95 protein-coding genes (1 of these 95 running past the window's edge) are annotated in these 115343 nt (G+C 56.2%); 51 read left to right on the plus strand and 44 right to left on the minus strand.

All coding sequences use genetic code 11. The features are described 5' to 3' along the window. The 3 genes from oadA to citS form a co-directional block, all read right to left on the minus strand. Nucleotides 1–1605 (minus strand): sodium-extruding oxaloacetate decarboxylase subunit alpha (gene oadA / locus PGQ95_RS16285; RefSeq protein ID WP_430918739.1); only part of this gene is annotated, 1605 nt, incomplete at its 3' end. A 15-nt stretch (nt 1606–1620) separates the two neighbouring features. Beyond that, entirely contained in the window at nt 1621–1869 is a 249-nt protein-coding gene (locus PGQ95_RS16290; RefSeq protein ID WP_015703617.1) for an oxaloacetate decarboxylase subunit gamma, read from the minus strand. 157 nt (nt 1870–2026) lie between these two features. Next, nucleotides 2027–3367, minus strand: coding sequence for a citrate/sodium symporter CitS (gene citS / locus PGQ95_RS16295; protein ID WP_430918741.1), 1341 nt, complete (start codon nt 3365–3367; stop codon nt 2027–2029). Between the two features lie 256 nt (nt 3368–3623). On the opposite strand from citS, the gene citC reads away from it, so the two are divergent. From citC to PGQ95_RS16340, 9 genes are all read left to right on the plus strand, one after another. Continuing rightward, nucleotides 3624–4652 carry a [citrate (pro-3S)-lyase] ligase gene (gene citC, locus PGQ95_RS16300; RefSeq protein ID WP_087860924.1) on the plus strand — a complete coding sequence of 343 codons (1029 nt, stop codon included), beginning with the start codon at nt 3624–3626 and terminating at the stop codon, nt 4650–4652. Nucleotides 4653–4682: 30 nt separating this feature from the next. Further along, nucleotides 4683–4976: a citrate lyase acyl carrier protein gene (gene citD, locus PGQ95_RS16305; RefSeq protein ID WP_012542888.1), complete on the plus strand. Its 294-nt coding sequence runs from the start codon at nt 4683–4685 to the stop codon at nt 4974–4976. Next, nucleotides 4973–5842: a citrate (pro-3S)-lyase subunit beta gene (gene citE, locus PGQ95_RS16310; protein WP_015368307.1), complete on the plus strand. Its 870-nt coding sequence runs from the start codon at nt 4973–4975 to the stop codon at nt 5840–5842. The genes citD and citE overlap by 4 nt, the downstream gene beginning before the upstream one ends. A 10-nt stretch (nt 5843–5852) precedes the next feature. Continuing rightward, nucleotides 5853–7379, plus strand: a complete 1527-nt coding sequence (gene citF, locus PGQ95_RS16315; RefSeq protein WP_430918743.1) for a citrate lyase subunit alpha — start codon at nt 5853–5855, stop codon at nt 7377–7379. Between the two features lie 19 nt (nt 7380–7398). Beyond that, entirely contained in the window at nt 7399–8307 is a 909-nt protein-coding gene (gene citG, locus PGQ95_RS16320; protein ID WP_087860921.1) for a triphosphoribosyl-dephospho-CoA synthase CitG, read from the plus strand. A 226-nt stretch (nt 8308–8533) separates the two neighbouring features. Next, nucleotides 8534–9355 (plus strand): 4-hydroxy-tetrahydrodipicolinate reductase, encoded by an 822-nt coding sequence (dapB, locus tag PGQ95_RS16325; protein WP_087860920.1) that lies wholly within the window; start codon nt 8534–8536, stop codon nt 9353–9355. 455 nt (nt 9356–9810) lie between these two features. Next, complete coding sequence (carA, locus tag PGQ95_RS16330; RefSeq protein ID WP_087860918.1) at nt 9811–10959, plus strand: glutamine-hydrolyzing carbamoyl-phosphate synthase small subunit; 1149 nt, start codon at nt 9811–9813, stop codon at nt 10957–10959. A 17-nt stretch (nt 10960–10976) separates the two neighbouring features. After that, a complete protein-coding gene (carB, locus tag PGQ95_RS16335; RefSeq protein WP_087860917.1) occupies nt 10977–14201 on the plus strand; it encodes a carbamoyl-phosphate synthase large subunit in 3225 nt (1074 codons plus the stop codon). Between the two features lie 168 nt (nt 14202–14369). Next, nucleotides 14370–14603 (plus strand): YgdI/YgdR family lipoprotein, encoded by a 234-nt coding sequence (locus PGQ95_RS16340; RefSeq protein ID WP_015704368.1) that lies wholly within the window; start codon nt 14370–14372, stop codon nt 14601–14603. 50 nt (nt 14604–14653) lie between these two features. Here the strand turns inward: PGQ95_RS16340 and PGQ95_RS16345 are convergent, their stop codons facing one another. Then, complete coding sequence (locus tag PGQ95_RS16345; RefSeq protein ID WP_430918746.1) at nt 14654–17542, minus strand: autotransporter outer membrane beta-barrel domain-containing protein; 2889 nt, start codon at nt 17540–17542, stop codon at nt 14654–14656. 375 nt (nt 17543–17917) lie between these two features. Here PGQ95_RS16345 and kefF point away from each other — a divergent pair, with 375 nt between their 5' ends. The 3 genes from kefF (at nt 17918) to folA (ending at nt 20986) form a co-directional block, all read left to right on the plus strand. Then, nucleotides 17918–18451, plus strand: coding sequence for a glutathione-regulated potassium-efflux system oxidoreductase KefF (gene kefF / locus PGQ95_RS16350; protein WP_087860915.1), 534 nt, complete (start codon nt 17918–17920; stop codon nt 18449–18451). Beyond that, the gene (gene kefC / locus PGQ95_RS16355; RefSeq protein WP_015368295.1) at nt 18444–20309 is read left to right on the plus strand and encodes a glutathione-regulated potassium-efflux system protein KefC; all 1866 of its coding nucleotides are present in this window, start codon (nt 18444–18446) and stop codon (nt 20307–20309) included. The genes kefF and kefC overlap by 8 nt, the downstream gene beginning before the upstream one ends. Nucleotides 20310–20506: 197 nt before the next feature. Beyond that, a complete protein-coding gene (gene folA / locus PGQ95_RS16360; protein WP_015368294.1) occupies nt 20507–20986 on the plus strand; it encodes a type 3 dihydrofolate reductase in 480 nt (159 codons plus the stop codon). 125 nt (nt 20987–21111) lie between these two features. Here folA and apaH read toward each other — a convergent pair whose 3' ends face one another. The 6 genes from apaH to lptD form a co-directional block, all read right to left on the minus strand. Next, on the minus strand, nt 21112–21960 hold the full coding sequence (apaH, locus tag PGQ95_RS16365) for a bis(5'-nucleosyl)-tetraphosphatase (symmetrical) ApaH (protein WP_045397283.1): 849 nt from the start codon (nt 21958–21960) through the stop codon (nt 21112–21114). A gap of 4 nt (nt 21961–21964) precedes the next feature. Beyond that, entirely contained in the window at nt 21965–22342 is a 378-nt protein-coding gene (gene apaG / locus PGQ95_RS16370) for a Co2+/Mg2+ efflux protein ApaG (RefSeq protein WP_087860914.1), read from the minus strand. A 2-nt stretch (nt 22343–22344) separates the two neighbouring features. Next, nucleotides 22345–23166, minus strand: a complete 822-nt coding sequence (gene rsmA / locus PGQ95_RS16375; RefSeq protein ID WP_430918748.1) for a 16S rRNA (adenine(1518)-N(6)/adenine(1519)-N(6))-dimethyltransferase RsmA — start codon at nt 23164–23166, stop codon at nt 22345–22347. Beyond that, nucleotides 23163–24143: a 4-hydroxythreonine-4-phosphate dehydrogenase PdxA gene (gene pdxA, locus PGQ95_RS16380; RefSeq protein WP_430918750.1), complete on the minus strand. Its 981-nt coding sequence runs from the start codon at nt 24141–24143 to the stop codon at nt 23163–23165. Before pdxA ends, rsmA begins: the two co-directional genes overlap by 4 nt. A 112-nt stretch (nt 24144–24255) precedes the next feature. Further along, entirely contained in the window at nt 24256–25542 is a 1287-nt protein-coding gene (gene surA / locus PGQ95_RS16385; RefSeq protein WP_015368289.1) for a peptidylprolyl isomerase SurA, read from the minus strand. A 54-nt stretch (nt 25543–25596) separates the two neighbouring features. Next, on the minus strand, nt 25597–27942 hold the full coding sequence (lptD, locus tag PGQ95_RS16390) for an LPS assembly protein LptD (protein WP_032713339.1): 2346 nt from the start codon (nt 27940–27942) through the stop codon (nt 25597–25599). 241 nt (nt 27943–28183) lie between these two features. Between lptD and djlA the strand changes: the two genes are divergently transcribed. Beyond that, the gene (gene djlA / locus PGQ95_RS16395; protein ID WP_015704375.1) at nt 28184–29011 is read left to right on the plus strand and encodes a co-chaperone DjlA; all 828 of its coding nucleotides are present in this window, start codon (nt 28184–28186) and stop codon (nt 29009–29011) included. 32 nt (nt 29012–29043) lie between these two features. Here the strand turns inward: djlA and PGQ95_RS16400 are convergent, their stop codons facing one another. After that, nucleotides 29044–29742 (minus strand): response regulator, encoded by a 699-nt coding sequence (locus PGQ95_RS16400; RefSeq protein WP_045397296.1) that lies wholly within the window; start codon nt 29740–29742, stop codon nt 29044–29046. Further along, complete coding sequence (locus tag PGQ95_RS16405; RefSeq protein ID WP_430918752.1) at nt 29732–31357, minus strand: ATP-binding protein; 1626 nt, start codon at nt 31355–31357, stop codon at nt 29732–29734. The genes PGQ95_RS16400 and PGQ95_RS16405 overlap by 11 nt, the downstream gene beginning before the upstream one ends. Before the next feature lie 275 nt (nt 31358–31632). Between PGQ95_RS16405 and PGQ95_RS16410 the strand changes: the two genes are divergently transcribed. Both PGQ95_RS16410 and citX read left to right on the plus strand, forming a co-directional pair. Beyond that, complete coding sequence (locus tag PGQ95_RS16410) at nt 31633–32997, plus strand: 2-hydroxycarboxylate transporter family protein (RefSeq protein WP_015368284.1); 1365 nt, start codon at nt 31633–31635, stop codon at nt 32995–32997. Between the two features lie 169 nt (nt 32998–33166). Further along, nucleotides 33167–33706, plus strand: coding sequence for a citrate lyase holo-[acyl-carrier protein] synthase (gene citX, locus PGQ95_RS16415; RefSeq protein ID WP_113374398.1), 540 nt, complete (start codon nt 33167–33169; stop codon nt 33704–33706). Nucleotides 33707–33768: 62 nt separating this feature from the next. On the opposite strand, the gene rluA is transcribed toward citX, so the two are convergent. From rluA to araB, 6 genes are all read right to left on the minus strand, one after another. Next, nucleotides 33769–34428 carry a bifunctional tRNA pseudouridine(32) synthase/23S rRNA pseudouridine(746) synthase RluA gene (gene rluA / locus PGQ95_RS16420; RefSeq protein WP_002888348.1) on the minus strand — a complete coding sequence of 220 codons (660 nt, stop codon included), beginning with the start codon at nt 34426–34428 and terminating at the stop codon, nt 33769–33771. Nucleotides 34429–34440: 12 nt separating this feature from the next. After that, nucleotides 34441–37347, minus strand: coding sequence for an RNA polymerase-associated protein RapA (gene rapA / locus PGQ95_RS16425; protein WP_087860909.1), 2907 nt, complete (start codon nt 37345–37347; stop codon nt 34441–34443). Between the two features lie 131 nt (nt 37348–37478). Further along, nucleotides 37479–39836 (minus strand): DNA polymerase II, encoded by a 2358-nt coding sequence (polB, locus tag PGQ95_RS16430; protein WP_430918754.1) that lies wholly within the window; start codon nt 39834–39836, stop codon nt 37479–37481. A gap of 79 nt (nt 39837–39915) precedes the next feature. After that, entirely contained in the window at nt 39916–40611 is a 696-nt protein-coding gene (gene araD, locus PGQ95_RS16435; RefSeq protein ID WP_430918757.1) for an L-ribulose-5-phosphate 4-epimerase, read from the minus strand. A gap of 53 nt (nt 40612–40664) precedes the next feature. After that, nucleotides 40665–42167, minus strand: coding sequence for an L-arabinose isomerase (gene araA, locus PGQ95_RS16440; RefSeq protein ID WP_047037966.1), 1503 nt, complete (start codon nt 42165–42167; stop codon nt 40665–40667). Nucleotides 42168–42177: 10 nt separating this feature from the next. After that, nucleotides 42178–43887 carry a ribulokinase gene (gene araB, locus PGQ95_RS16445; protein ID WP_430918759.1) on the minus strand — a complete coding sequence of 570 codons (1710 nt, stop codon included), beginning with the start codon at nt 43885–43887 and terminating at the stop codon, nt 42178–42180. Nucleotides 43888–44223: 336 nt separating this feature from the next. Between araB and araC the strand changes: the two genes are divergently transcribed. Together araC and PGQ95_RS16455 are read left to right on the plus strand one after the other, a co-directional pair. Next, nucleotides 44224–45069 (plus strand): arabinose operon transcriptional regulator AraC, encoded by an 846-nt coding sequence (gene araC, locus PGQ95_RS16450; protein ID WP_430918761.1) that lies wholly within the window; start codon nt 44224–44226, stop codon nt 45067–45069. Nucleotides 45070–45197: 128 nt separating this feature from the next. Continuing rightward, on the plus strand, nt 45198–45965 hold the full coding sequence (locus PGQ95_RS16455; protein WP_047042724.1) for a DedA family protein: 768 nt from the start codon (nt 45198–45200) through the stop codon (nt 45963–45965). Here the strand turns inward: PGQ95_RS16455 and thiQ are convergent. The 4 genes from thiQ to sgrR form a co-directional block, all read right to left on the minus strand. Then, on the minus strand, nt 45952–46653 hold the full coding sequence (gene thiQ, locus PGQ95_RS16460) for a thiamine ABC transporter ATP-binding protein ThiQ (protein ID WP_430918763.1): 702 nt from the start codon (nt 46651–46653) through the stop codon (nt 45952–45954). The genes PGQ95_RS16455 and thiQ overlap by 14 nt on opposite strands. After that, entirely contained in the window at nt 46637–48247 is a 1611-nt protein-coding gene (gene thiP / locus PGQ95_RS16465) for a thiamine/thiamine pyrophosphate ABC transporter permease ThiP (protein WP_430918765.1), read from the minus strand. The genes thiQ and thiP overlap by 17 nt, the downstream gene beginning before the upstream one ends. Further along, nucleotides 48223–49206: a thiamine ABC transporter substrate binding subunit gene (gene thiB, locus PGQ95_RS16470; protein ID WP_213317254.1), complete on the minus strand. Its 984-nt coding sequence runs from the start codon at nt 49204–49206 to the stop codon at nt 48223–48225. Before thiB ends, thiP begins: the two co-directional genes overlap by 25 nt. Nucleotides 49207–49494: 288 nt before the next feature. After that, nucleotides 49495–51150 (minus strand): HTH-type transcriptional regulator SgrR, encoded by a 1656-nt coding sequence (gene sgrR / locus PGQ95_RS16475; protein ID WP_430918767.1) that lies wholly within the window; start codon nt 51148–51150, stop codon nt 49495–49497. 87 nt (nt 51151–51237) lie between these two features. Here sgrR and sgrT point away from each other — a divergent pair, with 87 nt between their 5' ends. Together sgrT and PGQ95_RS16485 are read left to right on the plus strand one after the other, a co-directional pair. Next, entirely contained in the window at nt 51238–51390 is a 153-nt protein-coding gene (gene sgrT, locus PGQ95_RS16480; protein WP_430918769.1) for a glucose uptake inhibitor SgrT, read from the plus strand. A gap of 162 nt (nt 51391–51552) precedes the next feature. Continuing rightward, entirely contained in the window at nt 51553–52737 is a 1185-nt protein-coding gene (locus PGQ95_RS16485) for a sugar efflux transporter (protein ID WP_430918771.1), read from the plus strand. Nucleotides 52738–52781: 44 nt separating this feature from the next. Here the strand turns inward: PGQ95_RS16485 and PGQ95_RS16490 are convergent, their stop codons facing one another. Further along, a complete protein-coding gene (locus PGQ95_RS16490) occupies nt 52782–54092 on the minus strand; it encodes an MFS transporter (protein WP_113374408.1) in 1311 nt (436 codons plus the stop codon). Between the two features lie 230 nt (nt 54093–54322). Here PGQ95_RS16490 and PGQ95_RS16495 point away from each other — a divergent pair, with 230 nt between their 5' ends. Then, entirely contained in the window at nt 54323–55219 is an 897-nt protein-coding gene (locus PGQ95_RS16495) for a LysR family transcriptional regulator (RefSeq protein ID WP_087860899.1), read from the plus strand. A gap of 37 nt (nt 55220–55256) precedes the next feature. Here the strand turns inward: PGQ95_RS16495 and aroD are convergent, their stop codons facing one another. From aroD to leuL, 9 genes are all read right to left on the minus strand, one after another. Beyond that, nucleotides 55257–56012, minus strand: a complete 756-nt coding sequence (gene aroD, locus PGQ95_RS16500; protein WP_087860898.1) for a type I 3-dehydroquinate dehydratase — start codon at nt 56010–56012, stop codon at nt 55257–55259. 29 nt (nt 56013–56041) lie between these two features. Continuing rightward, a complete protein-coding gene (locus PGQ95_RS16505) occupies nt 56042–57256 on the minus strand; it encodes an MFS transporter (protein WP_308957709.1) in 1215 nt (404 codons plus the stop codon). Between the two features lie 10 nt (nt 57257–57266). Then, complete coding sequence (locus PGQ95_RS16510; RefSeq protein WP_430918774.1) at nt 57267–58130, minus strand: shikimate dehydrogenase; 864 nt, start codon at nt 58128–58130, stop codon at nt 57267–57269. 11 nt (nt 58131–58141) lie between these two features. After that, nucleotides 58142–60175 carry an FAD-dependent oxidoreductase gene (locus PGQ95_RS16515; RefSeq protein WP_430918776.1) on the minus strand — a complete coding sequence of 678 codons (2034 nt, stop codon included), beginning with the start codon at nt 60173–60175 and terminating at the stop codon, nt 58142–58144. A gap of 369 nt (nt 60176–60544) precedes the next feature. Further along, nucleotides 60545–61150, minus strand: coding sequence for a 3-isopropylmalate dehydratase small subunit (leuD, locus tag PGQ95_RS16520; RefSeq protein ID WP_015704393.1), 606 nt, complete (start codon nt 61148–61150; stop codon nt 60545–60547). A 10-nt stretch (nt 61151–61160) separates the two neighbouring features. Continuing rightward, on the minus strand, nt 61161–62561 hold the full coding sequence (leuC, locus tag PGQ95_RS16525; protein ID WP_047065212.1) for a 3-isopropylmalate dehydratase large subunit: 1401 nt from the start codon (nt 62559–62561) through the stop codon (nt 61161–61163). A 2-nt stretch (nt 62562–62563) separates the two neighbouring features. Further along, the gene (leuB, locus tag PGQ95_RS16530; protein WP_015368262.1) at nt 62564–63655 is read right to left on the minus strand and encodes a 3-isopropylmalate dehydrogenase; all 1092 of its coding nucleotides are present in this window, start codon (nt 63653–63655) and stop codon (nt 62564–62566) included. After that, complete coding sequence (gene leuA, locus PGQ95_RS16535; protein ID WP_087860894.1) at nt 63655–65226, minus strand: 2-isopropylmalate synthase; 1572 nt, start codon at nt 65224–65226, stop codon at nt 63655–63657. The genes leuB and leuA overlap by 1 nt, the downstream gene beginning before the upstream one ends. A 93-nt stretch (nt 65227–65319) precedes the next feature. Further along, on the minus strand, nt 65320–65406 hold the full coding sequence (leuL, locus tag PGQ95_RS16540) for a leu operon leader peptide (RefSeq protein WP_020079614.1): 87 nt from the start codon (nt 65404–65406) through the stop codon (nt 65320–65322). Between the two features lie 604 nt (nt 65407–66010). Between leuL and leuO the strand changes: the two genes are divergently transcribed. The 23 genes from leuO (at nt 66011) to mutT (ending at nt 93341) form a co-directional block, all read left to right on the plus strand. Next, nucleotides 66011–66979: a transcriptional regulator LeuO gene (gene leuO, locus PGQ95_RS16545; protein ID WP_015368259.1), complete on the plus strand. Its 969-nt coding sequence runs from the start codon at nt 66011–66013 to the stop codon at nt 66977–66979. Nucleotides 66980–67369: 390 nt separating this feature from the next. Next, nucleotides 67370–69094, plus strand: a complete 1725-nt coding sequence (ilvI, locus tag PGQ95_RS16550; protein WP_087860893.1) for an acetolactate synthase 3 large subunit — start codon at nt 67370–67372, stop codon at nt 69092–69094. Nucleotides 69095–69096: 2 nt separating this feature from the next. Continuing rightward, entirely contained in the window at nt 69097–69588 is a 492-nt protein-coding gene (gene ilvN / locus PGQ95_RS16555; protein ID WP_015368257.1) for an acetolactate synthase small subunit, read from the plus strand. 197 nt (nt 69589–69785) lie between these two features. Beyond that, entirely contained in the window at nt 69786–70790 is a 1005-nt protein-coding gene (cra, locus tag PGQ95_RS16560; protein WP_087860892.1) for a catabolite repressor/activator, read from the plus strand. A gap of 638 nt (nt 70791–71428) precedes the next feature. Next, a complete protein-coding gene (gene mraZ / locus PGQ95_RS16565) occupies nt 71429–71887 on the plus strand; it encodes a division/cell wall cluster transcriptional repressor MraZ (RefSeq protein ID WP_015368255.1) in 459 nt (152 codons plus the stop codon). 1 nt (nt 71888) lies between these two features. Continuing rightward, on the plus strand, nt 71889–72830 hold the full coding sequence (rsmH, locus tag PGQ95_RS16570) for a 16S rRNA (cytosine(1402)-N(4))-methyltransferase RsmH (protein ID WP_113374413.1): 942 nt from the start codon (nt 71889–71891) through the stop codon (nt 72828–72830). Then, nucleotides 72827–73192, plus strand: coding sequence for a cell division protein FtsL (ftsL, locus tag PGQ95_RS16575; protein ID WP_015704398.1), 366 nt, complete (start codon nt 72827–72829; stop codon nt 73190–73192). Before rsmH ends, ftsL begins: the two co-directional genes overlap by 4 nt. Nucleotides 73193–73207: 15 nt before the next feature. Then, nucleotides 73208–74974: a peptidoglycan glycosyltransferase FtsI gene (locus tag PGQ95_RS16580; RefSeq protein WP_087860891.1), complete on the plus strand. Its 1767-nt coding sequence runs from the start codon at nt 73208–73210 to the stop codon at nt 74972–74974. After that, nucleotides 74961–76448: a UDP-N-acetylmuramoyl-L-alanyl-D-glutamate--2,6-diaminopimelate ligase gene (murE, locus tag PGQ95_RS16585; RefSeq protein ID WP_015368250.1), complete on the plus strand. Its 1488-nt coding sequence runs from the start codon at nt 74961–74963 to the stop codon at nt 76446–76448. Before PGQ95_RS16580 ends, murE begins: the two co-directional genes overlap by 14 nt. After that, the gene (gene murF / locus PGQ95_RS16590; RefSeq protein ID WP_430918780.1) at nt 76445–77803 is read left to right on the plus strand and encodes a UDP-N-acetylmuramoyl-tripeptide--D-alanyl-D-alanine ligase; all 1359 of its coding nucleotides are present in this window, start codon (nt 76445–76447) and stop codon (nt 77801–77803) included. Before murE ends, murF begins: the two co-directional genes overlap by 4 nt. After that, nucleotides 77797–78879, plus strand: a complete 1083-nt coding sequence (gene mraY / locus PGQ95_RS16595) for a phospho-N-acetylmuramoyl-pentapeptide-transferase (protein ID WP_087860888.1) — start codon at nt 77797–77799, stop codon at nt 78877–78879. Before murF ends, mraY begins: the two co-directional genes overlap by 7 nt. Nucleotides 78880–78881: 2 nt before the next feature. Next, nucleotides 78882–80198 carry a UDP-N-acetylmuramoyl-L-alanine--D-glutamate ligase gene (gene murD / locus PGQ95_RS16600; protein WP_087860887.1) on the plus strand — a complete coding sequence of 439 codons (1317 nt, stop codon included), beginning with the start codon at nt 78882–78884 and terminating at the stop codon, nt 80196–80198. Beyond that, complete coding sequence (gene ftsW / locus PGQ95_RS16605) at nt 80198–81472, plus strand: cell division protein FtsW (protein ID WP_015368247.1); 1275 nt, start codon at nt 80198–80200, stop codon at nt 81470–81472. Before murD ends, ftsW begins: the two co-directional genes overlap by 1 nt. Then, nucleotides 81469–82539 (plus strand): undecaprenyldiphospho-muramoylpentapeptide beta-N-acetylglucosaminyltransferase, encoded by a 1071-nt coding sequence (gene murG, locus PGQ95_RS16610; RefSeq protein WP_113374414.1) that lies wholly within the window; start codon nt 81469–81471, stop codon nt 82537–82539. The genes ftsW and murG overlap by 4 nt, the downstream gene beginning before the upstream one ends. Nucleotides 82540–82586: 47 nt before the next feature. After that, entirely contained in the window at nt 82587–84062 is a 1476-nt protein-coding gene (gene murC / locus PGQ95_RS16615; RefSeq protein WP_020079611.1) for a UDP-N-acetylmuramate--L-alanine ligase, read from the plus strand. Beyond that, nucleotides 84055–84975, plus strand: coding sequence for a D-alanine--D-alanine ligase (locus PGQ95_RS16620; RefSeq protein ID WP_045390016.1), 921 nt, complete (start codon nt 84055–84057; stop codon nt 84973–84975). The genes murC and PGQ95_RS16620 overlap by 8 nt, the downstream gene beginning before the upstream one ends. A 1-nt stretch (nt 84976) precedes the next feature. Continuing rightward, nucleotides 84977–85810 (plus strand): cell division protein FtsQ, encoded by an 834-nt coding sequence (gene ftsQ, locus PGQ95_RS16625; RefSeq protein ID WP_087860884.1) that lies wholly within the window; start codon nt 84977–84979, stop codon nt 85808–85810. Next, the gene (gene ftsA, locus PGQ95_RS16630) at nt 85807–87069 is read left to right on the plus strand and encodes a cell division protein FtsA (protein ID WP_002888625.1); all 1263 of its coding nucleotides are present in this window, start codon (nt 85807–85809) and stop codon (nt 87067–87069) included. Before ftsQ ends, ftsA begins: the two co-directional genes overlap by 4 nt. A gap of 62 nt (nt 87070–87131) precedes the next feature. After that, the gene (gene ftsZ / locus PGQ95_RS16635; RefSeq protein WP_004857884.1) at nt 87132–88283 is read left to right on the plus strand and encodes a cell division protein FtsZ; all 1152 of its coding nucleotides are present in this window, start codon (nt 87132–87134) and stop codon (nt 88281–88283) included. 100 nt (nt 88284–88383) lie between these two features. Continuing rightward, nucleotides 88384–89301 carry a UDP-3-O-acyl-N-acetylglucosamine deacetylase gene (lpxC, locus tag PGQ95_RS16640; protein ID WP_015368241.1) on the plus strand — a complete coding sequence of 306 codons (918 nt, stop codon included), beginning with the start codon at nt 88384–88386 and terminating at the stop codon, nt 89299–89301. Nucleotides 89302–89623: 322 nt separating this feature from the next. Next, on the plus strand, nt 89624–90121 hold the full coding sequence (secM, locus tag PGQ95_RS16645) for a secA translation cis-regulator SecM (RefSeq protein ID WP_015368240.1): 498 nt from the start codon (nt 89624–89626) through the stop codon (nt 90119–90121). A gap of 61 nt (nt 90122–90182) precedes the next feature. Beyond that, entirely contained in the window at nt 90183–92888 is a 2706-nt protein-coding gene (secA, locus tag PGQ95_RS16650) for a preprotein translocase subunit SecA (protein ID WP_032709883.1), read from the plus strand. Between the two features lie 60 nt (nt 92889–92948). Beyond that, nucleotides 92949–93341, plus strand: coding sequence for an 8-oxo-dGTP diphosphatase MutT (mutT, locus tag PGQ95_RS16655; RefSeq protein WP_087860883.1), 393 nt, complete (start codon nt 92949–92951; stop codon nt 93339–93341). A gap of 67 nt (nt 93342–93408) precedes the next feature. On the opposite strand, the gene yacG is transcribed toward mutT, so the two are convergent. Genes yacG through coaE form a run of 3 tightly spaced genes read right to left on the minus strand, consistent with a single transcriptional unit; the run spans nt 93409 to nt 94976 of the window. Further along, on the minus strand, nt 93409–93603 hold the full coding sequence (gene yacG, locus PGQ95_RS16660; protein WP_015368237.1) for a DNA gyrase inhibitor YacG: 195 nt from the start codon (nt 93601–93603) through the stop codon (nt 93409–93411). 9 nt (nt 93604–93612) lie between these two features. Then, nucleotides 93613–94356: a cell division protein ZapD gene (gene zapD / locus PGQ95_RS16665; RefSeq protein WP_087860882.1), complete on the minus strand. Its 744-nt coding sequence runs from the start codon at nt 94354–94356 to the stop codon at nt 93613–93615. Further along, nucleotides 94356–94976, minus strand: a complete 621-nt coding sequence (coaE, locus tag PGQ95_RS16670) for a dephospho-CoA kinase (RefSeq protein WP_087860881.1) — start codon at nt 94974–94976, stop codon at nt 94356–94358. Before coaE ends, zapD begins: the two co-directional genes overlap by 1 nt. 337 nt (nt 94977–95313) lie before the next feature. Between coaE and PGQ95_RS16675 the strand changes: the two genes are divergently transcribed. Then, on the plus strand, nt 95314–96357 hold the full coding sequence (locus PGQ95_RS16675) for a GMP reductase (RefSeq protein ID WP_015368234.1): 1044 nt from the start codon (nt 95314–95316) through the stop codon (nt 96355–96357). Nucleotides 96358–96387: 30 nt separating this feature from the next. Here PGQ95_RS16675 and hofC read toward each other — a convergent pair whose 3' ends face one another. From hofC to nadC, 4 genes are all read right to left on the minus strand, one after another. Next, nucleotides 96388–97593: a protein transport protein HofC gene (hofC, locus tag PGQ95_RS16680; RefSeq protein WP_430918783.1), complete on the minus strand. Its 1206-nt coding sequence runs from the start codon at nt 97591–97593 to the stop codon at nt 96388–96390. Next, the gene (gene gspE / locus PGQ95_RS16685; RefSeq protein ID WP_087860879.1) at nt 97583–98968 is read right to left on the minus strand and encodes a type II secretion system protein GspE; all 1386 of its coding nucleotides are present in this window, start codon (nt 98966–98968) and stop codon (nt 97583–97585) included. Before gspE ends, hofC begins: the two co-directional genes overlap by 11 nt. Before the next feature lie 10 nt (nt 98969–98978). Next, entirely contained in the window at nt 98979–99410 is a 432-nt protein-coding gene (gene ppdD, locus PGQ95_RS16690) for a prepilin peptidase-dependent pilin (RefSeq protein ID WP_087860878.1), read from the minus strand. 180 nt (nt 99411–99590) lie between these two features. Beyond that, complete coding sequence (gene nadC, locus PGQ95_RS16695) at nt 99591–100484, minus strand: carboxylating nicotinate-nucleotide diphosphorylase (protein ID WP_015368230.1); 894 nt, start codon at nt 100482–100484, stop codon at nt 99591–99593. 137 nt (nt 100485–100621) lie between these two features. Here nadC and ampD point away from each other — a divergent pair, with 137 nt between their 5' ends. Continuing rightward, entirely contained in the window at nt 100622–101185 is a 564-nt protein-coding gene (ampD, locus tag PGQ95_RS16700; protein ID WP_308958823.1) for a 1,6-anhydro-N-acetylmuramyl-L-alanine amidase AmpD, read from the plus strand. Beyond that, entirely contained in the window at nt 101182–102036 is an 855-nt protein-coding gene (ampE, locus tag PGQ95_RS16705; protein ID WP_087860876.1) for a beta-lactamase regulator AmpE, read from the plus strand. Before ampD ends, ampE begins: the two co-directional genes overlap by 4 nt. A gap of 76 nt (nt 102037–102112) precedes the next feature. Here the strand turns inward: ampE and PGQ95_RS16710 are convergent, their stop codons facing one another. The 3 genes from PGQ95_RS16710 to aroP all read right to left on the minus strand — a co-directional run bounded on the left by PGQ95_RS16710 (nt 102113) and on the right by aroP (nt 106020). Then, the gene (locus PGQ95_RS16710) at nt 102113–103069 is read right to left on the minus strand and encodes a glycoside hydrolase family 43 protein (protein WP_430918786.1); all 957 of its coding nucleotides are present in this window, start codon (nt 103067–103069) and stop codon (nt 102113–102115) included. Beyond that, nucleotides 103069–104475 (minus strand): glycoside-pentoside-hexuronide (GPH):cation symporter, encoded by a 1407-nt coding sequence (locus PGQ95_RS16715; protein ID WP_113374420.1) that lies wholly within the window; start codon nt 104473–104475, stop codon nt 103069–103071. The genes PGQ95_RS16710 and PGQ95_RS16715 overlap by 1 nt, the downstream gene beginning before the upstream one ends. 171 nt (nt 104476–104646) lie before the next feature. Continuing rightward, the gene (gene aroP / locus PGQ95_RS16720; protein WP_183269049.1) at nt 104647–106020 is read right to left on the minus strand and encodes an aromatic amino acid transporter AroP; all 1374 of its coding nucleotides are present in this window, start codon (nt 106018–106020) and stop codon (nt 104647–104649) included. Between the two features lie 645 nt (nt 106021–106665). Between aroP and pdhR the strand changes: the two genes are divergently transcribed. The 5 genes from pdhR (at nt 106666) to PGQ95_RS16745 (ending at nt 114236) form a co-directional block, all read left to right on the plus strand. After that, nucleotides 106666–107445 carry a pyruvate dehydrogenase complex transcriptional repressor PdhR gene (pdhR, locus tag PGQ95_RS16725; RefSeq protein ID WP_015368223.1) on the plus strand — a complete coding sequence of 260 codons (780 nt, stop codon included), beginning with the start codon at nt 106666–106668 and terminating at the stop codon, nt 107443–107445. 140 nt (nt 107446–107585) lie between these two features. Beyond that, a complete protein-coding gene (aceE, locus tag PGQ95_RS16730; protein ID WP_015368222.1) occupies nt 107586–110249 on the plus strand; it encodes a pyruvate dehydrogenase (acetyl-transferring), homodimeric type in 2664 nt (887 codons plus the stop codon). 14 nt (nt 110250–110263) lie between these two features. Beyond that, the gene (aceF, locus tag PGQ95_RS16735) at nt 110264–112156 is read left to right on the plus strand and encodes a pyruvate dehydrogenase complex dihydrolipoyllysine-residue acetyltransferase (RefSeq protein WP_045376505.1); all 1893 of its coding nucleotides are present in this window, start codon (nt 110264–110266) and stop codon (nt 112154–112156) included. Between the two features lie 206 nt (nt 112157–112362). Beyond that, the gene (gene lpdA / locus PGQ95_RS16740; RefSeq protein WP_015368220.1) at nt 112363–113787 is read left to right on the plus strand and encodes a dihydrolipoyl dehydrogenase; all 1425 of its coding nucleotides are present in this window, start codon (nt 112363–112365) and stop codon (nt 113785–113787) included. Nucleotides 113788–113951: 164 nt separating this feature from the next. Then, nucleotides 113952–114236, plus strand: a complete 285-nt coding sequence (locus tag PGQ95_RS16745; protein WP_087860872.1) for a hypothetical protein — start codon at nt 113952–113954, stop codon at nt 114234–114236. A gap of 44 nt (nt 114237–114280) precedes the next feature. On the opposite strand, the gene PGQ95_RS16750 is transcribed toward PGQ95_RS16745, so the two are convergent. Both PGQ95_RS16750 and PGQ95_RS16755 read right to left on the minus strand, forming a co-directional pair. Continuing rightward, a complete protein-coding gene (locus tag PGQ95_RS16750; protein WP_213794598.1) occupies nt 114281–115087 on the minus strand; it encodes a DUF2950 family protein in 807 nt (268 codons plus the stop codon). A 10-nt stretch (nt 115088–115097) separates the two neighbouring features. Then, nucleotides 115098–115343 carry the end of a DUF3300 domain-containing protein gene (locus PGQ95_RS16755; protein ID WP_430918790.1) on the minus strand. Its footprint extends 1404 nt past the window's final position, so the window shows 246 of its 1650 coding nt (coding positions 1405–1650); its start codon lies beyond the right edge, outside the window; its stop codon occupies nt 115098–115100.

The raw sequence follows: 115343 nt of genomic DNA on the forward strand, positions 1-115343 counted from the left end.
GCTGGCCAGCACCTTCCAGATAGTGCCCGCCAGCGGCGCGGTCACCGGGGTGCCGGCGCCTGCCGGGGCGGCTGCGGGCGCGCTGGCTACCGGCGCAGCGGCGCTGAGCTGGCTGACGTCGCCGCCGTCGCTGACCTTGACCACGAAGGCTTTGCCTTCCACTTCGACGGTGTAGACGCCGGAGGCGGCGGCTTTTGCCGGCGCGGCAGATTTTGCTTCTTCCACCTGCGGCACGGGCTCAAAGGCCGCCGGGTTGTGGCGGTTTTCGAGGAACTTCAGGCCGATTTGCGGGAACAGCGCCACGGTGAGCACGTCGTCGATGGCGTTATCGGCAAGCGTGATGCCCTTCTCCTGCGCCTGGCGTTTCACGTCGGCTTCAAGCTCCGCCAGCTCCGGCTTGAGTAAATCCGCCGGGCGGCAGGTGACGGCGTCGGCGCCGTTGAGCACCCGCGCCTGCAGGGCGGCGTTAACCGGCGCCGGGGTGTGGCCGTATTCGCCTTTCAGGATACCAGCGGTCTCCTTCGCAATGGTTTTGTAGCGTTCGCCGCCCAGCACGTTGAGCACCGCCTGGGTGCCGACAATCTGCGAGGTCGGGGTCACCAGCGGGATGAAGCCGAGGTCCTCGCGCACGCGGGGAATTTCCGCCAGCACTTCATCCAGCCGGTGGGCGGCGCTCTGCTGCTTCAGCTGGCCTTCGAGGTTGGTGAGCATCCCGCCCGGCACCTGGGCGACCAGGATGCGGCTGTCGGTGCCTTTCAGCTGGCCTTCGAAGGCGTGGTATTTTTTGCGCACCTCGCGGAAGTACGCGGCGATGCTCTCCAGCTTGTGGATATCGAGGCCGGTGTCGTACGGCGTGCCGGCGAGGGTGGCCACCAGCGCTTCGGTGGCCGGGTGGCCGTAGGTGGCGCTCATCGAGGAGATGGCGGTATCAACGCCGTCGACGCCGGCTTCAATGGCCTTCAGCAGCGCCATTTCCGCCATGCCGGTGGTGGCGTGGCAGTGCAGGTGCAGGGTGACGTCATAGCGTTTTTTGATTTCGCTGACCAGCTCAAAGGCGGCATGCGGGGTGAGGATGCCGGACATGTCCTTGATGGCGATGGAGTCGACGCCGGTCTCCAGCAGCTGTTCGGTGAGGTCGAGCCAGGTCTGCAGGGTGTGCGCCGGGCTGGTGGTGTAGCTGAGGGTGCCCTGGGCGTGGGCGCCGTGGCGGCGCACCGCCTGCAGGGCGGCCTGCATGTTGCGCGGGTCGTTCATGGCATCGAAGACGCGGAACACGTCCATGCCGTTTTTGACGGCGCGCTCGACGAAGCGCTCCACCACGTCATCGGCGTAGTGGCGGTAGCCGAGCAGGTTCTGGCCGCGCAGCAGCATCTGCAGCGGGGTTTTCGGCATCGCCTTTTTCAGCTCGCGCAGGCGGACCCACGGGTCCTCGCCGAGGAAGCGGATGCAGGCGTCAAAGGTGGCGCCGCCCCAGCATTCGAGGGAGCGGTAGCCGACGTCGTCGAGCGCAGCCGCAACGGGCAGCATATCGTCGAGACGCAGACGGGTGGCGAACAGGGACTGGTGGGCGTCGCGCAGGACGACATCGGTAATGGCAACGGTCATGAATTCCTCCGTGAATTAAGAATTAAGGCGGCGATGGTGGTGAATGGCGGCGACAATCGCCGGCTTTAAACGGGCGAAGTCGTCAGCGGGCGCGACGGCCGCAGGCGCCGGTTTGGGCGCGGCAGGCGGCTCAGGGAACAGACGGGTAACGGCGAGAGACATTCCCCGGATGGCGAAAATGAGCAGCAGCAGGAACGCCAGCACGAAGCCCATGCCGAGGAACATCAGGGTGAAGCCTTCGCCTAACAGAACGGCATCAGTCATAAAAAATCTCGAATAAGGGCACGATGGCGCGTTGGTTGGCGAGCTTGTCGACGCTTCCGGCTAAGGAGCAGGGTGGATTTCCCGCAGCCGCCCCCGGCGCTGGTCCCTGACTGGGTCAACTTCTTCGGCCGCTCAACGGCGCCATCGTGCGTATGGGTTAAATCATCATGCCGAACACGATGCTGGCGATGACCAGCACAATACCGCCGCCCAAACGGGAGGAGATTTGCGCATAAGAGATAAGGCTCATACGGTTACAGGCAGAAAGAACTTCCAGGTCGCCGGAACCGCCGCGGTTAGCCATACACAGGCCAGCGGTGATCGCTGATTCAATTGGGAAGAAGCCCATCATCCAGCCGCCGATCGCCGCGCCGATCACTGCGCCGATAACGATAATGGCGGCGATAACGACGTTAGCGAAGGTGATGGCGTTGATGATTTCCTGCAGGTCGGTGTAGCAAACGCCGACGCCGACCATCAGTACCCACAGCAGCTGTTTAGAGAAGAAATCAGACAGACGCTTGGCGCCGGCTTTGATTTCCGGTGAACACAGGCCGGAGGCGTTCAGCGCTGCAACGATCAGCACCATCCACGCGAAGTAGTGAATCGAAACGCCGCCAATGCTTGGCAGGATTTTCTTCGCGACGACGTACGCCAGCAGGAAACAGGTCGTGGCAAGCACCAGACCGACGGCGGTTTCACGATGCGTGATTTGTCCCGCTTTCTCGTCATCTTCGACTTTGAACGAGGCTTTACGCACCAGTTCGCCTTCGCCGCTCATCCAGGTGTGTTTTTTGCCGATGATATCGAGGACGGCGGCAAAGACGATGGCGAAGATGTTAGCGATGGTCAGAATAGCGATAGCGGTTGAGTAATACTCTTCGCGAGAACGACCGGTGACGGAGTGATAGATCTCCGACAGCGGAACCGCGCCCGCGCCGTTGCCGCCGCCCATGATCGGCAGGACGTACAGCATCATGATGCGATCTACCGGAATGCCGAACACCAGACCGATAGCGATGCCGAAAATCGACGCGCCGACAATGCCCATCAGGATAGTTGGAATATAGCCGAGCAGCGATTTCAGCAGCAGACGGCGGTTTACCGACAGAATCGCCCCGGTAATTAATACCGCGATGAATAAGTTAAGGAAGTTACTTTCATCCATAACGTTGCTGATAGCATCGATTTCTTTTTGCGTGAAAATACCGGCGTAAACGAAATAAGCGGCAACCAGGAAAATCATTACCGGGGCGCCACCTATATATTGGTTGAATATCGGTAGGCGTTTACCTATTTCGCCGAATATGGCGCCGATAATAAACATGATGGCAAAGCCGCCAACGATGTCGGTGGGTAAAGCGTTATAAAAATGTGAAAGTAATAGCGTAATTAACGCAAACGCGTAAAGGGGGAGCGGCATGCCGAAGATTTTAAATCCCAGCAGGTCGCTAACGCCCTTTTTCTCCGTCGCCGGAGCCTGACTCATGTTGGTCATAAACGTTTTCCTGTTTATTGATGGAGTAGTAATACCGGCGCATAGTAATAAATAGACTTAGTGCTAAGGTGTGATTGCCTTCACTGAATACTCGTGTTTTTTATTAATTTAATTATTTTTATTATTCTGAATTAATTAACAACATAAAAACCATAAAGCTAATTAAGCCACGGGGAAAACTGTGACTTAAATACAAGTATCAATAGTCGAACGCTGGCGAAATACAGTTCGTTTTAGAATAACGAAGCGCTAAAAAATGACTCTGATATTAAAACGCGTTCAGCTATTAAAGGATCAACCGCGGCGAGAGGCGATCGATCGGTTTCTTCATCAGCATCAGTTGTCGTTAGAAGCCGATTGCGAGATGGCAATCGTGGCGGAGTATCGGCAGCGGCTGGTCGGCTGCGGCGCCATTGCCGGTAATGTACTGAAATGCATCGCCGTCGATCCCTCGCTACAGGGGGAGGGGCTGAGCCTCAAATTACTGACCGAACTTCTGACGCTGGCCTATGAACTGGGGCGCAGCGAACTGTTCTTATTTACTAAACCGAGCAATGCCGCGCTGTTCTCCGGCGCCGGCTTCTGGTCGATAGCCCAGGCGGGCGACCGCGCCGTATTGATGGAAAACAGCCGCGAACGTCTGACTCGTTACTGTCGTCAGCTGGCGATGTACCGTCAACCGGGAAGAAAAATCGGCGCTATTGTGATGAACGCCAATCCCTTCACCCTTGGCCACCGCTGGCTGGTGGAACAGGCGGCACGGCAGTGCGACTGGCTGCATCTGTTTGTGGTCAAGGAGGATGCGTCCTGCTTTTCCTATCACGATCGCTTCACGCTGATCGAACAGGGGATTACCGGCATCGACAAAGTGACGCTGCACCCCGGTTCGGCGTATCTGATCTCGCGGGCGACGTTCCCCGGTTACTTCCTGAAAGAGCAGGGCGTGGTCGATGACTGCCACAGCCAGATTGACCTGCAGCTCTTCCGCGAACGTCTGGCCCCGGCGCTGCAGATAACCCATCGTTTTGTCGGCACCGAGCCGCTGTGTCCCCTGACCCGTAATTACAACCAACGCATGAAGTCACTGTTGGAAGCGCCAGGCGACGCGCCGCCCATTGAAGTGGTTGAGCTGGCGCGAATTGAAAAAAATGGCGGACCCGTGTCGGCCTCGCGAGTGCGCGAACTCTATCGGCAACGCAACTGGCAGGCGGTCGCGGCGCTGGTGCCGCCGGGAACCCTCTCTTTTCTGATGCAACTGGCGGAAAGCGAACATCAAACCGCCTGATTTTTATGCCCTAACTAAGGATTTTCCCCTATGGAAATGAAGATTGACGCCCTGGCCGGCACGCTGGAATCCAGCGATGTGATGGTCAGGATTGGACCGGCGGCGCAGCCGGGCATTCAGCTGGAAATCGACAGCATTGTGAAACAGCAGTTTGGCGCCGCGATTGAGCAGGTGGTCAGAGAAACGCTGGCGCAGCTTGGCGTGAAGCAGGCCAACGTGGTGGTCGATGATAAAGGCGCGCTGGAGTGCGTACTGCGTGCCCGCGTACAGGCCGCGGCGCTGCGGGCGGCGCAACAGTCCCAATTACAATGGAGCCAGCTATGAAACCACGTCGCAGTATGCTGTTCATCCCTGGCGCCAATGCCGCCATGTTAAGCACTTCATTCGTGTACGGCGCCGATGCGGTGATGTTCGACCTTGAAGATGCCGTTTCGCTACGCGAAAAAGATACCGCTCGCCTGTTGGTGCATCAGGCGCTGCAGCATCCGCTGTATCAGGATATCGAAACCGTGGTGCGTATTAACCCGCTGAATACGCCATTCGGTCTTGCCGACCTTGAAGCGGTAGTCCGCGCGGGCGTGGATATGGTGCGTCTGCCGAAAACCGACAGCAAAGAAGATATCCATGAGCTGGAAGCGCATGTTGAGCGGATTGAGCGCGAATGCGGCCGGGAAGTGGGCAGCACCAAATTGATGGCGGCTATTGAGTCGGCGCTGGGGGTGGTGAACGCGGTGGAGATCGCCCGCGCCAGCCCGCGTCTGGCGGCGATTGCGCTGGCGGCCTTCGATTACGTTATGGATATGGGCACCTCCCGCGGCGACGGTACTGAACTGTTCTATGCCCGCTGCGCCGTACTGCATGCGGCGCGCGTTGCCGGCATCGCCGCTTATGACGTGGTGTGGTCGGATATCAATAACGAAGAGGGCTTCCTGGCGGAAGCGAATCTGGCCAAAAACCTCGGCTTTAACGGCAAATCGTTGGTTAACCCACGACAAATAGAGCTCCTGCATCAGGTCTATGCTCCGACGCGCAAAGAGGTCGACCACGCGCTGGAAGTGATTGCCGCGGCGGAAGAAGCCGAAACGCGCGGTCTTGGCGTGGTATCGCTGAACGGCAAGATGATCGATGGACCGATTATCGACCACGCTCGCAAAGTGGTGGCGCTCTCGGCTTCCGGTATTCGTGATTAAGGGGAATAAGATGAAAGAGACAGTAGCAATGCTTAATCAGCAGTACGTGATGCCGGAAGGGTTAGCGCCTTATGCGGGCGTGACGGCGAAAAGCCCGTGGTTGGCCAGCGAAAGCGAAAAACGTCAGCGTAAAATCTGCGATTCGCTGGAAACGGCAATCCGTCGCTCCGGCTTGCAAAACGGCATGACCATTTCGTTCCACCACGCGTTTCGCGGCGGTGACAAAGTCGTCAATATGGTAGTGGCGAAGCTGGCGGAAATGGGTTTTCGCGATCTGACGCTGGCATCCAGTTCGCTGATCGACGCCCACTGGCCGCTGATCGAGCATATTAAAAATGGCGTGATCCGCCAGATCTACACCTCCGGCCTGCGCGGCAAGTTGGGCGAGGAGATCTCCGCCGGTTTGATGGAAAACCCGGTACAGATCCACTCCCACGGCGGTCGCGTACAGCTGATTCAAAGCGGCGAGCTGTCGATTGATGTCGCGTTTCTCGGCGTTCCCTGCTGCGATGAGTTTGGTAATGCCAACGGCTTTAGCGGAAAATCACGTTGCGGTTCGCTGGGCTATGCGCGCGTTGATGCGGAACATGCCAAATGCGTGGTGCTGCTGACCGAAGAGTGGGTGGATTATCCTAACTATCCGGCCAGCATCGCTCAGGATCAGGTGGATCTGATTGTTCAGGTGGACGAAGTCGGCGATCCGGAAAAAATCACCGCTGGCGCGATCCGTCTGACCAGCAACCCGCGTGAGCTGCTAATCGCCCGTCAGGCGGCGAAAGTCGTTGAGCATTCCGGTTACTTTAAAGACGGTTTCTCGCTGCAGACCGGTACCGGCGGCGCCTCGCTGGCGGTGAGCCGCTTCCTCGAAGACAAAATGCGCCGTAACGGTATTACCGCCAGCTTTGGCCTTGGCGGGATCACCGGGACGATGGTTGACCTGCACGAAAAAGGGTTGATTAAAACGCTGCTCGATACCCAATCGTTCGATGGCGACGCGGCGCGTTCATTAGCGCAGAACCCGAACCACGTAGAGATTTCCACCAACCAGTATGCCAGCCCGGGCTCTAAAGGCGCCTCCTGCGAGCGCTTAAATGTGGTGATGCTCAGCGCGCTGGAAATTGATACCGATTTTAACGTCAACGTGATGACCGGCTCCAATGGCGTACTGCGCGGCGCATCCGGCGGCCACAGCGATACCGCCGCTGGCGCGGATCTGACCATCATTACCGCGCCGTTAGTTCGCGGCCGTATTCCCTGCGTCGTGGAAAAAGTGCTGACTCGCGTCACGCCGGGAGCCAGCGTAGATGTGCTGGTCACCGACCACGGCATTGCGGTAAATCCGGCGCGCCAGGATCTGATCGACAATTTGCGCAATGCGGGCATTGCGCTGATGACTATTGAGGAACTGCAGCAGCGTGCGGAACTGTTAACCGGCAAACCGCAGCCGATCGAGTTTACCGATCGCGTGGTGGCGGTGGTGCGCTATCGCGATGGCTCCGTGCTTGATGTTATTCGTCAGGTGAAAAACAGCGACTAAACGCAGAGGGGGAAGGGCAATGAGCGAAGTGTTAATCAATCCGCACCGTTCGCTGCGCGTGAAACCGCTGAACGCTGAAGAGGTGGTCAGCGCGGTAGAGCGCGCGCTGCTGACTGAAGTTCGCCTGACCCCAAAGCCTGGGTTGGTGGATATTCGTAATGCGGGCGCCCATCACGATATGGATCTGGCTTCGTTTGAGGCCAGCACCGCGGTGGTGGCGCCGTGGATGGAGAAATTTTTCATCATGGGCCACGATACCGCGGCGATTGTCCCGGAGCAGGTACTAATGATGCTGCGTCCGGTGGGGATGGCCTGCGAAAACGATATGCTGGAGGCCACCGGCGGAGTGAATACCCATCGTGGGGCGATCTTCGCTTTTGGTTTGCTGAGCGCGGCGGCGGGAAGGCTGGTGTCGAAAGGCGAACCGATTGAACAGCATCGGCTTTGCGACCAGGTGGCTCGATTCTGTCGCGGCATGGTTATGCAAGAACTCTCCGCTTCCAGCGGGGAACCGTTAAGCAAAGGCGAGGCCCATTTTCTACGTTACGGCCTCTCCGGTGCTCGCGGCGAAGCCGAGAGCGGCTTTCGTACCGTACGCACCCAGGCGCTGCCGGTGTTCAACCGCATGATGGAAGAGACCGGCGATAGTAACCTGGCGCTGCTGCAAACCTTGCTGCATCTGATGGCATGGAATGATGACACCAATCTGGTTTCGCGCGGCGGGCTTGCCGGACTGAACTTTGTGCAGCAGGAGGCGCAGCGGCTGTTGTGGCAGGGCGGCGTTATGGCTGACGGTGGGCTGGAGGCGCTACGCCAACTCGACGACGAGCTGATTGCTCGCCATCTCAGCCCCGGCGGCAGCGCCGATTTGTTGGCGGTAACCTGGTTTTTATCCGCTTTCCCCGCAGGCGCGCTTTTCCCCCTTTGATTGCGTACAACAACGCCTTAGCCCGCGTCGCGCGGGCGGGGCGCTACGTGCCCCCTCCCGAATTTCACTACTTAAACGCCGAATCGCGGCACAATCATATAGTTTTTACTGATATCGACCGCCGTTTGTCATAAATTTCTAATTATCGGCGTTTTTGAGTAGCGGCTATGCAATGGGCTGGTTACTCTGAAAACAATTCACGTGAAGTTAACAAAAGAGAATAGCTATGCAAGATGCACAAATCCGCGTGGCCATCGCCGGCGCGGGCGGCCGGATGGGACGCCAGTTAATTCAGGCTGCGCTGCAAATGGACGGCGTGGCGCTTGGCGCGGCGCTGGAGCGCGAAGGTTCGAGCCTGGTGGGCAGCGATGCGGGCGAGCTGGCGGGCGTTGGTAAATCAGGCGTTACCGTCCAAAGCAGCCTGGCGGCGGTAAGCAATGATTTCGATGTTTTAATCGATTTTACCCGCCCGGAAGGCACGCTCAACCATCTGGCTTTCTGCCGTCAGTACGGCAAAGGGATGGTGATCGGCACTACCGGTTTTGATGATGCCGGAAAGCAGGCGATTAGCGATGCCGCACAGGAGATTGCTATCGTCTTTGCCGCTAACTTTAGCGTTGGCGTCAACGTGTTGTTAAAGCTGCTGGAGAAGGCGGCGAAGGTGATGGGCGATTATACCGATATCGAAATCATCGAAGCGCACCATAGGCATAAAGTGGACGCCCCGTCAGGCACCGCGCTGGCGATGGGTGAGGCGATCGCCGGGGCACTGAACAAAGATCTGAAGGACTGCGCCGTCTACAGCCGTGAGGGCCATACCGGTGAACGTGTTCCGGGTACTATTGGTTTCGCTACCGTTCGCGCGGGCGACATCGTCGGCGAACATACGGCGATGTTCGCTGATATCGGCGAACGTATCGAAATTACCCATAAGGCCTCCAGCCGGATGACATTTGCCAATGGCGCCGTTCGTTCTGCTTTGTGGCTGAAAGGCAAAAAAAATGGTCTATTTGACATGAAAGATGTGCTTGATCTGAATGCTTTATAATGATTATTACCCATCGTGATGTGGTTATTGCATTCAATATGTAATTGATTGCAAGGGGCAATATTTTATTGCCCTTTTTATTTTGACTGCTTTTATCTTTTTTTCTTCTTAAAGCTTCAAAAAACTATATCTTACTAATGTTTTTAGTTATTGAATTGTAAATTTTGACCATCTGGTCCACTTTTTCCCCCTCTGTCGAGTGATTTTACAGTTTTCCTCGCCCGCAAGCGTTTTCTCAACCAGGTTAGTTGATCTTTTTACCGTGAAAAACGCCCGTTACGCGCCAGTGGCGTAAAATAAGATTAAAAATATCCGCTTTAAGTTGACTTTTACCCGACATCTCTCCAGAATGCCGCCGTTTGCCAAAATTCTGCGGGCAAAAATTTGCATTGATTCAGATCTACGTTCTGCATTAATATGCAAATAAAGTGAGTGAATATTCTCTGGAGGGTGTTTTGATTAAGTCAGCGCTTTTGGTTCTGGAAGACGGAACCCAGTTTCACGGTCGGGCCATTGGGGCAACCGGCACGGCGGTTGGGGAAGTCGTTTTCAATACTTCAATGACCGGTTATCAAGAAATCCTCACTGATCCTTCCTATTCCCGCCAAATCGTCACTCTTACTTATCCCCATATTGGTAATGTCGGCACCAACGCCGCCGATGAAGAATCTTCCCAGGTACACGCACAAGGTCTGGTGATCCGCGACCTGCCGCTGATTGCCAGCAACTTCCGCAATACCGAAGACCTTTCTTCTTACCTCAAGCGCCATAACATTGTGGCCATTGCCGATATCGATACCCGTAAGCTGACGCGTTTACTGCGTGAGAAAGGGGCGCAGAATGGCTGCATCATCGCGGGCGATAACCTTGATGCCCAGCTGGCGCTGGAAAAAGCCCAGGCGTTCCCTGGCCTGAACGGTATGGATCTGGCGAAAGAGGTCACTACCGCAGAAACCTACGCCTGGACCCAGGGGAGCTGGACACTGGCGGGCGACCTGCCGGAAGCGAAGGCGGAAAGCGAGCTGCCGTTCCACGTCGTGGCTTATGACTTCGGCGCCAAGCGCAACATCCTGCGGATGCTGGTTGACCGCGGTTGTCGCCTGACTATCGTTCCGGCGCAAACGTCGGCTGAAGACGTGCTTAAGCTGAATCCGGACGGTATTTTCCTCTCCAACGGCCCAGGCGACCCGGCGCCGTGCGATTACGCCATCACGGCGATTGAAAAATTCCTCACCACCGATATTCCGGTCTTTGGCATCTGTCTCGGCCATCAGCTGCTGGCGCTGGCGAGCGGTGCGAAGACCATTAAGATGAAATTCGGCCACCACGGCGGCAACCACCCGGTTAAAGATATCGATAACAACGTCGTGATGATTACCGCCCAGAACCACGGCTTTGCCGTTGATGAAGCGACGCTGCCTGCCAACCTGCGCGTGACCCATAAGTCACTGTTCGACGGCACCCTGCAGGGGATCCATCGTACCGACAAGCCGGCGTTTAGCTTCCAGGGTCACCCTGAAGCGAGCCCGGGCCCGCACGATGCCGCGCCGCTGTTCGACCACTTTATCGAGTTAATTGAGCAATACCGTCAGTCCGCGAAATAATCAGGAGTAAAAGAGCCATGCCAAAACGTACAGACATAAAAAGTATCCTGATTCTGGGCGCGGGCCCGATTGTTATCGGTCAGGCGTGTGAGTTTGACTACTCTGGCGCCCAGGCCTGTAAAGCCCTGCGCGAAGAGGGTTACCGCGTTATTCTGGTGAACTCCAACCCGGCGACTATCATGACCGACCCGGAAATGGCCGATGCGACCTATATCGAGCCGATTCACTGGGAAGTGGTGCGTAAAATTATCGAAAAAGAGCGCCCGGACGCGGTGCTGCCGACCATGGGCGGCCAGACCGCGCTGAACTGCGCGCTGGAGCTGGAGCGTCAGGGCGTGCTGGCAGAGTTCGGCGTGACCATGATTGGCGCGACCGCCGATGCGATCGATAAAGCGGAAGACCGCCGTCGCTTCGACGTGGCGATGAAGAAAATCGGCCTCGACACCGCGCGTTCCGGCATTGCGCACACCATGGAAGAAGCGCTGGCGGTGGCCGCTGACGTTGGCTTCCCATGCATCATCCGTCCGTCCTTCACTATGGGCGGCACCGGCGGCGGTATTGCCTATAACCGCGAAGAGTTCGAAGAAATCTGCGAACGCGGCCTGGATCTCTCTCCGACCAACGAACTGCTGATTGATGAATCGCTGATCGGCTGGAAAGAGTACGAGATGGAAGTGGTGCGCGATAAGAACGATAACTGCATTATCGTCTGCTCGATTGAAAACTTCGATGCCATGGGGATTCACACCGGCGACTCCATCACCGTCGCCCCGGCGCAGACCCTGACCGACAAAGAATACCAAATCATGCGTAACGCCTCGATGGCGGTACTGCGTGAAATCGGCGTGGAAACCGGCGGCTCTAACGTACAGTTCTCGGTGAACCCGAAAGATGGTCGCCTGATCGTCATCGAAATGAACCCGCGCGTCTCCCGCTCTTCGGCGCTGGCTTCGAAAGCGACCGGCTTCCCGATTGCCAAAGTGGCGGCGAAGCTGGCGGTGGGTTACACCCTCGACGAACTGATGAACGATATCACCGGCGGCCGTACTCCGGCCTCCTTCGAACCGTCCATCGATTACGTTGTGACCAAAATTCCACGCTTTAACTTCGAAAAATTCGCTGGCGCTAACGACCGTCTGACAACGCAGATGAAATCCGTCGGCGAAGTGATGGCGATTGGCCGCACGCAGCAGGAATCGCTGCAGAAAGCACTGCGTGGCCTGGAAGTGGGCGCCACCGGCTTCGACCCGAAAGTCAGCCTCGACGATCCGGAAGCGCTGACCAAAATCCGCCGCGAGCTGAAAGACGCGGGCGCCGAGCGTATCTGGTACATCGCTGATGCCTTCCGCGCCGGTCTCTCCGTCGACGGCGTCTTCAACCTGACCAACATCGACCGCTGGTTCCTGGTACAAATCGAAGAACTGGTGCGCCTGGAAGAGAAAGTGGCGGCAGTGGGCATCAACGGCCTCGACGCTGATTTCCTGCGTCACCTGAAGCGTAAAGGCTTTGCCGATGCGCGTCTGGCGAAGCTGGCGGGCGTGCGCGAAGCGGAAATCCGCAAGCTGCGCGACCAGTACAACCTGCACCCGGTCTACAAGCGCGTGGATACCTGCGCGGCGGAATTTGCCACCGATACCGCCTACATGTATTCCACCTATGAAGACGAGTGCGAATCCAACCCGTCCGTAGACCGCGATAAAATCATGGTTCTCGGCGGCGGCCCGAACCGTATCGGCCAGGGTATCGAATTTGACTACTGCTGCGTACACGCCTCGCTGGCGCTGCGCGAAGACGGTTACGAGACCATCATGGTTAACTGTAACCCGGAAACCGTTTCGACCGACTACGACACCTCCGACCGTCTGTACTTCGAGCCGGTAACGCTTGAGGACGTACTGGAAATCGTGCGCATCGAGAAGCCGAAAGGCGTTATCGTGCAGTACGGCGGCCAGACCCCGCTGAAGCTGGCGCGTGAACTGGAAGCCGCAGGCGTACCGGTTATCGGCACCAGCCCGGATGCTATCGACCGTGCTGAAGACCGCGAGCGCTTCCAGCATGCGGTTGACCGCCTGAAGCTGAAGCAGCCGGCGAACGCCACCGTGACCGCGCTTGAGCAAGCGGTTGAGAAGGCAAAAGAGATCGGTTATCCGCTGGTGGTGCGTCCGTCCTACGTACTGGGCGGCCGCGCGATGGAAATCGTCTACGACGAGGCTGACCTGCGCCGTTACTTCCAGACCGCGGTGAGCGTCTCCAACGATGCGCCGGTACTGCTGGACCGCTTCCTCGACGACGCGGTTGAAGTTGACGTCGATGCTATCTGCGATGGCGAAATGGTGCTGATTGGCGGCATCATGGAGCACATCGAACAAGCGGGCGTACACTCCGGCGACTCCGCCTGTTCTCTGCCTGCCTACACTCTGAGCAAAGAGATTCAGGATGTGATGCGCGAGCAGGTGCAGAAGCTGGCCTTCGAGCTGCAGGTTCGCGGCTTGATGAACGTACAGTTCGCGGTGAAGAACAACGAAGTGTACCTGATTGAAGTCAACCCGCGCGCGGCGCGTACCGTACCGTTCGTGTCGAAAGCCACCGGCGTACCGCTGGCGAAAGTGGCGGCGCGCGTGATGGCTGGTAAAACGCTGGCGCAGCAGGGCGTCACCAAAGAAATCATCCCGCCGTACTATTCGGTCAAAGAAGTGGTGCTGCCGTTCAACAAATTCCCGGGCGTTGACCCGCTGTTAGGGCCGGAAATGCGCTCTACCGGGGAAGTGATGGGCGTGGGCCGCACCTTCGCGGAAGCGTTCGCCAAAGCGCAGCTGGGCAGCAACTCCACGATGAAGAAACAGGGCCGCGCGCTGCTCTCCGTTCGCGAAGGCGACAAAGAGCGCGTTGTCGACCTGGCGGCAAAACTGCTGAAACAGGGCTTCGAGCTGGATGCAACCCACGGTACTGCAATTGTTCTGGGCGAAGCCGGTATCAACCCGCGTCTTGTCAACAAGGTACATGAAGGTCGTCCGCACATTCAGGACCGTATCAAGAATGGCGAGTATACCTACATCATCAATACCACCGCAGGACGTCAGGCGATTGAAGACTCCAAGCTGATTCGCCGCAGCGCGCTGCAGTACAAGGTGCATTATGACACCACCCTGAACGGCGGTTTCGCCACCGCGATGGCGCTGAATGCCGATGCGACCGAGAAGGTCATTTCGGTGCAGGAAATGCACGCGCAAATCACCAAATAAGCGCACCGGCCGGGCCGGAAAGCGAAACACGGGGGCTGACGATATCGTCAGCCCCATTTTTTTACGGCACTCATCTTCGGAGAGTTCTGCTTTTATCTGTCTGTCAGGTCAGGCTAACTATAGTTAGCACGATAACGATACCAATTGATGAAAAGACAGGAGGATACAATGCGGAACAAAATTCTGGTGGCATCCGCGCTGGCGGCAACGGCGATGGTATTTGTGGCAGGTTGCTCATCAAATCAGTCGCTCAAAACGACAGATGGCAAAACAATTGTGACCAGCGGTAAGCCGCAGGTCGATGATGATACTGGCCTGGTATCCTACAAAAATGCGGAAACCGGTCGCGTGGAGCAGATTAATCGCGACCAGGTGAAGTCTATGGACGAGCTGGATAACTAAAAAAAAGCAGTGGCTTCGGCCACTGCTTTTTACCTTTCATTGTACGGCGATTACCAACGGTGATTCAGCAGAATGTGGCCGCCATAAGCGGCGTAGCTGTTTTCACCCCATTCGCCGCTGGCGCGCAGCGAGATAGTGGTCGTCTCGTTCACATTGCCGGTCACGCCCAGCTCTAACTGACCGCGGTCGTCCGGCGTATCGTTGCTGACTTTTTCACCATTGAACGCCAGATCGTTTTGACCCGCGCCTTTCAACCAGTTCACCGCGATATACGGCTGCCATGCTTTAACATCGTGCTGCTCGAAGTAGCTGCTCTTCACGCCGAGACGGCCAAACAGGCTATTGTTGTCCAGGGTGGTTACCCGCACGCCATCCGGGTCGGTATGATTTTCCTGATCGAGATAGCTGTAGATCACCTGCGCCTGAGGCTCAATCTTCCACGTACGCGCGCTTTCTGAAGGGATCACCCACGCATGGCCGACTTCAACAGAGGCGGCAAAACCTTTACTGTCATACTTTTCATTGTTGCGATTGCTGGTGACGGTGTTGTTATACCAGCTGTATGACGCCCAGGTATCGATGTAGCTGCCGAGACGTAATTTCGGATCTTCCTGCCAGGTGGCGTACAGGCCAACGTTGAAACCGTCGACTTTACCCTGCGCATCACGCACGTTGTGTTTCGCATCCGAATCCGTTTTCGCCTGGCCTGCGCCAAACATGCCGCCCGCACGCAGCATTCCTTTGTCCATCGGCTTGCTCATGAAATCACTGCCGAGCTGGAGCACGGTGGTGGTGGTGTCGTAGCTGACTTTATCGCCGCCGGCGTCGTTCTCATGATAGCGGCCCTTCACGTACATCCAGGTGTTCAGATTGTCTTCGTTGCGGAAAGTGAGCTGGTCGCGATCGTCACGTTTATGCAGGAACATACTCTGTGCCGCAAGATAGTTGCCCAGATAAGCACCGACTTCCGGGGCCATTACTTCTGGCGCGGATTGATCGCCATTATCGGTATTGTTGCCGCCATCGGTATTGTTGCCGCCATCGGTATTGCTGCCGCCATCGGTGCTGCTGCCGCCATCGGTGCCGCTGCCGCCATCGGTGCTGCTGCCGCCATCGGTGCCGCTGTCATCATCGTCGGTATCATCCGACGGATCGTCAGACGGGGTCGCTTTGGATTCCAGATACCAGTTGCCGTTGTTGTGCTGATAAAGATCGTATTCATAAGCTCCGGCGACAACTGGTTTTGACAAGGTTAGCTGTGCTTCAGAACTGCCGCCGACGCTGACAATCTCCATGCCATTAACGGTTTGCGCGCCCATTCCGCCGATGTTGGCGATACTGATGCCGGATTGACCGTAGCTGCTGCCGGTGATCGACAAATGGTCGGTCGGTGAACTGTCTTCGCCAACCTGACTGTTCATCACGATTTGGCTGCCGGCAGAACCGCTATAGTCGCCGTTAATCGTAAAATTGTTGCCAACGCTATTATCCGCGGCGCTAAGCAACAGCGTGCCGCTGTTGCTCACATTGCCATTGATGGTGTCGACGCCGGATGTTCTTAACGTGGCGTTTCCTTCAATTGCATTCCACGCCGCGAGGACACCTCCGCTGAGGATATCAATGTTGTTATTGACTTCGCCTGCGCTGGCAAATTGCGCGCCATTGTTGATAGTGAGGGTGGCATCGCTACCGGATGCTCCGAGGGTCGCGCCTTCTGCGACCAGAGTCGTGCCGCTTTTGAGCACGGTATCGCCGGTATAGCTATTGGCGCCGGTGAGCGTCAGCGTGTTGGTATCGACTTTTTCCACGTTACCGCTACCGATGATGCCGGTGGCAAAAGTAGAGTCGCTTCCCTGATTGAAGATCAGCGTGCCGTTATTGGTCAGGCTACCGGTGAGGGTTGCGGTTTTCTGCCCGTCGCCCAACTGCAGCGTGGCCGCTTCCGCGACCAGCGTGTTACCACTATTAGCGACAGCGCCCCCCAGCGTTAACTGGCCGCTATTCACCTCGAGTGAATCGCCGCTGCCGATGATGTCGAGGTTGCCGGTGAGCGTCCAGTTTTCACCGTTCATTTTCACGGAGGCAAAACCGTCGCCGTCGTTAAGGCCGACAAAGTTACTGTCTTCCGTTCCGGTACCGACCAGCGAGATGGTGTTACCCGTTGAGCCCGTGGAGATGACATCGCCGATGAGGGAAGAGCCGGTATTGAGTACCAGGCTGTTATTTTTGCTGCTGACAAACATAACGGCCGCATCGCCGCCGCCAAGTAAACCGCTGTTGATGATATCGGCTTTCGCGCTATCAACGATGTTGATCCCGTTCTGGCTGCCCTGCACGGTGCCGCTGTTGTTAATTTTGCTGTTGCCGTTGCTTAACGCAACACCATCGCCTGCGGTACCGGTGATGGCGCCGCTATTATCTAACCCGAGGCCAATTTGCGAACTCAGGCCGTTTTTCCCGGTGATCACGCCGGTATCGGTATTGGTGATACTAATTGCCGATGACTCTTCGCTAACGAAAATACCGTTGTTAGCGCCAGTAATGATTCCGCTATTATTAAAATCACCTGCCATTGATTGTACGTTAACGGCATTATCAGTTGCAGATGAAATAATTGCATTTTCATTATTATTAATTTTAACGGATTGACCTTCGATATTAATATCCAGTCCGATTCCCGTTCCGGCAATATTGCCTTCATTGGTGACTTTTTTGACGTTCATTCCGCTAACGGATACTGCTGGGGTGTTATCTGCGGAGGAGACGGTGACGTCTCTACTGATGGCGTATTCCGTGTCGGTGGAGAAGTTTTGCGGTACTGAAGTTGACTGGTCAATCGTGCCTGCGCTGACAACAATTGGCGTAAACATTAATAAGGCGGGAAATATTCTCGCCAGTGTTTTGGTTGTTCTGTTTAGTTCAAAGTGTTTGTTGCTCATATACACGTCCATTTGCGTAAATAGCGCTTCCGGTTAACGCTATATATTAGAATTGCGTTTTTAGATTGAAAATTTTTAGGCTCAAGATGAAGAGCGTAAAATTATTGGTTGTACATTGTGGACTGTATAGGTTTATTTATTAAAGAATGATTTAATCTCGTCTTAAAATATGCATTGACTGTATTATTTGTAATAATAAATTCGTATGGGGAATTGAATGGGACGGCGATTGCCCCCTGGAGCGTCTGCAATTCTTTCATGATGGAAGGATTATCATTGGCTGTATTCGACTTCTCCTCAGGCATTCCCCCCTTTCAGTGAGCGAGTTAACTGTCTACACTCACTGCTACAAGAATACAAAAGACAGGCCCATTCATGATTCTGATAATTTACTCGCATCCTTATCCGCATCACTCGCATGCGAATAAGCGGATGCTTGAGCAAGCAGGGACGCTTGATGGCGTAGAGATACGCTCCCTCTATGAGCTATATCCCGACTTCAATATCGATATCGCTGCCGAGCAGGCGGCGCTGGCGCGCGCCGATCTGGTTATCTGGCAGCATCCGATGCAGTGGTACAGCGTTCCACCGCTGTTAAAACTGTGGATGGATAAAGTACTGTCCCACGGCTGGGCGTACGGCCACAACGGTATTGCGTTACACGGTAAATCGCTGATGTGGGCGGTTACCACCGGCGGCGGCGAAAGCCATTTCGATATTGGTTCATTCCCCGGCTTTGACGTGCTGGCGCAGCCTCTGCAGGCGACGGCGCTGTACTGTGGCATGAAATGGCTGCCGCCGTTTGCGATGCACTGTACCTTTATCTGCGATGACGAAACGCTGCAGGCGCAGGCCCGTCATTATCGTCAACGCTTAATCGAATGGCAGGAGACGCATAACAATGGATAGCCATACGCTAATACAGGCGCTGATTTACCTCGGCTCCGCTGCGCTTATCGTGCCGATCGCCGTGCGTCTGGGACTGGGATCGGTGCTGGGATATCTGATTGCCGGCTGCGTTATCGGCCCGTGGGGACTGCGACTGGTCACTGACGCTGAGGCGATTCTGCATTTCGCCGAAATCGGCGTGGTGCTGATGTTGTTTGTTATAGGCCTTGAGTTGGATCCGCAGCGCCTATGGAAACTGCGCGCCTCGGTATTTGGCGGCGGTGCGCTGCAAATGGTGGTGTGCGGCGCGTTTATCGGGCTGTTCTGCATGCTGCTTGGCTTGCGCTGGCAGGTGGCGGAGCTTATCGGGATGACGTTGGCGCTGTCGTCGACGGCGATTGCCATGCAGGCGATGAACGAACGTAACCTGACGGTGACGCAACTAGGGCGGAGCGCCTTTGCCGTGCTGTTGTTCCAGGATATCGCCGCTATTCCTTTGGTCGCGATGATTCCGCTGCTGGCGGCCAGCGGCGGTTCAACGACCCTGGCCGCGTTTGCGCTGTCGGCGTTGAAAGTGGCCGGCGCGCTGGCGCTGGTGGTGCTATTAGGGCGCTATCTGACCCGGCCGGTGCTGCGCTTTGTTGCCCGTTCCGGTCTGCGCGAAGTATTCAGCGCCGTGGCCCTGTTCCTGGTCTTTGGCTTCGGATTGCTGCTTGAGGAAGTCGGGCTGTCGATGGCGATGGGCGCGTTTCTTGCCGGGGTGCTTCTGGCAAGTTCGGAATACCGCCATGCGCTGGAGAGCGATATCGAACCGTTTAAAGGGTTGCTGTTGGGGCTGTTCTTTATCGGCGTCGGTATGTCTATCGACTTCGGTACCCTCGTCACCCATCCGCTACGTATCCTGATCCTGCTGGTGGGTTTTTTGGCGATTAAGGCTCTGATGCTATGGCTGATTGCTAAACCCCTGGGTGTACCGCGCGCGCAGCGACGCTGGTTTGCCGTACTGCTGGGGCAGGGAAGTGAGTTCGCTTTCGTGGTCTTCGGCGCCGCGCAGATGGCCGATGTGCTGGATAGCGAGTGGGCGAAGGCGCTGACGCTGGCGGTGGCCCTATCGATGGCGGCAACGCCCATTCTGCTGGTGCTGCTGACGCGGATGGAGAAATCCGCCAGCGGCCAGGAGCGCGAAGCGGACGAGATTGACGAAGAGCAACCGCGAGTGATTATCGCCGGTTTTGGCCGCTATGGGCAGATTGCCGGGCGTGTGCTGCTTTCCAGCGGCGTGAAAATGGTTATCCTCGATCACGACCCGGACCACGTTGATACCCTGCGCAAGTTCGATATGAAGGTGTTTTACGGCGATGCCACGCGGGTGGATCTGCTGGAATCGGCGGGGGCGGCAAAGGCTGAAGTGCTGATTAACGCCATCGACGATCCGCAGGCCAGCCTGCAGCTGGTGGAGTTGGCGAAAGAGCACTTCCCACATCTGCAGATCATTTCGCGCGCCCGCGATGTCGATCACTACATTCAGCTGCGCCAGGCCGGAGTGGAAGCGCCGGAGCGTGAAACCTTCGAATCGGCGCTGAAAAGCGGCCGTATGACGCTGGAGGCCTTAGGTCTGGGCGCTTATGAGGCCCGCGAGCGCGCCGATCTGTTCCGCCGTTTCAACCAGCAGATGGTGGAAGAGATGGTGGCGATGGCGGAAAATGATGCCGCCTCTCGCGTGGCGGTGTTCAAGCGAACCAGCGATATGCTTACCGGTATCATCAATGAGGACCGTAATCATCTGTCGTTGGTGCAGCGTCACGGCTGGCAAGGTACCGAAGAAGGACGGCACACCGGAGACGTTCGCGATGAGCCGGAGAATAAGCCTTCAACCTGAGGTGGTAAGCAGATGTTGCGTTAACTTTACAGCTAACATTTTGTTTTCAATTTAGTTCCTGATCTGGCGGCTCATGAGGGTTACGTGGGCTCGCCAGCAAATCTAAAAATTTTCTTATTCTTTACTCTTCGTTCAGTCGACGAAGTATTACGCTTTCCGTATAGTGGCGGCAATTTTTTGCATTCGGGATATTTTCAATGATTAGTCTGATTGCGGCGTTAGCTGTAGATCGCGTAATTGGCATGGAGAACGCTATGCCATGGGACTTGCCTGCCGATCTCGCCTGGTTTAAACGTAATACCTTAAACAAGCCGGTGGTAATGGGGCGTTTGACCTGGGAATCCATCGGTCGCCCGTTGCCAGGACGTAAAAATATCGTTATCAGCAGCAAGCCAGGCAGCGACGATCGCGTGCAGTGGGTGAAGTCTGTTGATGAAGCGATTGCCGCCTGCGGCGACGCGGAAGAGATTATGGTGATTGGCGGTGGCCGCGTTTACGAGCAGTTCCTGCCGAAAGCGCACAAACTCTACCTGACCCATATTGATGCGGAAGTGGAAGGCGATACCCATTTCCCGGATTACGATCCGGACGAGTGGGAATCGGTGTTCAGTGAGTTCCACGATGCCGACGCGCAAAATTCCCATAGCTACTGCTTCGAGATCCTCGAGCGTCGTTAAGCTAACATAGCGTCGATTAAAAAACCCCGGTCGCGTCAGGCGTGGCCGGGGTTTTGTTTTATCAGGAATCTCCCGTACCGGAGGTAGCCCGGATAAGGCGCAGCGCGCCGCCATCCGGGATCGACTCAGGAGGCGACCGCTTCGCCTTCGTCGAGGCTTTTCTGGCGGTTGGAACGCTGGGTGAAATACGTTTTATCTTCCCAGCGCAGGCAGGTCAGGTCCCCTCCCCAGCAGCAGCCGGTATCCAGCGCGTAGATGCCTTCCGGGGTACCGCGGCCTTCCAGCGACGCCCAATGACCAAAGGCGATACTGTACTCGCGGGCAACCGGGCCCGGAATGGCAAACCATGGCTTAAGCGGGGCAGGCGCGTCTTCCGGCGCCTCTTTGCTGTACATATCCAACTGGCCGTTCGGGAAGCAATAGCGCATGCGGGTGAAGGCGTTGGTGATAAAGCGCAGGCGCGCCAGGCCGCTGAGCTCGTTGCTCCAGTGGTTCGGCATATCGCCATACATCGCGTCGAGGAAGAACGGATAGGAGTCGCTTGCCAGCACGGCTTCGACATCGCGCGCGCACTGTTTGGCGGTTTCCAGATCCCACTGCGGCGTGATGCCGGCATGAGCCATCACCAGCTTTTTCTCTTCGTCGACCTGCATCAGCGGCTGGCGACGCAGCCAGTTGAGCAGTTCGTCAGCGTCCGGTGCTTCCAGCAGCGGCGTCAGACGGTCTTTGGGCTTGTTGCGGCTAATGCCGGCAAACACCGCCAGCAGATGCAGGTCATGGTTGCCCAGCACGATGCGCACGCTATCGCCGAGCGTTTTCACGAACCGCAGCACTTCCAGAGAGCCGGGGCCGCGCGCGACCAGGTCGCCGGTGAGCCACAGCGTGTCCGTATCAGGGTTAAACTCCACCTGCTCCAGCAATGCGATCAGTTCATCGTAGCAACCATGAATGTCGCCAATAAGGTATGTAGCCATTGTTTTAATGTATAAGCGTTGGAACTGCGAGACGGAAGACAGGGATCTCGATAGTGAACGGTACGCCGTTGCTATCAATCATCTCATAATGACCCTGCATGGTGCCCAGCGGCGTTTCGATAACCGCGCCGCTGGTGTATTGATACTCTTCGCCGGCAGGGATGTGCGGCTGTTCGCCGACGACCCCTTCACCCTGGACTTCCGTCTCGCGACCGTGTCCATTGGTGATAAGCCAGTAGCGGCCGAGAAGCTGAACCTGACTCCGCCCCAGGTTGCGAATGGTGACGGTGTAAGCGAAGACGTAGCGCTCTTCTTCCGGAGAAGATTGCGATTCGATATAGACGCTTTGCACCTGGACGCAAACACGAGGCGAATTAATCATGGTTAGCTCTCCTTCGAAGGCAGATTGTTGGATAACCAGTTGGCCATCTTACAGTACTGCTCTACAGAAATATTTTCCGCACGTACCGCCGGGTCGACGCCCAGCTCCGTCAGCACTTCAACGCTAAACAGATTGCCGAGACTATTGCGAATGGTCTTACGGCGCTGGTTGAAGGCTTCGGTAGTGATACGGCTCAGCACGCGGACATCCTTCACCGGGTACGGCATGGTGCGATGCGGCACCAGGCGCACGACGGCGGAATCCACTTTTGGCGGCGGCGTAAAGGCGGTCGGCGGGACTTCAAGTACCGGGATCACCTGGCAGTAGTACTGCGCCATTACGCCTAATCGACCATACGCTTTACTATTCGGCCCGGCAACCAGACGATTAACCACTTCCTTCTGCAGCATAAAGTGCATATCGGCAATGGCATCAGTATAGCTGAAGAGGTGGAACATCAGCGGCGTAGAGATGTTGTACGGCAGGTTGCCGAAGACGCGCAGCGGCTGGCCCATTTTCTCCGACAGTTCGCCGAAGTTCATGGTCATCGCATCCTGCTGGTAAATGGTCAGCTTAGGTCCGAGGAACGGATGGGTCTGCAGGCGGGCCGCCAGATCGCGGTCCAGCTCGATAACGGTTAACTGGTCGAGGCGTTCGCCGACCGGCTCGGTCAGCGCGGCGAGACCCGGGCCGATTTCGACCATCGCCTGGCCTTTCTGAGGATTGATGGCCGAAACAATGCTGTCGATCACGAACTGATCGTTGAGAAAGTTTTGCCCGAAGCGTTTACGGGCTAAATGGCCCTGATGGACTCGATTATTCATTGGGTATTAACAATCATTTTGATGGCGAGATTAAGCGCCGTGATAAAACTGCCGACGTCCGCTTTTCCCTGACCGGCTAATTCCAGCGCGGTACCGTGGTCAACGGAGGTACGAATAAAAGGTAAACCGAGCGTAATATTCACGCCGCGGCCAAAGCCCTGGTATTTTAGCACGGGCAGGCCCTGATCGTGGTACATCGCGAGTACCGCATCGGCATTATCGAGATATTTTGGCTGAAAAAGGGTATCCGCAGGCAGCGGACCGCTTAAATTCATGCCCTTCGCCCGCATCTCTTCGAGCACCGGAATAATGGTCTCGATCTCTTCCGTCCCCATATGACCGCCTTCGCCGGCGTGGGGATTCAGGCCGCAAACCAGCACGTGCGGCTGAGCGATACCGAATTTATGCCGCAGATCGGCATCCAGGATGGTTATCACTTCACGCAGCAGCTCCGGCGTAATCGCCTCGCTTATCGCTTTTAACGGCAGGTGGGTGGTGGCCAGTGCGACCCGCAGTTCTTCGGTCGCCAGCATCATGACCACTTTGCTGGCGTGAGCGCGTTCTTCAAAGAACTCGGTATGGCCGGTGAAGGCAATACCGGCGTCATTGATGTTGCCTTTGTGCACCGGCCCGGTAATCAACGCGGCGAATTCACCCTTAAGGCAGCCATCGCAGGCGCGCGCCAGGGTTTCCACCACATAGCTGCCGTTAGCGACATTAAGCACGCCCGGCTGTACCGGCGCGTTGAGGGCAACGGGAAGTAGCGTAAGCGTGCCCGCCCGCTGCGGCTGTGGAGGACGGGTTGGATCGTAAGGGAGGAGCGATAAAGGAAGACCGAGCTGGCGGGCTCGGTCAGTTAACAGGGCGCCATCGGCGCAAATAACCAGTTCAACCGGCCAGTCGCGCTGCGCAAGCTCGGCGACAAGATCGGGACCAATCCCTGCGGGTTCGCCGGGAGTGATAACAACACGTTGCATAGAAACGTTCCTTCGGGCCAGGAAGGCCCGGCTGCGCAGTCGACCCCAGCCGTAGCTGGGGCGACCGGTCTACCCTCTCGATACGCCTTTAAGGCGTGGAGAGGGGAGAGCTTTAGTTGCTCAGAATTTTGACGTAAGCGCTGGCGCGCTGTTCCTGCATCCAGGTGGCCGCTTCTTCAGAGAATTTACGGTTCATCAGCATGCGGTAAGCACGGTCCTTCTGCGCGGCGTCGGTTCTGTCGACGTTGCGGGTATCCATCAGTTGGATCAGGTGCCAGCCGAAGGAGGAGTGAACCGGGCCGCTAGTCTGGCCTTTGTTGAGGCGCATCAGCGCATCGCGGAACGCGGGATCGAAGATATCCGGCGTCGCCCAGCCTAAGTCGCCGCCCTGATTGGCGGAACCCGGATCCTGGGAAAACTCTTTCGCCGCTTTATCGAAAGTGGTCTTACCGCTCTTAATATCAGCGGCAATCTGTTCCAGCTTCGCCTGTGCCTGCGCGTCGTTCATGATCGGCGACGGCTTCAGCAGGATGTGGCGGGCATGGACTTCGGTGACGGAGATGTTCTGGCTGCCGCCGCGCATATCGTTAACTTTCAGGATATGGAAGCCGACGCCGGAACGAATCGGACCGACAACATCGCCTTTCTTCGCGGTGCTCAGCGCCTGAGCGAAGATACCCGGCAGCTCCTGAATACGGCCCCAGCCCATCTGGCCGCCTTTCAGCGCCTGCTGGTCAGCGGAATAGGTGATAGCCAGTTTGCCGAAGTTAGCGCCGCTACGGGCCTGTTCAACGACGGACTTCGCCTGCTCTTCCGCTGCCGCAACCTGATCGGAGGTCGGGTTTTCCGGCAGCGCGATCAGAATATGGCTCAGGTTGAGTTCGGTGCTGGCATCGTTCTGATCGCCAATCTGCTTGGCCAGCGCTTCAACTTCCTGCGGCAGCACGGTGATGCGGCGGCGCACTTCGTTGTTACGCACTTCCGAAATCAGCATCTCTTTACGGATCTGATTACGGTAGGTGTTGTAGTTGATGCCTTCATAGGCCAGACGGCTACGCATCTGATCCATCGACATGTTGTTCTGTTTGGCGATGTTGGCAATGGCCTGGTCAAGCTGATCGTCGCTGACTTTCACGCCCATCTTCTGACCCATTTGCAGAACGATCTGGTCCATGATCAATCTTTCGAGGATCTGATGACGCAGGGTCGCGTCATCCGGCAGCTGCTGTCCCGCCTGACCAGCGTTGAGCTTCACCGACTGCATCAGACCATCGACGTCGCTTTCCAGAACAACGCCATTATTGACGACAGCCGCTACTTTATCGACCACCTGCGGGGCGGCGAAACTGGTATTCGCGATCATGGCGATACCGAGAAGCAGCGTTTTCCAGTTCTTCATACTTTTTCCATTTCAATTAACCGCAAATGCGGATTACGTTTTAAACCAGACGCCTTACAGCGAGCTCTGGTACGGCAAAATGTTCGAGCGCAGCATCTGCTGGGTGCCAAGACCATAGTTGGAGCTCAGACCACGCAGTTCGATGTTGATACCGAAGGTGTTGTCGTATTTGCTTTCGCCGCCGTTGTTGTTATCCCAGCCGTTGATCTTACGTTCGTAGCCAAGGCGGATAGCGTAGCAGCAAGAGTTATACTGTACCCCTAACATCTGGTTAGCCGCTTTTTTGGTATTGGTATCGAAGTAGTACGCGCCGACCACTGACCAACGATCGACAATCGGCCAGCTTGCGGTCATTCCCACCTGAGAAATACCCTCTTTATACTGCTGAGCGGTGGAATACGAAGGCAGCGTCGCCTGAATATATTCCGGACTCGCGTAACGGTAGTTCAGTTGCACTAAGCGGTTTTCGTCGCGGCGGTATTCAATGGTTCCGTTGCCGGTTGCGACGTTATCCAGACGCGTATCGTACTGGATCCCCCCGCGTAAACCCCAGTTATCGGTGATGCGCCAGTAAGTATCGCCGGCCCAGACCAGTGAACCCGTGGTGTCGTTATTCTCCCAGTTGATGTTGTCCGCACCGGTACGAGACTCGGTGAAATAGTAGATTTGACCAACGGAAATATTAAAACGTTCAACGGCCGCGTCATCATATACGCGAGATGTGACGCCGGTGGTGACCTGGTTGGCTGACGCGATACGGTCAAGGCCGCTGTAGGAGCGGTCGCGGAACAGGCCGCTATAGTCGGACTGCAGCAGGGTCGAGTCGTAGACGCCAATGTGGCTCTGGTCGCGATACGGGATATACAGATACTGCATGCGCGGTTCCAGGGTCTGGGTATACCCTTCCTGCATATCGCGTTCGAAGACCATTTTGCCGTCGATTTTGAACTGCGGCATCACGCGGTTAACCGAATCTTTGTAATCGGTACCGTTAGCGGTGTTGTACTGATCGAGGTTACTCTGCTGATAGTGGGTCGCCAGCAGCTTCGCCTCGGTATTGATGCTTCCCCAGCCGTTAGACAGCGGCAGGTTGATCGTCGGCTCCATGTGCAGGCGCGTCGCTTCCGGCATATCGCCATTGGTGTTGACGAAGTGCACCGCTTGCGCATACAGATGGGTATCGAACGGACCGACGTCATTCTGGTAGGCGTTAATATCGAGCTGAGGCTCAGCAGCGTAGGAGTTGCTCGAGCTACGGTCGAAGACCTGGAACTGCTTGGTCGACACGGTGGCGTCAAAGTTCTGGTTAACGTAACCGGCGCTGAATTTCTGCGTCGCGTAGCCGTCGGTACTGGAGCCGTACTTAGAGCTGAAGTCGTTAAAGTAATCCGGGTCGCTGACTTTGGTGTAGTCGGCGTTCAGACGCCACACCTGATCGATAACCGCGTTGTGGTTCCAGTAGAACATCCAGCGGCGGCTGTTGCTGTCGTTGGAGTGATCGTCTTCGTACACTTTATCGGAAGGCAGGTAATCGAATTCGAATAAACCTGCGCCCGCCTGGGTCAGATAGCGGAATTCGTTTTCCCACATTACGCCGCCGCGTTTATTCATGTAGTGCGGCGTAATGGTGGCGTCGAAGTTCGGCGCGATATTCCAGTAATAGGGCAGCGAGAACTCAACGCCATTTTTAGTGCTGTATTTGGCGTTGGGGATCAGGAAGCCGGAGCGGCGCTTATCGCCGACAGGCAGCTGCAGATACGGGCTATAAAAAATAGGGACGGAACCCAGCTTAAAGCGCGCGTTCCAGATTTCGGCAACCTGCTCTTCGCGGTCATGGATAACTTCGCTGCCGACGACGCTCCAGGTATCAGAACCCGGCAGACAGGAGGTGAAGCTGCCGTTTTCCAGAATGGTATAGCGGTTTTCGCCGCGCTGCTTCATCAGGTCGGCGGTACCGCGCCCCTGACGGCCAACCATCTGATAGTCGCCTTTCCAGACGTTAGTATCTTTGGTGTTCAGGTTCGACCACGCCTTCGGCCCCTTCAGAATGACCTGGTTGTCGTCATAGTGAACGTTGCCAAGCGCATCAACGGTACGCACCGGCTGCGGTTGGCCCGCCGGCTGCTGCTGATGCAACTGCACCTCGTCGGCCTGCAGGCGACTATTCCCCTGATTAATATCAACGTTGCCGGTAAACACGGCATTATCAGGGTAGTTGCCTTTCGCATGATCGGCGTCAATCGTTACCGGTTGATCGTTAGGCTTTCCTTCAACGAGAGGACGATTATAGCTTGGCACGCCAAGCATACATTGCGTGGCGAGATCGGCGGCCATGCCCTGTTGGCTATACAAGGCGCTGGCGATCATGGTGGCCAGGAGGCTGGGGATACGTTTTTTCATACGTTTTATTTGTTGTTCCGTCATCTTGTGGCAGCGGCTTGCAAACGGTCAGAGCCTAACGTACTCATCTTAATCGCGCTAGTCTTAATCCGCTCGTTTCGTTTCTGAGCGTTAGGCACCGTGTAGAATGGCGAGTATGATAAAGCAAATTATAGGCGATGTCCCACATGACCGTGGCGTCAACGCTTGGTAACGTGCGGTCATATATAGCTTAACTGGTAGCACAAAGATTGGGGAGTCTATGCAGTATTTGGGTAAAGTGATTGGTGTCGCGGTTGCATTATTGATGGGCGGCGGCTTCTGGGGCGTGGTGCTTGGCTTTTTAGTCGGGCATATGTTTGACCGGGCCCGTAGCCGTCGACTGAATTTATTTGCCAACCAGCAGGAACGGCAGTCGCTGTTCTTTTCCACCACGTTTGAAGTGATGGGACATTTGACCAAATCGAAAGGGCGCGTGACGGAAGCCGATATTCATGTGGCGAATGTGCTGATGGATCGTATGAACCTGCACGGCGAGTCGCGCACCGCGGCGCAGCAGGCATTTCGCGCCGGAAAGGCCGATAATTACCCGCTGCGCGAGAAAATGCGCCAGCTGCGAAGCGTCTGTTTCGGTCGCTTCGATTTAATTAGGATGTTTCTGGAAATTCAGCTGCAGGCAGCCTTCGCCGACGGCGAATTACATCCCAATGAACGCGAAGTGTTGTTTGTTATCGCCGACGAGCTTGGTATCTCGCGTGCGCAGTTTGAGCAGTTCCTGCGCATGATGCAGGGCGGCGCGCAGTTCGGCGGCGGCTCGCAGCAGCAATCCTATGGTCAGCGTGGCGGCAATGGCGGCTGGCAGCAGGCACAGCGCGGCCCGACGCTTGAAGACGCTTGTAATGTTCTCGGCGTCAAGCCGACCGATGATGCTACAACCGTCAAGCGCGCTTACCGTAAACTAATGAGCGAACATCACCCGGACAAGCTGGTGGCCAAAGGGCTGCCGCCGGAGATGATGGAAATGGCGAAACAGAAAGCGCAGGAAATCCAGAAAGCCTGGGAGCTTATCAAAGAGCAGCGCGGCTTCTGAATCCCGTAAGGCTTCTCCTCCATGGAGAAGCCTTAGTTCGCGCCCTGCGCGCGGCGATACATCCGCCGCGGGTGGCCAATTTTTCCGTACAGCATTTCCACTTCCAGAAAACTCACTTCCACGCAGTGCTCGAGATAACGACGGGCGGTGGTCTTGCTCAGTCCGGTTTCGCTAACCACTTCGTCCACTGAAAAGCAGTGCGTTTCGCGGCCATGAAATAAATTCTGCACCAGCGCCAGGGTCTTTTCCTCGATGCCTTTGCTGCCGTTATCGGCGCGAAAATTTTTAGCCTGCAGCTGATACAGGGAATCAACGTTTTGCTGATCGACAATTTTCCATTCCCGCTGCTGGTCGTAAAACTGAATAAAGCGCTCCAGCGACTGGCTCAGGCGTTTCCACGAAACCGGTTTGAGAATGTAGTCGAAGGCGCCGTTGCGTATCGCCTGGCTGCAGGTTTCCATATCGCTGGCGGCGGTGATGAAAATGACCGAACAATTGGCGTTGGCCAGAATCGGGTCGGTCATCAGCGTGACGCCTTTGCCGTCCGGCAGATAATTATCCAGCAGGACCAGCTGCGGCGGCCTGGCGTTGAGCATCTGCCGCGCCTGAGAAAGCGAGGCGGCCATTCCCGCCAGCCGCATGCGCGGGTGTTTCTGAATGAGCTCGGCGTGCAGTCGGGCCAGCTCGTTTTCATCTTCGATGATCAGCACATCGACCAAATCATGATGCATCGTTGGCCTCCGGTTGCGGATGGGCTGGCGGGTCAGCGGGAATAAACAGGGTAAATATCGTTCCGCGCGGCGCGTTATCGGCGACTTCAATCGTGCCGCCAGCCTGAGTCACATAATGTTCAATAAGATACAGACCAATACCGTGATCGCCACGGGTTTTTGTCGTCACTCCGCGCTCAAAAATACGCTCGCGAATATCCGGGCGGATACCGACACCGCGGTCGGCCACCTCAATCATCAGCTCGCGGGCGTTGAGTTGAATCAGTACCTCGACCGGTTCGTGCGGTAGTTCGGCGCGTTGCGTGGCTTCAATGGCGTTATCCAGCAGATTGCCGATGATCGAGATAAGTTCCGACTCCATCAGCGACGACAGCGGGCGATCGATACGACAGGCCGGATCAAAGCTCAGTTCAACGCCTTTTTCATAGGCGCGAGTGGCTTTACCCAGCAGCAGGCCGCACAGCGTCGGCGAACGAAATCGCGAGGAGATGAAGTCCAGTAGCTCCTGGGCATGCTCCGATTGCGCCTGTATATAGCGAATAGCTTCGTCGTAGTGGCCCATATGCAGCAGGCCGGAGAGCGTGGTCATGCGGTTGAGCTGTTCGTGGCGCATAATGCGCAGGTTATCGACATAGCGTTTCACCTGGCTGAGCTGCGCGGTGAGGGCGTTGATTTCATCGCGGTCGCGGAAGGTGATCACCCAGCCCTGTAGCGAGTTTTCCAGCATGATGCGCACCCGGCTGGCGAGTACCGTCAGCTGGTTGAAGCGACACAGTTCATCGTGCGTATCGTTCGCCAGCATCGCGCTGCTGGCGAAAAACGGCTGCGGGGCGATCACGCTATCAATCGATTTGCCGCGCAGCAGATGCGCGGGTTGCTTAAGCCCCAGCAGGCTGCGGGCGGCGTGGTTAATCACTTCAATCCGTCGCTGGCTGTCGATAACGATAACCCCTTCGAAAATCGATTCCATCATCGCTTTTTGCTGGCGTACCAGCAGGCCAATTTCGCGCGGCTCCAGCGAAAAAATCTGTTTTTTAATACTGCGGGTAAAATACCAGGAGAAGATAAACAGGGCGATCAGCAACAGAATGGCGGCGACAAAAATATTCACCACCTTTTGCACGGTGATGCTGTCGAGATAGCTGGTCAGATAGCCGACGGAGACAATGCCGATCACCCTCCCGTTATCATCGACAATGGGCGTTTTACTGCGTAGCGAGACGCCTAAACCACCTTTACGGATGGTGGTGATAGTTTTGCCTTCCAGCACCGCCTGGTTATCGCCGCCCACTAAGCGCGTGCCGACCCATTCCGGGTGTACGGAATGAAACAGGTGCACGCCTTTATCATCACCGATGACGATAAAGCTGGCGTCGCTGTGGACGGCGATTTGCTTCATGAAGGCGCCGATAGCCTGCGGATCGTGCAGGCTGACCTGCTGGCGCAGATTGGGCATCAGCGCAATCTCTTCGGCCTGAATTTTCGCCCTGGCGCTCATTTCCTGATACAGCTGGCGGCTGGCGTCGAGATAATAATAAACGCCAAGCAGAGCGAATAAGATGGAGAAAAAGGCCACCAGGGAGATGAACAGCTTAAATTGAAATGAAACTTTCATAGTTATGCGCACAGTATTTGAGATGCGGTAACGATATCGTCAGCGGCCAGAAGGACAATTTATCTACTGGCGCCTATTTATAAAGGGTAATTATCCGGTTATTAAAAAAACCATAAAAACCACGCTAAGAAATTAGATATATATCACTAGAGTCAATAGAAACCATAAAAACCATAACGACCATTAAAACTTCTTTTTTAATCTGCCCCCTCTCACATTAACCGCGCGCCCGGCCCTCTACCCTGAACAGGAATAATAACTACAGGGCTGAATTTATGAGCACCACAGACAACGCATTCTCTGCAACCCTTGAACCTATTAACAAACCGAAAGCCTCGTTGAAGCAGCGCTGGTGGCACGTGATGGATAGCTGGAAAGTGGGGATTATCCCGCTGCCGCTATTTTTGCTGGCGGGTGGTCTTATCGCGCTGGACTGCCTTGGCGGCAAGCTGCCGAGCGATATCGTGGTGATGGTGGCGACGCTGGCCTTCTTCGGTTTCGCCTGCGGCGAGTTCGGCAAGCGCCTGCCGGTACTCGGCAAGCTTGGCGCGGCGGCGATTTGCGCCACCTTTATTCCTTCCGCGCTGGTCCATTACGGCCTGCTGCCGGATGTGGTGGTTGAATCCACCACCAAATTCTATAAATCGACCAATATTCTTTATCTCTACATCTGCTGCATTATCGTTGGCAGCATTATGAGCATGAACCGCACCACGCTGATTCAGGGGTTCCTGAAGATCTTCCTGCCGATGCTGTGCGGCGAGGTCGTCGGTATGTTGGTCGGCGTGGGAGTTGGCAGCCTGTTGGGGATGGATCCGTTCCAGGTCTTCTTCTTTATCGTGCTGCCGATTATGGCCGGCGGCGTGGGCGAAGGGGCGATCCCGCTGTCGATTGGCTATGCGGCGCTGATGCATATGGATCAGGGCGTTGCGCTGGGACGCGTGCTGCCGATGGTGATGCTGGGCAGCCTGACGGCGATCGTCATTGCCGGATGTTTGAACCAGCTCGGTAAGCGCTTCCCACATTTGACCGGCGAAGGCCAGCTAATGCCTAACCGCAGTAATGAAACCCGCAGCCTGAGCGAAAGCGAAGGATTTGGCGGTAAAACGGATGTGGCGACGCTGGCCTCCGGCGCGCTGCTGGCGGTGCTGCTGTATATGATGGGCATGCTGGGACACAAATTGATTGGCCTGCCGGCGCCGGTTGGCATGCTGTTCCTCGCGGTGCTACTGAAGCTGGCGAATGTGGTTTCGCCGCGCCTGCAGGAGGGCTCGCAGGTGGTGTATAAATTCTTCCGCACCGCGGTGACTTACCCGATTCTGTTTGCCGTTGGCGTGGCGATTACCCCGTGGCAGGAGCTGGTAAACGCCTTCACGCTGACCAACCTGCTGGTCATTGTCTGCACCGTGTCGGCGCTGGTGGCCACCGGGTTCTTCGTCGGCAAGAAAATGGGGATGCATCCGGTCGACGTGGCGATTGTCTCCTGTTGCCAGAGCGGGCAGGGCGGCACCGGCGACGTCGCTATTCTGACTTCCGGCAACCGTATGAACCTGATGCCGTTTGCTCAGATAGCCACCCGTATCGGCGGCGCGATTAATGTGTCGTTAGGGCTGCTGTTCTTAAGTCATTTCTTATCGTGATTTAGTTCTGCGCTAATAGCAAAAACTGCCATTTCCCTCCGCAGGACGAAGAAAATTTCTTTGTCCTGCGTCCTAAATTCTGTGCAATTAGCGATACAATAGGCGGCGTTATCCGCGATAGCGACGGCAGCTCCGAGCTGCCTTTTTGATCATTAAAGGAGAGGAAAGAATGTCAGTGCATACTCCCGCCCGGGCGGGCGTCAGCATGGAAAATCTGCTGGCGGCGAAAGAGCAGCGCGCAGCCCGTCAACAAGACTGGCTCAACCATTATCAACAACCGGTCATTTCTCTCACCCTGGTAACGCCAGGGGCGGTAAAAGACAGTATTCGCTATCGCAATATGATGGGTGTTGCGCTGCAGGCCTGTGACCAACTTCTGTGGCAGCAGCGCTGGAAAACGCTCGACCGCCAGGTGTTGTGGCTGCCTACCGGCCCGGAAGCGATGTGGTGCGTTGAGCACTCCGCGGAAGAGATCAAAGCGCTATGCAGCGAACTGGAACAGAATCATCCGCTGGGTCGCCTGTGGGATATCGATGTCATTTGTCCGCAAGCGGGGCTGATTAGCCGCCAGGCACAGGGCGAATCGATGCGCCGCTGCTTGCTGTGCGATGAGCCGGCCCACGCCTGCGCGCGCAGCCGTCGTCACGACACCGAGCTGGTGGTCGCTCGCGTCGAGCAGATGATTGATGCGTGGTTCGCCCGCGATTAATCGCGTTTGCGTTAGAGATTTCCCCGGCGGCGAAGCGCAACCGGGGGCGTCCGGATAACGACTTAAAAGTCGATCGGCGCGCGGAAGGTCATCGCGTTGCCGTAGGCGGGATGGGTGATGGTTAACGTTTCGGCGTGCAGTAGCAGGCGCGGGGCCATCGCCAGCGCCTCCGGCGTGGCGTAAAAGCGGTCGCCGAGGATCGGATGCCCTAACGCCAGCATATGCACGCGAAGCTGATGCGAGCGCCCGGTAATCGGCTTCAGGCGCACGCGGGCGGTGTTGTCCTCCGCGTACTCCAACACCTCATACTCGGTTTGCGCCGCTTTGCCGGTTTCATAACACACCTTCTGCTTTGGCCGGTTCGGCCAGTCGCAAATCAGCGGTAAATCCACCAGGCCTTCCGCAGGCTGCGGATGACCCCAGACGCGGGCGACGTACTGCTTCTTCGGCTCGCGCTCCCGGAACTGACGTTTCAGTTCACGTTCGGCGGCCTTATTCAGCGCCACCACAATCACGCCGCTGGTGGCCATATCCAGGCGATGCACCGATTCGGCCTGCGGGAAATCGCGCTGGATACGCGTCATCACGCTATCCTTATGCTCCTCCAGCCTGCCGGGCACGGACAACAAGCCGCTCGGCTTGTTGACCACCATAATGTGCTCATCCTGATACAAAATCACCAGCCAGGGATCCTGCGGCGGATTGTAGTTTTCCATCGCCATTTTCGCGTTCCGTTACTGGTGAGTGACGACGATCAGACGCAGCGCGTCCAGACGCCATCCTGCCTGCGCCAGCGCATCCATCACCTGCTGGCGGTTGCTTTCGATCGCCGCCAGTTCGTCGTCACGGATGTTCGGGTTCACCGCTTTCAGTGCTTCGAGACGCGACAGTTCCGCCGTCAGTTTATCATCGGCTTCGTTACGCGCCGCGTCGATCAGCGCCTGCGCCGCTTTGGCTATCTGCGCTTCGCCCTGTTGCAGAATCGCGTGAACGTCCTGCTGCACCGCATTGACCAGCTTGCTGCCAGTGTGGCGATTGACCGCGCTCAGCTGGCGGTTGAAGCTTTCGAACTCCACCTGCGCGGCGAGGTTGTTGCCGTTTTTATCCAGCAGCATGCGAACCGGGGTCGCCGGCAGGAAGCGGTTAAGCTGTAATTGCTTCGGCGCCTGCGCTTCGACGACGTAGATTAGCTCCAGCAGCAGCGTGCCGACCGGCAGGGCCTTGTTCTTCAGCAGAGAAATGGTGCTGCTGCCGGTATCGCCGGAGAGGATCAGATCCAGACCGTTGCGAATCAGCGGGTGTTCCCAGGTGATGAACTGCGCGTCTTCACGCGACAGCGCCACGTCACGCTCGAAGGTGATGGTGCAGCCATCTTCCGGCAGGCCCGGGAAATCCGGCACCAGCATATGATCGGATGGAGTCAGGACGATCAGGTTTTCGCCGCGGTCATCCTGGTTGATGCCGACGATATCGAACAGGTTCATCGAGAAGGCAATCAGGCTGGTATCGTCATCCTGCTCTTCGATGCTCTCCGCCAGGGCCTGCGCTTTTTCGCCGCCGTTGGAGTGGATCTCCAGCAGACGGTCGCGGCCCTGTTCCAGCTGCGCTTTCAACGCTTCATGCTGCTGGCGGCAGGATTTGATCAGATCGTCAAAACCATCGGTGGATTCCGGCGCGGCAAGGTAGTTAATCAGGTCGTCGTGAACGCTATCGTAGACGGTACGACCGGTCGGGCAGGTATGTTCGAAGGCGTCGAGCCCTTCGTGATACCAGCGCACCAGCACCGACTGCGCGGTTTTTTCCAGATACGGCACGTGGATCTGGATATCGTGCGCCTGGCCGATACGGTCGAGACGGCCAATACGCTGCTCCAGCAGATCCGGGTTAAACGGCAGATCGAACATGACCAGGTTGCTGGCGAACTGGAAGTTACGCCCTTCAGAGCCGATTTCGGAACACAGCAGCACCTGCGCGCCGGTGTCTTCTTCAGCAAACCACGCCGCGGCGCGGTCGCGTTCGATAATCGACATGCCTTCATGGAATACCGCGGCGCGAATACCTTCGCGCTCGCGCAGTACTTGCTCCAGCTGCAGCGCGGTGGCGGCCTTGGCGCAAATCACCAGCACCTTCTGCGAACGGTGGCTGGTCAGGTAACCCATCAGCCACTCGACGCGCGGATCGAAGTTCCACCAGGTGCCGGTATCGCCTTCAAACTCCTGATAGATCTGCTCCGGATAGAGCATGTCGCGCGCGCGCTCTTCCGCGGTTTTGCGCGCGCCCATGATGCCGGAGACCTTGATGGCCGTCTGGTACTGGGTCGGCAGCGGCAGGCGAATAGTGTGCAGCTCGCGTTTCGGGAAACCTTTCACGCCGTTACGGGTGTTACGGAACAGTACGCGGCTGGTGCCGTGGCGGTCCATCAGCATCGAAACCAGCTCCTGGCGCGCGGCCTGAGCATCTTCACGATCGCTGTTGGCAGCCTGCAGCAGCGGCTCGATGTCCTGCTCGCCGATCAGATCGCCAAGGGTGTTGAGTTCATTATCGTTCAGCTTGTTGCCCGCCAGCAGCAGGGCGACGGCGTCGGCGACCGGGCGATAGTTTTGCTGTTCTTCAACAAACTGTTCAAAATCGTGGAAGCGGTTTGGATCCAGCAGACGCAGGCGCGCAAAGTGGCTCTCCATGCCCAGCTGTTCCGGCGTCGCGGTCAGCAACAGAATGCCCGGCACGCGTTCGGCCAGCTGTTCAATAGCCTGATATTCACGGCTCGGCGCCTCTTCGCTCCACACCAGGTGGTGCGCTTCATCGACCACCATCAGGTCCCACTCGGCGTCGCACAGGTGCTCCAGGCGTTGCTTGCTGCGGCGCACGAAGTCTAAGGAACAGATAACCAGCTGTTCGGTTTCGAACGGGTTGTAGGCGTCGTGCTGCGCTTCGGCATAGCGTTCGTCGTCAAACAGCGAGAAACGCAGGTTGAAGCGGCGCAGCATTTCCACCAGCCACTGGTGCTGGAGGGTTTCCGGGACCACGATCAGCACGCGCTCGGCGGCGCCGGAGAGCAGCTGCTGGTGCAGGATCATCCCGGCTTCGATGGTTTTACCTAAGCCCACTTCATCGGCCAGCAGAACGCGCGGCGCGTGACGACGGCCTACGTCGTGGGCGATGTTCAACTGATGCGGGATCAGGCTGGTGCGCTGGCCGCGCAGGCCGCTCCACGGCATGCGGTACTGTTCGCTCTGGAACTTACGCGCGCGGTAGCGCAGGGCAAAGCGGTCCATTCGGTCGATTTGCCCTGCGAACAGGCGGTCCTGCGGCTTGCTGAAGGCCAGCTTGCTGTCGAGCAGGACTTCGCGCAGGGTAACATTTTCTTCTTGCGTATCCAGGCGTGTGCCGGTGTAGGACAGCAGCCCGTTTTCTTCATTTACTTCGTCAACGTGGAGCTGCCAGCCTTCGTGGCTGGTAATGGTATCGCCCGGGTTAAACATTACGCGGGTGATCGGGGAATCGTTGCGAGAGTACAGACGGTTTTCGCCGATGGCGGGGAAAAGGAGAGTGACCATGCGCGCATCCAGCGCTACCACTGTCCCTAGTCCTAGTTCGCTCTCTGTATCGCTAATCCAGCGTTGACCAAGTGTAAAAGGCATATGTGTTCGGCTCTTTGTTCTTTAATTGCAGGCAATAGTGCATCCTCAGCATAGTTACGCTGAGGAATCAAAATTGGGTCCAGGAATGGAAAGGGCGCTATGGTACTGGATGCCGCGGTGTTAGTCACCTGTCAAAATAGCCCCAGTTGCCCTGTCACTATTGTAGCAAAGTCGTCGTTGACGAAGGGAAGGATTCCTTCCGCCACCGGCTGCAATTGCTTTGACAGATAGTGATCGTAATCGAGCGGCGACTGCTGGTAATCCACCGGCTCCGGGCCGCCGGTAGTCCAGACGTATTTAATGGTGCCGCGCTGCTGATACTGCTGCGCCCGCCCAAGCTTCACGTTGTGTTCATCGGCAAGCCTCGCGGCGCGCACGTGCGGCGGCACGTTGCGTTGATACTCCGCCAGCGGTCGGCGCAGGCGCTTGCGATAAACCAGCTGCTCATCGAGCTCGCCGTTCATCAGCCTGGCGATAGTCTCCCGTACATAATCCTGATACGGCTGATGGCGGAAGATGCGCAGGTACAGCTCCTGTTGAAACTGCTGGGCCAGCGGCGTCCAGTCGGTGCGTACCGTCTCCAGCCCCTTGAACACCATGCGCTGGGCATCGCCTTCCTGAATCATCCCAGCATAACGCTTTTTACTGCCGGTATCGGCGCCGCGGATCGTCGGCATTAAAAAGCGGCAAAAGTGGGTTTCATACTCCAGCTCCAGCGCGCTGGTCAGCTGGCTTTTGCTCAGTTCCTGCGCCCACCAGTCGTTGACATAGGCAACCAGTTTGCGGCCGATTTCCGCCGCCTGCGCTTCGCTATGCGGGCGCTTGAGCCAGACGAAGGTGGAGTCGGTATCGCCGTAGATAACGTCATAGCCCTGGGCTTCAATCAGCGCTTTGGTCTGGCGCATGATCGCGTGGCCGCGCATGGTGATCGACGACGCCAGCCGTGGATCGAAAAAGCGGCAGGCGCTGGTCCCCAGCACGCCGTAAAAGGCGTTCATGATGATCTTCAGCGCCTGCGACAGCGGCTTATTGTGCTGACGCTTGGCTTCATCGCGGCCGTGCCAGATCTGCCCGACGATGCCTGGCAGGCAGTGCTTTTCGCGCGAGAAGCGGGCGCCGAGAAACCCTTCGGTGCTGTGGCGGTCATCGGGCTGCGCCAGTCCCTCAACCAGGCCGACTGGGTCGATTAAAAAGGTGCGGATGATCGACGGATACAGGCTTTTGTAGTCCAGCACCAGCACTGAGTCATACAGGCCGGGGCGGGAGTCCATGACGTAGCCGCCGGGACTGGCCTGCGGGGGAACTTCGCCGAGATTCGGCGCCACGTAGCCCAGCCGGTGCATGCGCGGGAAATAGAGATGGCTGAAGGCGGCGACCGATCCGCCGTGGCGATCGGCGGGCAAACCGTTGACCGTCGCCCGTTCTAGCAGAAACGGCATGATCTCCGTTTTGTGGAAGATCCGCGTCACCAGCTCGCAATCCTGTAGGTTATAGGTCGCCAGCGCCGGTTTATCTTCATGGAAGCGGCGATCGATTTCGTCCATCCGATCCCACGGATTGTCGATAGCTTTGCCTTCGCCCAACAGCTCACGGGCGACGGCCTCGAGTGAAAATGAGGAGAAGTTCCAGAACGCCGATTTTAGCGCTTCGATACCGTCGATAATCAGCCGGCCGTTGGCCTGGGCGAAAAAGACGCCGTTCTTAAAACCGTGCTCGCGCCACTCCAGCTCGCTATTGCCGCGGCCGAGCAGCAGCGGGATGCGGTAGCGCTCGGCGTGTTTTTGCAGGACCCGCAGATCGAACTGCACCACATTCCAGCCGATCAGCACGTCGGGATCGTGGTCGGCAAACCAGGCGTTGAGCTTTTCCAGCAGCAGCGGGCGGCTGGCGACATAGACCAGGCTGAAGCCCACGTCCGGCGGCGTGGCGGGCTCGGGGCCTAACATGTAGACCACCCGCTGGCCGCAGCCTTCCAGGCCGATGCAGTAGAGCTCGCCGTGGCGGCTGGTTTCGATATCCAGCGAGACCCATTTCAGCGGCGGGCGGTAATCCGGATTAGGTTTCATGCGCGCGTTAACCAGCTGCGAACCGCGCGTTTCGCCTTCTACCCACACCGGGGCGGTGATAAAGCGCTCCATCAGGTAGCGCTCCGGCGGGCGGATATCGCCTTCGTAAACGGTGACGCCGTTTTCACGCAGCTTTTTTTCCAGCCGCATCAGCTGGCGATGCGCGCGGCAGTACAGGCCGAAAACCGGCTGGCGGTGGAAATCTTTTAGCGCAAGCGGGGCCAGACGGTAGCCGTTTTCACCCTGCAACAGGCTTTCAGCCTGCCGCCGCTGCGTTTCGGGGATAAACGCCACGGATTCCTGCGGCGGCAGCGTGACCTGCAGCGGGCCGTTATCGGTCGCCAGCCAGAAGGCCAGTTCCGTTCCCTGCGGGGTATCCCGCCAGTGACGGGTGAGTAAAAATCCTGCTTGCGGCTGCGTCACGCGTGCTCTCAACGATAAAAAACCAGGCCTAATTATAGCCTGGTTTCATGATGGGTGCTGGGGTTTTATACAGGGGTGATTACTGGCCGTAGTAGGCTTTGGCCCCGTGTTTACGCAGATAGTGCTTATCGAGCAGCGTCTGCTGCATATCCGGCAGTTGCGGCGCCAGCTGGCGGCAGAAAATTCCCATATAGGCGATCTCCTCCAGCACGATGGCATTGTGCACCGCATCTTCGGCGTTTTTACCCCAGGCGAACGGGCCGTGGGAATGCACCAGCACGCCGGGCATTTGCGCCGGGTCGATGCCCTGCTGACGGAAGGTTTCGACAATCACGTTGCCGGTTTCCCACTCATATTCGCCGTTGATCTCCGCATCGGTCATCAACCGGGTGCAGGGGACCGGGCCATAAAAATAGTCAGCGTGGGTGGTGCCGGTTGCCGGAATAGATTGCCCGGCCTGCGCCCAGATGGTGGCGTGGCGCGAATGGGTATGCACAATCCCCCCAAGCGACGGAAACGCCTGGTATAGCAGGCGATGGGTCGGCGTATCGGAAGAGGGCTTCTTGTTGCCTTCCACCACTTCACCGGTCTCCAGACTGACGACGACCATGTCGTCAGCGATCATCAGGCCGTAATCCACGCCGGAGGGTTTAATAACCAATATCCCTTTGTCACGATCGACGGCGCTGACGTTACCCCAGGTTAAGGTCACCAGATTATGCTGCGGTAGCGCTAAGTTGGCCTCCAGCACCTGGCGTTTGAGATCTTCTAACATCTTGTTCTCCCTGCCCGATGAGCGGATTGTCATCGGGCATTCTGCTTGTGCGCTTAGCGTTTGCTACCGTAATAGACTTCATTCCAGCGCAGCGCGTCTTTGAACGACGGCAGGCGGGTATCGTTGTCGATGACGGCCAGCTCAATATCCTGCAGCTCGGCAAACTGGCGCATATCGTCGAGGGTTAACGCATGGCTGAAGACGGTATGGTGCGCGCCGCCGGCGATAATCCAGGCTTCCGACGCGGTGCGCAGATCCGGCTGCGCCTGCCACAGCGCGTTGGCCACCGGCAGCTTCGGCAGATCGTGCGGCGTCGCGACGGTTTCGATGGTGTTGACCAGCAGGCGGAAGCGATCGCCTAAATCAATCAGGCTGGCGACGATCGCCGGGCCGGTTTGGGTGTTGAAGATCAGACGGGCCGGATCGGCCTTACCGCCAATTCCCAGCGGCTGGACGTCGAGGATCGGTTTCTCGGCGGTAGCGATAGTCGGGCACACTTCCAGCATGTGCGAGCCCAGCACCAGATCGTTGCCGTTGTCGAAGTGATAAGTGTAATCCTCCATAAAGGAGGTGCCGCCCTGCAGACCGGTCGACATCACTTTCATGATGCGTAGCAGAGCGGCGGTTTTCCAGTCGCCTTCGCCGGCAAAGCCGTAGCCCTGCTGCATCAGGCGCTGTACGGCGAGACCCGGCAGCTGTTTCAGGCCGTGAAGGTCTTCAAAGGTGGTGGTAAAGGCGTGGAAACCGCCTTGTTCAAGGAAGCGTTTCATCCCCAGTTCGATGCGCGCGGCGTCCAGCACGTTCTGGCGCTTATCGCCGTGCACCTGCGCTGCTGGCGTCAGGCGGTAGCTGCTTTCGTATTCATCGACCAGCGCGTTGATATCGCCGTCGCTGATGCTATTCACCACCTGCACCAGATCGCCGACCGCCCAGGTATTGACCGAAAAGCCGAACTTAATCTGCGCCGCCACTTTATCGCCGTCGGTTACCGCCACTTCGCGCATGTTATCGCCGAAGCGGCACACTTTCAGATGACGGGTATCCTGCTTCGAAACCGCCTGGCGCATCCAAGCGCCGATGCGCTGGTGCGCTTCTTTATCCTGCCAGTGGCCGGTGACGACGCTGTGCTGCTGGCGCATGCGCGCGCCGATAAAGCCGAATTCGCGGCCGCCGTGAGCGGTCTGGTTAAGGTTCATAAAGTCCATATCAATGCTGTCCCACGGCAGGGAGGCGTTGAATTGGGTATGGAATTGCAGCAGCGGCTTGTTGAGAAGCGTCAGGCCGTTGATCCACATTTTCGCCGGTGAGAAGGTGTGCAACCAGACCACTAATCCGGCGCATTTATCATCGTAGTTGGCGTCGCGGCAAATATGCGTGATTTCATCCGGCGTGGTGCCGAGTGGTTTCAGCACCAGCTTGCACGGCAGTTTTGCTTCCGCATTCAGGCTATTCACCACATGTTCGGCATGTTTCGTCACCTGGCGCAGGGTCTCCTGGCCATACAGGTGCTGGCTGCCAATTACGAACCATACTTCATAGTTATCAAAAATCGTCATTTTCGTATCCTTAATGGGTGAGCGCTGCCGGAGATTGCGGGGCGTTTTCCGCCTTTGCAGCCGAAGGGAGATAGTGTTGTTCCGCGCTAGCCGACCACTGCTGGTAGCGCTGATACAGTTGTTCGAAACGCTGCGCCTGTTGCGCGTGCGGCTGCAGGGTGTTTTCCACCTCGCTTGCCATGTTGCGCTGCGCGGCGGGGATATCCGGATAGACGCCCGCGGCGACGGCGGCGAAGATGGCGGCGCCCAACGCGCAGCACTGATCGGAGGCGACAATCTGCAGCGGACGGTTCAGGACGTCGCAGCAGGCCTGCATGATGACCTGGTTCTTGCGCGCGATGCCGCCGAGCGCCATCACGTTATTCACCGGAATGCCCTGCTCGGTGAAGCACTCCATAATGGCGCGAGCGCCGAAGGCGGTGGCGGCAATCAATCCGCCGAACAATGCCGGGGCGTCGGTGGCCAGATTTAAATCGGTAATAACGCCTTTCAGCCGCTGGTTGGCGTTCGGCGTGCGGCGGCCGTTGAACCAGTCCAGCACCACCGGCAGGTGATCGAGGGACGGATTATTGGCCCAGGCCTCGGTGAGCGCCGGCAGCAGCTGTTTTTGACTGGCTTTGATTGGCTCGCGCAATTCAGGGTGCTGTTGGGCAAGCTGTTCCAGCGGCCAGCCGAGAATGCGGCCAAACCAGGCATAGATATCGCCGAATGCCGACTGACCGGCCTCCATACCGATGAAATCCGGCACCACGCTGCCGTCCACCTGGCCGCAGATACCTTTCACCGTGCGGTTGCCCACGCTCTGTTTATCGGCGATCAGAATGTCGCAGGTGGAGGTGCCGATCACTTTAACCAATGCGTTAGGCTGCGCGCCGGCGCCGACCGCGCCCATATGGCAATCGAAGGCGCCGCCGGAAATGACCACCGTCTCCGGCAGGCCGAGGCGCTGCGCCCATTCGGCGGTCAGATTGCCGACGGGGAGATCCGCAGTCCAGGTGTCGCGGAACAGCGGCCAGGCAAGGTGGCGGTTAATAATCGGGTCGAGTTCGTCGAAGAAGCTGGCGGGCGGCAGTCCGCCCCAGCTCTCGTGCCACAACGATTTGTGTCCGGCGCTACAGCGACCACGACGGATATCCTGCGGGCGGGTGGTGCCGGAAAGCAGGGCGGGCACCCAGTCACAAAGCTCAATCCATGACGCCGCGGCCTGCGCGACGGCGCTATCTTCGCGCGTGACGTGGAGGATCTTGGCCCAGAACCATTCGCTGGAGTAGATGCCGCCGATATAGCGCGAGTAATCTTCTTTACCCGGCGTGTGGCACAGGCGGGTGATGGCCTCCGCCTCTTCCACCGCGGTATGATCTTTCCACAGCACGAACATGGCGTTCGGGTTGTCAGCGAACTCTTCGCGCAGCGCCAGCACGTTTCCGTCAGCATCAATCGGCGCCGGGGTTGAGCCGGTGCTGTCGACGCCGATACCGACCACCGTCGCCCGTTGTTCAGCGCTTAATGCCGCCAGTACGCTTTTCAGCGCCGATTCCATGGATTCAATGTAATCGCGCGGGTGATGGCGGAAGCGGTTATTCGGCCCATCGCAGAACAGCCCTTCCTGCCAGCGTGGATACCACTCTACGCTCGCGGCCAGTTCCGCGCCGGTAGCGCATTCCACCGCCAGCGCGCGTACTGAGTCACTACCAAAATCGAGGCCAATCGCAATTGCCATCTTGTTACTCCATGCTGAAATCATTCATGCAGCAACAGTAGATATCCCCGGATAAATTCGTCAGGCCGTATTCGCTAATCTTATGGACTATATTGCTGTCACCACGCAAAGTGTGACGCCGTGCAAATATTCGATGTGGACTTTCCTGCCGTATTTATAGACACTTTTGTTATGCGCTGGATCAACGCGAAATGCGTGCTGGTAGCGCTTTTTTCGCTCGCCGTGCGGGTTTTTGTCTAAATTCCCACCGGTATCGCAGTCGCAACGGCGCGGATGGCGATAAAATGATGAATATGGACAATTGGTGTCAAAAATACCTCGTGGAGAACGACGCTTATGGCCGAAACGCAAAACGATCCGCTGCTTCCGGGCTATTCCTTTAACGCCCATCTGGTCACCGGCCTGACGCCGATTGAGGCGCAGGGATATCTCGATTTCTTTATCGACCGTCCGCTGGGCATGAAAGGCTATATTCTCAACCTGACGATCCGCGGCGAGGGGGTGATTAACAACCACGGCGAACAGTTCGTTTGTCGCCCCGGCGATATGCTGCTGTTTCCGCCGGGGGAGATTCATCACTATGGCCGCCATCCCAACGCCAGCGAGTGGTATCACCAGTGGGTCTATTTCCGCCCACGCGCCTACTGGCATGAATGGCTCAACTGGCCGACGATCTTCGCCCATACCGGTTTCTTCCGCCCGGATGAACAATGGCAGGCGCGGTTTGGCGAACTATTCGGGCAGATTGTCGATGCCGGACAGGGGGCGGGGCGTTATTCCGAACTGCTGGCGATTAACCTGCTGGAACAGCTGCTACTGCGGCGCATGGAGGCGATTAACGAATCGCTGCATCCGCCGCTGGATAACCGGGTGCGCGACGCCTGCCAGTACATCAGCGACCATCTGGCGGACAGCCATTTCGATATCGCCAGCGTCGCCCAGCACGTCTGTTTGTCACCTTCTCGTTTGTCGCATCTGTTTCGCCAGCAGTTGGGGATAAGCGTACTTGGCTGGCGGGAAGATCAGCGAATTAGCCAGGCTAAACTGCTGTTGAGTACTACCCGGATGCCGATTGCCAGCGTCGGCCGCAACGTTGGCTTCGAAGATCAGCTCTATTTTTCGCGGGTCTTTAAAAAATGCACCGGCGCCAGCCCCAGTGAATTCCGCGCAGGATGTGAATAAAAAGTAAAGAAAGTGAAATGATGACCCGCTTAAATGTCACAGCCAGTAAACTATTAAGACAATTGGTGGCTTGACGACGACGTGACGGCTCCGGAGAATCCGGGCTTCGTTTTTTAACCGGGTACATTATGCAGGCATTGCTGGAACACTTTATCACCCAATCCACGGTCTACTCGTTGATAGCCGTGATGCTGGTGGCATTTCTTGAGTCGCTGGCGCTAGTGGGGCTTATCTTACCCGGCACGGTCATGATGGCTGGTCTGGGGGCGCTCATCGGCAGCGGCGAAGTTAACTTCTGGCAGGCGTGGCTGGCGGGGATTGTCGGCTGCCTGTTGGGAGACTGGATCTCATTCTGGCTCGGCTGGCGCTTTAAAAAGCCGTTACACCGCTGGTCGTTTATGAAAAAAAATCGCGCGCTGCTGGAGAAAACCGAACACGCGCTGCACCAGCACAGCATGGTGACGATTCTGATTGGCCGCTTTGTCGGGCCGACGCGGCCGCTGGTGCCGATGGTGGCCGGGATGCTCGACCTGCCGGTGGCGAAGTTCGTGCTGCCGAATATTATTGGCTGCCTGCTCTGGCCGCCGCTCTATTTCCTCCCCGGTATTCTGGCGGGGGCGGCGATTGATATTCCTGCCGATGAAAACAGCGCCAGCTTCAAATGGCTGCTGCTGGGCGCGGCGCTGCTGGCGTGGCTGGCGGGCTGGCTGTGCTGGCGGCTGTGGCGGAGCGCGAAAACCTCCGGCGATCGCCTGACCCGTTGGCTACCGCGCGGACGCCTGCTGTGGCTGGCGCCGTTGATGGCGGCGCTGGCGGTAGCGGCGCTAACATTTGTTTTCCGCCATCCCCTGATGCCGGTCTATCTTGAGATCCTGCATAAGGTCATTTCGCGCTAATTCCCAACAGCGCCGAGGCGCTGCTGTTGCCGCTTAACAGATCGTCAGTGGCGCCGTCCCAGGCAATGCGCCCTTCGGCGACCACGATGGAACGAGGCGCAATGCGCGCCGCATCCTCCACGCTGTGCGATACCATCAACAGCGTCAACTGTTGCCGCTGACAGACATCGGTGACCAGCGTCAGCATCTCCTGACGCAGCGCCGGATCGAGCGCCGAGAAGGGTTCATCAAGCAGCAGCACCGGCTGTTGGCGTACCAGACAGCGGGCCAGCGCCGCCCGCTGCCGCTGGCCGCCGGATAGCTCGCCAGGCAAGCGATCCAGCAATGTATCCATTCCCATCTGCCCGGCTATCGCCATGACCTGCTCGTGCTGCTCGCGGTTCAGCTTAAGGCCGGGGTGGATGCCGAGGCCAATATTCTGCCGGACGGTGAGATGGTTAAACAGGTTGTTCTCCTGAAACAGCATAGAAACCGGGCGTTGCGCCGGCGGCGTGGTGTTATGCTTCTCGCCGTCGATCAGCAGGCTACCGCTGGCGGGGGGCAGAAACCCGGCAATCAGATTCAGCAGCGTGCTCTTTCCGGCGCCGCTGGGACCGAGCACGGCGATGCGCTCTCCGCGCTCGACGCTGAGCGTAAATCGCATCGGCAAATGCTGATACAGCCAGGTGACATCATTGAGTTTTAGCATCGCGTCCCGGTAGTTTCTCGATCAAAGTAAAAAGGATAAAGCACAGCAGCAGGAGCAGGAGCGCGGTGACCGCGCCGTCCTGGCTGCGGTAGGAGCCGATCTGCTGATACAGATAGAAAGGCAGCGTGCGGAAGGATTCATTGCCGAACAGCGCCACCACGCCGAAATCGCCAATCGACAGCACGCAGGCGAATGCCAGGGCCTGCGCCAGCGGCCGTTTCAGCGCCCGCAGCTCCACCACCCGCAGCCGGTTAAAACCTCGTAGCCCCAACGACTGACACAGGGCGCCATAGCGGACGGCAATATCGCGCATTGGGTTTTCCAGCACCTTCAGGGCATAAGGAATCGCCATTAGAGCATTGGTGAAGATGACAATCCCGTCGGCGGATTCCGGCAGGCCGATACTGTTATTGAGCAGCAGGAAGAAACCGGTCGCCAGCACAATCCCCGGCATGGCAAGAATAAGCATACCGCTGAGCTCCAGCGTCTGCCCGGCCAGCGGCAGGTTGCGGGCGCGCAGTTCGCGACTGCTCCACAGCAGCATCATGGTCAGAATGACGCTGAGCAGACCGGCGGCGAGGGCGATACGCAGCGAGGTCCACAGCGCCTGCCATAGCGCGGCTTGGCCTAGCACCTTCGGCAGATTGACGTTGAGACCATCAACGATGACTGCCAGCAGCGGCGGAAATAGCAGCAGCAGGGCGACGGCGATAAGCGCGCCATCGCATAATCGACTATGAAGACGGTCGTCGGGGTCGCGCCAGCCTTGCAGTTGGCTGGCACCGATCGCCACGGTTTTGCTCAGGCGCTGGCTCAGCAGCACCAGTCCAAGGCAGCAGACCATTTGAATAATCGCTAACAGCGCCGCCCGCGCCGGGTCGTAATCGAAGCTCAACGCCTGATAGATGGCCAGCTCGATGGTGGTGGCCCGCGGCCCGCCGCCGAGCGACAGTACGGTAGCGAAACTTGCGAAGCACAGCATAAAAATCAGCGCGGCCACCGGCGGGATCTGCCGACGCAGCCACGGCCATTCCACAAGACGGAAGAAGACGAAACCGCGCATCCCGAGCTGAGCGGCGATTTGCCGCTGTTCGCCGGGAATGTTTTCCAGCGCCTGCAGCAGCAGGCGGGTCGCCATCGGCATATTAAAGAACACATGGGCCAACAGGATACCCTGTAAGCCGTATGGCGAGAAATCCCACTGCCAGCCGAGCGCGTGGAACAGCGCGGCGAGCCACCCCTGGCGGCCATAGACGCTGAGGATGCCGAACACCGCCACCAGTACCGGCAGGATCAACGTCATTGCGCACAGGCGCAGCAGCAGCGTGCGCCCCGGAAAGCGGCGGCGATACAGGGCGCGGGCGAGGAATATCGCCGGCACCACGGAAAATAGCGCCGACAAAAACGCCTGCCAGAAAGAAAAGCGTACGACGTGCCAGAGATAGCTATCGCTGAGGATCGTCTGCCAGGGCGCCTGCGGCGCTTCCAGCCACAGCGCCAGAAACGCCGCCAGCGCTACGATGACCAGTAAGAAAGCCGCCGCGGCGCCGGGGATCAGCCAGCCGAAACTTAGCGGCTGACGGCGCGTTGCCATGAACCGATCCAGTTTTGACGTTCAGCGGCGACCTGCTGCGGGGTGAACTGCAGCGTGGTTTGCGGTTTGGTTAGCGTATTGAAGCCGGCCGGCAGCGCGACCTGGGTTACCGGGTACATCCAGTTGCCGGTGGGAATGGCGTTCTGGAAGCCTGGCGAGACCATAAATTTCAGGAACTTCTCCGCCAGTTCCGGTTGCTTACTGGCGGCGGTACGCGCGGCGACTTCAACCTGCAGATAGTGGCCTTCGGTAAAGTTCGCTGCGGCATAATTATCTTTTTTCTCTTCGATGAGGTGATAAGCCGGCGAGGTGGTGTAGCTCAACACCAGGTCGCTTTCGCCTTTCAGGAACAGGCCGTAGGCTTCGCTCCAGCCCTTGGTGACGGTGACGGTTTTGGCCGCCAGCTTCTGCCAGGCTTCCGGCGCCTTATCGCCATACACTTTTTGCATCCACAGCAGCAGACCGAGCCCCGGCGTACTGGTGCGCGGGTCTTCGTAAATCACGCGCCATTTCTGCGGGCTCTCGACCAGCTCTTTCAGGCTTTTCGGCGGGTTTTTCAGCTTGTTTTTATCATACACGAAGGCGAAGTAGCCGTAGTCGTAAGGCACGAAGGTGTCATTATCCCAGCCGCCGGGTACGGAGACTGCGCTGGCCGGCACGCCGCTTTTGGCAAACAGTTTGCTCTGCGCCGCGGCTGCCAGCAGATTGTTATCAAGGCCGAGCACGACATCGGCTTTACTGTTTTTGCCTTCCATTCGCAGCCGGTTAAGCAGCGATACGCCATCTTCGAGGGCGACATATTTCAGTTCGCAGCCGCAATCGGCCTCAAATGCCTTTTTAACCGCCGGGCCAGGACCCCAGTCGGCAGAGAATGAATCGTAGGTGTAAACGGTCAGGACCGGTTTAGCAAAGACCGGGGCGGCGACCAGCGCCAGCAGGGGAAGCAGTTTTTTCAACACTTTGCACCTCAATATATGGGGAGGCAAAGGATTTTGAGTAGGCCTCAAATCCCTTCGCCGGCGTTATCCGGATCAGGTTCGACGGGTATTTTCTCAGCCCATACGCTTCATCCTTCAAGCCGCATCTGCGTTAGCTTCGCGCGTTCACCCCAGTCACATAGTTATCTATGCTCCAGGGGATTGACCCGCTTGCTGCCTTGATTCAACTTGAATGATATTGCGTATGTTTATTAGCACCCCGTTGAGAACGGCGATAGTGTAATGATTTTGTTAGATGACGCAAAGCATTCAGGGCTCCGGCGGGGCGAACCACGCCGATTTAAAGTCAAACCAGCCGAGGGTGTTCATGCGCACGCCGCGCATACTGCGCTGGCCCTGAATCATAAGCCAGTGGTGAATCAGCGGGACAATATGCTGTTTCTCCAGCAGTTGCTGGCTCCAGGTCGCCGGGTTGAATTCGCCCGCGCGCCAGCGGTTGGCGTCTGCCTCCCAGTCGATGGGAATGCAGTGATGCATGAGCGGCACTTCATATAAATAGGCGAATAGGGAAAAATCGATCGGCAGCGTGAAGTTGACGCTGTTAAGCCAGATATCGCTCACCGTTTCGCCGCGATGCCAGTCATCATACTCCAGCTCCTGAATGTTCAGCTTCACCTGATGTTCCGCCAGCAGCGCCCGCATGATCCCGCCAATGACCCGATGTTCCACATGATCGCGATAGTAGGTGAGGGTGACTGACTCCAGACCGGCTGGTTTTTCGCAGGCGTGGCTGCGGGCGTGGTGCCAGCGCGGCAGCAGGCCGTAGGCCGGGAACCAGTTACCTTGATAGTGCTCGCCGGCGTGATACAGCAGATTGGCGGGCTGGAACAGATAACTTAACCAGCGGCGCACGTCATCATTGCCGCCCAGCGGGCTGCGACTATCAAAGAGCAGGTAATAGCACCCCTCTTCCAGGCGACTCTCTACGGCTTTTTCGCTTTCAGTATTACCCTGCAGGGTTAAGCCGCCGTTGGGTTCTTCGCTAATTTCCGGCAGCACCCAGACGTTAACCTCATCGATCAGCGCCCGGTAGCCGAAGTACTCTTCAAAGGCATGGATTTTCAACTGGTTTTGATTATTGCGCGCGACCGCGTAAGGGCCGGTACCGATAGGCATACTGGAAAAGTTCTCCATCGTCCGCCATTCCTGCGGCAGCACCATTGCCGGGACCTGGCCTAACAGCCAGGGCAGCCAACGGTCCGGCTGGCTGAGGTGAATATCCAGCGTCCAGGCGGTCGGCGAGACGATGCGCTCGATATGGGAAAATAGCGGCAGTTCGCTGCTGCGCTGTAGCGAGGAGATAACGTCGGCCATCTCCAGCTCCCGGCCATGATGGAAATGAATGCCGGGACGCAGGAAAAAGCGCCAGTGGTTAGGCAAAATTTGCTGCCAGTGGTGGGCGATATCGGCCTCCAGTTCCCCATTTTCCTCATTTACCCGCGTCAGGGCGCTAAAAATTTGCCGCGCGATGTGGGTCTCCGAACGGCGCAAGGCGCTGCCGGGCAGTAGATTCTTCATCGGCCGATAGTAGAGCACGCGCAGAATGTGCCTCCCCTGGCGGAAACTGCGTCCCAGATGGGAGATCAACATCTGCCTGACCGCCGTTTTATCGCCAACCAGTTGCACCAGCTGATCGATGCGATCCTGCTCCAGCAAATCTTCGGCACGCTGCTGCTGCAGCGCCAGACCGGTATAAAGGAAGGTCAACCTGGAACGCTTGCCGCGCCCGGCTTCGGATTCCCACGCCAGCCAGCCGCGCGCTTCCATCAGGTTGAGCAAGGTGCGCATATGGCGGCGCGAACAGCTAAGCATTTCCGCCAGTTCGTTGAGGGTGGTCTGCTGCGACCTGCCGTCGCAGCATTGCCACAGGCGGATGAACTGTTGTTGCAGACGGCTGGAAGGCATAAAAGAGGAACTCCTGACGAAAACTCAGCAATTTATGAGTTCCTATATTAAGCCAATAATGAACCTCGATGAAGTAAGGAGATGAATATGACGAGGTCAACCACTAAGCAGTTCTATCAACGGTACTTTTCTGCGACGCAGGGCGCGTCCTGGCTGGCCCGCCAGTTAGCAGGAAGGCAGCAGAAAATGCTGGAGGAATTGATGCAGTGGGGAGTTACGTCGTCGACCTCCGATCGTTGACTTGCCGACATCATGTGTGACTGAGTATTGGTGTTATACTCGCCGTTTTCAGGCTGCAAGCGTATTGGCTGCAACTCGAAATCCACAGAGTATAGAATCACCCGCCAGCAGATTGCTTCTGCTGGCTTTTTTCGTTTACTTCGCGTGTGTTAAGGACATTTCATGCTGTGGTTGATGACGATGGGGCGACGGTTAAACGGCGTCTACGCCGCCTTTATGCTGGTGGCTTTTATGATGGGCGTGGCCGGGGCGCTGCAGGCGCCGACGCTTAGTCTGTTTCTCAGCCGTGAAGTCGGCGCACAGCCGTTCTGGGTCGGCCTGTTTTATACGGTGAATGCGATTGCCGGTATCCTGGTGAGCCTGGCGCTGGCCAAACGATCCGATAGCCGCGGCGATCGTCGGCGGTTAATTATGTTCTGCTGCCTGATGGCGGTGGGTAACGCGCTGTTATTCGCTTTCAACCGCCATTATCTGACGCTTATCACCTGCGGCGTCATGCTGGCGTCGGTCGCTAATGCGGCAATGCCGCAGCTGTTTGCCCTCGCCCGCGAATACGCCGATAGCTCTGCCCGCGAAGTGGTCATGTTCAGCTCGGTGATGCGCGCCCAGCTGTCGCTGGCGTGGGTCATTGGCCCACCGCTGGCTTTTATGCTGGCGTTGAATTATGGCTTTATGACCATGTTCTCCATCGCCGCCGGGATTTTTGTCATCAGCCTGGCGCTGATTGCCTTTAAGCTGCCTTCGGTGGCGCGAGTGACGCAACTGCAGAAAGGCAGCAGCCTGCCGGAGCTGGAAGGCGGCTGGCGCGATAAAAACGTGCGCATGCTGTTTATCGCTTCTACGTTGATGTGGACATGCAACACGATGTATATCATCGATATGCCGTTGTGGATCAGTAGCGATCTTGGCCTGCCGGATAGCCTGGCGGGGATACTGATGGGAACGGCTGCTGGTCTTGAAATTCCGGCGATGATCCTGGCCGGCTACTACGTTAAGCATTGGGGGAAACGCAAAATGATGGTGGCGGCAGTCGCCGCTGGCGTGCTGTTCTATGTGGGCCTGATTATGTTCCATGGTCGCACGGCGCTGCTGGCGCTACAGTTATTCAACGCCATCTTCATCGGTATCATCGCCGGGATCGGCATGTTGTGGTTCCAGGACCTGATGCCGGGGCGCGCCGGGGCGGCGACCACGCTGTTTACCAACAGTATCTCCACCGGGGTGATTCTGGCCGGGGTGATTCAGGGAGCGCTGTCGCAAAGCTATGGTCACGCCAGCGTTTACTGGACAATCGCGGCGATTTCGCTGCTGACGCTGTTTTTGACCAGTAGGGTTAAAGATATTTAAGTCATTCTCCCGCGCCGGCCATGCTGGTCCGACGCGGGATAGCGTTATTTCAGCACGATTTGCTTGATGTCGCCGATGATAAAGATGTAGGCAATCACCCCGATCAGTGCGGTCACCCCAACGTAAATGAGGGCATAAAAGAAGTTACCGGTGGCTGATATAATCACGCCAATGATGAGTGGCGCGATAATTGAGGCCAGATTGGCGCAGAAGTTAAATATACCGCCGGTCAACCCAGCCATATTATCCGGGGCAATATCAGATATTAACGTCCAGCCCAAACCGACCATTCCCTGACCAAAGAAAGCGATCGACATGATAATAATCACCGTCGAATTCGCACTGACCCAATTAGCGGCGATAATGCAGCTAGAAAGGAGCAGTCCGGAAATTATTGGAAGTTTTCGACTTATATTTGCTGAACCGGTACGCTTAAGTAGCCTGTCGGAAAGCCAGCCGCCGAAGATGATGCCAACCGCGGCGGCCAGGAATGGCCAGGTGGCGAAAAATCCCACGTGAAGCCACGGCAGATGGCGTTCGTTGGCCAGGTAAGTGGGGAACCAGGTAAGGAAAAAGACTAGCGTAGTGTTACCGGCAAACTGCCCCAGACTGGCGCCGATAATTTGTCGGCAGCAGAGTAGCCGTTTGGCATCGCGCCAGTTAAATGGAATATTTTCACTCGTATTGGTAATCTGGTTGGCGCCAATATAATCCAGCTCTGCTTTATTTGCCGTTTTTGATTCATGTGGCTCATGATAAAAACGCCACCATACGAAAGTGAATAAAATACCCAGCCCGCCGGTCAGGAAAAATAAGGTTCGCCAGCCGTGATGTTCAAGAATTAAATATAGCAATGGCGAGAAGGCGGCTAATCCAATATATTCCCCAACTGTATAAGTGGCGGTGGCTCTGGCGCGTTCATGCTGGGGAAACCATTTGCTGACGATGCGGCTATTGGCCGGAAAGCAGGGGGCCTCGCTGACACCTAGCCCCAGACGCAGAAGGAGCAAAGATTTCAGCCCCAGAGAGAAACTTTGCAGTAGGGTAAATAGTGACCAAAAGAAGATGGACAGGGCGTAGGTCAATTTATTACCGAAACGGTCTAAAAACATGCCGCCAGGAATTTGCGCCAGCGCATAAGTCCAGGCAAAAGCGGAAAAAACAATGCCCATCATTGCCGGGTCAATGTGGATTTCAGTGGTTAATTTTGGAGCGACGATTCCAAGAATGGTACGATCGAGATAATTAATCATCGTACCCAGCGATAACAGCGTTAAAATAAAAATACGCGTTCTGCTTCTTTTTAGCGTGCCGGGCGATGACGCCAGGCTTCCTTGAGAGCCAGGTATAGACATAAAGATTTCCTTTAAAGTTTAAAATATTTTTGCATGTATTTATGCATGCAGAAATATTTTAATGATTCATAGACTGGGCCTATGAATGGCAACGCTTTGTTACGCACAAAAGAAAATATCAAATAATATTTGATGTGAATCTGATATTGACTCGTTGTAGCGTATTATCAACCTGCCGCATGGTATATTAAGCGCAGTGATCTTATTCTTATATTATACGGACAAAAATAATGAACCTGAAGCAACTTTATTATTTTAAGCGATTGAGCGAGACGGAACATTACACCGAAGCTGCCTCCAGCCTGTTCATCACACAACCTTCGCTAAGCCACGCCATATCTGAGTTGGAGAAAGAACTTGGCGTGGCGCTGTTCGCCAGAAAAGGGCGCAACGTCAAAATTACGCAAAACGGTAAACGTTTTTTACCCTATGTGGAAGATGCGCTCGCTTCTTTAGAGAATGGGCGACTGACGCTGCAAAACAATGATAGCGAAAAGAAAGAGAATATTCGTATCGCCTTTATTTATACGATGGGTGAATTTGTTGTTCCGCAGTTAATTAATAAATACACTAATTCACCATCCAGTCACAAGGTGACTTTTTCCTTTACGCAAGGCACTTCGCTTTCGTTATTACAAGCGTTAAAGGCAGGAAAAACCGATCTGGCGATTTGTTCATATATTGCCGATGAACCAGACATCGATTTTATTCCCATCATTCAGCAGGAACTGGTGGTGGTGACGGCGAAAGATCATCCGCTTGCCAGATTGTATGAAAATGAGGTCGATCTGGTTGAGACGATTCACTATCCCTATATCTACTTCTCAGAGAACAGCGGTTTGCGACCTTTTATTGATAATGTCTTTATGCAGCAAAAACTGGTGCCGGATATTGCCTGCTACGTCGATGAAGATACCGCGATGGCGGGGTTGGTTAGCATCGATTATGGTATTGCGATTATGCCGAGGATCTCCGCACTGGCAAATTATAACGTGCACATTCTGAAAATAAAAAATGAGCTCCCCCCGCGTTATATCTACCTCGCAACGATGAAGGAAAGGGTACTTTCTTCAGCAATTCAATCGTTTAAAAACGTCATTATTAACGATAGCCAGAGAATCAACTGAGCAAGCGCCCGGAGAGTGGCTCCGGGCAGCCTGTTTATCAGGACAGAATGTCCATTAGTTCGCGCAGCTTAGCGATGGCAATTTGGCCCGGCGCGGAGGCCTGGCCGACGGTGCCAAAGGTCATCGCTGAACCGAACAAGCGTCCGGTTACCCGGCTAACGCCGCCGGATTTGCCCATCGACATGGTGATCAGCGGGCGCGTCGCGTACTTCTCTTTCATGGTCAGCGTGGCGGAAAGCAGAGTGAGAACGTCCTGAGGCGTCTGCGGCATCACCGCGATCTTTGGTAGATCGGCACCCAACTCCTGCATTCGACGCAGTCGATAGATGATATCTTCCTGCGCCGGCGTTTTATGGAAATCATGATTGCTCATGATCACTTTTACGCCGGCTTGATGCGCATCGTTCACCAGCGCGCGGATTTGCGCTTCGTCGTTAAACAGCTCGATGTCGATAACATCGGCTAATCCGCTTAGCGCCGCCTGACGGTTAAGTTCAAAATACGCTTCGTCGCTAATTTCCGTTTCGCCGCCCTCCTTCTTACTGCGAAAGGTGAACAGCAGCGGTAGAGCCTTCAGCGTATGACGGATTTCCGCCAGCGCGGCCAGCACCTGGGGGATTTCCCGGACGTGGGTAAAATGGTCAACTCGCCATTCGATAATATCAGCGCCAGCGTCAACCAGGCCCTGCGCATTAGTCAGCAGTTCATCCAGCGTTTTCCCGATCAGCGGTACGCAAATTAAGGTTTCGCCTTCCTTGAAGGTGATGTTCTTTACGGTTACTGCAGTTGTCATGTAGGTATCCATTATTGTTGTCGTGAACCTCAGGCGGTGACGGTGGTGCGAGACACTCTTTGCGCCGCGCGCGCCTGAAGTTGACGATAGCCGATGTACAGGGCGATCACAAAGCCGATAACGGCGATCAGGAAATCAAACCACATAATGCTGGCAATACTAATCTGTGAAAGCCTGGCGGTGATAAGCGGGATCGTGAAGCTCGCGATACTGCCTGCGGTGTAGAAGATCCCGGTCGCCTTGCCTTTGCCATTCGGAAAGCTCATTGCCATGATGGTCGCTCCCAGCTGCAATACCCCGCCGGCAGCGGCAAAGCCGATGACGAAGGCGAAACCGGTAACCATCAGAGGGGTGGGGAACAGGCACACTAACAGCAGTGAGACCATCGACAGGCAGGTATAGATGATCATCGCTACCGCAGAGCTGAATACCTCTTTGACGAAAGCGGCGGTCACGAAGACGCAGACCAGCGAACCGACGGTGTAGATGCTCAGGAGCTTGATCGCCGATGCATAAGGCATACCGACCACGAACTGACCATATTGCGCCAGCCACTGACTGACCAGGTAAAAAGTTGCCATGCCGATATAGCCGTACAGGGTAAAGACAACCATATCCAGTTTGTTGGCTTGCGGCTTAGCTGAAGCCGATGCCTGCGCCGCTGGAGTTTCTTCCTTTTTGGCCGCCTGGCTATCGGGGAACGGCATCTTGAGCAGATAGATTGCGCTCAGTACAAACAGAGCCGCCGCGATCACGAACGACCAGCCAAACCACAGATTTGCCCATATCAGCAGGCTGATAATGAACGGCAGCAGAAATTGCCCTGCGGAAACGAAGGCTTTGATGAGTACATTAGCGCGGCTGGCGGAGTGCGGGAAAGACTCCATCAGCGCCGGATAGGTTCCGGAGTCGAGGAAGCTGTTCGCCAGACCAGCCATGATGCCAAATACGTAGGCCAGATAAATATTTTTAGTCAGCAGAATGCCGACGAAGAAGATCAGATAACTCAGGATCCCGAGATAAATAAAAGGCTTGCGACCAAAGCGATCCGACAAAAAACCGGTCACGATCGTCGCCAGTTTACCGATACCTAATGAGGAGATAACGATCGATACGCCAGCAGCATCTGTTCCCCACTGTTCCTGAAGATGGGCCATGTTGAGGGTGATTAAAAGCACCCCCATGCCGTGGATCAGGTAGTTGAGATACAGCCCTGCCGCAGTAGGGATGTATTTGTTTTTCATCTCTTGCCTCTTAGAACAGAATGCTCTTGACGTAGTCAACCGGCATCTCTTTGCCCGTCCAGATTTCGAACGCGCGCGCGCCTTGCCACAGCATCATTCGCAGGCCGTTGAGGGTGCGGCAGCCTTTTTTCTCCGCCACTTCCAGCAGATGGGTTTTACGCGGGTTATAGACGACGTCGGAGACAATCAGGTCCGGGCGCAGGAAGCTGTCGTTTGGCAGCAGCATCTGGCCTTCGAATGGTTTCATACCGACGCCGGTGGCGTTGGTGAGGATCACGCTGCTGTCGATTTCGGCGCGCAGCTTGTCATGATCGTCGAGATCGAAAAGGTGGATCTCGCAGTCGGTGTTATCGCGGATCTTGGCGACGGTCTGCTCGGCATTGGCGAAGAACTTGTCTTTACGGTTGAAGATCGAGATGGCCTTCACGCCGTCGAGCGCGGCCTGTACGCTGATGGCGGTAGCCGCGCCGCCCGCGCCGAGGATGGTCATCTTTTTGCCGATGATATCGATACCGGCTTCTGACAGCGCGCGCATATAGCCGGTGCCGTCGGTAATGTGACCGGTCAGGACGCCATTATCGTTGACGACGGTATTGACCGCGCCGACCAGCTGCGCCGCCGGTGAAAGCTTGTCGAGATACTGACAAATCTCGGTTTTATTCGGCATTGAGACGTTGTAACCGCGCAGTTTCAGCGCGCGGAAGCCCTGCACGACATCTTTTAGCTCCTGGTTATCGACTTCGAACGCCAGGTAGGCGTAATCGAGACCAAGATGCGCAAAGGCTTCGTTGTGCATGGTCGGCGACATGCTGTGTCTAATCGGGGTAGCGATTAAGCCAATCAGCTCGGTATGACCGGTAAGACGTTCTGCCATGATAAATATCCTCAATATGTTAAAAATGGAATCTGTTGCGCTTCGCGATTGCCGAGTACGCCTATGTCTTCGAGTATTTCCAGCACGTTGCGGCCTTCGCGCACGCCGTCAATAATTCGCCGGGCCGACAGGCTGTCGCCGATATTCATGATTTTTACGTTGTTGTCGGCGGCCCACTGGGCGATGTCGTCGAGACCTGCACGGTTGGCGCGCATTCCCAGGCACACAAAGCCGTAGTCGAAGGGAATATCGAACGTGCCGCTGGCGGTATTAACGGTGAAATGGTCTGGAGCGACGGCGGTTAATCGGGTCTGCATGTGTTGCTCCACCTGGTGTTCTTCCAGCATGGTCAACATCGCGTTTTTGGTAATAATGTCGAGGTCCTGTCCCGGCGCGTCCTGCATTTCAATCAGCACCGTTTCGGCGCCGCGCGCGGAGAAGTATTCGATGACGTCCAGGCCGACGGCGCCGCCGCCAACCACCACAATGCGTTTACCTGCGGCATCGGCAAAGGCGTCAAGGTGTTCAATCATGCCGGTTATTGAGAACAGGCGGCCACCCTTGGCGTCAATGTTCTCGCGCAGGCCGTCGATCGGCGGCAGTAGGGGAAGCGAGCCGGTGGCGTTAACGATGAGCTGTGGATGCAGCGCGGCGACTGAAGCGACGTCGGCGCGTTTACCGACCTGCAGCATCAGATTGCTTAGCCCGGAAAGGCGGTTTTTCATAAACTGCGGGAAATCGGCGATGCGCTTTTTCTCCGGCAGCAGCGCAATGGTGCTGGCCAGGCCGCCGACGTGGCTTTTCTCTTCCAGCAGCCAGGTGTTGCAGCCGACTTCCGCGGCGGTACAGGCGGCTTCCATTCCGGCCGTGCCGGCGCCGATTACCACGACGTTGGTTTCGCGCGAAACACGCTGCTGTTTGTAAGCGTCGCCGTGGATGATGTCCGGGTTGATCGAGCAGCGCAGCGGGCGAGAGCGGGCGATGCGGTGATCCGCGCAGCCGATATTACAGGAGATGCATTTGCGCATCAGACGCTCATTGCCGCTTTGTACTTTCTGCACCCATTCAGGCTCGGCAATCAACCCACGACCAATGGCGATCAGATCGGCATCGCCGGTCGCGAGGATATCTTCGGCGATTTTTGGCGAACGAATGTTGCCGGCGATCACCGTCGGCTTATGGAATTTGTCGCGTACCGCGCGGGAGAGATAGCGCTTCCAGCCATCTTCCAGCGACATCTGGTCGATTTGCAGGTTCAGGTTATCGTTCTGCGCGGCAGAGACGTTAATAATGTCGACTTTGTCCTGACACAGTTCGAGGATGCGCAGCGAATCTTCCAGCGTGTTGCCGCCCTTTAAGAAATCGTCGGCGCTGATGCGTAGACTTATTGGGAAATGCGGCCCGACGCAGGCGCGAACCTTATCGATAATCAGGCTTAATATGCGGGTGCGGTTTTCGATACTACCGCCGAATTCGTCGGTACGTTTATTAAATAGCGGCGATAAAAACTGGCTAATTAAATAGGAGTGGCCGCCATGAATTTCTACACAGTCAAAACCGGCGCGGCGTACGCGCTCCGCGGCGTCGCCAAATTTGTCTACCGCGTGATAAATTTCTTCATGGGTCATTGGCCGCGGAATATTACCGTGCTTTTTCGACGGCGTGCTGGAAGCGGAAAGCGGCGTCTGCCCATTCAGGCGATAAGCATAAGCCGAAGCGCCAGCGTGATTTAGCTGAATCGCTACGCAGGCGCCGTGTTTATGAAGGGTTTCGGTTAATTTAAACAGACGCGGAATATATTGATCGTTATCGATACGTAACTGCGTTGTACCATTGGAGGCGAAGGGAAAATCGATGCAGATATTTTCCACGGTAATGAGCCCGGTACCGCCTTTCGCCCGCAGTTCGTAGTATTCAAGCTGTTCCTGCGAGACTTCGCCATTCAGGGTGGCCATATTGGTACCCATCGGCGGCATGATAATGCGATTTTTTATGGTCATCCCGTTGATAGTTAGCGGGCTGAATAGATGAGGATAGTGGCTCATTTAGGCTCTCCACAAGAACGGCAGGCGGCCCACGTTGTGAAGCAGGCGACGTGACGTATCTAAAGTTAATATTTCTCTGTCAGGAAAGATAACGAGCCGGGGAGGGGAAAAATAATGCTTTTTTTTGTGCTGAGCTATAGGGGTTTTCTATGGAGTTAACCGTTAATTCACATATTGGACGGTTTGTTTTAAATACTTCTGCTGATTATTTACTTGTCATTGTGGATCTATACAAAAATAGCCCGGCAACGCCGGTATAAATGCACGATGAGGTACGGGAAGGATAAATTTATCTATAAATTATACGTAATAATAGGCGCCGGAGAGAAACACAAAGAGAAAGCCCGGCTTGTTCGCCGGGCTTGAAGGTTAGTTCATAAAGGCGGGCTGTTGGCGCTCGTAGGCGGAAATCGCCTCTTCATGCTGCAGCGTCAGGCCGATGCTATCCAGACCGTTGAGCATGCAGTGGCGGCGGAAGTCGTCGATTTTAAAGCTGTAGGTTTTATCCCCGGCTTTAACCACCTGCGCTTCAAGGTCTACTTCAAAGCTGATGCCCGGGTTCGCCTGTACCAGCTTGAACAGCTCGTCCACCTGCTCATCGCTGAGCGTCACCGGCAGCAGTTGGTTATTAAAGCTGTTGCCGTAAAAGATATCGGCAAAGCTTGGCGCAATCACCACTTTGAAACCGTAATCGGTCAACGCCCACGGCGCGTGCTCGCGCGAGGAGCCGCAGCCGAAGTTTTCACGCGCCAGCAGGATAGACGCCCCTTTATATTGCGGGAAGTTCAGTACGAACTCCGGGTTCGGTTGCTGCCCCTGGTCGTCGAGAAAACGCCAGTCGTTAAACAGGTGCGCGCCAAAGCCGGTACGCGTTACTTTCTGCAGGAACTGCTTAGGAATGATCGCATCGGTATCGACGTTTGCGGCATCCAGCGGAACCACCAGGCCAGTATGTTGGGTAAATTTCTCTGCCATGATGGTCTCCTTATTTCAAGTTACGAATATCGGCGAAATGGCCGGTCACCGCTGCCGCCGCGGCCATTGCCGGGCTGACTAAATGAGTGCGTCCGCCGCGGCCTTGACGGCCTTCAAAGTTACGGTTGCTGGTAGAGGCGCAACGTTCGCCGGGATTCAGGCGGTCGTTGTTCATCGCCAGGCACATGGAGCAGCCCGGTAAGCGCCACTCAAAACCGGCGTCGATGAAAATCTTATCCAGACCTTCGGCTTCCGCCTGCGCTTTCACCGGGCCGGAGCCGGGAACCACCAGCGCCTGTACGCCCGGCGCCACTTTACGCCCTTTGGCGATTTCCGCCGCCGCGCGTAAATCTTCGATTCGCGAGTTAGTGCAGGAACCGATAAAGACTTTATCGATCGCGACCTCGGTCAACGGCACGCCGGATTTCAGCCCCATATAGGCCAGCGCTTTTTCGGCGCTGGCGCGCTCGACCGGATCGCTGAACGATGCCGGATCCGGGATAATATCGGTGACGGAGATGACCTGGCCGGGATTGGTACCCCAGGTGACCTGCGGCGCAATCTCTTCTGCCTGCAGCGTCACCACGGTATCGAAGGTGGCGTCATCGTCGGTTTTCAGCGTTTTCCAGTATTCCACCGCGTCGGCGAAATCCTGGCCCTTCGGCGCGTGCAGGCGGCCCTGCACGTAATTGAAGGTGGTCTCGTCCGGCGCGACCAGACCCGCTTTGGCGCCCATTTCGATTGCCATATTGCACAGAGTCATACGGCCTTCCATGCTCAGGTCGCGAATGGCTTCGCCGCAGAATTCGACCACGTGACCGGTACCACCGGCGCTACCGGTTTTGCCGATGATCGCCAGCACGATGTCTTTCGCGGTAATGCCCGGCGCCGCTTTGCCACGAACTTCGATTTTCATCGTCTTCGCGCGACCCTGTTTCAGGGTCTGGGTCGCCAGTACATGTTCAACTTCAGAGGTGCCGATACCGAATGCCAGCGCGCCGAATGCGCCGTGAGTGGCGGTATGGGAATCGCCGCATACGATGGTCATCCCCGGCAGGGTGACGCCCTGTTCCGGGCCCATGACGTGTACGATGCCCTGGAATGGGTGATTTAAGTCATACAGCTCAACGCCAAACTCTTTGCAGTTCTTAATCAGCTCCTGCATCTGAATACGGGCCATTTCGCCGGAGGCGTTGATATCTTTGGTCTGCGTTGAGACGTTGTGATCCATGGTGGCGAACGTTTTGCCCGGCTGACGCACCGGACGACCGTGCGCGCGCAGCCCGTCAAACGCCTGCGGAGAGGTGACTTCGTGCACCAGATGGCGGTCGATATACAGCAGTGGGGTTTCGTTCTGCGCTTCGTACACCACGTGCGCATCAAACAATTTTTCGTATAAGGTCTTCGCCATGATTACACCCCTTCCGCGACATAGCGGGCAATGATATCGCCCATTTCATCTGTACTGACCGCCGCCGTACCGCGCGCTAAGTCGCCGGTACGAATGCCTTCTTCTAATGCGCGGTTGATAGCGCGTTCAATGGCGCTCGCCGCGTCGCCCGCATCCAGGCTGTAGCGCAGCAGCAGCGCCAGCGACAGGATTTGCGCAATCGGGTTGGCGATATTTTTGCCCGCGATGTCCGGCGCCGAGCCGCCCGCCGGTTCATACAGGCCAAAACCTTGCTCGTTGAGGCTGGCGGACGGCAACATGCCCATAGAGCCGGTGATCATCGCGCACTCGTCGGACAGGATGTCGCCAAACAGGTTGGAGCACAGCAGGACATCGAACTGCGACGGATCTTTGATGAGCTGCATAGTGGCATTATCGATATACATATGCGCCAGCTCGACATCCGGATACTCTTTGCCAATCTCGTTGACGATTTCGCGCCACAGGATAGAAGACTGCAGGACGTTAGCTTTATCGATTGACGTCACTTTGTGACGACGCTTGCGCGCCGATTCAAAGGCAATACGCGCGATACGCTCGATTTCAAAGCGGTGGTATACCTCGGTGTCGAAGGCTTTTTCATGCTGGCCGCTGCCTTCACGGCCTTTCGGCTGACCGAAGTAAATGCCGCCGGTCAGTTCGCGCACGCACAGAATGTCGAAGCCGTTGGCGGCGATATCGGCGCGCAGCGGGCAGAACGCTTCCAGCCCCTGATACAGTTTAGCCGGGCGCAGGTTGCTGAATAATTTGAAGTGCTTACGCAGCGGCAGCAGCGCGCCGCGCTCCGGCTGCTCGGCCGGCGGCAGATGTTCCCACTTCGGGCCGCCGACGGATCCGAACAGAATCGCGTCAGCCTGCTCGCAGCCATCAACGGTGGCTTGCGGCAGCGGCATGCCCTGACGGTCGATGGCGATGCCGCCAACGTCGTACTGGCTGGTGGTGATACGCATTGAAAAACGGTTACGAACGGCTTCCAGTACTTTCATCGCCTGGTTCATCACTTCCGGGCCAATTCCATCACCCGGCAAAACGGCAATATGATAATTCTTCGACATTACACGGTTTCCTTGTTGTTCTCTTTATTCTGAGCTTGGCGTTGCAATTCTTTTTCGACTTCGGCGGCGCGCCAGATATTGTTCAGCACGTGTACCATCGCTTTTGCTGACGATTCGACGATATCGGTCGCCAGACCGACGCCATGGAAGCGGCGACCGTTGTATTCCACAACAATGTCCACCTGACCCAGCGCATCTTTGCCGTGGCCTTTGGCGCTTAAGCCATACTTCACTAAGTCGATGTTGTAGTCCGTCACGCGGTTGATCGCCTGGTAGATAGCGTCAACCGGGCCGTTGCCGTTGGCGGCTTCGGTTTTGATTTCATCACCGCAGGCCAGCTTGATAGAGGCGGTAGCGATATCGCTGGAGCCAGACTGGACGCTGAAGTAGTCGAGACGGAAATGCTCTGGTTCTTCCTGCTGTTTGTTAATGAAGGCCAGCGCCTCCAGGTCGTAGTCGAAGACCTGGCCCTTTTTATCCGCCAGCTTCAGGAAGGCGTCATACAGATGATCCAGGTTGTAGTCGCTCTCTTTGTAGCCCATCTCTTCCATACGGTGTTTCACCGCCGCGCGGCCGGAGCGTGAAGTCAGGTTCAGCTGTACCTGGTTCAGGCCGATGGATTCCGGGGTCATGATTTCGTAGTTTTCGCGGTTCTTCAGCACGCCATCCTGATGAATACCGGAAGAGTGGGCGAAGGCGCCGGTACCGACGATAGCTTTGTTAGCCGGGATCGGCATATTGCAGATTTGGCTGACGGTCTGGCTGGTACGCCAGATTTCGTGGTGATTGATGTTGGTGTGCACGTTCATAATGTCTTTGCGCACTTTGATCGCCATGATCACTTCTTCCAGCGCGCAGTTGCCGGCGCGTTCGCCGATACCGTTCATCGCGCCTTCTACCTGACGCGCGCCAGCGTGGACGGCGGCGAGGGCGTTGCCGACGGCGATGCCTAAATCATCATGGGTGTGGACTGAAATAATCGCTTTATCAATGTTTGGTACGCGTTCATACAGGCCGCTGATGATGTTGGCGTATTCAAACGGCATGGTGTAGCCGACGGTATCCGGGATATTAATGGTCGTGGCGCCAGCGCGGATAGCCGCTTCGACAACGCGAGCCAGATCGTCGATCGGCGTACGGCCTGCGTCTTCACAGGAAAATTCGACGTCATCGGTATAGTTACGCGCGCGTTTCACCATGTAAATAGCGCGCTCGATGACTTCATCCAGCGTACTGCGCAACTTGGTGGCGATGTGCATCGGTGAGGTGGCGATGAAGGTGTGAATACGGAATGCTTCCGCCACTTTTAAGGATTCCGCCGCCACGTCGATATCTTTCTCAACGCAGCGCGCCAGCGCGCACACGCGGCTATTTTTGATGGTGCGAGCGATGGTCTGCACCGATTCAAAATCGCCTGGGGAAGAAACCGGGAAACCGACTTCCATCACATCGACGCCCATACGTTCAAGGGCCATGGCTATTTGCAGCTTCTCTTTCACGCTCAGGCTGGCCTGTAACGCTTGTTCCCCATCACGTAAGGTCGTATCGAAAATAATGACTTGCTGGCTCATGGTTTAGATCCTTAATCTGTTGCCTGGCGCCTTGCTTCGAGCATAAAAAAACCCGCGCAATGGCGCGGGTTTAGTGTCTTGCTGGAAGATGACTTAACGCTGAACGTCGCCCAACAGCCTACCGCGCACAATGGATGCGTTTAGTAGTAGTAGGCTGGTGAAGCGAGTAGTGCGAATCATGCGTCATACTCCAGTTGAAATCGATATGCTTTTAGAGTTACTGGATAGCGGTTTTGATGTCAACCCCAGGCAAGATAAAAACTGTTTTTCACAAGCCTGGTGAATTAGCTAATTGTGCTGGATTATCCCTTGTTTCGCCGACGATCCTATTTGAGACATTTATCTGCCTCTGGAAAAATAAAACAATTAGAAAAAATTTTTATCATAAAGGGGGGCGATAAAGACAGGAGGGAAGAATGTGCTTATCTTAATGAAACATAAGGGATTAGTGGTGTTGTCGTTGCTGGTTTTGAGAATTTTAGGCGAGAGGAAGGATAACAAAGTGTTAATTAATAGCAGAGGGAAAATAGATAGTTAATTGATACTTAAATTGCAATTAACTAATAGTGGTGTTGTTTATTCCTGTGATCTATGGGTACACTTTATATCATCAAGTAAATGATATGTTTTAGGCGGGTTCCGGTGATGTCCTGTGAGGTTTTTCGTCGCTACTCATAACCTTGATATATTCCTAAAATTCAACTTTACCCTTTTGCAGATTTAATATGCATGATAAATGCTATTGTCTTAATTAATTACTGCACTTTGGTAAAAGGAATTTAGCGTGACGGTGGAGTTAGATATGTTAATTGAAAATACTGAATATAAATCAGCCCCGGGACAGGAAGTCGTTAAACCACAACTGCGGATGGTGGATCTCAACCTGCTGACCGTCTTTGATGCGGTGATGCAGGAACAAAATATTACCCGCGCGGCCCATACTCTCGGCATGTCCCAACCGGCGGTAAGTAACGCGGTATCTCGTCTTAAGGTGATGTTTAATGATGAACTGTTTGTTCGCTATGGGCGCGGCATTCAGCCAACGGCGCGGGCATATCAGCTGTTTGGCTCGGTACGCCAGGCATTGCAACTGGTGCAAAATGAGCTGCCGGGTTCCGGTTTTGAACCGCTGAGTAGCGAACGCGTATTTAACCTCTGCGTTTGTAGCCCATTGGATAATTACTTAACCTCGCTAATATTTAATAAAGTTGGTGAAATCGCGCCAAATATTCATCTGGTCTTTAAATCAGCGCTACATCAAAACACCGAACATCAGCTGCGTTATCAGGAAATTGAATTTGTTATCGGCTATGAAGAGTTTCGTCGTCCTGAGTTCGCCTGCATACCTTTATTCAAAGATGAAATGGTTCTGGTTGCCAGCCGTAAACATCCGCGTATTTCCGGGCCGTTAACGGAAGCGGATATTTATCAGGAAGAGCACGCGGTCGTCGCATTGGATCGTTATGCGTCATTTAGCCAGCCGTGGTATGACTCCGTAGATAAACAATCCTGTATTGCTTATCAGGGCAATGCCATGGTCAGCGTATTAAATGTAGTTTCGCAAACCCACATGGTGGCGATAGCGCCACGCTGGTTAGCCAATGAATTCGCGGATAAATTAGACCTGCAGATATTACCGCTGCCGCTGAAGGTAAATAGCCGCACCTGCTTCCTCTCCTGGCACGAAGCGGCCGGTCGCGATAAAGGCCATCAATGGATGGAAGAGTTACTGGCGAATATCTGCCAGCGCTAATTGCCGTTATCTACAAAGGGGAGCGAAAGCTCCAGCTTATCTGAATAAATAGCCAAAAAGCAGAATATTATTCTGTTTATCACCGCGGGTTCTCGCAACCCGACGGTGAAAAATGGATGATTTTCTGCCGTAAGCCATTTTCCCCGAGTATTGGCTGTCTCATTTTGCTATTCATGAAGCAATCCTCCATATATTTCTCCAGATGCTTTCTTTTCTGCTTTTGAGACCCGCTGCAGACCCCGGCAGGCGAATTGCCTGCCTGTTGGCGAGCAGTTATGGTAATGCACAGCAAGTCGTTCACCTCAATGCGCTGCCGCTGGCGGCGCATCATACGACGCGCGCGGAAAATGACTTCCGCCGTCGTGAAAACAATAAGCCTGGAGGCAAACCATGGAGATGTTGTCAGGAGCCGAGATGGTCGTCCAATCGCTTGTCGATCAGGGCGTCAAGCAAGTATTCGGCTATCCCGGAGGCGCAGTCCTCGATATCTATGATGCATTACATACCCTCGGCGGCATTGACCATGTGCTGGTGCGCCATGAGCAGGCGGCGGTGCATATGGCCGACGGGCTGGCGCGCGCGACTGGCGAAGTCGGGGTGGTGCTGGTGACCTCCGGCCCGGGAGCGACAAACGCTATTACCGGTATTGCAACGGCTTACATGGATTCTATTCCGCTGGTCATTCTTTCCGGGCAGGTCGCGACCTCGCTGATTGGCTACGATGCCTTCCAGGAGTGCGATATGGTGGGGATCTCGCGGCCGGTGGTCAAACACAGCTTCCTGGTGAAACAGACTGAAGATATTCCAGGTATTCTAAAGAAAGCGTTCTGGCTGGCCGCCAGCGGCCGTCCAGGGCCCGTGGTGGTCGATTTGCCGAAGGATATTCTTAATCCGGCGAAGAAGCTGCCTTACGTTTGGCCGGATGCGGTTAGCATGCGTTCCTATAACCCGACGACCAGCGGCCATAAAGGGCAAATTAAACGCGCGCTGCAAACGCTGGTGGCGGCGAAAAAACCGGTCGTGTACGTTGGCGGCGGTGCAATCAATTCGCAGTGCGAAGCGCAGCTGCGTACGTTGGTCGAAAAGCTGAAGCTACCGGTGGTCTCTTCATTAATGGGTTTAGGCGCTTTTCCAGCGACTCATCAGCAGGCGCTGGGGATGTTGGGGATGCACGGTACCTATGAAGCCAACATGACTATGCATCATTCTGACGTTATTTTTGCAGTTGGCGTCCGCTTTGACGATCGCACCACCAACAATTTGGCTAAGTATTGCCCGAACGCCACTGTGCTGCATATTGATATCGATCCCACGTCGATCTCCAAGACCGTCCCGGCGGATGTGCCGATCGTCGGCGACGCGCGTCAGGTGCTTGACCAGATGTTTGATCTGCTTGAACAGGAAGAGAGCCAGCAGCCGCTGGATGAGATCCGCGACTGGTGGCAGCAGATCGAACAGTGGCGTTCCCGCCATTGCCTGCAATACGACACGCAAAGCGGCAAGATCAAACCGCAGGCGGTGATTGAAGCCATCTGGCGCCTGACCAACGGCGACGCTTACGTGACTTCCGACGTCGGCCAGCATCAGATGTTCGCCGCGCTCTATTATCCATTTGATAAACCAAGACGTTGGATTAACTCCGGCGGCCTCGGCACGATGGGCTTTGGCCTGCCTGCGGCGCTGGGCGTGAAGATGGCGCTACCGCATGAAACCGTTATCTGCGTGACCGGGGACGGCAGCATCCAGATGAACATTCAGGAGCTTTCCACCGCCCTGCAGTACGAACTGCCGGTACTGGTATTGAACCTGAATAACCGTTACCTCGGGATGGTGAAGCAGTGGCAGGATATGCTCTATTCCGGCCGCCATTCGCAGTCCTATATGGAATCGCTGCCGGACTTCGTGCGCGTCGCTGAGGCTTATGGCCACGTCGGTATTCGCATCAGCGAGCCGCAAGAGCTGGAGGCTAAACTGGCGGAAGCGCTGGAGCAGGTGCGTAATAACCGTCTGGTGTTCGTTGATGTAACGGTTGATGGTAGCGAGCATGTTTACCCCATGCAGATCCGCGGCGGCGGCATGGACGAAATGTGGTTGAGCAAAACGGAGAGAACCTGATTATGCGCCGGATATTATCTGTATTACTGGAGAACGAATCGGGGGCATTATCCCGGGTGATCGGCCTGTTTTCCCAACGCGGCTACAATATTGAAAGCCTGACGGTAGCGCCAACCGACGATCCGACGTTGTCCCGCATGACCATCCAGACGGTGGGCGACGAAAAAGCCATTGAGCAGATCGAAAAGCAATTACATAAGCTGGTGGACGTGCTGCGGGTTAGCGAACTGGGCCAGGGCTCCCACGTCGAGCGTGAAATCATGCTGGTGAAAGTGCAGGCCAGCGGTTATGGCCGCGAAGAGGTGAAACGCAACACCGAGATATTTCGCGGGCAGATTATTGATGTCACGCCTTCTATCTATACCGTGCAGCTTGCCGGAACCAGCGATAAGCTGGATGCCTTCCTGGCCTCCTTGCGCGACGTCGCGCGCATTGTTGAAGTGGCGCGCTCCGGAGTGGTCGGCCTGTCGCGCGGCGATAAAATCATGCGCTAAACGCTGAAAAAATGACGTAAAAATAGCCCGACACAAACTGTCGGGTTATTTTTTTGCGAATTCCGTAGGAACTGTGGACGAAAGCGGTTGCCGCGCTAACTATTCTGCGTTTAGATGTTATAAAAATGGATCTCTATACTCTAATGAGTATATCTATTTAATGGTTGTTTTTTGTACTTCTTACCCAAGGGGCAATTGTGAAACTGGATGAAATCGCCCGGCTGGCCGGTGTTTCAAGAACCACCGCGAGCTATGTGATTAATGGCAAAGCGAAGCAGTATCGCGTCAGCGATAAAACGGTCGAGAAGGTGATGGCGGTGGTGCGCGAGCATAACTACCACCCGAATGCGGTCGCTGCTGGCCTGCGCGCAGGACGCACGCGTTCAATTGGTCTGGTGATCCCGGATCTCGAGAATACCAGTTATACCCGTATTGCGAACTATCTGGAGCGTCAGGCGCGTCAGCGCGGCTACCAGCTGCTGATCGCCTGCTCGGAAGATCAGCCGGATAACGAAATGCGCTGTATTGAGCATCTGCTGCAGCGCCAGGTGGATGCCATTATCGTTTCGACTTCACTGCCGCCGGAGCATCCATTCTATCAGCGCTGGGCGAACGATCCTTTCCCGATTGTCGCGCTCGACCGCGCGCTCGATCGTGAACACTTTACCAGCGTCGTCGGCGCGGACCAGGACGACGCTGAAATGCTCGCCGCCGAGCTGCGCAAATTCCCCGGTGACAATGTGCTGTATCTGGGAGCGCTGCCGGAGCTGTCGGTAAGCTTCCTGCGCGAGCAGGGGTTCCGTTCGGCGTGGAAGGATGACCCGCGGGAAGTGAACTTCCTCTATGCCAACAGCTATGAACGCGAAGCCGCGGCCCAGCTGTTTGAAAAGTGGCTGGAAACGCATCCGATGCCGCAACTGCTGTTCACCACCTCTTTCCCGCTGCTGCAGGGCGTGATGGACGTCACGCTGCGCCGTGAAGGCAAACTGCCATCCGAACTCGCCATCGCCACCTTCGGTGATAACGAACTGCTCGATTTCCTGCAGTGTCCGGTGCTGGCAGTTGCGCAGCGTCACCGCGACGTTGCCGAGCGTGTTTTAGAGATTGTACTGGCAAGCCTGGATGAACCGCGTAAGCCAAAACCAGGCTTAAGCCGTATTCGTCGTAACCTTTATCATCGCGGAAGTTTGAATCGCCGCTGATCCATTAGCGAAAAAAGGTTAAGATTCTTCGTAGGTTATTCGCCAGATGGATTAGCATCTGGCGATAATCCATACAATTTACGTAGAGATTCGTAAATCTATTCGCTTTCAGACAAATCCCTAAACTTCTTTACGCCTTATTTTGTTTTATTCCTGAGAAAGATTTTTTTGTATCCAAATGGTGCAAGAAAATGCGCAATGCCATCTGTTAGTATTATTTTGTTACATTCATCGGAATAATTGCTGAATTAACAATCGCTTTATCCTGCCTTCATCGCCGTTGAGAGCGTCAGGCCGCGGCACAAGTGCTTCTCCGTCCACAACAGGCACTGTTAACGGACATCAGAATGGCCTAAAATGCCGCTCGCGTCGCAAACTGACACTTTATATTTTCCCGCTGAAGATATTTTGTCGCTTTTAACTGTTACGAGTTTGTTGGTTATTTTCTTACACGTATTCATAACGTTAATTTGCCTCGTTTGTTGGTGATTTATTCATCAGGGCTAATATCGGCTGTAAATAATGGGTTTTTGCGCTCCGTTGGCATTAGTGCTGGCTTGACAAGCTTTTCCTCCGCTCCGTAAACTCCTTTAGGTGGGAATTTGTGGGGTAAAGTGGCGAAAAGGGGTGAGGCTGGCATGTTCCGTGGAGCAACGTTAGTCAATCTCGACAGTAAAGGCCGTTTGGCTGTACCGACGCGCTACCGCGACGGGCTGATCGAGGATGCTTCTGGTCAAATGGTGTGCACCATTGACATTCATCACCCGTGCCTGCTGCTTTATCCTTTGCCTGAATGGGAAATCATCGAGCAAAAATTGTCGCGTTTGTCGAGCATGAATCCCGTTGAGCGGCGTGTACAGCGTCTGCTTTTGGGGCATGCCAGCGAATGTCAGATGGATAGCGCCGGACGATTGCTAATCGCGCCGGTGCTGCGGCAACATGCCGGGCTGACAAAAGAAGTGATGCTGGTCGGACAGTTTAATAAATTTGAACTGTGGGATGAAACGACCTGGTATCAACGGGTCAAGGAAGATATCGACGCTGAGCAGTCCGCTACCGGTGAACTGTCGGAGCGCCTGCAGGATTTGTCTTTATAAAATGATGGAAAATTTTAAACATACTACGGTACTTCTGGATGAAGCCGTTAACGGCCTGAATATTCGTCCAAATGGTATCTACATTGATGGAACCTTTGGCCGCGGTGGTCACTCGCGTCTGATCCTCTCCCAACTGGGGGCGGAAGGGCGCCTGCTGGCAATCGATCGCGACCCAACGGCTATTGCCGTTGCGAAAACCATCGATGACCCACGCTTTTCCATCGTACATGGTCCTTTCTCGCAGCTGGCTGACTACGTCGCCGAGCGCAATCTTACCGGCAAGATCGACGGTATTCTTCTCGATCTTGGCGTTTCTTCACCGCAGCTGGACGACGCGGAACGCGGATTCTCCTTTATGCGCGATGGTCCGCTGGACATGCGCATGGATCCGACTCGCGGTCAGTCCGCCGCCGAATGGTTACAGACCGCCGAAGAAGCCGACATCGCCTGGGTCATCAAAACCTTTGGCGAGGAGCGTTTCGGTAAACGTATCGCGCGCGCGATCGTTGAGCGTAACCGCATTGAGCCGATGACCCGTACCAAAGAGCTGGCGGAAGTTATCGCGGCGGCAACGCCGGTGAAAGATAAGCACAAACATCCCGCGACCCGTACCTTCCAGGCGGTGCGCATTTGGGTGAACAGTGAACTGGAGGAGATAGAGCAGGCGCTAAAAAGCTCGCTCGGCGTGCTGGCCCCCGGCGGCCGGCTGTCGATTATCAGTTTCCATTCGCTGGAAGACCGTATTGTGAAGCGCTTTATGCGTGAACAAAGTCGCGGTCCGCAGGTTCCAGCGGGGATCCCGATGACTGAAGAGCAGCTCAGGAAACTGGGCGGCCGTCAGTTGCGAGCACTAGGCAAGTTGATGCCGGGCGAAGAAGAGGTGGCAGAGAATCCACGCGCCCGTAGTTCAGTGCTGCGTATCGCAGAGAGGACGAACGCATGATCGGCAGAGTGACAGTAGCCTTAAGCAAAGTTAAAGGATCGTTAGGAAGCAACGAGCGCCATGCCTTGCCTGGCGTTATCGGGGACGATCTTCTGCGGTTTGGGAAGCTGCCACTCTGCCTGTTCATTTGCATCATCATAACGGCAGTGACCGTGGTGACGACGGCGCACCATACCCGTCTGTTAACCGCGCAGCGTGAACAATTGGTTCTGGAGCGTGACGCTCTGGATATTGAATGGCGCAACCTGATCCTCGAAGAGAACGCCCTTGGCGATCACAGTCGGGTTGAGCGGATCGCGACAGAGAAGTTGCAGATGCAACACGTTGATCCATCACAAGAAAATATAGTGGTACAGAAATAAGGATTATTGCGACGCATGAAAGCAGCGCCGAAAACGCCAAAAGCAAAACGTCAGGAAGAACAGGCCAACTTTATCAGTTGGCGTTTTGCGTTGCTGTGCGGATGTATTTTAATCGCTCTCGCCTTCCTGCTTGGCCGCGTCGCGTGGCTGCAGGTGGTGAGTCCGGATATGCTGGTGCGTCAGGGAGATATGCGTTCCCTGCGTGTGCAGGAAGTGTCAACCGCGCGCGGCATGATTACCGACCGCTCCGGCCGCCCGCTGGCGGTCAGCGTGCCGGTAAAAGCCATCTGGGCCGACCCGAAAGAGCTGCATGATGCGGGCGGCGTGACGCTCGATAACCGCTGGAAAGCGTTAGCCGATGCGCTGAACATGCCGCTGGACCAGCTGGCATCGCGTATCAACAGCAACCCGCGGATGCGTTTTATCTATCTGGCGCGTCAGGTGAACCCTGACATGGCCGACTACATCAAAAAACTGAAGCTGCCGGGGATACATCTGCGCGAGGAGTCTCGCCGTTATTATCCGTCAGGCGAAGTAACCGCTCACCTCATTGGCTTTACCAACGTCGATAGCCAGGGGATCGAGGGGGTTGAGAAAAGCTTCGATAAGTGGCTAACCGGCCAGCCGGGCGAGCGTATCGTGCGTAAAGACCGCTATGGCCGCGTGATTGAAGACATTTCTTCCACCGACAGCCAGGCGGCGCATAACCTCGCGCTGAGCATCGACGAGCGCCTACAGGCGCTGGTGTATCGTGAACTGAATAATGCGGTGGCGTTCAACAAAGCGGAATCAGGCACTGCCGTTTTGGTCGACGTCAACACCGGTGAAGTGCTGGCGATGGCCAACAGCCCGTCGTACAACCCAAATAATTTCGCGGGTACGTCCAAAGATACCATGCGTAACCGCGCCATCACCGACGTATTTGAACCGGGTTCAACGGTGAAGCCGATGGTGGTGATGACGGCGCTGCAGCGCGGCATCGTCAATGAAAATACCGTGCTGAATACCATTCCATATCGAATTAACGGCCACGAAATCAAAGACGTGGCGCGCTACAGCGAATTGACCCTGACCGGGGTGCTACAGAAGTCGAGTAACGTCGGCGTTTCTAAGTTGGCGTTAGCGATGCCGTCCTCAGCGTTAGTAGATACTTACTCACGTTTTGGGCTTGGAAAGGCGACCAATTTGGGGTTGGTCGGAGAACGCAGTGGCTTATATCCTCAAAAACAACGGTGGTCTGACATAGAGAGGGCCACCTTTTCTTTCGGCTACGGGCTAATGGTAACACCGTTACAGTTAGCGCGAGTCTACGCAACGATTGGCAGCTACGGCATCTATCGCCCGCTGTCGATTACCAAAGTTGATCCACCGGTGCCGGGCGAGCGCGTATTCCCGGACTCGCTCGTTCGTACCGTCGTTCACATGATGGAAAGCGTGGCGCTTCCCGGCGGCGGCGGCGTGAAAGCAGCGATCAAAGGCTATCGTATCGCGATTAAAACCGGTACGGCGAAAAAAGTGGGGCCGGATGGCCGCTACATCAACAAATATATTGCTTACACCGCAGGCGTTGCGCCCGCCAGCCACCCGCGTTTCGCGTTGGTGGTGGTGATCAACGACCCGCAGGCAGGTAAATACTACGGTGGCGCCGTTTCCGCGCCGGTGTTCGGTGCCATCATGGGCGGCGTATTGCGCACCATGAACATCGAACCGGATGCGCTGGCAACGGGCGAAAAAAGTGAATTTGTGATTAATCAAGGCGAGGGAACAGGTGGCAGATCGTAATTTGCGCGACCTTCTCGCTCCGTGGGTGCCAAATGCGCCGGAGCGAATTCTGCGAGAGATGACGCTGGACAGCCGCGTGGCGGCGTCCGGCGACCTCTTTGTCGCGGTACAGGGTCATCAGGCGGACGGGCGTCGTTATATCCCGCAGGCGATAGCGCAAGGTGTTGCTGCCATTATTGCTGAGGCGCAGGGCGAGGCCGCAGACGGCGAAGTTCGTGAGATGCACGGCGTGCCGGTCATCTACCTGAGCCAACTGAACGAGCGGTTATCCGCGCTGGCCGGGCGTTTTTACCAACAACCTTCGCAGCAGATGCGTCTGGTGGGCGTCACCGGTACTAACGGTAAAACCACGACTACGCAGCTGTTGGCGCAGTGGGCGAAACTGCTCGGCGAAACCAGCGCTGTGATGGGGACCGTCGGTAACGGCCTGCTGGATAAAGTAGTGCCGACCGAGAACACCACCGGCTCTGCGGTTGATGTTCAGCACGTGCTTTCCGGCCTGGTAGGGCAGGGGGCGACTTTCGGCGCGATGGAAGTCTCTTCTCACGGCCTGGTGCAGCACCGCGTGGCGGCGCTGCAGTTTGCCGCCTCGGTGTTTACCAACCTGAGCCGTGACCACCTCGACTACCATGGCGACATGGAACATTACGAAGCGGCGAAATGGCTGCTCTATTCCACCCACCATTGCGGCCAGGCCATCGTCAACGCCGACGATGAAGTCGGGCGCCGCTGGCTGGCGAAACTGCCGGATGCGGTGGCGGTGTCGATGGAAGATCATATCAATCCGAACTGCCACGGCCGCTGGCTGAAGGCGACCGCGGTCAACTATCACGACAGCGGCGCGACCATTCAGTTTGACTCGAGCTGGGGCAAAGGCGAAATCGAAAGCCGCCTGATGGGCGCCTTTAACGTCAGCAACCTGCTGCTGGCGCTGGCGACGCTGCTGGCGCTGGGCTATCCGCTGGCGGATCTGCTGAAAACCTCTTCGCGCTTACAGCCGGTGTGCGGCCGTATGGAAGTGTTCAGCGCGCCGGGCAAACCGACCGTGGTGGTCGATTACGCCCATACGCCTGACGCGCTGGAAAAAGCGCTGCAGGCCGCGCGTCTGCACTGTAGCGGCAAGCTGTGGTGTGTCTTCGGCTGCGGCGGCGACCGCGACAAGGGCAAACGCCCGCTGATGGGCGCTATCGCGGAAGAGTTTGCCGATATCGTGGTCGTGACTGACGATAACCCGCGTACCGAAGAGCCGCGGGCGATTATCAACGACATTCTGGCCGGCATGCTTGATGCCGGGCAGGTGAAGGTGATGGAAGGCCGCGCGGAAGCGGTGACCGGCGCGGTGATGCAGGCGAAAGCGAACGACGTTGTGCTGGTAGCGGGCAAAGGCCACGAAGACTATCAGATCGTCGGTAACCGCCGTCTGGATTACTCCGACCGCGTGACCGTCGCGCGTCTGCTGGGAGCGGTAGCATGATTCGCTTTACATTAAGCCAGCTCGCCGATATCACCCGCGGCGAACTGCAGGGTAGCGATATCGCTATCGATGACGTGACGTCCGATACCCGCAAAGTCACGGCGGGTTGCCTGTTTGTGGCGCTGAAGGGCGAGCGATTCGACGCGCATGATTTTGCCGAACAAGCGAAAGCGGCGGGCGCAGGCGCGCTGCTGGTAAGCCGCCAACTGGCCTGCGATTTACCGCAGGTGGTAGTGAAAGATACCCGTCTGGCTTTTGGTGAGTTAGCGGCCTGGGTGCGTCAGCAGGTGCCGACCCGCGTGGTGGCGCTGACTGGTTCGTCCGGTAAGACCTCGGTCAAAGAGATGACCGCGGCGATCCTCAGCCAGTGCGGCAACACGCTGTATACCGCCGGTAATCTGAACAACGATATCGGGGTTCCGATGACGTTGCTGCGTCTGAATAAAGATCACCAGTATGCGGTGATTGAACTCGGCGCCAACCATCAGGGCGAAATCGCCTGGACCGTCAGCCTGACGCGTCCGGAAGCGGCGCTGGTCAACAACCTCGCCGCCGCGCACCTCGAGGGCTTCGGCTCGCTGGCGGGCGTGGCGAAAGCGAAGGGTGAAATCTTTACCGGTCTGCCGCAAAACGGCACCGCGATTTTGAATGCCGACAACAATGACTGGCTGAACTGGCAGAGCGTGATTGGCGATCGCAAAGTGTGGCGCTTCTCGCCGAACGCGGCGAACAGCGACTTCACGGCGACCAACGTACATATCACCAGTCATGGCACCGAATTTACGCTGCAGACCCCGTTCGGCAACGTCGACGTACTGCTGCCGCTACCGGGGCGCCATAACATCGCTAACGCGCTGGCGGCAACTTCGCTGGCGATGGCGGTAGGCGCCGATCTGGCCGCGGTGAAAACCGGGCTGGCGCAGCTGCAAGCGGTGCCGGGACGTCTGTTCCCGATCCAACTGGCGGAAAACCAGCTGCTGCTGGATGACTCCTACAACGCCAACGTCGGTTCGATGACCGCCGCGGTACAGGTACTGGCGGAAATGCCGGGCTTCCGGGCGATGGTGGTCGGCGATATGGCTGAACTCGGTGCGGAAAGCGCGGCGTGTCATCGCGAAGTTGGCGAAGCGGCGAAAGCGGCGGGGCTGGATTGCGTCCTCAGCGTCGGTTCCCTGAGCGCGGATATCAGCAGCGCCAGCGGCGTGGGCGAACATTTTAACGATAAAGCCGCCGTCGTAGCTCGCCTGCGCGAGCTGCTGGCAGAGCATAAAATCATGACCATTTTAGTGAAGGGTTCACGTAGTGCCGCTATGGAAGAGGTAGTACGCGCATTACAGGAGATTGCGACATGTTAGTATGGCTGGCCGAACATCTGGTCAAATATTATTCCGGCTTTAACGTCTTTTCTTATTTGACGTTTCGCGCCATCGTCAGCCTGCTGACCGCGCTGTTCATCTCTCTGTGGATGGGCCCGCGCATGATCGCCCGTCTGCAAAAAATGTCCTTCGGCCAGGTCGTTCGTAACGACGGTCCGGAGTCCCACTTCAGCAAACGCGGTACCCCGACCATGGGCGGGATCATGATCCTCACCGCGATTACCGTTTCCGTCCTGCTGTGGGCTTATCCGTCAAATCCATACGTCTGGTGCGTACTGACGGTATTAATCGGCTACGGCATCATCGGGTTTGTTGATGATTATCGTAAAGTCGTGCGCAAAGACACCAAGGGTCTGATTGCCCGCTGGAAGTATTTCTGGATGTCGGTGATTGCGCTGGGCGTGGCGTTCGCGCTGTATCTGGCGGGGAAAGATACCCCGGCGACCGAACTGGTTGTGCCGTTCTTTAAAGACGTGATGCCGCAGTTAGGACTGTTTTACATCCTGTTGGCTTACTTCGTTATCGTTGGTACCGGCAACGCGGTCAACCTGACCGACGGCCTCGACGGCCTGGCGATTATGCCGACCGTCTTCGTCGCCGCCGGTTTTGCGCTGGTGGCGTGGGCCACCGGGAACATGAACTTCGCCAACTACCTGCACATTCCTTATCTGCGTCACGCCGGGGAACTGGTTATCGTCTGTACGGCGATTGTCGGCGCGGGTCTGGGCTTCCTGTGGTTCAACACCTACCCGGCGCAGGTCTTTATGGGCGACGTCGGTTCACTGGCGCTCGGCGGCGCGCTGGGCATTATCGCCGTACTGCTGCGCCAGGAGTTCCTGCTGGTGATTATGGGCGGCGTTTTCGTCGTGGAAACCCTGTCGGTTATCCTGCAGGTCGGCTCGTTCAAGCTGCGCGGTCAGCGCATCTTCCGTATGGCGCCGATTCACCACCACTATGAACTGAAAGGCTGGCCGGAACCGCGCGTTATCGTGCGCTTCTGGATTATTTCGCTGATGCTGGTGCTGATTGGCCTGGCGACGCTGAAGGTACGTTAATCATGGCAGATTATCAGGGTAAAAAAGTCGTCATTATTGGGCTGGGCATGACCGGCCTGTCATGCGTGGACTTTTTCATGGCGCGCGGCGTAACCCCGCGCGTGATGGATACCCGCGTCGCCCCTGCCGGGCTTGAGAAGCTACCGGAAGCCGTTGAGCGCCACGTTGGCGGCCTTAACGACGACTGGCTGCTGGCGGCGGATCTGATTGTCGCAAGCCCGGGGATTGCTCTGGCGCACCCTTCACTGAGCGCGGCGGCCGACGCTGGCGTGGAAATCGTCGGCGATATCGAGCTGTTTTGCCGCGAGGCGCAGGCGCCGATTATCGCCATTACCGGCTCTAACGGAAAAAGCACCGTTACCACCCTGGTGGGAGAAATGGCGAAGGCGGCGGGCGTAAACGTCGGCGTTGGCGGCAATATCGGCCTGCCGGCGCTGATGCTGCTGGATCCGGCGCGTGAACTGTACGTGCTTGAACTTTCCAGCTTCCAGCTGGAGACCACCTCCAGTTTGAAAGCCGTCGCGGCAACCATCCTCAACGTGACTGAGGATCATATGGACCGCTATCCGCTGGGGCTGCAGCAGTACCGCGCGGCGAAGCTGCGGGTCTATGAAAATGCTAAAACCTGCGTGGTGAATGCCGATGACGCGCTGACCATGCCGGTACGCGGCGCTGACGAACGCTGCGTCAGCTTCGGCGTCGATGTTGGCGACTATCACCTTAATCGCCAGCAGGGCGAAACCTGGCTGCGGGTGAAGGGTGAGAAAGTGCTGAACGTGAAAGAAATGACCATCAGCGGCCAGCACAACTACAGCAATGCCCTGGCGGCGCTGGCGCTGGCGGATGCCGCGGGCTTACCGCGCGCCAGTAGCCTGAAGGCGCTCACCACCTTCACCGGCCTGGCGCACCGTTTCCAGCTGGCGCTGGAGCATAACGGCGTGCGTTGGATCAATGACTCCAAGGCGACCAACGTCGGCAGTACCGAGGCGGCGCTGAACGGCCTGCATCTCGACGGCACGCTGTATCTGCTGTTGGGCGGCGACGGTAAATCCGCCGACTTTACGCCGCTGAAACGCTATCTTGGCGGCGAGAACGTTCGTCTGTACTGCTTCGGCCGCGACGGCGCTCAACTGGCGGCGCTGCGTCCGGAAATTGCGGTACAAACCGAAACCATGGAACAGGCGATGCGGCAGATCGCTTCGCAGGTCAAATCAGGCGATATGGTCTTACTGTCGCCAGCCTGCGCGAGCCTGGACCAGTTTAAAAACTTTGAACAACGGGGCGATGTCTTTACCCGTCTGGCGAAGGAGTTAGGTTGATGCGTTTCTCTCTCCCACGCCTGAAAATGCCACAGCTGGGCTTGCCCCGGCTGAAGCTGCCGCGACTGCCGGGGATGTTTATTTTTGCCTGGCTTTTCGCCGCGCTGAAAGGTTGGGTGATGGGCTCGCGCCCGAAAGATAACGATAGCCTGGTCATGTATGACCGGATGCTGTTGTGGCTGACCTTCGGCCTGGCGGCGATCGGTTTTATCATGGTGACTTCGGCATCGATGCCGGTCGGACAGCGTCTGGCGAACGATCCGTTCCTGTTTGCTAAGCGTGATGGGCTGTACATTGTGCTGGCCTTCGCGCTGGCGATGATTACGCTCCGTCTACCGATGGAGTTCTGGCAGCGCCACAGCACCGCAATGCTGATCGCCTCGATTGTGATGCTGCTGATCGTACTGGTGGTGGGGAGCTCGGTTAACGGCGCCTCGCGTTGGATCGCGCTCGGGCCGCTGCGCATTCAGCCGGCGGAGTTTACCAAGCTATCGCTGTTCTGCTACATCGCCAACTATCTGGTACGTAAAGCGGATGAGGTGCGTAACAACCTGCGCGGCTTCTTAAAACCGATGGGCGTGATTTTCGTACTGGCGATTTTGCTGCTGGCGCAGCCTGACCTCGGTACGGTAGTCGTACTGTTCGTGACCACGCTGGCGATGTTGTTCCTGGCCGGCGCGAAACTCTGGCAGTTCATCGCCATTATCGGCATGGGGATCTCGGCGGTGGTGCTGCTGATCCTCGCCGAACCGTATCGTATTCGCCGTGTCACCTCCTTCTGGAACCCGTGGGAAGACCCGTTTGGCAGCGGCTATCAGCTGACCCAGTCGCTGATGGCCTTTGGCCGCGGCGAGATGTGGGGACAGGGTCTCGGCAACTCGGTACAGAAACTGGAGTATTTGCCGGAAGCGCATACCGACTTCATCTTCGCGATTATCGGCGAAGAACTCGGTTATATCGGTGTGGTACTCGCGCTTTTAATGGTATTCTTCGTCGCCTTTCGCGCCATGTCGATTGGCCGTAAAGCGCTGGAGATTGACCACCGCTTCTCCGGCTTTTTGGCCTGTGCTATCGGCGTGTGGTTTAGCTTCCAGGCGTTGGTTAACGTCGGGGCGGCGGCGGGAATGCTGCCGACCAAAGGTCTGACCCTGCCATTGATTAGTTATGGTGGTTCCAGTCTGCTGATTATGTCGACGGCCATTATGTTTTTATTGCGAATAGATTATGAAACGCGCCTCGAGAAAGCGCAGGCGTTTACACGGGGTGTTCGATGAGCGGTCAGGAAAAGCGGTTAATGGTGATGGCGGGCGGCACTGGCGGACACGTGTTCCCGGGGCTGGCGGTCGCGCACCATTTAATGGACCAGGGCTGGCAGGTTCGCTGGCTGGGCACCGCCGATCGTATGGAAGCGGATTTAGTGCCGAAACACGGCATTGATATCGATTTTATTCGCATCTCCGGCCTGCGTGGCAAAGGGATAAAAGCGCAACTGTTAGCGCCGGTGCGGATCTTCAACGCCTGGCGACAGGCGCGGACGATCATGAAGCGTTTCCAGCCGGATGTGGTGCTGGGCATGGGCGGTTATGTTTCCGGGCCTGGCGGTCTGGCGGCATGGTCGCTCGGGATCCCTGTGGTGCTGCATGAACAAAACGGCATTGCCGGCCTGACCAATAAATGGCTGGCGAAGATTGCGAAGAAAGTGATGCAGGCGTTTCCCGGCGCCTTCCCGCACGCAGATGTCGTCGGGAATCCGGTGCGTACTGACGTTCTCGCACTACCGCTGCCGGGACAGCGTCTGGTGGGGCGGCAGGGGCCGATTCGCGTGCTGGTGGTCGGCGGCTCTCAGGGCGCGCGTGTACTGAACCAGACTATGCCGCAGGTGGCCGCGAAGCTCGGCGATACGGTGACTATCTGGCATCAGAGCGGGAAAGGTGGCATGGATACCGTGCGCCAGGCGTACGCCGCCGCCGGTCAGCCGCAGCATAAAGTGACTGAGTTTATTGATGATATGGCGGCAGCCTATGCCTGGGCCGATGTGGTTGTTTGTCGTTCTGGCGCGCTGACGGTCAGCGAAATTGCCGCCGCAGGTTTACCGGCGTTGTTCGTCCCGTTCCAGCACAAAGATCGTCAGCAGTACTGGAATGCGCTGCCGCTGGAAAAAGCCGGCGCAGCGAAAATTCTCGAACAACCCGAGTTCACGGCGGATGCCGTGGCGGCCACCCTGGCCGGTTGGGATCGGGAAACCCTGATGGATATGGCGGAACGAGCGCGTGGCGCTTCGATTCCGGATGCTACCGAGCGGGTAGCGGAAGAGGTCAGCGCCGTAGCTTTGGCGCGCTAATCGCGGTGATTTTCACCGCCCGAATAAAGAAGTTGATGGCGTAAAGAATGAATACACAAGATTTGGCAAAACTGCGTTCCATAGTGCCCGAGATGCGTCGCGTTCGGCACATTCACTTTGTCGGCATCGGCGGTGCCGGTATGGGCGGTATTGCCGAAGTGTTGGCGAATGAAGGCTACCAGATTAGCGGCTCCGATCTCGCGCCGAATCCGGTGACTCAGCAATTGTCGCAGCTTGGCGCCACCATTTATTTCAACCATCGCCCGGAAAACGTGCGCGATGCCAGCGTTGTCGTGGTGTCCAGCGCGATCTCCGCGGATAACCCGGAAATCGTCGCCGCGCACGAAGCCCGCATTCCGGTGATCCGCCGCGCGGAAATGCTGGCGGAACTCATGCGTTTCCGTCACGGGATTGCGATTGCCGGTACGCACGGCAAAACCACGACCACCGCGATGGTATCCAGCATTTATGCCGAGGCCGGCCTCGATCCGACCTTCGTCAACGGCGGGCTGGTGAAGGCGGCGGGCGTGCATGCTCGTCTTGGCCATAGCCGCTATCTGATTGCGGAAGCGGATGAGAGCGATGCGTCGTTCCTGCATCTGCAGCCGATGGTCGCCATTGTGACCAACATCGAAGCTGACCATATGGATACTTACCATGGCGACTTCGAGAACCTGAAGCAGACCTTTATTAACTTCCTGCACAACCTGCCGTTCTACGGGCGTGCGGTGATGTGCGTGGATGACCCGGTGATTCGTGAACTGCTGCCGCGCGTTGGCCGCCAAATCACCACCTACGGTTTTAGCGATGACGCCGACGTACGCATTGAAGAGTATCGCCAGGTCGGCGCGCAGGGCCATTTCCGCCTGGTACGCCAGGATAAAGAGGTCATGCAGGTGACGCTGAACGCGCCGGGTCGCCATAACGCGCTCAACGCTGCCGCGGCCGTTGCCGTCGCGACGGAAGAAGGCATTGAAGATGAGGCGATTCTGCGCGCGCTGGAAAGTTTCCAGGGCACCGGCCGCCGCTTCGACTTCCTTGGCGAATATCCGCTGGCGGAAGTCAACGGCAAGAGCGGTAGCGCGATGCTAATCGACGATTACGGTCATCACCCGACGGAAGTTGACGCTACCATCAAAGCGGCGCGTGCCGGCTGGCCGGATAAAAATCTGGTGATGGTATTCCAGCCGCACCGTTATACCCGTACTCGCGATCTGTACGATGATTTCGCCAACGTGCTGACCCAGGTTGATGCGCTGCTGATGCTGGATGTGTATCCGGCGGGCGAAGCGCCGATCCCTGGCGCCGATAGCCGCTCGCTATGCCGTACGATCCGCGGTCGCGGCAAAGTTGACCCGATTCTGGTTTCCGATCCGGCGCAGGCCGCGGAGATGCTGGCGTCGGTATTGACCGGCGACGATCTGGTGCTGGTGCAGGGCGCCGGTAACATAGGAAAAATCGCACGTCACCTGGCTGAAATCAAACTGGTACCGCAAAAAACGGAGGAGGACCGACATGGCTGATAAAATCGCGGTTCTCTTCGGCGGAACCTCCGCTGAACGTGAAGTCTCGCTGAACTCAGGCGCGGCGGTGTTGGCCGGGCTGCGTGAAGGCGGGGTGGATGCCCACCCGGTCGATCCGCGCGACGTTGATATCACCCAGCTGAAAAACATGGGCTTTCAGAAAGCGTTTATTGCCCTGCACGGGCGCGGCGGCGAAGATGGCACGCTGCAAGGCCTTCTGGAACTCATTCAACTGCCGTACACCGGCAGCGGCGTAATGGCTTCCGCTATTTCGATGGATAAACTGCGCAGCAAATTACTGTGGCAGGGGGCGGGATTACCAGTCGCGCCGTGGGTTGCATTGACTCGTGCCCAGTTCAACGCAGGACTTTCTGCTGGCGTTTCTGAGCAGATTGCGGCGCTGGGGCTGCCGGTTATCATCAAGCCGAGCCGCGAAGGGTCCAGCGTCGGCATGTCGAAAGTTAGCGAAAGTTGTGCAATGCAGGATGCATTGGCGCTGGCTTTTCAGCATGATGATGAAGTTCTGATTGAGAAATGGCTCAGTGGCCCGGAATTTACCGTCGCTATCGTCGGTGAAGAAATTTTACCGTCAATTCGTATCCAGGCGGCTGGAACCTTCTATGATTATGAGGCGAAGTATCTCTCTGATGAGACGCAATATTTCTGCCCTGGTTTTGAGGAACCCGCCCGCGAGACAGAAATCCAGAGCCTGGTGCTTAAAGCCTGGAATGTTCTGGGTTGCAAAGGATGGGGACGTATTGACGTGATGCTGGACAGCGATGGCCAGTTTTATCTGCTGGAAGCGAACACCTCACCGGGTATGACTAGTCATAGTCTGGTGCCGATGGCGGCCCGCCAGGCGGGGATGAGCTTCTCGCAGCTTGTTGTACGAATTCTGGACCTGGCGGGGTGATATGTCGCAGGCGGCGCTGAATACGCGGAACCAGGAAGAAGAATCGATTGCTTCTTCGCGTCGGAATAATGGAACCCGGCTGGCAGGGATCGTTTTCCTGCTGGCGGTGTTGTGTACCGTGTTGGTCAGCGGATGGATGGTTCTTGGTTGGATGGAAGATGCGCAGCGTCTGCCGTTGTCGAAAATGGTCGTCACCGGCGAACGTCACTACACGCGTAACGATGATATCCGTCAGGCGATTCTGGCGTTGGGCTCGCCGGGCACCTTTATGACTCAGGATGTCAATATCATCCAGAGCCAAATTGAGCGCCTGCCGTGGATTAAACAGGCGAGCGTAAGAAAACAGTGGCCCGATGAATTGAAGATTCATCTGGTTGAATATGTGCCGATTGCGCGCTGGAATGATCAACATATGGTAGACGTGGAAGGAAATTCTTTCAGCGTGCCGGCGGATCGCACCAGCAAACAGAACTTACCGATGTTATACGGCCCTGAAGGCAGCGAAAATGAAGTGCTACAGGGATACCGCAACATGGGGCAGGTGCTGGCAAAGGATAAGTTCACGTTGAAAGTGGCGGCAATGACCGCGCGTCGCTCCTGGCAGTTGACGCTTAATAACGATATTAAGCTCAACCTTGGCCGCGGCGACACCATGAAACGGCTTCAGCGCTTTATGGAACTCTACCCGGTTCTTCAGCAGCAGGCACAGACCGACGGCAAACGGATAAGCTACGTTGATTTGCGCTATGACTCGGGTGCGGCGGTAGGTTGGGTACCTGCTCCCGTAGAGGAAAATAATCAACAACAGAATCAGGCACAGGCAGAACAACGATGATCAAGGCGACGGACAGAAAACTGGTAGTTGGACTGGAGATTGGCACCGCGAAGGTTGCCGCTTTAGTAGGGGAAGTTCTGCCCGACGGTATGATTAATATCATTGGCGTGGGCAGTTGCCCATCGCGCGGCATGGATAAAGGCGGGGTGAATGACCTCGAGTCGGTAGTGAAATGCGTACAGCGCGCTATCGACCAGGCTGAACTGATGGCCGATTGCCAGATCTCATCAGTGTATCTGGCGCTTTCAGGTAAGCATATTAGCTGTCAAAATGAGATTGGCATGGTGCCTATCTCCGAAGAAGAGGTGACGCAGGATGACGTGGAAAACGTCGTTCATACCGCGAAATCGGTACGCGTACGCGACGAGCATCGCGTACTGCACGTCATCCCGCAGGAATACGCCATCGACTACCAGGAAGGTATTAAAAACCCGGTAGGGTTATCCGGCGTGCGTATGCAGGCGAAGGTACATCTGATTACCTGCCATAACGATATGGCGAAAAACATTGTTAAAGCGGTTGAACGTTGTGGTCTGAAAGTTGACCAACTTATTTTCGCCGGTTTAGCGGCCAGTTATTCCGTATTAACGGAAGACGAACGTGAGCTGGGTGTCTGCGTAGTGGACATCGGCGGTGGTACAATGGATATCGCCGTGTATACCGGCGGCGCGCTGCGTCACACCAAAGTGATCCCTTACGCGGGCAACGTGGTGACCAGCGACATCGCCTATGCCTTCGGTACGCCGCCGAGCGACGCCGAAGCCATCAAGGTTCGTCACGGTTGCGCATTAGGTTCAATCGTCGGTAAAGACGAAAACGTGGAAGTACCGAGCGTAGGCGGACGTCCGCCGCGCAGCCTGCAGCGTCAGACGCTGGCAGAGGTGATTGAACCGCGTTATACCGAACTGCTCAATCTGGTTAACGAAGAAATCCTGCAGCTGCAGGAACAGCTCCGTCAGCAAGGGGTCAAACACCATCTGGCGGCGGGGATTGTATTAACCGGCGGCGCCGCGCAAATTGAAGGCCTGGCGGCCTGCGCGCAGCGCGTGTTCCATACGCAGGTGCGCATTGGCGCGCCGCTGAACATTACCGGTTTAACGGATTACGCTCAGGAGCCGTATTATTCGACGGCGGTTGGGCTGCTGCACTACGGAAAAGAGTCACATCTCAGTGGTGAAGCAGAAGTAGAAAAACGCGTGACGGCGTCGGTGGGCTCGTGGATTAAGCGGCTCAACAGCTGGCTGCGAAAAGAGTTTTAATTTTTTAAGAGAACGCAGACAATTAGCGTTCTCAGGCGACAGGCACAAGACGGAGAGAAACTATGTTTGAACCTATGGAACTGACCAACGACGCGGTGATTAAAGTCATCGGCGTCGGTGGCGGCGGCGGTAATGCCGTTGAACACATGGTGCGCGAGCGCATTGAGGGTGTTGAATTCTTCGCGGTGAACACCGATGCGCAGGCGCTGCGTAAAACGGCTGTTGGCCAGACTATCCAGATCGGTAGCGGTATTACCAAAGGTCTGGGTGCAGGCGCGAACCCGGAAGTTGGCCGTAATGCGGCTGACGAAGACCGAGAAGCGCTGCGCGCTGCGCTTGATGGCGCGGACATGGTCTTTATCGCGGCGGGTATGGGCGGCGGTACCGGTACCGGTGCGGCGCCAGTGGTCGCGGAAGTGGCGAAGGATCTGGGTATCCTGACCGTTGCGGTCGTCACTAAGCCATTTAATTTCGAAGGCAAGAAGCGCATGGCGTTTGCTGAGCAGGGGATCACCGAGCTGTCCAAGCACGTTGACTCACTGATCACCATCCCGAACGACAAGCTGCTGAAAGTACTGGGCCGCGGTATCTCTCTGCTCGACGCTTTCGGCGCGGCGAACGACGTACTGAAAGGCGCGGTGCAGGGTATTGCCGAACTGATTACCCGTCCGGGTCTGATGAACGTCGACTTCGCCGACGTCCGTACCGTGATGTCGGAAATGGGCTACGCGATGATGGGCTCCGGCGTGGCAAGCGGTGAAGACCGTGCGGAAGAAGCGGCTGAAATGGCTATCTCTTCTCCGCTGCTGGAAGACATCGATCTGTCCGGCGCGCGCGGCGTTCTGGTCAACATCACCGCTGGCTTCGACCTGCGTCTGGATGAGTTCGAGACCGTTGGTAACACTATCCGCGCCTTTGCTTCGGATAACGCGACCGTGGTTATCGGTACCTCTCTGGACCCGGATATGAACGACGAATTGCGTGTAACCGTTGTTGCCACCGGTATCGGTATGGACAAGCGTCCGGAAATTACCCTGGTGACCAACAAACAGGTACAGCAGCCGGTAATGGATCGCTACCAGCAGCACGGTATGGCTCCATTGACTCAAGAGCAGAAACCGGTGGCCAAAGTGGTGAACGACAATACGCCGCAAACCGCGAAAGAGCCGGATTATCTGGATATTCCAGCTTTCCTGCGTAAGCAAGCTGATTAAGAATTGGCTGGAAGTTGGGCATCTGCGCTCTTTGTGCTAAACTGCCCTGCCGAATGTATAGTACACTTCGGTTGGATAGGTAACTTGGCGAGATTATACGATGATCAAACAAAGGACTCTTAAACGTATTGTTCAGGCGACTGGTGTCGGTTTGCATACCGGCAAGAAAGTCACGCTGACTTTACGCCCTGCGCCGGCAAATACCGGGGTCATCTATCGTCGCACCGACTTGAATCCACCGGTTGATTTTCCGGCTGATGCCAAATCTGTGCGTGATACCATGCTCTGTACTTGCCTGGTGAACGAGCATGACGTGCGGATTTCTACAGTCGAGCACTTAAATGCCGCACTGGCTGGCCTGGGTATCGACAACATTATTGTTGAAGTCGATGCGCCGGAAATCCCGATTATGGACGGTAGCGCCGCTCCGTTCGTTTATCTGTTGCTGGATGCCGGCATCGATGAACTGAACAGCGCCAAGAAATTTGTGCGTATCAAAGAGACGGTTCGCGTTGAAGATGGCGACAAATGGGCTGAGTTTAAGCCGTACAATGGTTTTTCGTTGGACTTTACCATCGACTTTAACCATCCGGCGATCGACTCCAGCACCCAACGCTATGCGCTGAACTTCTCGGCTGATGCGTTCATGCGTCAGATTAGCCGTGCTCGTACTTTCGGTTTCATGCGTGATATCGAATATCTGCAGTCCCGTGGCCTGTGCCTGGGCGGCAGCTTCGATTGTGCCATCGTTGTTGACGATTATCGCGTACTGAACGAAGACGGTCTGCGCTTTGAAGATGAATTTGTTCGCCACAAAATGCTGGATGCGATCGGTGACCTGTTTATGTGTGGTCACAACATTATCGGCGCATTCACGGCGTTCAAATCCGGTCACGCGTTAAATAACAAACTGCTGCAGGCTGTTCTGGCAAAACAGGAAGCCTGGGAGTATGTGACCTTCGAAGACGACGCAAAACTGCCGCTGGCATTCCGCGCACCGTCAATGGTTCTGGCGTAAGCCTGACCATTCAGTAAATTCGACTGGTAACCTGGTACTCTCTCCGTCCAGGGAACCAGTCGTTTTTCTTTTTAGCCTCCCCAAACCGCTTTTGACTGTGTTTCGCTGGCAATAACCTGTGCGCGTTCGCTGCTTTATTAAGCGTTTTCCCGCAGCATTAGCGTTCATTCCTGCTGTCTCGGCGCGGTATTAATGTTAGTATTTGGGCGCAAAATTTTTCTCTGGGTTGCTTTATCCTGTCGATTTCAGGCTGTACTGCGAAGACCGCCAATAAAATGGACCGCCTGAAAGGACGCAGGAATACCAACTAAAGGTAAAGAAAGTGAGTGGATTGCTGACGCGTTGGCGACAGTTTGGCAGACGGTATTTTTGGCCGCATCTCCTGTTGGGGATGGTCGCGGCTAGCCTCGGCCTGCCTGCGCTTAACAACAGCCACGAAACCACTACGCCGGCGAAAGCCACGGCCAGTAACCATAACCCGAATAAAGTTAACTTCTCCCAGCTGGCGCTGCTGGAGGCCAACCGTCGGCCGAATTTTACCGTCGATTACTGGCATCAGCATGCGATTCGCACCGTCATTCGCCATCTGTCGTTTGCGATGGCGCCGCAGGCTTTGCCGGTGGCGGAAGAATCATCGCCGCTTCAGGCCCAGCATCTGGCCCTGCTCGACACGCTCAGCGCGCTGCTGACCCAGGACAGCAAACCGCCGGTGGTTATCCGCCAGGCGGCGTATATCCCTTCCTCTTATTCTGCCTTCCGCGTCAGCGCCTGGATAAGCCAGGTGGCGGGGATCCGCGCAGGGCCTCAACGTCTCAGCTGAAAATAAACACGGACCATCCTATTTTTTTGACTCCGCACCGCGGGGCGTTTGAGATTTTATTATGCTAATTAAAATGTTAACTAAAGTGTTCGGTAGCCGTAACGACCGTACGCTGCGCCGTATGCGCAAAGTCGTCAATATCATCAACGGTATGGAACCGGCGATGGAAAAGCTCTCTGATGATGAGCTGAAAGCCAAAACCGGAGAATTCCGCGCGCGTCTGGAGAAAGGTGAAAGCCTGGAAAGCCTGATCCCGGAAGCTTTTGCCGTAGTGCGCGAAGCGAGTAAACGCGTCTTCGGCATGCGCCACTTCGACGTGCAGCTGCTGGGCGGTATGGTACTGAACGACCGCTGCATCGCGGAAATGCGTACCGGTGAAGGTAAAACCTTGACCGCGACCCTGCCGGCCTACCTTAACGCGCTGACCGGTAAAGGAGTTCACGTCGTTACCGTCAACGACTATCTGGCGCAGCGTGACGCCGAAAACAACCGTCCGCTGTTCGAATTCCTCGGCATGAGCGTGGGCATCAATATGTCCGGCCTGCCTGCGCCGGCGAAGCGTGAAGCCTACGCAGCCGACATCACCTACGGTACCAACAACGAATACGGCTTCGACTATCTGCGCGATAACATGGCGTTCAGCCCGGAAGAGCGCGTACAGCGTAAACTGCACTATGCGCTGGTGGATGAGGTGGACTCCATCCTGATCGACGAAGCGCGTACGCCGCTTATCATTTCCGGCCCGGCTGAAGACAGCTCCGAAATGTATCGCAAGGTGAACAAAATTATTCCGCACCTGATCCGCCAGGAAAAGGAAGACTCCGACACCTTTACCGGTGAAGGCCACTTCTCCGTGGATGAGAAAGCTCGCCAGGTTAACCTGACCGAACGCGGTCTGGTACTGATCGAAGAGCTGCTGGTGCAGGAAGGCATCATGGAGGAAGGCGAATCGCTGTATTCTCCGACCAACATCATGCTGATGCACCACGTTACCGCCGCGCTGCGCGCCCACGCGCTGTTTACCCGCGACGTTGACTACATTGTGAAAGATGGCGAAGTCATCATCGTCGATGAACACACCGGCCGTACGATGCAGGGGCGTCGCTGGTCCGATGGCCTGCACCAGGCGGTAGAAGCCAAAGAAGGCGTGGAGATCCAGAACGAGAACCAGACTCTGGCATCCATCACCTTCCAGAACTACTTCCGCCTGTACGAGAAGCTGGCGGGGATGACCGGTACCGCGGATACCGAAGCCTTTGAATTCAGCTCCATCTATAAACTGGATACCGTTGTCGTCCCGACTAACCGTCCGATGATCCGTAAGGATATGGCGGATCTGGTCTACATGACCGAAGCGGAAAAAATTCAGGCGATTATCGAGGATATTAAAGATCGTACCGCTGCCGGTCAGCCGGTGCTGGTCGGTACTATCTCAATCGAAAAATCTGAAGTGGTTTCCCGTGAACTGACGAAAGCCGGCATCAAGCACAACGTCCTGAACGCCAAGTTCCACGCCAGCGAAGCGGATATCGTCGCCCAGGCGGGTTATCCGGCTGCGGTCACCATCGCCACCAACATGGCGGGCCGTGGTACCGATATTATGCTCGGCGGTAGCTGGCAGGCGGAAGTCGCCGCGCTGGAAAATCCAACGCCGGAGCAGATTGAAAAAATCAAAGCTGACTGGCAGGTGCGCCACGATGCGGTCCTGGCCGCAGGCGGTCTGCACATCATCGGTACCGAGCGTCATGAATCCCGCCGTATCGATAACCAGCTACGTGGCCGTGCTGGCCGTCAGGGTGATGCCGGTTCTTCCCGCTTCTACCTGTCGATGGAAGATGCCCTGATGCGTATCTTCGCCTCCGATCGCGTATCCGGCATGATGCGTAAACTGGGGATGAAGCCGGGCGAAGCTATCGAGCACCCGTGGGTGACCAAAGCGATTGCCAACGCTCAGCGTAAAGTGGAAAGCCGCAACTTCGATATTCGTAAACAGCTGCTGGAATATGATGACGTCGCCAACGATCAGCGTCGCGCTATTTACACCCAGCGTAACGAGCTGCTGGATATCTCCGACGTGAGCGAAACCATCAACAGCATCCGCGAAGATGTCTTCAAAGCCACTATCGATGCGCACATTCCGCCGCAGTCGCTGGAAGAAATGTGGGATATCGAAGGCCTGCAGGAACGTCTGAAAAACGACTTCGACCTTGATCTGCCAATCAAAGAGTGGCTGGATAAAGAGCCGGAGCTGCATGAAGAGACCCTGCGCGAACGTATTCTGCAGAGCGCGGTAGAAACCTACCAGCGTAAAGAAGAAGTGGTCGGCGCCGAAATGATGCGTCACTTCGAGAAAGGCGTCATGCTGCAAACGCTGGATTCCCTGTGGAAAGAGCACCTGGCGGCGATGGACTACCTGCGCCAGGGTATTCATCTGCGCGGCTATGCGCAGAAAGATCCGAAGCAGGAGTACAAGCGCGAATCCTTCTCAATGTTCGCAGCTATGCTCGAATCGCTGAAGTATGAAGTCATCAGCACCCTGAGCAAGGTGCAGGTGCGGATGCCGGAAGAAGTCGAAGAGATGGAACAGCAACGTCGTGAAGAGGCGGAGCGTCTCGCGCAGATGCAGCAGCTGAGCCATCAGGATGACGATACTCTGGCTGCCGCCTCGCTGGCTGAGCAGACCGGCGACCGTAAGGTTGGCCGTAACGATCCGTGCCCGTGCGGTTCCGGTAAAAAATACAAACAGTGCCACGGCCGTCTAAGCTAAGGGCTGATAAAAAGCAAACCAGGGCGCAGATTTCTGCGCCTTTTTTATGGAGCTGATTCAATGAAAAAACTGCAAATCGCCGTCGGGATAATTCGCAATCCGCAAGGCGAAATATTTATTACCCAGCGTGCCGCAGACGCGCATATGGCTAATAAACTGGAATTCCCCGGCGGCAAAATAGAATCAGGTGAAACGCCGGAACAGGCGCTGGTACGTGAACTGCAGGAAGAGGTCGGGATTACGGTGACGACGTCTGCGTTGTTCGACAAACTGGAGTATCAGTTCCCTGACCGCCATATCACGCTATGGTTCTTCCTGGTGGAAAACTGGCAAGGCGAGCCGTGGGGCAAAGAAGGACAACCGGGGCAGTGGATGGCGCAGCAGGCGCTGGATCCGCAGGCATTTCCGCCGGCGAACGAGCCGATAATCAATAAACTTATTACGCTTGCCTGAGCGCCGGGCAACCCGGCGCCTGCCTGAAACGCTAATCCGGATCGTCCCGGGTTAGCGATAGGGAAGGTTACTGCTGCGGCTCGCTCCAGTCATCGCTGTCGGACAAGTCGCCGGAACTGGGTATACGTTTCTCTTCCGCCGCCCACTCGCCAAGATCGATAAGCTGGCAGCGTTTCGAGCAAAACGGGCGAAACGGGCTTTGCTCGCTCCAGACGACGTTTTTACCGCAGGTTGGGCAGTTAACGATAGTCTCTTCTGACATAGTGTCTCCTTAGCAACAAGCCAGTTCAAAATCAAAGCGTTCCGGCACGATGCCATGCTCGCTGTCCAGTGGCAGGAAACGGATAGCAAAGCGGCTTTTATGGCCGGAAATTTGCGGATACAGCTGGCTTGCGAGATCCAGGCGCAGGCGCAGCAGATCGGCATCGTCGCCGTTATCCTGATAAAAACCATTGAGGCTGGTTTGCTTACGGAAAGGCGCGGAGTTACGAATCAAATCAAGAATCAGCTCCAGCGACTGCATCAGCGGCGTCAGGCTCGCTAACCATCTCGCCACCTGCTCATCACGATATTCCTGCGGCATATGTAGCCAGATATGCAGCGTTGGTAAATCAAAGCCGCAACAGCCTCCAGGGATGCTCAGACGCTGGCGCACCAGGCCAATCAGCCGATCTTCACGAAGAAACTGGCCAATGCGCGGAGCGGAGATCAAGGTGCTGCCGGACTGTTTAAGCTGCTGACGTAGGGCTTCAATACGCTGCTGGTCGACACCGGGCACTTCGGCCCAGGTTTGTAATTTCCGCTGTTGTCGCTCCAGCTCTTTCAGCAGATCGGTACGCACTTCACCGCGTTCCAGCACATCCAGTAGATCGCCGGTATTGCGGAAAAAATGGAGGGCGTCCGCATAGCTGGCGATGGTGGGGCGAGAAGAGAGCTGCTGAAATAAAAATTCAATGCGCAGCCAGGTGCGCATTTTCTCATTGAGCGGGTGTTCGAAGAGAACAGGGGTATGCATTACGGTTTTTCCTGTGAGGCGGCCTGCGATGCCAGCATTAAATACTTTTCGTGCAGGCGGGCGACGTGGGATGCGACGGCATCCGCGGAGCCCATGTTTTCAATAACATCATCCGCTGCGGCAAGACGCTGTTCGCGTGTCGCCTGGGCGGCAAGAATATGTTCAGCGTGTTCGCGACTGACCCCATCGCGGCGCATGGTGCGCTCGATTTGCGTCTCTTTCGGCACATCGACAACCAGTACGCGATCGGCTTTATCGGTCAGGCGGTTTTCGACCAGCAAGGGTACGACCCAGAGGAGATAAGGTGAGGTTGAGGCCTGCATCTGACGGCGCGTTTCTTGCTGAATCAGCGGATGCAGCAGCGCGTTAAGCCAGGCCTTGTCCTCGCTATAAGCGAAAATGCGTTCGCGTAAGCGGCGGCGATTCAGGCTGCCATCGTCGTTGATCATCTGCGGACCAAATCTTTCGGCAATGGCGAGCAGGGCAGGTGTACCGGGCTCTACAACCTGACGCGCAATAATATCGGCGTCGATGACGGTTACGCCCAGGTGAGCAAACTCGTCGGCGACGGTACTTTTACCGCTACCGATGCCGCCTGTTAACGCTACCGTATACCCCATACACTTCAATCCCGATGTCACATTATTATTCAAAACCCTGGCGATTCACCGCGCCCGTCAGGTGCCGGGGATAGCTTAATCGAGATTTTGCTAAATCGAAAAAGTATCCATTATGTGAATCGTTACTTTCTTTATATATGAAAATCAATTGGTTAAAAATGATGCACTGGTAAGGAAAGCACACGAGCGTGTTTTTCGCTATTCACCAGGTAAATTTAAACGATTGTAGCGTAAAAAAAGTGAAAATCGCAGTCTTGCGCGGCTATGATTCGTGCGTATGATAGCGTCACTGGAGTTGTGCTCTCACATTAATGCAATTAACCCCAGGAATTCGCACATGCGTATTGAAGAAGATCTGAAGCTAGGTTTTAAAGACGTTCTTATCCGCCCGAAGCGCTCTACCCTCAAAAGCCGTTCTGATGTTCAGCTGGAACGTGAATTCACCTTTAAGCATTCAGGCCAGACCTGGTCCGGCGTACCGATTATTGCTGCTAACATGGATACCGTCGGCACCTTCAGCATGGCGAAAGCCCTGTCCGCTTTTGGAATTCTGACCGCCGTGCACAAGCACTACAGCGTTGAAGAATGGCAGGCGTTTGTGCAGAGCGAATCCGCAGAAGTGCTGCAGCATGTGATGGTGTCCACCGGCACCTCTGACGCGGACTTTGAAAAAACTCAGCAGATCCTGACCCAGAATCCACAGCTGAACTTTGTCTGCATCGACGTGGCTAACGGCTACTCTGAACACTTTGTTCAGTTCGTGGCGAAAGCACGCGCCGCCTGGCCGCAAAAAACCATTATCGCCGGCAACGTAGTGACCGGTGAGATGTGTGAAGAACTGATTCTTTCCGGCGCTGATATCGTTAAAGTCGGCATCGGCCCAGGTTCCGTCTGTACTACCCGCGTGAAAACCGGCGTTGGCTATCCGCAGCTGTCTGCGGTGATTGAGTGCGCTGATGCCGCGCACGGTCTCGGCGGCCAGATCATCAGCGATGGCGGCTGCACCATGCCGGGCGATGTCGCGAAAGCTTTTGGCGGCGGCGCCGATTTCGTGATGCTCGGCGGGATGCTGGCGGGCCACGAGGAGAGCGGCGGTACCGTGGTTGAAGAGAACGGTGAAAAATTCATGCTGTTTTACGGTATGAGCTCTGAGTCGGCGATGACACGCCACGTCGGCGGCGTCGCGAAGTACCGCGCGGCGGAAGGTAAAACCGTCAAGCTGCCGCTGCGCGGCCCGGTGGATAATACCGCGCGTGATATCCTCGGCGGCCTGCGTTCAGCATGCACCTATGTCGGGGCTTCTCGCCTGAAAGAGCTGACTAAACGTACAACCTTTATCCGCGTACAGGAACAAGAGAACCGCGTGTTCAACAGCCTGTAATGACGTTGGCTGGCGCTCTGGCGCCAGCCATTAACTCCCCATTGTGCCCAGCGCATCCCCCAGATGAAAAACAGGTAGGTACATCGCTACCACCAGCACGCCGACGATCGTTCCGGTCACCACCAGCAGTATTGGCTCCAGCAGCGTCGCCAGATTATCCGCCTGTTGATGAGTTTGCTCGCTATGATGGCGCGCCAGGTTATCGAGCATCGTATCCAACGCTCCCGATGCCTCGCCGGTACGAATGAGCTGCAGGCACAGCGAGGTGAATCCGCCGCAATTCGTCAGCGCCTGCCAGATTGGATTGCCGTGGATGATATCTGCGCGCGCCTGTGCAATCCGCTTCCGCCATAGCGGGCAGCTCACAGTTTCCTCGACGCTCTCCAGCCCCTGGACAAAGCTTATGCCCGCGCTTTGGGTCAGTGAAAGAATGGTAAATATCTGGCTCAATTGCTGGCCGTTGATCAGCCGACCGGCAATCGGAATCGCGTGTAATAATTTTTGCCTTAACAGCAGCCAGCGAGGCCGACGCCGGGCCAATCGGTTGAGAAATAGCGGAATAGCAAAAAGAGGCGGCAGCAACGGCCAGTAGCGGGCCAACGCATTGCCGATGTGAATGACCATTTGCGTCAGCAGGGGAAGCGGCGTGTTGAAGGTCCGATAGATGGCGGTAAATTCCGGCAGAACGAAAAACAGCATCGCCACGACCAGCGTCAGCGCTAATATCAGGATAATGAACGGATAGCGCAGCGCCTTCTTTACCTTTTCTGTCAGACGCTGCTGTTCCTGCTGTTGTCGCGCGAGCTGAAAGCAGCAGCGTTCCAGCTTACCGGTGAGCTCGCCGGTGCGGATCATCGCCAGATAGAGCGGAGGGAAGACCTGGGGCCATTGCGCCAGGGCGCTGGAAAGAGATACGCCCTGCGCCAGTTCCTGCGCCAGCATTCGCAGCAGCGCCTGCCACTGTTTGTGCGGCTGTTGTTGGGCCAGCAGCTCAAGCCCTTCGGCCAGCGGTAAACCAGCCTGCAGCAGCGTGGCAAGCTGGCGTATAACCTCGCTGCTATAGAGCGGACGCCATAGCGAACCCTGTACCGTCTGGCGGCGCAGCGTCAGCAGCAGTATCTGCTGCTGTTCCAGTGATGCCAGCGCCTGCGCGCGCGTTTCTTGCCACAGGGCGCCCTCGCACGGAATTCCTTGCTTATTCATCCCCCGCCACTGCCAAAGCTGCTTAGTCGCCATGCTGGATCCCCAGCACTCGGATAATCTCTTCAAGAGTGGTTAATCCACGCTCCACCGCTTCACAACCGCTTTCAAACAGCGTCATCATGCCGGCTTCGCGGGCCAGCGTTTCGATTTCCGCCGCGCTGAGATCGCGATTAATAGCCTGACGCAGCGCGCTATCCACCGGCAGCAGTTCGAATAAGGCCAGGCGGCCGTAGTAACCGTGGTAGCACTGTGGGCAGCCAACCGCCAGCCAGCCGGGCAATGGGCGTGGCCAAAGACTGTGCGGCACCTCGGTAGGGCGGCCTCCATCGCGCCGGCAGTGGGGGCACAGTTTTCGCACCAGCCGCTGGGCGACCACCAGCGAGAGCGCCGAGGAGATCATCCAGCGCGCTACGCCCATTTGTTGCAGGCGAATCAACGTTTCGCTGGTGGAGTTAGTATGCAATGTAGAGAGCACCAGATGCCCGGTCTGTGCGGCTTTAATGGCGATTTCCGCGGTTTCGGCATCGCGAATTTCTCCGACCATGACGATGTCCGGATCCTGACGCAGCAGCGCCCGCAGGACGCTCTGGAAGGTAAGCCCGGATCGCGGGTTGATCTGCGTTTGGTTGAGCCCGGTAAGCGGGATCTCCAGCGGATCTTCCACGCTGCAGATATTGACCTCTTCGCGGTTTCGCGCCTGCAGCGCGCTGTACAGGGTGACGGTTTTGCCACTCCCCGTAGGCCCGGTAACCAGTAGCAACCCCTGCGGCTGGTTCAATGCGGCGCGGAAAAAAGCCAGCTGACGAGAGGAGAGTCCCAGAGCTTCCAGATCCAGCGCCTGCTCCACCTGGTGTAATAAACGCAGGACGATTTTCTCCCCGCCGCGGCAGGGGAGGGTTGCAATGCGAAAGGAGACCGTGCGCCCGGCCAGCGTCAGAGTGAACTGTCCATCCTGCGGCAGACGATGCTCGGCAATATCGAGGTTGCCCAGCACCTTAAGCCGTGCGGTCATTGGCGCAGCCAGCGCGGCCTCAAGTCTCGGTAGGGCATGCAACACGCCATCGACGCGCAGGCGTATCCGCAGCTGATTTTCCGCCGGCTCAATATGGATATCAGAGGCACGCTGGCGCAGCGCCTGCTCCAGAATTTGATTCAGTAGATCGGTTACGCCCTGGGTGTTACCCGTGGCGGACTTTGATGCTGACTGTTGCGCCTCATGCTGACGCTTATCCATCCGCTCCTGGCTCCAGCATTCAATATCGATGCGCTTTTGGGTAGCGAAGCGCAGCGCTTCCATCAGTTCTGGCGCCGGCGCATCCACGACGGCGATAACAATGGTCTGCTCGTCGCTCTTCAACAACAGCGCGTGATGGCGCTGACAGAGTGAGAGTAGCTGTTCGGTTTTCATGGCTGTCACCTCAGTTAAAGCGGAAGACATCTTCGCAGGCCTGCTTTAACGCGCTGTCATCGCTGATGGCGCAGACGCGCTGCCAGCCGGTGATACCGTTGGCGTTATCCCAGGAAGGGGTCAGGGTGACGGCCAGCCCGTTCAGGCTCTCCTGGCCGGTCAGGGTGACCACGCCTTGGGCGACGCTCATCGCCGATACATAGCGGGTGGTCGTTGGTGAGGGGATACCGTTGCTGCCGCCATCGCAGCTGGATAGCCCGCCGTGGTCCAACGCGCACAGCTCTATTGCCGTGCGGTAGGGCACAAAGGTTTGCAGCATATCGGTGAGGGCGGCTTTGCGCAGGTAATTCTGGTAGGCGGGGATGCCGATGGCGCTGAGGATGGCGATAATGCCGATAACCACCATTAATTCGATCAGGGTAAAACCACGTTGCTTATCCATAAGTCACTCCTTGTTCGTTGTGGGGTGACTTTGGCGCGATTACGTCGCGGCGGCGAGGAGGAAAAATACGCTTAGGATGCAGGCATCCAGCTTTTCGGTAGCGCTTTCAAAGATGCACGGTAAGCGTGCGAGGCGTCTCGCAAAAATAGCCCCGACACCCGGCGGATATCGGGGAGAGAATTAACGAAAACGCATGGACAAGTCGAGGGCCCGCACGTGCTTAGTCAGTGCGCCGACGGAAATATAGTCAACGCCAGTTTCCGCGAATTCGCGAATGGTATCGAAGGTAACGTTGCCGGAGACTTCCAGCGCCGCCTGGCCGTTGGTACGTTTTACCGCCTCGCGCATCAGGTCGGTGGTGAAATTGTCGAGCATGATGATATCAGCGCCGGCCTTTAACGCTTCGTCCAGTTCATCCAGCGTTTCGACTTCGACTTCCACCGGTACGTCCGGGTGCAGCCAGAAGGCTTTTTCCACCGCCTGACGTACCGAACCGGAGGCAATGATGTGGTTTTCTTTGATCAGGAAGGCGTCGAAAAGGCCCAGACGATGGTTCGCGCCGCCGCCGCACAGTACCGCGTACTTCAACGCGGTGCGCAGGCCGGGTAACGTTTTACGCGTATCAAGCAGTTGCGTTTTGGTGCCTTTGAGCAGGTCGACGTAGCGGCGTACTTCGCTTGCTACCCCGGAGAGGGTCTGCACGAAATTCAGCGCGGTGCGTTCGCCGGTTAGCAGCACCCGCGACGGCCCGTCCAGTTCGAACAGCGGCTGATCGGCTTTTACCGTATCGCCGTCAGCCACGTGCCAGGTGATGCTGACATCGTCGCCGGCAAGCTGAATGAACACTTCTTCTACCCAACGCTTACCGCAGAATACCCCATCTTCGCGGGTGATAACGACGGCGTGAGAGCGCGCGTCCGACGGCAATAGTTGCGCGCTAATATCGTTGTTAGCGTCAACTTCGCCGCCCAGATCTTCGCGTAGTGATTGCGCGACGGCGTCGGTAATATCGAGATTAATACGTTCCAGCAGCGCGTCACGGCGGCGGTCGGGGCTGTAGCGACGAGGCGTCATGATAAAGCTCCAGATAGATAAGATTCAGAAGTGGGAAACATGCTAACCTGAACCACGTTTCTGTACCACACATACCCAATGGATTTCGCGTCGCCTGTGGGGCCGCCGGGATCTACGTTTGCGAAAGGAGATTCCCCATGCAGTTGAATGGCGGATGGCTGGTGGGCGCGCGTCGGGTGCCTTCGCCGCATCACGATTGCCGCCCGGACGATGAAAACCCTTCTTTACTGGTGGTACACAATATCAGCCTGCCGCCGGGGGAGTTTGGCGGCCCGTGGATTGACGCGCTATTTACCGGTACGTTGGATGCCGACGCGCATCCTTACTTCGCCGGGATTGCTCATCTGCGCGTTTCGGCGCATTGTCTGATTCGCCGCGATGGCGAAATAGTCCAATATGTGCCCTTTGATAAGCGCGCATGGCATGCGGGCGTCTCCAGCTATCACGGCCGCGAGCGCTGCAATGATTTTTCGATCGGCATTGAGCTGGAAGGGACGGATACTCAGGCCTACACCGAGGCGCAGTATCAGCAGCTAGTGGCGATTACCCAAGCGCTTATCCAGCGTTATCCTGGTATTGCTGATAATATTACCGGCCATTGCGATATCGCGCCGGTACGCAAAACGGATCCCGGCCCGGCCTTTGATTGGGCAAAATACCGCGGTATGTTGGCCGCATCGTCACATAAGGAGATACCATGACGTTGTTTACTACGCTGCTGGTTCTCATCGCCGAGCGTCTGTTCAAGCTTGGCGAGCACTGGCAGCTCGATCATCGCCTGGAGGTACTGTTCCGCCGCGTGAAGCATTTCTCGCTGTTCGGCACCGTGCTGATGACCGTCGTCGCGGTGGCGGTGGTATATGTTATTCAACGCCTGCTACAGGGGCAGCTATTTAACGTACCGCTGCTGGTGTTCTGGATTTTGCTTGGCCTGCTGTGTATCGGCGCGGGTAAGGTGCGCCTGCATTATCATGCCTATCTGAAGGCGGCGGCGAACAACGATAGCCACGCCTGCGATTCGATGGCCAGCGAGCTAACGCTTATTCACGGCGTGCCGCCGGGCTGTGATCGTCAGGAATATCTTCGCGAGCTGCAAAACGCGCTGCTATGGATTAACTATCGCTACTATCTGGCGCCGTTGTTCTGGCTGGTGGTCGGCGGCCCGTGGGGGTTATTGACGCTGACGGCCTATTGTGTCCTGCGCGCCTGGCAGACCTGGCTTGCGCGCTATCAGACACCGCGCCATCGTTTACAGTCCGGCATTGACGGTATTCTGCATATTGTCGATTGGGTGCCGGTGCGGTTGGTTGGCGTGGTATACGCGCTGCTGGGACACGGCGAAAAAGCGCTGCCGGCGTGGTTTGCCTCGCTAGGCGACCGTCACTCTTCGCAGTATCAGGTATTAACTCGTCTGGCCCAGTTCTCGCTGGCCCGCGAGCCGCACGTCGATGCGGTTGAGACGCCAAAAGCGGCGGTTTCCATGGCGAAGAAAACCTCGCTGGTGGTGGTGGTGATTATGGCGCTGCTGACCATCTACGGGACTTTGATTTAACAGCCCGAAGCCAGGCGCTGCTGGGCTTGGCGCACTCATGTCGCCGGATGGCGCTGCGCTTATCCGGCCTACGGTCCTATAACCGTAGCGAGTCAGCGGGCGGGATGCCGAAGTCGGGCATCCCGTTTTCTTGCCAGCGTACCAGCTTTAGCCGGGTGTGACGGTTAGGATCGTACAGCGGGTCGCCTTCAATTTCGGTGTAGTTGCGCGCGTGGTACACCAGCACATCTTCCCCCTGCGGCGTTTGCGTAAAGCTATTGTGGCCGGGACCATACTGGCGGTTTTCATAGCTGGTGCGAAATACCGGCTGCGGGGATTTATGCCAGTTTTCAGCCACCAGCGGGTCGGCTTCACGGTCGATCCATAATAATCCCATGCAGTAGTTTTCATCGGTCGCGCTGGCGGAATAGCTGATAAATAGCTTATCGCCGTGTACCAGCACCGCAGGCCCCTCATTGACCATAAATCCCCGGCATTCCCAGGCGAACTCCGGCTTGCTCAGCATGAGCGGCGCGCCTTTTAGCGTCCACGGGTTTTCCAGCTCCGCCAGATAGAGATTGCTATTGCCGGCGATCTGCGGGTCTTTCTGCGCCCATAAATACCAGCATTTCCCTTGATGGCTGAAGGTGGTGGCGTCGAGGGCAAAGGTATCGAACGTGGTGATAATTTGCCCTTTTTCATGCCAACGGCCGCTGAGCGGATCGCTGTCGGTACACTCAAGGGCAAACATCCGGTGCTGGAACATCCCCTGGGCGTCGAGGTCATGGGTCGGGGCGGCGGCGAAATAGATATACCACTTGCCGTCGATGTGGTGGAGCTCCGGCGCCCAAATCAGCTGGCTCATCGGCCCGTTTTGCGGCTTGCGCCAGACGGTCACCGGCTCGGCTTCACGCAGGCCTTCCAGCGTGGCGGCGCGGCGAATCTCCAGCCGATCGTATTCCGGCACGGAGGCAATAAAATAGTAGTGGTCGTGATGGCGCAGGATAAAAGGGTCCGCGCGTTGTTCAATAAAGGGGTTAGGCCAGTTGTTCATCAGGCTTTCCTTATGTGTTCACTGGTTTTCAATTCCTGGAGTTCATTCAGTTCGCTGTAGTTACTGCGGCGCTTTTCCAAATCACTCTGGATTTGGCGCATCAGATTGCGGTCAACTTTCAGCAGGCGTACGACGCCTGCGGTAATCAGGTAGCCAACGCCAGGGATCACTGAGAACAGCAGCACGATACCATTTAGCGCCGAGGCGCTTTGCTCCTTCGCGCCGGCATCGTAGCCGTACCACGACAGCAGGAAACCCACCATAGCCCCGGCGACCGCCAGCCCAACTTTCAGGAAGAACAGGTTGCCGGAGAAGCTGATGCCGGTGATCCGTTTACCGGTTTTCCACTCGCCGTAGTCATCAACGTCGGACATCAGCGACCAGTGCAGCGGCGACGGGATTTGATGCAGGATATTGAGCAGGAAGTAGAGCACCAGAATCAGCGTTGTGGCATGCGGATTAAAGAAGTAGAACGCGCAGGAGAAGACCGCCAGTACAATGTTGGTCCAGAAAAAGACCTGCAGTTTACACCAACGGTCGGTCAGCACTTTCGCCAGCATGCTGCCGATCATCATGCCGACGACGCCAAGGCTGATAAACAGGGTGGCGAAATGGGTACTTTGCCCCATGACCCAGGTGACGTAGTACATGGTGGCGGCCATACGGATAAAGCCGGGGCAAACGTTGCACAGGGTTAAGAGCAAAATGCGAACCCACTGGTCGTTTTTCCACACATCTTTGAGGTCTTTTTTCAGCTCGTCGTTGGTTTGGACCGCCGGGCGGATGCGCTCGCGTACGGTGGCGAAGCAGAACAAAAACATACACATGCCGATGAACGCCAATACGGTCATCGCCATTTGATAACCTTTGGCTTTATCAGCGCCGCCGAACCACTCCGCCATAGGCAGCAGAGTCAGCGAGAGCAGAAGCGTCGCGATACCGACCAGCACAAAGCGGTATGACTGGCAGGCGACACGTTCTTGCGGGTCGGATGTCATCACCGTCCCCAAAGAGCAGTAGGGGATGTTTATCGCGGTATAGGTTATCGACAGCAGGAAGTAGGTGACGAAGGCATAGATAACCTTGCTGTTGTAGGTCCATTCCGGGGTGGTGAACATCAGCACGCTGAACAGGGCGTAGGGGAAGGCCATCCACAGCAGCCATGGGCGAAAGCGGCCATATTTACTACGAGTGCGGTCGGCCATCGCCCCCATGATCGGGTCGGTGACGGCATCGATGACGCGCACCGAAAGCAGCAGCACCCCAACCAGCGCCGGCGCAAGACCAAAAATATCCGTATAAAAATAGTTAACGAACAACATGATGGCGCCAAAGATAATGTTACATCCGGCATCGCCCATCCCGTAGCCAATCTTTTCTTTCAGCGAAAGTGTATTGCCTGTCATCCTGGAACTCTCCATTGCAGTCTGGAGAGAATTATTGGTCTTAGCGTCGGGAATTACGTTGCAGTAATCCGTCATCGATATGGAGAAAACTGTTACAGGAAGGAAAGTGTGAAGCAGATAACAATGCGCCGTGCCCGTCGGTAAAGGACGGACACGGCGTGACGAGATGTATTATTGTGCTTTTACGACGCCGGCGCTTTTCTGTTTAAACAGATAGCCAACGCCGAGAACGGCAATCCATACCGGTATCAGCCACACCGAAATCGCCATCCCCGGGGTCATCAGCATGATCGCCAGTACCGCGACCATAAACAGCAGGCATACCCAGTTACCCAGCGGGTAGAACAGCGCCGGGAAACGCGTTTTCACGCCTTCCTGCTGCTTGGCGCGACGGAATTTGATGTGCGCGAGGCTAATCATCGCCCAGTTAATCACCAGCGCGGAGACCACCAGCGCCATCAGCAGTCCGAACGCCGATTCCGGCGCCAGATAGTTGATCAGCACGCACAGCGCGGTGACCACGGCGGATACCAGAATGGTGTTGACCGGTACGCCGCGCTTATCGAGAGTCAGCAGCGCTTTCGGCGCATTGCCCTGCTGCGCCAGGCCGAATAGCATACGGCTATTACAGTATACGCAGCTGTTGTAAACCGAGAGCGCGGCGGTCAGCACCACGATGTTGAGGGCGTTTGCCACCAGCGTGTCGCCGAGTTCGTGGAAGATCAGGACGAACGGGCTGGTATCGGCGGTGACGCGCGTCCACGGCAGCAGCGAGAGCAGCACGGCCAGGGAGCCTACATAGAAAATAAGGATACGGTAGATAACCTGGTTGGTGGCTTTCGGGATGCTCTTTTCCGGGTTGTCCGCTTCCGCCGCGGTGATCCCCACCAGTTCCAGACCGCCGAAGGAGAACATAATGATCGCCATCATCATCACCAGCCCGGTGAAACCGTGCGGCAGGAAACCGCCCTGATCCCACAAGTTTCTGACCGTAGCCTGCGGGCCGCCGTTGCCGCTGAACAACAGCCAGGCGCCGAACAGAATCATGGCCACTACCGCGACGACTTTAATAATCGCGAACCAGAATTCCATTTCGCCGAACACTTTTACGTTGGTCAGGTTAATGGCGTTAATGGCGATGAAGAAGACCGCTGCCGAGGCCCAGGTAGGGATTTCCGGCCACCAGAACTGGATGTATTTACCGACGGCGGTTAGCTCCGCCATGGCGACAAGCACATACAGCACCCAATAGTTCCAGCCGGAGGCAAAGCCGGCAAAGCCGCCCCAGTATTTATAAGCAAAATGGCTGAATGAACCGGCTACCGGTTCTTCGACGACCATTTCGCCGAGTTGGCGCATGATCAGGAAGGCGATAAACCCGGCGATAGCGTAGCCGAGAATAATACCAGGACCTGCAGATTGAATCACTGACGCACTACCCAGGAATAAGCCCGTACCGATAGCGCCTCCTAGCGCAATGAGCTGTATATGGCGGTTCTTCAAGCCGCGCTTGAGTCGATCGCCATGCTGTTGACCTTCCATCATGAAACCTCGTGTGTGGTTATTATGTTTATACGCTTCATCCTTCAGGTTGCTGCTTTGCTGTCCGTCTCTGCCAAATAGCATAGTTAGCTAATTTCAAGGCGTTTGAGGCCAGTTTTTACCCGAGTGACGCAACGCACACATTGTTGTGTTTGTGTAATTATGAAATTCCATTTTTGTATTGATTTCTTTACGGAAAGAAAAGCGGAAATTCCCTCAAAGACCTTTCGCCTGATGAAGAATAATGGTAAGGGCGTGCGAATGCACCTGCTTTATGAAGGGATGATGACGGAACGAACAAAAAGACACCGTTTGTCATTTTTTCTTACCACCGTCGCCGCTACCCTTTATTGGTTATCTATTCACTTTATTGGTTTATAAATGCACTTTTTCGCTTCTTGAATCGGTTCAGAAAGCGTAATTTTTCGTTTATATAAAGTTAATGCTACCCCTTGCTGGGTAAATGTAAGTTTTGTGCAAGGTTACATTTCTGAAACGTTATTTCTGTAAGGTTGTTAAAAAAGGCCGGGTTTACTGATTTCAATCAAAACCTGTATGGACAGGAGGTGAATACTTTGTTACTTTAGCGCTACGAACTTTAAATTGGTAAGACCAATTGACTCCGGGCGAATGGCAGAGACAGGGAATATGGCCTACAGCAAGATCCGCCAACCAAAACTTTCTGATGTGATAGAGCAGCAGCTGGAGTTTCTGATTCTTGAGGGGACGTTGCGCCCCGGTGAAAAACTCCCGCCTGAACGCGAACTGGCAAAACAGTTCGACGTTTCCCGTCCCTCGCTCCGTGAGGCGATTCAACGCCTCGAAGCCAAGGGCCTGTTGCTTCGTCGCCAGGGCGGTGGAACCTTTGTACAAAGCAGCCTGTGGCAGAGCTTTAGCGACCCGTTGGTCGAGCTCCTGTCCGACCATCCTGAATCCCAATTCGATTTGCTGGAAACCCGTCACGCGCTGGAAGGCATCGCGGCTTATTACGCGGCGCTGCGCAGCAATGATGAAGATCGCGACCGTATTCGCGAACTGCATCAAGCCATTGAACGGGCCCAACAGTCCGGCGATCTCGACGCCGAATCCGGCGCTGTCGTCCAGTACCAAATCGCCGTCACCGAAGCGGCGCACAATGTGGTGTTGCTCCATCTGCTAAGGTGTATGGAGCCGATGCTGGCACAAAACGTTCGTCAGAACTTTGAATTGCTGTATGCCCGCCGGGAAATGCTCCCGTTGGTCAGCAACCATCGTACTCGCATTTTCGAGGCGATAATGGCCGGGGAGCCGGAGCAGGCGCGTGAGGCGTCGCACCGTCACCTGGCGTTCATTGAGGAAATTTTGCTGGATCGTAGCCGTGAACAGAGTCGTAGAGAACGTTCACTGCGTCGTTTACAGCAACGAAAGGACGAGAACTCCGGTTCTTAAGCGCCATTTTTTAGAGCGCGGCAACTAAACGCAGAACCTGTCTTATTGAATTTTTGGTTGTTCATCAGAGTGACACGCTAAAGAGTTCAATGGGACAGGTTCCAGTTAAATCAACGATTAGATAGATAAGGAATACCCCCATGTCAGAACGTTTCCAGAATGACGTGGATCCGATCGAAACTCGCGACTGGCAACAGGCGATCGAATCGGTCATCCGTGAAGAAGGTGTTGAGCGTGCTCAGTATCTGATCGACCAGCTTCTTTCTGAGGCCCGCAAAGGCGGCGTGAAAGTAGCGGCCGGTGCGGCAGCGCATAATTACGTCAACACTATTGCCGTTGAAGATGAACCGGAATACCCGGGCAATCTGGAGCTGGAACGCCGTATTCGTTCAGCGATCCGTTGGAACGCCATCATGACCGTTCTGCGCGCATCGAAGAAAGATCTGGAACTGGGTGGCCACATGGCATCCTACCAGTCTTCCGCGACCTTCTACGAAGTCTGCTTCAACCACTTCTTCCGTGCGCGCACTGAGAAAGACGGCGGCGATCTGGTTTACTTCCAGGGCCACATCTCTCCGGGCGTATATGCACGTGCCTTCCTGGAAGGTCGTCTGACTGAAGAGCAGATGAACAACTTCCGTCAGGAAGTTCACGGTAATGGTCTGTCCTCTTATCCGCACCCGAAACTGATGCCGGAATTCTGGCAGTTCCCGACCGTATCGATGGGTCTGGGGCCGTTGGGCGCTATCTATCAGGCTAAATTCCTGAAATATCTGGAACACCGTGGTCTGAAAGACACCTCTGCGCAAACCGTTTACGCCTTCCTGGGCGATGGCGAGATGGATGAGCCGGAATCTAAAGGCGCTATCACCATCGCGACCCGTGAAAAACTGGATAACCTGGTCTTCGTCATCAACTGCAACCTGCAGCGTCTGGACGGCCCGGTCACCGGTAACGGTAAAATCATTAACGAACTGGAAGGCATCTTCGGTGGTGCTGGCTGGAACGTTATCAAGGTTATCTGGGGCGGTCGTTGGGATGAGCTGCTGCGTAAAGACACCAGCGGTAAGCTGATTCAGCTGATGAACGAAACCGTTGACGGCGACTACCAGACCTTCAAATCCAAAGACGGCGCCTACGTTCGTGAGCACTTCTTCGGTAAATATCCGGAAACCGCCGCGCTGGTTGCCGACTGGACTGACGAGCAGATCTGGGCCCTGAACCGTGGCGGTCACGATCCGAAGAAAGTCTACGCTGCACTGAAAAAAGCGCAGGAAACCAAAGGCCAGCCGACCGTGATTCTGGCGCATACCATTAAAGGTTATGGTATGGGCGACACCGCGGAAGGTAAAAACATCGCGCACCAGGTTAAGAAAATGAACATGGACGGCGTTCGCTACGTCCGCGATCGTTTCAACGTGCCGGTGGCTGATGCCGATATCGAAAAACTGCCGTACGTGACCTTCCCGGAAGGTTCCGAAGAGCACACTTACCTGCATGCTCAACGTGAAAAGCTGAACGGCTACCTGCCGACTCGTCAGCCGAAATTCACTGAGAAACTGGAGCTGCCGACCCTGGCCGACTTCAGCGCGCTGCTGGAAGAGCAAAACAAAGAAATCTCTACCACTATCGCTTTCGTTCGTGCCCTGAACGTGATGCTGAAGAACAAGTCGATCAAAGATCGTCTGGTGCCGATCATCGCCGATGAAGCGCGTACTTTCGGTATGGAAGGTCTGTTCCGTCAGATCGGTATCTACAGCCCGAACGGCCAGCAGTACACCCCGCAGGACCGTGAGCAGGTTGCATACTACAAAGAAGACGAGAAAGGCCAGATTCTGCAGGAAGGTATTAACGAGCTGGGCGCAGGCGCATCCTGGCTGGCTGCTGCGACCTCCTACAGCACCAACGACCTGCCGATGATTCCGTTCTACATCTACTACTCGATGTTCGGCTTCCAGCGCATCGGCGATCTGTGCTGGGCGGCAGGCGATCAGCAGGCTCGCGGCTTCCTGATCGGCGGTACTTCCGGTCGTACTACGCTGAACGGCGAAGGTCTGCAGCACGAAGATGGTCACAGCCACATTCAGTCGCTGACTATCCCGAACTGTATCTCCTACGACCCGTCTTACGCGTACGAAGTCGCTGTCATCATGCATGACGGTCTGGTACGTATGTACGGCGAAGCGCAAGAGAACGTTTACTACTACATCACTACGCTGAACGAAAACTACCACATGCCTGCCATGCCGGAAGGCGCCGAGGAAGGTATCCGTAAAGGTATCTACAAACTCGAAACCCTCGAAGGTAGCAAAGGTAAAGTTCAGCTGCTGGGCTCCGGCTCTATCCTGCGTCACGTTCGTGAAGCAGCGCAGATCCTGGCGAAAGACTACGGCGTGGGTTCTGACGTGTATAGCGTCACCTCCTTCACCGAACTGGCGCGTGATGGCCAGGATTGCGAACGCTGGAACATGCTGCACCCGCTGGAAACTCCGCGCGTACCGTACATCGCTCAGGTGATGAACGACGCTCCGGCTGTGGCATCCACTGACTATATGAAACTGTTCGCCGAGCAGGTTCGTACTTACGTACCGGCTGATGATTACCGCGTACTGGGTACCGATGGCTTCGGTCGTTCCGACAGCCGTGAAAACCTGCGTCACCACTTCGAAGTCGATGCTTCCTATGTGGTCGTTGCGGCGCTGGGCGAACTGGCTAAACGTGGTGAAATCGATAAGAAAGTCGTGGCTGACGCCATTGCTAAATTCGACATCGATGCAGAAAAAGTTAACCCGCGTCTGGCGTAAGAGGTAAGAGAATAATGGCTATCGAAATCAAAGTACCGGACATCGGGGCTGATGAAGTTGAAATCACCGAGATCCTGGTCAAAGTTGGCGACAAAGTTGAAGCTGAACAGTCGCTGATCACCGTAGAAGGCGACAAGGCCTCTATGGAAGTTCCGTCTCCGCAGGCTGGCGTCGTGAAAGAGATTAAAGTCTCCGTCGGCGACAAAACCGAGACTGGCAAACTGATCATGATTTTCGATTCCGCCGAGGGTGCAGCAGCCGCTGCACCTGCGCAGGAAGAGAAAGCAGCTGCTCCGGCACCGGCAGCAGCGCCGGCGGCAAGCGCAGCGAAAGAAGTTCACGTACCGGATATCGGCGGCGATGAAGTTGAAGTCACCGAGATCATGGTTAAAGTGGGCGACACCATCGCCGCTGAGCAATCCCTGATCACCGTCGAAGGCGACAAAGCTTCTATGGAAGTTCCGGCGCCGTTCGCGGGTACCGTAAAAGAGATCAAAATCAACACCGGCGACAAAGTGTCCACCGGCTCTCTGATCATGATCTTCGAAGTGGCGGGCGCTGCGCCTGCAGCCGCTCCGGCACAGGCTGCCGCTCCGGCTGCAGCGGCACCGGCTGCTGCAGCTGGCGTGAAGGATGTTAACGTACCGGATATCGGCGGCGACGAAGTTGAAGTCACCGAAGTGATGGTAAAAGTCGGCGATAAAGTTGCCGCTGAGCAGTCACTGATCACCGTCGAAGGCGACAAAGCTTCTATGGAAGTTCCGGCGCCGTTCGCGGGTACCGTAAAAGAGATCAAAATCAGCACCGGCGACAAAGTCTCTACCGGCTCTCTGATCATGGTCTTCGAAGTGGAAGGCGCCGCGCCTGCTGCTGCTCCAGCTCAGGCTGCTGCACCGGCACCGGCTGCTGCACCGGCACCGGCTCAGAAAGCTGCCGCGCCGGCTGCGAAAGCAGAAGGTAAAACCGAATTCGCTGAAAACGAAGCTTACGTTCACGCGACTCCGCTGATTCGCCGCCTGGCGCGCGAGTTCGGCGTAAACCTGGCGAAAGTGAAAGGGACTGGCCGTAAAGGTCGTATCCTGCGCGAAGACGTTCAGGCTTACGTGAAAGAAGCGGTTAAACGCGCTGAATCCGCACCGGCTGCTGCCGCAGGCGGCGGTCTGCCGGGCATGCTGCCATGGCCGAAAGTTGACTTCAGCAAGTTTGGCGAAATCGAAGAAGTGGAACTGGGTCGTATCCAGAAAATCTCTGGCGCTAACCTGAGCCGTAACTGGGTGATGATCCCGCACGTTACGCACTTCGACAAAACCGATATCACCGATCTGGAAGCGTTCCGTAAGCAGCAGAATGCCGAAGCTGAGAAGCGCAAACTGGACGTGAAATTCACCCCAGTGGTCTTCATCATGAAAGCCGTTGCCGCTGCGCTTGAGCAGATGCCGCGCTTCAACAGCTCGCTGTCCGAAGACGGTCAGCGTCTGACGCTGAAGAAATACATCAACATCGGTGTGGCGGTTGATACTCCGAACGGTCTGGTGGTTCCGGTCTTTAAAGACGTGAACAAGAAGAGCATCACCGAGCTGTCTCGCGAACTGACCACCATCTCGAAGAAAGCGCGCGATGGCAAGCTGACTGCTGGCGAAATGCAGGGCGGTTGCTTCACCATCTCCAGCATCGGCGGCCTGGGTACCACCCACTTCGCGCCGATTGTTAACGCGCCGGAAGTGGCCATTCTGGGCGTGTCTAAGTCCGCGATGGAGCCGGTATGGAATGGTAAAGAGTTCGTTCCGCGTCTGATGATGCCGATCTCTCTGTCCTTCGACCACCGCGTCATCGACGGTGCTGATGGTGCCCGCTTCATTACCATCATTAACAACACCTTGAGCGACATTCGCCGCCTGGTGATGTAAGCGAAAAAGCCGGCCTGACGGCCGGCTTTTTTCTGATAACCTCAGGCTGTTGAGGATTATCAGCAACAAAGGACAAAATCGTTTGCCGTTTGTTGTTTAAAAATTGTTAACAATTTTGTAAAATACACGCGGATAGAACGTCCCGGTGGACTTGGGCGTAATAATAAAAGCGTCAGACCCGCCGGATATAAATTACAGAGGTCATGATGAGTACTGAAATCAAAACTCAGGTCGTGGTACTTGGGGCAGGTCCTGCAGGCTACTCTGCAGCCTTCCGTTGCGCTGATTTAGGTCTGGAAACCGTCATCGTAGAACGTTACAGCTCCCTGGGCGGCGTTTGCCTGAACGTGGGTTGTATCCCTTCTAAAGCACTGCTGCACGTTGCTAAAGTTATCGAAGAAGCGAAAGCGCTGGCCGAACACGGCATCGTTTTCGGCGAACCGAAAACCGACATTGACAAGATCCGCACCTGGAAAGAAAAAGTCATCACTCAGCTGACCGGTGGTCTGGCTGGCATGGCCAAAGGTCGTAAAGTGAAGGTGGTTAACGGTCTGGGTAAATTCACCGGCGCTAACACCCTGGAAGTTGAAGGCGAAAACGGCAAAACCGTGATTAACTTCGACAACGCGATCATCGCGGCGGGCTCCCGTCCGATTCAACTGCCGTTTATCCCGCATGAAGACCCGCGCGTTTGGGATTCCACCGACGCTCTGGAACTGAAATCTGTACCGAAACGCATGCTGGTTATGGGCGGCGGTATCATCGGTCTGGAAATGGGTACCGTATACCATGCGCTGGGTTCAGAGATTGACGTGGTTGAAATGTTCGACCAGGTTATCCCGGCTGCCGACAAAGACGTGGTTAAAGTCTTCACCAAACGTATCAGCAAGAAATTCAACCTGATGCTGGAAACCAAAGTAACCGCTGTTGAAGCAAAAGAAGACGGTATTTACGTTTCCATGGAAGGCAAAAAAGCCCCGGCGGAAGCGCAGCGTTACGACGCGGTGCTGGTGGCTATCGGCCGCGTGCCGAACGGTAAAAACCTCGACGCAGGCAAAGCCGGCGTGGAAGTTGACGATCGCGGCTTCATTCGCGTTGACAAACAAATGCGCACCAACGTGCCGCACATCTTTGCTATCGGCGATATCGTCGGCCAGCCGATGCTGGCGCACAAAGGCGTACACGAAGGTCACGTTGCCGCAGAAGTTATCTCCGGCCTGAAACACTACTTCGATCCGAAAGTTATCCCGTCTATCGCCTACACCGAGCCAGAAGTGGCATGGGTTGGCCTGACTGAGAAAGAAGCGAAAGAGAAGGGCATCAGCTACGAAACCGCCACCTTCCCGTGGGCTGCTTCCGGCCGTGCTATCGCTTCCGACTGCGCAGACGGTATGACCAAACTGATCTTCGACAAAGAGACCCACCGTGTTATCGGCGGCGCGATTGTCGGCACCAACGGCGGCGAGCTGCTGGGTGAAATCGGTCTGGCTATCGAAATGGGCTGCGACGCGGAAGACATCGCGCTGACTATCCACGCTCACCCGACTCTGCACGAGTCCGTTGGCCTGGCGGCAGAAGTCTTCGAAGGTAGCATTACCGACCTGCCAAACGCGAAAGCGAAGAAAAAGTAACTTTTTCTTTCGGGTAAAATGCATAAGCGGCTCTCAGAGCCGCTTTTTTTATCGCTAATGTTTAGAACTATGTCCGTGTTCACAAACCGCTACACCTCATACATACTTTGAAAATAGTCACTCAGTAAACTAATAGGCAGTTAATTATGTATCTGAGGTGTGAGATGAAACGCTTGTTAACCACGGCGCTGTTAGCGACGACATTAGTTTCCGGTATGGCCTGTGCGGCCGATGCGGTCATTCCCTGGGCTGCGAACAGCGGCGGCACTGAAAATAGCCATATTGCGGCGATGGGCCAGGATCTGAATGCGCAGCATCAGTTGGTGACGAAAACTACTGAAGGGGTGTGGGCGGCGAATTCCGGGAGCATCAGCTCGGATGAAGCGGCGCTGACCAGTCAGAAACCTGCTTTTGCCGGTTATCCGGAGCTGATGCCGCACCAGGGCTAAGCACCAGAGAGTGCCCGGTTGCTATCGCGCAACCGGGCATTTTTTTATTGATTGACCGCCTGCCATCCGGCTGCAGAATCGGGGGCAAAATGCGTAATTGCCTGCGCTTTCGTCGCGCTCTCTTCGCCCAGGTTCGCCTGCCAGACCTTATCGTTCTGATCGATCATAAAGCTCATCACCCCGGTTTCTCCCCACTCTACCGGCCATGCCAGTAAAGCGACGCCTTGATTATCGTTATCGGCGATAATGCGGAAGCGGTAGCCATGATACCCGGCGCCGGGCTCCGTCGGGCTGAATGCCGGCCCCAGCGGGCTTGGCGTTTCACCCGGCGAGGTAGGCCAGTACAGGCCATCTTTTTTGCCTTCGCTGCTGATGATTTTTTGTGCCCAGCGATGATTCATTTGATAGTAATCCTGCTGGGCATCAACGTAGGCGTGCATGGCGGCAATTGCCGACAGTTCATTGCGGCCGATGGCGCGTGTGAGAATTTCATCTTCCCCGGCCGCCATATCAAAACGCCAGCCCTGTTCATCTTTGACAATGGGAATCGGCAACCGCCACGCTTCGCTACCGACATCGAGCCAGGCGCTGTTACCCTGCTGGACAATGACGTGTTTCACCTGCCAGTCGCGCTGAAAGCGGTCGACGGCATTGGGATCAATACCATCGGTGGGTAAAAACTGCTGCCAGTTATCGCCGAGCAGATTATTGAGCGCGGCTTTATCACGATGATTGAGCGCATCGGCCAGCGCGCTTGCCGCTTTCTCCGGCGTGGGGAACGGTTGCTGGGCGAAGGAGGCGAGCGGCGACAGCATTAGCGTGAATAGGGCGATCTGTAATGGTTTTCTCATCTGCTCATCCTCAGCGACGACGCAATTCATGATGTTCGGAAAGACGCTCTCTGGCGGCGCCGCGCTGTTCGCTGCTCAAGCCGGAAATATTGCGGCTTTGCAGCCCGCGCGCCTGCTGCGATTGCCAGGAGGGGGAGCGACTTTCGTTGCCGCTTAAGGCATTGGCGCGTGCCGTGCTCACCGCTTGCTGACGTTGGGCCGGCGTCGCGGAATGAATCTGCTGACGGCGCTGTTGTTGCTGAGGCGTAGGATTTTG

This window comes from Klebsiella sp. 141240, assembly GCF_050600805.1.
GTDB lineage: Bacteria > Pseudomonadota > Gammaproteobacteria > Enterobacterales > Enterobacteriaceae > Klebsiella > Klebsiella aerogenes.

Excerpts from the sequence above, each read along its gene's own strand:
- PGQ95_RS16290 (WP_015703617.1), bottom strand. The coding sequence starts at position 1,869 with ATGACTGATGCCGTTCTGTTAGGCGAAGGCTTCACCCTGATGTTCCTC.
- citS (WP_430918741.1), bottom strand. The coding sequence starts at position 3,367 with ATGACCAACATGAGTCAGGCTCCGGCGACGGAGAAAAAGGGCGTTAGC.
- citC (WP_087860924.1), top strand. The coding sequence starts at position 3,624 with ATGACTCTGATATTAAAACGCGTTCAGCTATTAAAGGATCAACCGCGG.
- citD (WP_012542888.1), top strand. The coding sequence starts at position 4,683 with ATGGAAATGAAGATTGACGCCCTGGCCGGCACGCTGGAATCCAGCGAT.
- citE (WP_015368307.1), top strand. The coding sequence starts at position 4,973 with ATGAAACCACGTCGCAGTATGCTGTTCATCCCTGGCGCCAATGCCGCC.
- citF (WP_430918743.1), top strand. The coding sequence starts at position 5,853 with ATGAAAGAGACAGTAGCAATGCTTAATCAGCAGTACGTGATGCCGGAA.
- citG (WP_087860921.1), top strand. The coding sequence starts at position 7,399 with ATGAGCGAAGTGTTAATCAATCCGCACCGTTCGCTGCGCGTGAAACCG.
- dapB (WP_087860920.1), top strand. The coding sequence starts at position 8,534 with ATGCAAGATGCACAAATCCGCGTGGCCATCGCCGGCGCGGGCGGCCGG.
- carB (WP_087860917.1), top strand. The coding sequence starts at position 10,977 with ATGCCAAAACGTACAGACATAAAAAGTATCCTGATTCTGGGCGCGGGC.
- PGQ95_RS16340 (WP_015704368.1), top strand. The coding sequence starts at position 14,370 with ATGCGGAACAAAATTCTGGTGGCATCCGCGCTGGCGGCAACGGCGATG.
- PGQ95_RS16345 (WP_430918746.1), bottom strand. The coding sequence starts at position 17,542 with ATGAGCAACAAACACTTTGAACTAAACAGAACAACCAAAACACTGGCG.
- kefF (WP_087860915.1), top strand. The coding sequence starts at position 17,918 with ATGATTCTGATAATTTACTCGCATCCTTATCCGCATCACTCGCATGCG.
- kefC (WP_015368295.1), top strand. The coding sequence starts at position 18,444 with ATGGATAGCCATACGCTAATACAGGCGCTGATTTACCTCGGCTCCGCT.
- folA (WP_015368294.1), top strand. The coding sequence starts at position 20,507 with ATGATTAGTCTGATTGCGGCGTTAGCTGTAGATCGCGTAATTGGCATG.
- apaH (WP_045397283.1), bottom strand. The coding sequence starts at position 21,960 with ATGGCTACATACCTTATTGGCGACATTCATGGTTGCTACGATGAACTG.
- apaG (WP_087860914.1), bottom strand. The coding sequence starts at position 22,342 with ATGATTAATTCGCCTCGTGTTTGCGTCCAGGTGCAAAGCGTCTATATC.
- rsmA (WP_430918748.1), bottom strand. The coding sequence starts at position 23,166 with ATGAATAATCGAGTCCATCAGGGCCATTTAGCCCGTAAACGCTTCGGG.
- pdxA (WP_430918750.1), bottom strand. The coding sequence starts at position 24,143 with ATGCAACGTGTTGTTATCACTCCCGGCGAACCCGCAGGGATTGGTCCC.
- surA (WP_015368289.1), bottom strand. The coding sequence starts at position 25,542 with ATGAAGAACTGGAAAACGCTGCTTCTCGGTATCGCCATGATCGCGAAT.
- lptD (WP_032713339.1), bottom strand. The coding sequence starts at position 27,942 with ATGAAAAAACGTATCCCCAGCCTCCTGGCCACCATGATCGCCAGCGCC.
- djlA (WP_015704375.1), top strand. The coding sequence starts at position 28,184 with ATGCAGTATTTGGGTAAAGTGATTGGTGTCGCGGTTGCATTATTGATG.
- PGQ95_RS16400 (WP_045397296.1), bottom strand. The coding sequence starts at position 29,742 with ATGCATCATGATTTGGTCGATGTGCTGATCATCGAAGATGAAAACGAG.
- PGQ95_RS16405 (WP_430918752.1), bottom strand. The coding sequence starts at position 31,357 with ATGAAAGTTTCATTTCAATTTAAGCTGTTCATCTCCCTGGTGGCCTTT.
- PGQ95_RS16410 (WP_015368284.1), top strand. The coding sequence starts at position 31,633 with ATGAGCACCACAGACAACGCATTCTCTGCAACCCTTGAACCTATTAAC.
- citX (WP_113374398.1), top strand. The coding sequence starts at position 33,167 with ATGTCAGTGCATACTCCCGCCCGGGCGGGCGTCAGCATGGAAAATCTG.
- rluA (WP_002888348.1), bottom strand. The coding sequence starts at position 34,428 with ATGGCGATGGAAAACTACAATCCGCCGCAGGATCCCTGGCTGGTGATT.
- rapA (WP_087860909.1), bottom strand. The coding sequence starts at position 37,347 with ATGCCTTTTACACTTGGTCAACGCTGGATTAGCGATACAGAGAGCGAA.
- araD (WP_430918757.1), bottom strand. The coding sequence starts at position 40,611 with ATGTTAGAAGATCTCAAACGCCAGGTGCTGGAGGCCAACTTAGCGCTA.
- araA (WP_047037966.1), bottom strand. The coding sequence starts at position 42,167 with ATGACGATTTTTGATAACTATGAAGTATGGTTCGTAATTGGCAGCCAG.
- araB (WP_430918759.1), bottom strand. The coding sequence starts at position 43,887 with ATGGCAATTGCGATTGGCCTCGATTTTGGTAGTGACTCAGTACGCGCG.
- araC (WP_430918761.1), top strand. The coding sequence starts at position 44,224 with ATGGCCGAAACGCAAAACGATCCGCTGCTTCCGGGCTATTCCTTTAAC.
- PGQ95_RS16455 (WP_047042724.1), top strand. The coding sequence starts at position 45,198 with ATGCAGGCATTGCTGGAACACTTTATCACCCAATCCACGGTCTACTCG.
- thiQ (WP_430918763.1), bottom strand. The coding sequence starts at position 46,653 with ATGCTAAAACTCAATGATGTCACCTGGCTGTATCAGCATTTGCCGATG.
- thiP (WP_430918765.1), bottom strand. The coding sequence starts at position 48,247 with ATGGCAACGCGCCGTCAGCCGCTAAGTTTCGGCTGGCTGATCCCCGGC.
- sgrR (WP_430918767.1), bottom strand. The coding sequence starts at position 51,150 with ATGCCTTCCAGCCGTCTGCAACAACAGTTCATCCGCCTGTGGCAATGC.
- sgrT (WP_430918769.1), top strand. The coding sequence starts at position 51,238 with ATGACGAGGTCAACCACTAAGCAGTTCTATCAACGGTACTTTTCTGCG.
- PGQ95_RS16485 (WP_430918771.1), top strand. The coding sequence starts at position 51,553 with ATGCTGTGGTTGATGACGATGGGGCGACGGTTAAACGGCGTCTACGCC.
- PGQ95_RS16490 (WP_113374408.1), bottom strand. The coding sequence starts at position 54,092 with ATGTCTATACCTGGCTCTCAAGGAAGCCTGGCGTCATCGCCCGGCACG.
- PGQ95_RS16495 (WP_087860899.1), top strand. The coding sequence starts at position 54,323 with ATGAACCTGAAGCAACTTTATTATTTTAAGCGATTGAGCGAGACGGAA.
- aroD (WP_087860898.1), bottom strand. The coding sequence starts at position 56,012 with ATGACAACTGCAGTAACCGTAAAGAACATCACCTTCAAGGAAGGCGAA.
- PGQ95_RS16505 (WP_308957709.1), bottom strand. The coding sequence starts at position 57,256 with ATGAAAAACAAATACATCCCTACTGCGGCAGGGCTGTATCTCAACTAC.
- PGQ95_RS16510 (WP_430918774.1), bottom strand. The coding sequence starts at position 58,130 with ATGGCAGAACGTCTTACCGGTCATACCGAGCTGATTGGCTTAATCGCT.
- PGQ95_RS16515 (WP_430918776.1), bottom strand. The coding sequence starts at position 60,175 with ATGAGCCACTATCCTCATCTATTCAGCCCGCTAACTATCAACGGGATG.
- leuD (WP_015704393.1), bottom strand. The coding sequence starts at position 61,150 with ATGGCAGAGAAATTTACCCAACATACTGGCCTGGTGGTTCCGCTGGAT.
- leuC (WP_047065212.1), bottom strand. The coding sequence starts at position 62,561 with ATGGCGAAGACCTTATACGAAAAATTGTTTGATGCGCACGTGGTGTAC.
- leuB (WP_015368262.1), bottom strand. The coding sequence starts at position 63,655 with ATGTCGAAGAATTATCATATTGCCGTTTTGCCGGGTGATGGAATTGGC.
- leuA (WP_087860894.1), bottom strand. The coding sequence starts at position 65,226 with ATGAGCCAGCAAGTCATTATTTTCGATACGACCTTACGTGATGGGGAA.
- leuL (WP_020079614.1), bottom strand. The coding sequence starts at position 65,406 with ATGATTCGCACTACTCGCTTCACCAGCCTACTACTACTAAACGCATCC.
- ilvI (WP_087860893.1), top strand. The coding sequence starts at position 67,370 with ATGGAGATGTTGTCAGGAGCCGAGATGGTCGTCCAATCGCTTGTCGAT.
- ilvN (WP_015368257.1), top strand. The coding sequence starts at position 69,097 with ATGCGCCGGATATTATCTGTATTACTGGAGAACGAATCGGGGGCATTA.
- mraZ (WP_015368255.1), top strand. The coding sequence starts at position 71,429 with ATGTTCCGTGGAGCAACGTTAGTCAATCTCGACAGTAAAGGCCGTTTG.
- rsmH (WP_113374413.1), top strand. The coding sequence starts at position 71,889 with ATGATGGAAAATTTTAAACATACTACGGTACTTCTGGATGAAGCCGTT.
- ftsL (WP_015704398.1), top strand. The coding sequence starts at position 72,827 with ATGATCGGCAGAGTGACAGTAGCCTTAAGCAAAGTTAAAGGATCGTTA.
- PGQ95_RS16580 (WP_087860891.1), top strand. The coding sequence starts at position 73,208 with ATGAAAGCAGCGCCGAAAACGCCAAAAGCAAAACGTCAGGAAGAACAG.
- murF (WP_430918780.1), top strand. The coding sequence starts at position 76,445 with ATGATTCGCTTTACATTAAGCCAGCTCGCCGATATCACCCGCGGCGAA.
- mraY (WP_087860888.1), top strand. The coding sequence starts at position 77,797 with ATGTTAGTATGGCTGGCCGAACATCTGGTCAAATATTATTCCGGCTTT.
- murD (WP_087860887.1), top strand. The coding sequence starts at position 78,882 with ATGGCAGATTATCAGGGTAAAAAAGTCGTCATTATTGGGCTGGGCATG.
- ftsW (WP_015368247.1), top strand. The coding sequence starts at position 80,198 with ATGCGTTTCTCTCTCCCACGCCTGAAAATGCCACAGCTGGGCTTGCCC.
- murG (WP_113374414.1), top strand. The coding sequence starts at position 81,469 with ATGAGCGGTCAGGAAAAGCGGTTAATGGTGATGGCGGGCGGCACTGGC.
- murC (WP_020079611.1), top strand. The coding sequence starts at position 82,587 with ATGAATACACAAGATTTGGCAAAACTGCGTTCCATAGTGCCCGAGATG.
- PGQ95_RS16620 (WP_045390016.1), top strand. The coding sequence starts at position 84,055 with ATGGCTGATAAAATCGCGGTTCTCTTCGGCGGAACCTCCGCTGAACGT.
- ftsQ (WP_087860884.1), top strand. The coding sequence starts at position 84,977 with ATGTCGCAGGCGGCGCTGAATACGCGGAACCAGGAAGAAGAATCGATT.
- ftsA (WP_002888625.1), top strand. The coding sequence starts at position 85,807 with ATGATCAAGGCGACGGACAGAAAACTGGTAGTTGGACTGGAGATTGGC.
- ftsZ (WP_004857884.1), top strand. The coding sequence starts at position 87,132 with ATGTTTGAACCTATGGAACTGACCAACGACGCGGTGATTAAAGTCATC.
- lpxC (WP_015368241.1), top strand. The coding sequence starts at position 88,384 with ATGATCAAACAAAGGACTCTTAAACGTATTGTTCAGGCGACTGGTGTC.
- secA (WP_032709883.1), top strand. The coding sequence starts at position 90,183 with ATGCTAATTAAAATGTTAACTAAAGTGTTCGGTAGCCGTAACGACCGT.
- mutT (WP_087860883.1), top strand. The coding sequence starts at position 92,949 with ATGAAAAAACTGCAAATCGCCGTCGGGATAATTCGCAATCCGCAAGGC.
- yacG (WP_015368237.1), bottom strand. The coding sequence starts at position 93,603 with ATGTCAGAAGAGACTATCGTTAACTGCCCAACCTGCGGTAAAAACGTC.
- zapD (WP_087860882.1), bottom strand. The coding sequence starts at position 94,356 with ATGCATACCCCTGTTCTCTTCGAACACCCGCTCAATGAGAAAATGCGC.
- coaE (WP_087860881.1), bottom strand. The coding sequence starts at position 94,976 with ATGGGGTATACGGTAGCGTTAACAGGCGGCATCGGTAGCGGTAAAAGT.
- PGQ95_RS16675 (WP_015368234.1), top strand. The coding sequence starts at position 95,314 with ATGCGTATTGAAGAAGATCTGAAGCTAGGTTTTAAAGACGTTCTTATC.
- hofC (WP_430918783.1), bottom strand. The coding sequence starts at position 97,593 with ATGGCGACTAAGCAGCTTTGGCAGTGGCGGGGGATGAATAAGCAAGGA.
- gspE (WP_087860879.1), bottom strand. The coding sequence starts at position 98,968 with ATGAAAACCGAACAGCTACTCTCACTCTGTCAGCGCCATCACGCGCTG.
- ppdD (WP_087860878.1), bottom strand. The coding sequence starts at position 99,410 with ATGGATAAGCAACGTGGTTTTACCCTGATCGAATTAATGGTGGTTATC.
- nadC (WP_015368230.1), bottom strand. The coding sequence starts at position 100,484 with ATGACGCCTCGTCGCTACAGCCCCGACCGCCGCCGTGACGCGCTGCTG.
- ampD (WP_308958823.1), top strand. The coding sequence starts at position 100,622 with ATGCAGTTGAATGGCGGATGGCTGGTGGGCGCGCGTCGGGTGCCTTCG.
- ampE (WP_087860876.1), top strand. The coding sequence starts at position 101,182 with ATGACGTTGTTTACTACGCTGCTGGTTCTCATCGCCGAGCGTCTGTTC.
- PGQ95_RS16710 (WP_430918786.1), bottom strand. The coding sequence starts at position 103,069 with ATGAACAACTGGCCTAACCCCTTTATTGAACAACGCGCGGACCCTTTT.
- PGQ95_RS16715 (WP_113374420.1), bottom strand. The coding sequence starts at position 104,475 with ATGACAGGCAATACACTTTCGCTGAAAGAAAAGATTGGCTACGGGATG.
- aroP (WP_183269049.1), bottom strand. The coding sequence starts at position 106,020 with ATGATGGAAGGTCAACAGCATGGCGATCGACTCAAGCGCGGCTTGAAG.
- pdhR (WP_015368223.1), top strand. The coding sequence starts at position 106,666 with ATGGCCTACAGCAAGATCCGCCAACCAAAACTTTCTGATGTGATAGAG.
- aceE (WP_015368222.1), top strand. The coding sequence starts at position 107,586 with ATGTCAGAACGTTTCCAGAATGACGTGGATCCGATCGAAACTCGCGAC.
- aceF (WP_045376505.1), top strand. The coding sequence starts at position 110,264 with ATGGCTATCGAAATCAAAGTACCGGACATCGGGGCTGATGAAGTTGAA.
- lpdA (WP_015368220.1), top strand. The coding sequence starts at position 112,363 with ATGAGTACTGAAATCAAAACTCAGGTCGTGGTACTTGGGGCAGGTCCT.
- PGQ95_RS16745 (WP_087860872.1), top strand. The coding sequence starts at position 113,952 with ATGAAACGCTTGTTAACCACGGCGCTGTTAGCGACGACATTAGTTTCC.
- PGQ95_RS16750 (WP_213794598.1), bottom strand. The coding sequence starts at position 115,087 with ATGAGAAAACCATTACAGATCGCCCTATTCACGCTAATGCTGTCGCCG.